At 55.4% G+C, this 115,343-nt stretch carries 99 protein-coding genes (1 of these 99 running past the window's edge); 51 read left to right on the plus strand and 48 right to left on the minus strand.

Annotation, left to right across the window (positions count from 1 at the left end; translation table 11 throughout):
• Together ABVS15_RS04390 and nifJ are read right to left on the minus strand one after the other, a co-directional pair.
• On the minus strand, positions 1–160 hold a 160-nt coding region (locus tag ABVS15_RS04390; RefSeq protein ID WP_369282785.1), incomplete at its 3' end, for a 4-hydroxyphenylacetate 3-hydroxylase N-terminal domain-containing protein.
• 16 nt (positions 161–176) lie between these two features.
• Positions 177–3,683 (minus strand): pyruvate:ferredoxin (flavodoxin) oxidoreductase, encoded by a 3,507-nt coding sequence (gene nifJ, locus ABVS15_RS04395; RefSeq protein ID WP_369282542.1) that lies wholly within the window; start codon positions 3,681–3,683, stop codon positions 177–179.
• A 290-nt stretch (positions 3,684–3,973) separates the two neighbouring features.
• On the opposite strand from nifJ, the gene ABVS15_RS04400 reads away from it, so the two are divergent.
• The 7 genes from ABVS15_RS04400 (at position 3,974) to ABVS15_RS04430 (ending at position 13,198) form a co-directional block, all read left to right on the plus strand.
• Positions 3,974–4,648, plus strand: coding sequence for a GntR family transcriptional regulator (locus ABVS15_RS04400; RefSeq protein ID WP_369282543.1), 675 nt, complete (start codon positions 3,974–3,976; stop codon positions 4,646–4,648).
• Between the two features lie 35 nt (positions 4,649–4,683).
• A complete protein-coding gene (locus tag ABVS15_RS04405; RefSeq protein WP_369282544.1) occupies positions 4,684–5,316 on the plus strand; it encodes a TetR/AcrR family transcriptional regulator in 633 nt (210 codons plus the stop codon).
• Between the two features lie 253 nt (positions 5,317–5,569).
• Positions 5,570–6,835, plus strand: coding sequence for an NAD/NADP octopine/nopaline dehydrogenase family protein (locus tag ABVS15_RS04410; protein ID WP_369282545.1), 1,266 nt, complete (start codon positions 5,570–5,572; stop codon positions 6,833–6,835).
• A 459-nt stretch (positions 6,836–7,294) separates the two neighbouring features.
• Positions 7,295–9,685: a pyruvate formate lyase family protein gene (locus ABVS15_RS04415; RefSeq protein ID WP_369282546.1), complete on the plus strand. Its 2,391-nt coding sequence runs from the start codon at positions 7,295–7,297 to the stop codon at positions 9,683–9,685.
• Between the two features lie 27 nt (positions 9,686–9,712).
• On the plus strand, positions 9,713–10,489 hold the full coding sequence (locus ABVS15_RS04420; protein ID WP_369282547.1) for a glycyl-radical enzyme activating protein: 777 nt from the start codon (positions 9,713–9,715) through the stop codon (positions 10,487–10,489).
• A gap of 72 nt (positions 10,490–10,561) precedes the next feature.
• A complete protein-coding gene (locus tag ABVS15_RS04425) occupies positions 10,562–11,278 on the plus strand; it encodes a helix-turn-helix domain-containing protein (RefSeq protein ID WP_369282548.1) in 717 nt (238 codons plus the stop codon).
• Between the two features lie 288 nt (positions 11,279–11,566).
• Positions 11,567–13,198 carry a BCCT family transporter gene (locus ABVS15_RS04430; RefSeq protein ID WP_369282549.1) on the plus strand — a complete coding sequence of 544 codons (1,632 nt, stop codon included), beginning with the start codon at positions 11,567–11,569 and terminating at the stop codon, positions 13,196–13,198.
• Between the two features lie 70 nt (positions 13,199–13,268).
• On the opposite strand, the gene ABVS15_RS04435 is transcribed toward ABVS15_RS04430, so the two are convergent.
• Together ABVS15_RS04435 and ABVS15_RS04440 are read right to left on the minus strand one after the other, a co-directional pair.
• Positions 13,269–14,990 carry a sigma-54 interaction domain-containing protein gene (locus ABVS15_RS04435; protein ID WP_369282550.1) on the minus strand — a complete coding sequence of 574 codons (1,722 nt, stop codon included), beginning with the start codon at positions 14,988–14,990 and terminating at the stop codon, positions 13,269–13,271.
• A gap of 136 nt (positions 14,991–15,126) precedes the next feature.
• A complete protein-coding gene (locus ABVS15_RS04440) occupies positions 15,127–16,062 on the minus strand; it encodes a tetratricopeptide repeat protein (protein WP_369282551.1) in 936 nt (311 codons plus the stop codon).
• Between the two features lie 256 nt (positions 16,063–16,318).
• On the opposite strand from ABVS15_RS04440, the gene ABVS15_RS04445 reads away from it, so the two are divergent.
• The 3 genes from ABVS15_RS04445 to ABVS15_RS04455 all read left to right on the plus strand — a co-directional run bounded on the left by ABVS15_RS04445 (position 16,319) and on the right by ABVS15_RS04455 (position 20,093).
• The gene (locus tag ABVS15_RS04445) at positions 16,319–17,503 is read left to right on the plus strand and encodes an iron-containing alcohol dehydrogenase (RefSeq protein ID WP_369282552.1); all 1,185 of its coding nucleotides are present in this window, start codon (positions 16,319–16,321) and stop codon (positions 17,501–17,503) included.
• Positions 17,504–18,085: 582 nt separating this feature from the next.
• On the plus strand, positions 18,086–19,177 hold the full coding sequence (locus ABVS15_RS04450; RefSeq protein ID WP_369282553.1) for a PTS transporter subunit IIC: 1,092 nt from the start codon (positions 18,086–18,088) through the stop codon (positions 19,175–19,177).
• Positions 19,178–19,403: 226 nt separating this feature from the next.
• The gene (locus tag ABVS15_RS04455) at positions 19,404–20,093 is read left to right on the plus strand and encodes a YjjG family noncanonical pyrimidine nucleotidase (protein WP_369282554.1); all 690 of its coding nucleotides are present in this window, start codon (positions 19,404–19,406) and stop codon (positions 20,091–20,093) included.
• A 180-nt stretch (positions 20,094–20,273) separates the two neighbouring features.
• Here the strand turns inward: ABVS15_RS04455 and ABVS15_RS04460 are convergent, their stop codons facing one another.
• Genes ABVS15_RS04460 through dctP form a run of 6 tightly spaced genes read right to left on the minus strand, consistent with a single transcriptional unit; the run spans position 20,274 to position 26,120 of the window.
• Positions 20,274–21,080, minus strand: coding sequence for an NAD(P)-binding domain-containing protein (locus ABVS15_RS04460; protein ID WP_369282555.1), 807 nt, complete (start codon positions 21,078–21,080; stop codon positions 20,274–20,276).
• 52 nt (positions 21,081–21,132) lie between these two features.
• Positions 21,133–22,020 carry a dihydrodipicolinate synthase family protein gene (locus ABVS15_RS04465; RefSeq protein ID WP_369282556.1) on the minus strand — a complete coding sequence of 296 codons (888 nt, stop codon included), beginning with the start codon at positions 22,018–22,020 and terminating at the stop codon, positions 21,133–21,135.
• 42 nt (positions 22,021–22,062) lie between these two features.
• On the minus strand, positions 22,063–23,067 hold the full coding sequence (locus tag ABVS15_RS04470) for a hydroxyacid dehydrogenase (protein ID WP_369282557.1): 1,005 nt from the start codon (positions 23,065–23,067) through the stop codon (positions 22,063–22,065).
• Between the two features lie 52 nt (positions 23,068–23,119).
• Positions 23,120–24,421: a TRAP transporter large permease gene (locus ABVS15_RS04475; protein WP_369282558.1), complete on the minus strand. Its 1,302-nt coding sequence runs from the start codon at positions 24,419–24,421 to the stop codon at positions 23,120–23,122.
• A complete protein-coding gene (locus ABVS15_RS04480; RefSeq protein WP_369282559.1) occupies positions 24,418–24,957 on the minus strand; it encodes a TRAP transporter small permease in 540 nt (179 codons plus the stop codon). The genes ABVS15_RS04475 and ABVS15_RS04480 overlap by 4 nt, the downstream gene beginning before the upstream one ends.
• A gap of 38 nt (positions 24,958–24,995) precedes the next feature.
• Positions 24,996–26,120: a TRAP transporter substrate-binding protein DctP gene (gene dctP / locus ABVS15_RS04485; RefSeq protein WP_369282560.1), complete on the minus strand. Its 1,125-nt coding sequence runs from the start codon at positions 26,118–26,120 to the stop codon at positions 24,996–24,998.
• A 397-nt stretch (positions 26,121–26,517) separates the two neighbouring features.
• Here dctP and ABVS15_RS04490 point away from each other — a divergent pair, with 397 nt between their 5' ends.
• Positions 26,518–27,399: a MerR family transcriptional regulator gene (locus tag ABVS15_RS04490; protein ID WP_369282561.1), complete on the plus strand. Its 882-nt coding sequence runs from the start codon at positions 26,518–26,520 to the stop codon at positions 27,397–27,399.
• Between the two features lie 588 nt (positions 27,400–27,987).
• Positions 27,988–29,430 (plus strand): YdiU family protein, encoded by a 1,443-nt coding sequence (locus ABVS15_RS04495; protein WP_369282562.1) that lies wholly within the window; start codon positions 27,988–27,990, stop codon positions 29,428–29,430.
• Between the two features lie 108 nt (positions 29,431–29,538).
• Here the strand turns inward: ABVS15_RS04495 and msrB are convergent, their stop codons facing one another.
• From msrB to ABVS15_RS04535, 8 genes are all read right to left on the minus strand, one after another.
• Positions 29,539–30,489, minus strand: a complete 951-nt coding sequence (gene msrB / locus ABVS15_RS04500) for a peptide-methionine (R)-S-oxide reductase MsrB (protein ID WP_369282563.1) — start codon at positions 30,487–30,489, stop codon at positions 29,539–29,541.
• Between the two features lie 152 nt (positions 30,490–30,641).
• Positions 30,642–31,559 (minus strand): homocysteine S-methyltransferase family protein, encoded by a 918-nt coding sequence (locus tag ABVS15_RS04505; RefSeq protein ID WP_369282564.1) that lies wholly within the window; start codon positions 31,557–31,559, stop codon positions 30,642–30,644.
• Between the two features lie 92 nt (positions 31,560–31,651).
• Positions 31,652–33,100 carry an aminoacyl-histidine dipeptidase gene (locus ABVS15_RS04510; protein ID WP_369282565.1) on the minus strand — a complete coding sequence of 483 codons (1,449 nt, stop codon included), beginning with the start codon at positions 33,098–33,100 and terminating at the stop codon, positions 31,652–31,654.
• A gap of 56 nt (positions 33,101–33,156) precedes the next feature.
• Complete coding sequence (locus tag ABVS15_RS04515) at positions 33,157–33,645, minus strand: DUF6672 family protein (protein WP_369282566.1); 489 nt, start codon at positions 33,643–33,645, stop codon at positions 33,157–33,159.
• Positions 33,642–34,763, minus strand: coding sequence for an ABC transporter permease (locus ABVS15_RS04520; RefSeq protein WP_369282567.1), 1,122 nt, complete (start codon positions 34,761–34,763; stop codon positions 33,642–33,644). The genes ABVS15_RS04515 and ABVS15_RS04520 overlap by 4 nt, the downstream gene beginning before the upstream one ends.
• A 2-nt stretch (positions 34,764–34,765) precedes the next feature.
• Positions 34,766–35,845, minus strand: a complete 1,080-nt coding sequence (locus ABVS15_RS04525) for an ABC transporter permease (RefSeq protein WP_369282568.1) — start codon at positions 35,843–35,845, stop codon at positions 34,766–34,768.
• A gap of 13 nt (positions 35,846–35,858) precedes the next feature.
• Positions 35,859–37,448 carry a sugar ABC transporter ATP-binding protein gene (locus ABVS15_RS04530; RefSeq protein WP_369282569.1) on the minus strand — a complete coding sequence of 530 codons (1,590 nt, stop codon included), beginning with the start codon at positions 37,446–37,448 and terminating at the stop codon, positions 35,859–35,861.
• A gap of 80 nt (positions 37,449–37,528) precedes the next feature.
• Positions 37,529–38,770, minus strand: coding sequence for a DUF3798 domain-containing protein (locus ABVS15_RS04535; RefSeq protein ID WP_369282570.1), 1,242 nt, complete (start codon positions 38,768–38,770; stop codon positions 37,529–37,531).
• Between the two features lie 611 nt (positions 38,771–39,381).
• Between ABVS15_RS04535 and ABVS15_RS04540 the strand changes: the two genes are divergently transcribed.
• On the plus strand, positions 39,382–40,743 hold the full coding sequence (locus ABVS15_RS04540) for a hypothetical protein (RefSeq protein WP_369282571.1): 1,362 nt from the start codon (positions 39,382–39,384) through the stop codon (positions 40,741–40,743).
• Positions 40,744–40,989: 246 nt separating this feature from the next.
• On the opposite strand, the gene ABVS15_RS04545 is transcribed toward ABVS15_RS04540, so the two are convergent.
• Positions 40,990–42,060 carry a bile acid:sodium symporter family protein gene (locus ABVS15_RS04545; protein WP_369282572.1) on the minus strand — a complete coding sequence of 357 codons (1,071 nt, stop codon included), beginning with the start codon at positions 42,058–42,060 and terminating at the stop codon, positions 40,990–40,992.
• A gap of 27 nt (positions 42,061–42,087) precedes the next feature.
• On the minus strand, positions 42,088–43,191 hold the full coding sequence (locus ABVS15_RS04550) for an iron-containing alcohol dehydrogenase family protein (protein WP_369282573.1): 1,104 nt from the start codon (positions 43,189–43,191) through the stop codon (positions 42,088–42,090).
• A gap of 893 nt (positions 43,192–44,084) precedes the next feature.
• Here ABVS15_RS04550 and ABVS15_RS04555 point away from each other — a divergent pair.
• Positions 44,085–44,237, plus strand: coding sequence for a hypothetical protein (locus tag ABVS15_RS04555; RefSeq protein WP_369282574.1), 153 nt, complete (start codon positions 44,085–44,087; stop codon positions 44,235–44,237).
• 57 nt (positions 44,238–44,294) lie between these two features.
• A complete protein-coding gene (locus tag ABVS15_RS04560) occupies positions 44,295–45,971 on the plus strand; it encodes a DEAD/DEAH box helicase (protein WP_369282575.1) in 1,677 nt (558 codons plus the stop codon).
• Between the two features lie 211 nt (positions 45,972–46,182).
• On the opposite strand, the gene ABVS15_RS04565 is transcribed toward ABVS15_RS04560, so the two are convergent.
• Complete coding sequence (locus ABVS15_RS04565) at positions 46,183–46,839, minus strand: metal-dependent transcriptional regulator (protein WP_369282576.1); 657 nt, start codon at positions 46,837–46,839, stop codon at positions 46,183–46,185.
• Positions 46,840–47,544: 705 nt separating this feature from the next.
• Here ABVS15_RS04565 and ABVS15_RS04570 point away from each other — a divergent pair.
• From ABVS15_RS04570 to ABVS15_RS04590, 5 genes are all read left to right on the plus strand, one after another.
• A complete protein-coding gene (locus ABVS15_RS04570) occupies positions 47,545–48,165 on the plus strand; it encodes a superoxide dismutase (protein WP_369282577.1) in 621 nt (206 codons plus the stop codon).
• 51 nt (positions 48,166–48,216) lie between these two features.
• Positions 48,217–48,657, plus strand: a complete 441-nt coding sequence (locus ABVS15_RS04575) for a Dps family protein (protein WP_293007503.1) — start codon at positions 48,217–48,219, stop codon at positions 48,655–48,657.
• Between the two features lie 225 nt (positions 48,658–48,882).
• Entirely contained in the window at positions 48,883–50,130 is a 1,248-nt protein-coding gene (locus ABVS15_RS04580) for an ABC transporter substrate-binding protein (RefSeq protein WP_369282578.1), read from the plus strand.
• A gap of 2 nt (positions 50,131–50,132) precedes the next feature.
• Positions 50,133–50,834, plus strand: coding sequence for a GTP-binding protein (locus ABVS15_RS04585; RefSeq protein ID WP_369282579.1), 702 nt, complete (start codon positions 50,133–50,135; stop codon positions 50,832–50,834).
• Positions 50,831–51,853 carry an ATP-binding cassette domain-containing protein gene (locus ABVS15_RS04590; protein ID WP_369282580.1) on the plus strand — a complete coding sequence of 341 codons (1,023 nt, stop codon included), beginning with the start codon at positions 50,831–50,833 and terminating at the stop codon, positions 51,851–51,853. The genes ABVS15_RS04585 and ABVS15_RS04590 overlap by 4 nt, the downstream gene beginning before the upstream one ends.
• A 117-nt stretch (positions 51,854–51,970) precedes the next feature.
• Here the strand turns inward: ABVS15_RS04590 and ABVS15_RS04595 are convergent, their stop codons facing one another.
• Positions 51,971–53,158 (minus strand): GTP-binding protein, encoded by a 1,188-nt coding sequence (locus ABVS15_RS04595; RefSeq protein ID WP_369282581.1) that lies wholly within the window; start codon positions 53,156–53,158, stop codon positions 51,971–51,973.
• Between the two features lie 76 nt (positions 53,159–53,234).
• Positions 53,235–53,648, minus strand: a complete 414-nt coding sequence (locus ABVS15_RS04600; protein ID WP_369282582.1) for a Fur family transcriptional regulator — start codon at positions 53,646–53,648, stop codon at positions 53,235–53,237.
• Positions 53,649–54,093: 445 nt separating this feature from the next.
• On the opposite strand from ABVS15_RS04600, the gene ABVS15_RS04605 reads away from it, so the two are divergent.
• The 7 genes from ABVS15_RS04605 to carB all read left to right on the plus strand — a co-directional run bounded on the left by ABVS15_RS04605 (position 54,094) and on the right by carB (position 64,922).
• Positions 54,094–54,846 (plus strand): 5-formyltetrahydrofolate cyclo-ligase, encoded by a 753-nt coding sequence (locus ABVS15_RS04605; protein ID WP_369282583.1) that lies wholly within the window; start codon positions 54,094–54,096, stop codon positions 54,844–54,846.
• A gap of 9 nt (positions 54,847–54,855) precedes the next feature.
• A complete protein-coding gene (locus ABVS15_RS04610) occupies positions 54,856–56,373 on the plus strand; it encodes an ABC transporter ATP-binding protein (RefSeq protein WP_369282584.1) in 1,518 nt (505 codons plus the stop codon).
• Positions 56,370–57,449, plus strand: coding sequence for an ABC transporter permease (locus tag ABVS15_RS04615; protein ID WP_369282585.1), 1,080 nt, complete (start codon positions 56,370–56,372; stop codon positions 57,447–57,449). Before ABVS15_RS04610 ends, ABVS15_RS04615 begins: the two co-directional genes overlap by 4 nt.
• Complete coding sequence (locus ABVS15_RS04620) at positions 57,449–58,396, plus strand: ABC transporter permease (protein WP_369282586.1); 948 nt, start codon at positions 57,449–57,451, stop codon at positions 58,394–58,396. The genes ABVS15_RS04615 and ABVS15_RS04620 overlap by 1 nt, the downstream gene beginning before the upstream one ends.
• Before the next feature lie 54 nt (positions 58,397–58,450).
• Positions 58,451–59,509, plus strand: a complete 1,059-nt coding sequence (locus tag ABVS15_RS04625; protein ID WP_369282587.1) for a BMP family protein — start codon at positions 58,451–58,453, stop codon at positions 59,507–59,509.
• Positions 59,510–59,844: 335 nt separating this feature from the next.
• The gene (locus ABVS15_RS04630) at positions 59,845–60,909 is read left to right on the plus strand and encodes a carbamoyl phosphate synthase small subunit (RefSeq protein ID WP_369282588.1); all 1,065 of its coding nucleotides are present in this window, start codon (positions 59,845–59,847) and stop codon (positions 60,907–60,909) included.
• Positions 60,909–64,922 carry a carbamoyl-phosphate synthase large subunit gene (gene carB, locus ABVS15_RS04635; protein ID WP_369282589.1) on the plus strand — a complete coding sequence of 1,338 codons (4,014 nt, stop codon included), beginning with the start codon at positions 60,909–60,911 and terminating at the stop codon, positions 64,920–64,922. The genes ABVS15_RS04630 and carB overlap by 1 nt, the downstream gene beginning before the upstream one ends.
• A 110-nt stretch (positions 64,923–65,032) precedes the next feature.
• Here the strand turns inward: carB and ABVS15_RS04640 are convergent, their stop codons facing one another.
• Complete coding sequence (locus ABVS15_RS04640; RefSeq protein ID WP_369282590.1) at positions 65,033–65,485, minus strand: redoxin domain-containing protein; 453 nt, start codon at positions 65,483–65,485, stop codon at positions 65,033–65,035.
• Between the two features lie 156 nt (positions 65,486–65,641).
• A complete protein-coding gene (locus tag ABVS15_RS04645) occupies positions 65,642–67,129 on the minus strand; it encodes an NAD(P)/FAD-dependent oxidoreductase (RefSeq protein WP_369282591.1) in 1,488 nt (495 codons plus the stop codon).
• A 293-nt stretch (positions 67,130–67,422) separates the two neighbouring features.
• Here ABVS15_RS04645 and ABVS15_RS04650 point away from each other — a divergent pair, with 293 nt between their 5' ends.
• Positions 67,423–67,851 carry an EamA family transporter gene (locus ABVS15_RS04650; RefSeq protein WP_369282592.1) on the plus strand — a complete coding sequence of 143 codons (429 nt, stop codon included), beginning with the start codon at positions 67,423–67,425 and terminating at the stop codon, positions 67,849–67,851.
• A 272-nt stretch (positions 67,852–68,123) separates the two neighbouring features.
• On the opposite strand, the gene ABVS15_RS04655 is transcribed toward ABVS15_RS04650, so the two are convergent.
• A complete protein-coding gene (locus ABVS15_RS04655; protein ID WP_369282593.1) occupies positions 68,124–69,014 on the minus strand; it encodes a DUF4392 domain-containing protein in 891 nt (296 codons plus the stop codon).
• Between the two features lie 318 nt (positions 69,015–69,332).
• Between ABVS15_RS04655 and ABVS15_RS04660 the strand changes: the two genes are divergently transcribed.
• Positions 69,333–69,665 (plus strand): DUF3870 domain-containing protein, encoded by a 333-nt coding sequence (locus tag ABVS15_RS04660; protein WP_294856077.1) that lies wholly within the window; start codon positions 69,333–69,335, stop codon positions 69,663–69,665.
• 162 nt (positions 69,666–69,827) lie between these two features.
• Positions 69,828–71,702 (plus strand): DUF4914 family protein, encoded by a 1,875-nt coding sequence (locus ABVS15_RS04665; RefSeq protein ID WP_369282594.1) that lies wholly within the window; start codon positions 69,828–69,830, stop codon positions 71,700–71,702.
• 85 nt (positions 71,703–71,787) lie between these two features.
• Here ABVS15_RS04665 and ABVS15_RS04670 read toward each other — a convergent pair whose 3' ends face one another.
• The 5 genes from ABVS15_RS04670 to ABVS15_RS04690 all read right to left on the minus strand — a co-directional run bounded on the left by ABVS15_RS04670 (position 71,788) and on the right by ABVS15_RS04690 (position 77,185).
• Positions 71,788–72,849 (minus strand): HD-GYP domain-containing protein, encoded by a 1,062-nt coding sequence (locus ABVS15_RS04670; RefSeq protein WP_369282595.1) that lies wholly within the window; start codon positions 72,847–72,849, stop codon positions 71,788–71,790.
• 516 nt (positions 72,850–73,365) lie between these two features.
• Positions 73,366–73,611: a hypothetical protein gene (locus ABVS15_RS04675; RefSeq protein WP_369282596.1), complete on the minus strand. Its 246-nt coding sequence runs from the start codon at positions 73,609–73,611 to the stop codon at positions 73,366–73,368.
• 112 nt (positions 73,612–73,723) lie between these two features.
• A complete protein-coding gene (locus ABVS15_RS04680; protein ID WP_369282597.1) occupies positions 73,724–75,190 on the minus strand; it encodes a recombinase family protein in 1,467 nt (488 codons plus the stop codon).
• Positions 75,191–75,514: 324 nt separating this feature from the next.
• Positions 75,515–76,432, minus strand: a complete 918-nt coding sequence (locus ABVS15_RS04685) for a BRCT domain-containing protein (protein WP_369282598.1) — start codon at positions 76,430–76,432, stop codon at positions 75,515–75,517.
• 366 nt (positions 76,433–76,798) lie between these two features.
• On the minus strand, positions 76,799–77,185 hold the full coding sequence (locus ABVS15_RS04690) for a DUF2513 domain-containing protein (protein WP_369282599.1): 387 nt from the start codon (positions 77,183–77,185) through the stop codon (positions 76,799–76,801).
• A 133-nt stretch (positions 77,186–77,318) separates the two neighbouring features.
• Here ABVS15_RS04690 and ABVS15_RS04695 point away from each other — a divergent pair, with 133 nt between their 5' ends.
• From ABVS15_RS04695 to ABVS15_RS04725, 7 genes are all read left to right on the plus strand, one after another.
• On the plus strand, positions 77,319–77,627 hold the full coding sequence (locus ABVS15_RS04695) for a helix-turn-helix domain-containing protein (RefSeq protein WP_369282786.1): 309 nt from the start codon (positions 77,319–77,321) through the stop codon (positions 77,625–77,627).
• Between the two features lie 69 nt (positions 77,628–77,696).
• The gene (locus ABVS15_RS04700; RefSeq protein WP_369282600.1) at positions 77,697–77,873 is read left to right on the plus strand and encodes a hypothetical protein; all 177 of its coding nucleotides are present in this window, start codon (positions 77,697–77,699) and stop codon (positions 77,871–77,873) included.
• Positions 77,874–78,088: 215 nt separating this feature from the next.
• The gene (locus ABVS15_RS04705) at positions 78,089–78,340 is read left to right on the plus strand and encodes a hypothetical protein (RefSeq protein ID WP_369282601.1); all 252 of its coding nucleotides are present in this window, start codon (positions 78,089–78,091) and stop codon (positions 78,338–78,340) included.
• Between the two features lie 1,120 nt (positions 78,341–79,460).
• Positions 79,461–79,736, plus strand: coding sequence for a hypothetical protein (locus tag ABVS15_RS04710; RefSeq protein ID WP_369282602.1), 276 nt, complete (start codon positions 79,461–79,463; stop codon positions 79,734–79,736).
• A gap of 344 nt (positions 79,737–80,080) precedes the next feature.
• Entirely contained in the window at positions 80,081–80,503 is a 423-nt protein-coding gene (locus tag ABVS15_RS04715; protein ID WP_369282603.1) for a hypothetical protein, read from the plus strand.
• A gap of 810 nt (positions 80,504–81,313) precedes the next feature.
• Positions 81,314–81,991: a hypothetical protein gene (locus ABVS15_RS04720; protein ID WP_369282604.1), complete on the plus strand. Its 678-nt coding sequence runs from the start codon at positions 81,314–81,316 to the stop codon at positions 81,989–81,991.
• A gap of 360 nt (positions 81,992–82,351) precedes the next feature.
• Positions 82,352–82,945, plus strand: a complete 594-nt coding sequence (locus ABVS15_RS04725) for a hypothetical protein (RefSeq protein WP_369282605.1) — start codon at positions 82,352–82,354, stop codon at positions 82,943–82,945.
• Between the two features lie 145 nt (positions 82,946–83,090).
• Here ABVS15_RS04725 and ABVS15_RS04730 read toward each other — a convergent pair whose 3' ends face one another.
• Positions 83,091–83,678: a polysaccharide deacetylase family protein gene (locus ABVS15_RS04730; RefSeq protein WP_369282606.1), complete on the minus strand. Its 588-nt coding sequence runs from the start codon at positions 83,676–83,678 to the stop codon at positions 83,091–83,093.
• 221 nt (positions 83,679–83,899) lie between these two features.
• Between ABVS15_RS04730 and ABVS15_RS04735 the strand changes: the two genes are divergently transcribed.
• The 3 genes from ABVS15_RS04735 (at position 83,900) to ABVS15_RS04745 (ending at position 85,895) form a co-directional block, all read left to right on the plus strand.
• On the plus strand, positions 83,900–84,202 hold the full coding sequence (locus ABVS15_RS04735; RefSeq protein WP_369282607.1) for a hypothetical protein: 303 nt from the start codon (positions 83,900–83,902) through the stop codon (positions 84,200–84,202).
• 56 nt (positions 84,203–84,258) lie between these two features.
• Positions 84,259–85,155: an NlpC/P60 family protein gene (locus ABVS15_RS04740; RefSeq protein WP_369282608.1), complete on the plus strand. Its 897-nt coding sequence runs from the start codon at positions 84,259–84,261 to the stop codon at positions 85,153–85,155.
• A gap of 266 nt (positions 85,156–85,421) precedes the next feature.
• Positions 85,422–85,895, plus strand: coding sequence for a hypothetical protein (locus ABVS15_RS04745; protein ID WP_369282609.1), 474 nt, complete (start codon positions 85,422–85,424; stop codon positions 85,893–85,895).
• A 220-nt stretch (positions 85,896–86,115) separates the two neighbouring features.
• Here ABVS15_RS04745 and ABVS15_RS04750 read toward each other — a convergent pair whose 3' ends face one another.
• The 4 genes from ABVS15_RS04750 to rpmE all read right to left on the minus strand — a co-directional run bounded on the left by ABVS15_RS04750 (position 86,116) and on the right by rpmE (position 89,018).
• Positions 86,116–86,751 carry a YigZ family protein gene (locus ABVS15_RS04750; protein ID WP_369282610.1) on the minus strand — a complete coding sequence of 212 codons (636 nt, stop codon included), beginning with the start codon at positions 86,749–86,751 and terminating at the stop codon, positions 86,116–86,118.
• 110 nt (positions 86,752–86,861) lie between these two features.
• Complete coding sequence (gene hflX / locus ABVS15_RS04755) at positions 86,862–88,151, minus strand: GTPase HflX (RefSeq protein WP_369282611.1); 1,290 nt, start codon at positions 88,149–88,151, stop codon at positions 86,862–86,864.
• 26 nt (positions 88,152–88,177) lie between these two features.
• The gene (locus tag ABVS15_RS04760) at positions 88,178–88,684 is read right to left on the minus strand and encodes a flavin reductase family protein (RefSeq protein ID WP_369282612.1); all 507 of its coding nucleotides are present in this window, start codon (positions 88,682–88,684) and stop codon (positions 88,178–88,180) included.
• A 130-nt stretch (positions 88,685–88,814) separates the two neighbouring features.
• The gene (rpmE, locus tag ABVS15_RS04765) at positions 88,815–89,018 is read right to left on the minus strand and encodes a 50S ribosomal protein L31 (RefSeq protein WP_312612068.1); all 204 of its coding nucleotides are present in this window, start codon (positions 89,016–89,018) and stop codon (positions 88,815–88,817) included.
• Between the two features lie 403 nt (positions 89,019–89,421).
• On the opposite strand from rpmE, the gene ABVS15_RS04770 reads away from it, so the two are divergent.
• A complete protein-coding gene (locus tag ABVS15_RS04770; protein WP_369282613.1) occupies positions 89,422–90,006 on the plus strand; it encodes a hypothetical protein in 585 nt (194 codons plus the stop codon).
• A gap of 110 nt (positions 90,007–90,116) precedes the next feature.
• Here ABVS15_RS04770 and ABVS15_RS04775 read toward each other — a convergent pair whose 3' ends face one another.
• The gene (locus tag ABVS15_RS04775; RefSeq protein ID WP_369282614.1) at positions 90,117–91,271 is read right to left on the minus strand and encodes an aminotransferase class V-fold PLP-dependent enzyme; all 1,155 of its coding nucleotides are present in this window, start codon (positions 91,269–91,271) and stop codon (positions 90,117–90,119) included.
• A 280-nt stretch (positions 91,272–91,551) separates the two neighbouring features.
• Here ABVS15_RS04775 and ABVS15_RS04780 point away from each other — a divergent pair, with 280 nt between their 5' ends.
• On the plus strand, positions 91,552–91,749 hold the full coding sequence (locus ABVS15_RS04780) for an alpha/beta-type small acid-soluble spore protein (RefSeq protein ID WP_293007622.1): 198 nt from the start codon (positions 91,552–91,554) through the stop codon (positions 91,747–91,749).
• Between the two features lie 124 nt (positions 91,750–91,873).
• Here ABVS15_RS04780 and ABVS15_RS04785 read toward each other — a convergent pair whose 3' ends face one another.
• The gene (locus tag ABVS15_RS04785; RefSeq protein ID WP_369282615.1) at positions 91,874–94,066 is read right to left on the minus strand and encodes a 5'-nucleotidase C-terminal domain-containing protein; all 2,193 of its coding nucleotides are present in this window, start codon (positions 94,064–94,066) and stop codon (positions 91,874–91,876) included.
• A 262-nt stretch (positions 94,067–94,328) separates the two neighbouring features.
• On the opposite strand from ABVS15_RS04785, the gene hydA reads away from it, so the two are divergent.
• A complete protein-coding gene (hydA, locus tag ABVS15_RS04790) occupies positions 94,329–95,705 on the plus strand; it encodes a dihydropyrimidinase (protein WP_369282616.1) in 1,377 nt (458 codons plus the stop codon).
• Between the two features lie 176 nt (positions 95,706–95,881).
• The gene (locus tag ABVS15_RS04795) at positions 95,882–96,346 is read left to right on the plus strand and encodes a nucleoside deaminase (protein WP_369282617.1); all 465 of its coding nucleotides are present in this window, start codon (positions 95,882–95,884) and stop codon (positions 96,344–96,346) included.
• A 130-nt stretch (positions 96,347–96,476) separates the two neighbouring features.
• On the opposite strand, the gene ABVS15_RS04800 is transcribed toward ABVS15_RS04795, so the two are convergent.
• Both ABVS15_RS04800 and serC read right to left on the minus strand, forming a co-directional pair.
• Positions 96,477–97,382, minus strand: coding sequence for an NAD(P)-dependent oxidoreductase (locus ABVS15_RS04800; RefSeq protein ID WP_369282618.1), 906 nt, complete (start codon positions 97,380–97,382; stop codon positions 96,477–96,479).
• Positions 97,383–97,485: 103 nt separating this feature from the next.
• The gene (serC, locus tag ABVS15_RS04805) at positions 97,486–98,577 is read right to left on the minus strand and encodes a 3-phosphoserine/phosphohydroxythreonine transaminase (RefSeq protein ID WP_369282619.1); all 1,092 of its coding nucleotides are present in this window, start codon (positions 98,575–98,577) and stop codon (positions 97,486–97,488) included.
• A 410-nt stretch (positions 98,578–98,987) separates the two neighbouring features.
• Here serC and ABVS15_RS04810 point away from each other — a divergent pair, with 410 nt between their 5' ends.
• Entirely contained in the window at positions 98,988–100,550 is a 1,563-nt protein-coding gene (locus ABVS15_RS04810) for a ClC family H(+)/Cl(-) exchange transporter (RefSeq protein ID WP_369282620.1), read from the plus strand.
• Between the two features lie 88 nt (positions 100,551–100,638).
• On the opposite strand, the gene ABVS15_RS04815 is transcribed toward ABVS15_RS04810, so the two are convergent.
• Together ABVS15_RS04815 and csaB are read right to left on the minus strand one after the other, a co-directional pair.
• Entirely contained in the window at positions 100,639–100,815 is a 177-nt protein-coding gene (locus ABVS15_RS04815) for a DUF6774 domain-containing protein (protein ID WP_369282621.1), read from the minus strand.
• 100 nt (positions 100,816–100,915) lie between these two features.
• Complete coding sequence (csaB, locus tag ABVS15_RS04820; protein ID WP_369282622.1) at positions 100,916–103,141, minus strand: polysaccharide pyruvyl transferase CsaB; 2,226 nt, start codon at positions 103,139–103,141, stop codon at positions 100,916–100,918.
• A 121-nt stretch (positions 103,142–103,262) separates the two neighbouring features.
• Between csaB and ABVS15_RS04825 the strand changes: the two genes are divergently transcribed.
• The 3 genes from ABVS15_RS04825 (at position 103,263) to nudC (ending at position 105,348) form a co-directional block, all read left to right on the plus strand.
• Entirely contained in the window at positions 103,263–103,853 is a 591-nt protein-coding gene (locus tag ABVS15_RS04825; RefSeq protein WP_369282623.1) for an N-acetyltransferase family protein, read from the plus strand.
• A gap of 131 nt (positions 103,854–103,984) precedes the next feature.
• Entirely contained in the window at positions 103,985–104,467 is a 483-nt protein-coding gene (locus ABVS15_RS04830; protein WP_369282624.1) for a DUF4330 family protein, read from the plus strand.
• Positions 104,468–104,508: 41 nt separating this feature from the next.
• Complete coding sequence (gene nudC / locus ABVS15_RS04835) at positions 104,509–105,348, plus strand: NAD(+) diphosphatase (protein ID WP_369282625.1); 840 nt, start codon at positions 104,509–104,511, stop codon at positions 105,346–105,348.
• A 287-nt stretch (positions 105,349–105,635) separates the two neighbouring features.
• Here nudC and ABVS15_RS04840 read toward each other — a convergent pair whose 3' ends face one another.
• The 4 genes from ABVS15_RS04840 to ABVS15_RS04855 form a co-directional block, all read right to left on the minus strand.
• Positions 105,636–107,420 carry an ABC transporter ATP-binding protein gene (locus ABVS15_RS04840; RefSeq protein WP_369282787.1) on the minus strand — a complete coding sequence of 595 codons (1,785 nt, stop codon included), beginning with the start codon at positions 107,418–107,420 and terminating at the stop codon, positions 105,636–105,638.
• Between the two features lie 100 nt (positions 107,421–107,520).
• Positions 107,521–109,257, minus strand: coding sequence for an ABC transporter ATP-binding protein (locus tag ABVS15_RS04845; protein ID WP_369282626.1), 1,737 nt, complete (start codon positions 109,255–109,257; stop codon positions 107,521–107,523).
• Complete coding sequence (locus ABVS15_RS04850) at positions 109,251–109,691, minus strand: MarR family winged helix-turn-helix transcriptional regulator (RefSeq protein WP_369282627.1); 441 nt, start codon at positions 109,689–109,691, stop codon at positions 109,251–109,253. The genes ABVS15_RS04845 and ABVS15_RS04850 overlap by 7 nt, the downstream gene beginning before the upstream one ends.
• Positions 109,692–110,050: 359 nt before the next feature.
• Positions 110,051–110,479, minus strand: coding sequence for an Rrf2 family transcriptional regulator (locus ABVS15_RS04855; protein WP_369282628.1), 429 nt, complete (start codon positions 110,477–110,479; stop codon positions 110,051–110,053).
• Positions 110,480–110,754: 275 nt separating this feature from the next.
• Here ABVS15_RS04855 and cysK point away from each other — a divergent pair, with 275 nt between their 5' ends.
• From cysK to ABVS15_RS04870, 3 genes are all read left to right on the plus strand, one after another.
• Complete coding sequence (gene cysK / locus ABVS15_RS04860; protein ID WP_369282629.1) at positions 110,755–111,687, plus strand: cysteine synthase A; 933 nt, start codon at positions 110,755–110,757, stop codon at positions 111,685–111,687.
• A gap of 235 nt (positions 111,688–111,922) precedes the next feature.
• Positions 111,923–112,309 carry a metal-dependent transcriptional regulator gene (locus ABVS15_RS04865; RefSeq protein WP_369282630.1) on the plus strand — a complete coding sequence of 129 codons (387 nt, stop codon included), beginning with the start codon at positions 111,923–111,925 and terminating at the stop codon, positions 112,307–112,309.
• Between the two features lie 38 nt (positions 112,310–112,347).
• Positions 112,348–113,523, plus strand: coding sequence for an NADP-dependent malic enzyme (locus ABVS15_RS04870; RefSeq protein WP_369282631.1), 1,176 nt, complete (start codon positions 112,348–112,350; stop codon positions 113,521–113,523).
• Between the two features lie 318 nt (positions 113,524–113,841).
• Here ABVS15_RS04870 and namA read toward each other — a convergent pair whose 3' ends face one another.
• Positions 113,842–114,870, minus strand: coding sequence for an NADPH dehydrogenase NamA (gene namA, locus ABVS15_RS04875; protein ID WP_369282632.1), 1,029 nt, complete (start codon positions 114,868–114,870; stop codon positions 113,842–113,844).
• Positions 114,871–115,128: 258 nt separating this feature from the next.
• A protein-coding gene (locus tag ABVS15_RS04880; protein ID WP_369282633.1) for a diguanylate cyclase crosses the window boundary here: on the minus strand, positions 115,129–115,343 show its final stretch. The gene runs 727 nt beyond the window's last position; the window shows 215 of its 942 coding nt (coding positions 728–942); its start codon lies beyond the right edge, outside the window — the gene reads right to left on this strand; the stop codon is at positions 115,129–115,131.

The raw sequence follows: 115,343 nt of genomic DNA on the forward strand, positions 1-115,343 counted from the left end.
GGGGGTCGTGGGCCAGACTGTACGTCATGGCCACGCAGTTGATGCTGGGGCGAATCATGGGGTGATCCACCCAGTTTTCAATCTTCTCACCAAACATGTATACCCGGGTTTTCAGTTGGCGCAGACTTTCCACGTATTCTTTTCCTGTTTTTAGTGCCATCTTTTTATTCCTCCTGTTACTTGTTGGCCAAATTCTGATAGCTTGCCAGACGCTCTTTGGCGTCCTGCTCCGCCTTGGCATACAGCTCCTCGGCCTTTTCAGGGAAGGATAGCTTTAAGGATGCATAGCGGTTTTCTCCCAGCAGGAACTGCTGGAAATCTCCGGTAGGTGCTTTGGAATCCAGAATGAAGGGATTCTTTCCCTCCTCTTTCAACTGGGGATTGTAGCGGTACAAATGCCAATAGCCTGTTTCCACGGCTTTTTTCTCCTCCAGCTGGCTCAGGCCCATGCTGGCTTTCATGCCGTGCTCAATGCAGGGGCAGTAGCAGATGACGATGGACGGGCCGTCATAGGCCTCGGCCTCGCGGATTGCCTTCAATGTCTGGGCGGGGTCCGCGCCCATGGCCACCTGTGCCACGTACACGTAGCCGTAGCTCATGGCCATCAGGCCAAGATCTTTTTTCTTGGTGACCTTGCCGCCAGCGGAGAATTTGGCGATTGCGCCCGCAGCCGTGGACTTGGAGGACTGCCCGCCGGTGTTGGAATACACCTCGGTGTCCAGAACCAATACATTGATGTTTTTGCCGGAGGCCAGCACATGGTCCAGTCCGCCGTAGCCGATGTCGTAGGCCCAGCCGTCGCCGCCAAAGGCCCAGACGCTCTTTTTGGTCAGGAATTCACGGTTGTCGCGGATAAACCCGGTTTCCTCGCTGCTATCGCACTCCAGCGCAGAGAGCAGCGCGTCGCTGACGGTGCGGGACTCTTCGGCCACAGCACCCATTTTGAGATAGGCATCGCAGGCTTCCCTGGCGATGCCACGTCCGGCCAGAACACTGACCTTCTCCACCAACTGGCGCTGAATGGCCTCCTGTCCCAGCAGGTAGCCGTAGGCATATTCCGCGTTGTCCTCGAACAGAGACATTGCCCAGGCGGGGCCGCAGCCGCTGCAGTCGGTGCAGTAGGGGGAGGAGGGGGTGGAGCCGCCGTACGCCGAGGAGCAGCCGGAGGCGTTGGTGATGTACATACGGTCGCCGAACAACTGGGTCACCAGCTTGATGTAGGGCGTCTCGCCGCAGCCTGCGCAAGCGCCGGAGAACTCGAAATAGGGCTTTGCAAACTGGGAGTTTTTCACGGTCTTTGCGTTCACGGCGTCCTTCTTAATCTCAACCTGCTCCGTGGCATAGGTCCAATTCGGCGCCTCCTTGAGCTGGCTTTCCAAACGCTCCATGACCAGAGCCTTCTCTTTGGCAGGGCATACGTTGGCGCAGCTTCCGCAGCCGGTGCAGTCATAGGGTGAGACCTGAATGCGGAACTGATACCGGTCCAGGCCCGCGCCCGTGGCTTTTTTCGTTTCAAAGCCGATGGGGGCGGCGGTCTTCTCTTCCTCATTCAGCAGGATGGGGCGGATGGCGGCGTGGGGACAGACCAAGGAGCATTGGTTGCACTGGATGCAGGCGTCCATCTTCCACGCGGGAACCTCCACCGCTGCGCCGCGCTTTTCATACTTCGAGGTCCCGGCAGGCCAGGTGCCGTCCTCCAGACCGTATTTTTTCAGGGTGGACACGGAGAGGCTGTCGCCCTCCTGACGGTTCATCACCTCCACAATCTCCTGAATGAAGGCGGGGGCGCTGTTCTCCTTGGCCTCGTCCTGGGCGGTGAGCCAGGCGGCGGGAATCTGCACCGAGTGCAGTCCGTCGATGCCGCGCTCGATGGAGGCATTGTTCATGTCCACCACGGTCTGGCCCTTTTTCTTATAATAGGTCTTGTAAATGGCGTCCTTCATTTCTGTCACGGCCGTTTCAATGGGAATCACGCCGGTAAGCTTGAAGAACGCCGCCTGCAAAATGGTGTTGGTGCGGCTGCCCAGCCCCAACTCGCGGGCGATGCTGATGGCGTCGATGATGTAAAGCTTTGCCTTCTTCTCGGCCAGGGCCCGCTTCATGGAGGCGGGAAGATTTTTCTCCAGTCCCTCCTCATCCCAAGCGCAGTTCAGAAGGAAGGTACCGCCCTCCTTCAGGTTGCGCACCATGTCGTACTTGTTGACATAGGAGGGCGTGTGGCAGGCCACAAAGTCCGCGTTCCGCACCAGATAGGGCGAGCGGATGGGCGCCTTGCCAAAGCGCAGATGGGACTGGGTAAGGCCGCCGGATTTTTTTGAGTCGTACACAAAGTACGCCTGACAGTGGAGGTCTGTTGCATGGCCGATAATCTTGATAGAGTTCTTGTTGGCTCCCACGGTGCCGTCCGAGCCCATGCCCCAGATTTCCGCGTCGGTCTGACCGGCGGGGGCGGTTTCAATCTCCCGGGCGACCGGCAGGGAAGTATGTGTCACATCGTCCACGATGCCGACGGTGAAGCCGTTTTTGGGAGTCTCCTGATTCAGATTCTCGTACACCGCCAGAATTTGACCCGGAGTGGTGTCCTTGGAGCTGAGTCCATAGCGGCCGCCCAGAATTTCCATGGGAATGCCCCGCTCCTTGTAAATGGTGCACACGTCCTGATACAGCGGCTCGCCCATGGCGCCGGGTTCCTTGGTGCGGTCCAGCACGGCAAGGCGCTTTATGGTAGGGGGCAGGGCGGCGAGGAAGTGCTCCGCAGAGAAGGGGCGATACAGATGTACGTTCAGCAGGCCAACCTTTTCGCCCTGGGCGGTGAGGAAGTCCACGGCCTCCTTGGCGGTTTCTGCTGCGGAGCCCATCAGGACGATGACCCGGTCCGCATCGGGTGCGCCGTAATAATCGAACAGATGATACTCCCGGCCGGTGAGTTTGCCGATCTCCCGCATATAGCGCTCCACCGCTGCGGGAATCGAGGCAATCTTGTCGTTGCAGGCCTCGCGGCACTGGAAGAAGATGTCCGGGTTGACGGTGGTGCCCCGGGTGGCGGGGTGCTCGGGATTCAGGGAGTTTTTGCGGAAGGCCTTCAGTGCCTCCGTGTCCACCAGAGGACGCAGGTCTTCATAGTCCAGAGTTTCGATTTTCTGGATTTCATGGGAGGTGCGGAAGCCGTCGAAAAAATGCAGCACCGGCATACGGCAGTGAATGGCGGACAGGTGGGCGACGGCCCCCAAATCCATCACCTCCTGCGGGGAGGAGGATGCTAGCAGGGAAAACCCCGTGCTGCGCACGCCCATCACGTCGGAATGGTCGCCGAAAATAGACAACGCGTGGACCGACAGGGTTCTGGCCGAAACGTGGAACACGCCCGGCAGCATCTCGCCCGCAATTTTGTACATGTTGGGAATCATCAGCAGCAGGCCCTGCGAGGCCGTGTAGGTAGTGGTCAGCGCGCCGGATTGGAGGGCGCCGTGCACCGTGCCGGCCGCGCCTCCCTCAGATTGCATCTCCACCACCTGCACCGGCTGGCCAAACAAATTTTTCTTCCCGTTGGCTGCCCACTCGTCCACATGCTCCGCCATGGGGGAGGACGGCGTGATGGGGAAAATGCCCGCGACCTCCGTAAATGCATATGAGACATACGCGGCAGCCTGATTTCCGTCCATAATTTCCAGTTTCTTTGCCATGTCCTTTTCCTCCTTATCAATGCCCCTCAATAAAAATCTCAGTATAAAGTGCCATACAACTTTTGTAATTACATTCTATTTGCCTAATTGCATGCAATTATAATTTTGTGAATTCAATTTGTCAATATGGAAAGATTTTTTTAGTGGAATCAATAAAACAGACGTCACCTATCTGTGCAAAAAGCCATGGCTGCATTCAATTTTGGAAATTGAACAAATAAAAACCGATTGACCCAATTGATGAGATATTGTATACTATCAAAAAACAAAACAGTTGAATGCAAAAGAGGGTGATTCCGATTTCTTCCCAAAGTGCAGCCGCATATGAGCGGATTAAAGACATGATTTTCCACATGGAGCTGCTTCCCGGAGCGCGTATCCCGGAGTTGCAGATTTCATCCAAGCTGTCCATCAGCAGGACGCCCATTCATGACGCGCTCCGCCGACTGGAGGCGGAGGGGCTGGTGGTCATCGGCCATAACCGCGGCGCGTCGGTTACCTGTTTTTCCGATGAGGAAATCCGTGAAATCGGAACGATTCGGTTGGCGCAGGATATCCTTGCGGCGGAGCTGGCGGCTCACTATGGCAGCGCGGCGGACTTTGAAGTCCTGTGCAATCTGGCGGACGAATGTGAGCAGGCGGCCGGCCGCGGCGACGTTTACGAGCGGATTCGCACGGATTGCGATTTTCATCTGGCCATCTCCAAAATTTCTGGAAACTCCAGACTGATCAATCAGCAGTATGCGGTTTATCAGCAGATTCATCTCATCCAGATTTCCAAATACACGGATGTGGAACACAGCCTTTTGCAGATTCATCACCACAGGCCGATGGTGGAGGCGATCCGCGGCGGAAGGCTGGACGAGGTCCGGGAGCTGATTTGCCAGCACACCAAGGATTTTTACCGCATCGACCCCTATTTGCTCAGGTGCTGGCGCAGGGAACCAGCATCCGCGGAGGACTGATGCGGGGGAAGGGTCCACAGTTTGTTTGAGGAGGAATGAATCGGGTGAAAGACAGCTCTCAAGCTTCCGCGGCGGCAAAACCCACCCGGCGGAAGATGCAGGCGATGCAGACCAAGCAAAAAATTTACGACGCGGCGGTCAAAGAAATCAGCATAAAGGGGTTCCACAATGTCAGCATTGAGGACATTACCGCCGCAGCGCACGTGGCCAAGGGGTCGTTTTACACGCATTTCCCTTCCAAAGAGGCTTTGGTGCTATACACATTTACACAGTCGGATGCGCTTTATAACGAGGCTTATGAAAAAGTCAAGGAGATGGATTTTCTCTCCGGTGTGACCACGTTTGTGCGCCTGACCTATCAGGAATACGAAAAGCGGGGGAAGGGAATTATCCGCGCCATGATTTCCAATTACTTTACCTGGGAGGACCGTAATTTTTACGACCGGGACAGGCCTTTGTTGCAGTGCCTGAAAAAGCTGGTAGAGCGCGGCCAGAACGCGAATGTGCTCGACGCCGGCATTGCGGCAGACCGATATGTGTTTGATTTGCTGTCCACTATGATTGGCGTGGAGGTCCTCTGGTGCTTTGACACCCAAAATCTCAGCCTGACGGAGATGATTTCGGACGCCGTGGCGATGACGGCCCGTGGCATGCTGATCCAAGCCTGAAACCTTTTACTGAAAAGCCCGCCCGATTAATCGGGCGGGCTTTTTATGACCAGAAAAGCAGCACAAAAAAGCTGACGATTGCAAAACGATTTACGAAATTGCAGTATCCTGTATAAATGCCGACCTGTTTTTTATATAGTTTTACGACTTTACAAAAAGTGGACTTCTTCATATAATGAACCAAAGTCATTGAATAAAGGTCATTAAATTTCGCCAAAAAATTTTGGCGTACTATGATGAGGAGGAACACATTATGGACATGAGTTATTTGAAAGACATGCCAATCGCGATTCTCGGCGGCGGCGCCGTAGGCAAGACGATGGCGGCGGACTGTGCGCTGCAGGGCAAGGAGGTCCGGCTCTGGGACCAGCCCCGCTTTGCCAAAACCAACTTCCTGAACATTGAAAAGACCGGCATCACCCTGAGCGGCGCGCAGTTTAGCTTCTTTGGCTTCAAACGCACTGGCACCGCGAAGGTGGCGCTGGCCACCGACGATATGGCCAAGGCAGTGAAAGGCGCGGGCATCGTGGTTGTGGCCACGGTGGCTGTGGCGCACGAGGATATCTTTCGCGAGCTGATTCCCCTGCTGGAGGACGGACAGGTCATTCACATTCTGCCGGACAACTGCGGCACCTTCATTTTCCGCAAGCTGATGCGCGAGATGAACTGCACCACAAAGGTCATCGTTGGCGCATGGTATACCGCGCCCTACGGAATCCGGGTTGTGCGCCGGGGCGGCGTTGTGACCAACGAGTGCAAGGTGGAGACGCGCATTACCACGATTCGTGGCTGCGCCATGCCTGAAACCGACACCGATGCCTTCATGGCTTCTGCCTTTTACATCCCGGCTTTCGACGCCATTATTGACGCAGAGGGCGAGGTCACCATTTCCAAGACGGGGGAGGAGTTCCACCACGGCTTTGTCCGCGCTAACACGATTCTGGATGTAAACCTGTCCAATGTAAACCCGGTGATCCATGTGCCCGGCGCGGTTCTGGGTGCGGCTGTCATGCAGAACTTTGATACTGTTCTGGGGCAGGAAAAGAAAAACTACTCTCTGTACGGCTTTGCCCTGTGCCCCGCCATTGCCGAGGTTCAGGCCAAATTCTGGGATGAGGAAAAGGCGCTGGCGAAGGCAATGGACATTGGCCTGTGCACCGTTAATTACGAGGATTTCTTCTCTCGTACCACCATGTATGGCAAAGAGTACATGGGCCCCGACTTTGCCGTTCCCTTCACCGAGCGGTACGAAAACTTCTATGGCGACGGTCCCTTTGATCTGGAAAACCGTTATATCACCGAGGACGTGCCGGTGGGCTGCTATCTGATGAGCCAGCTGGGCAAAAAATACGGCGTCGCCACGCCCGTCATTGACTCTATGATTCTGCTGGCCAGCACCATGATCAAGCGTGATCTGGACAAGGAGAGCAAATACACTCTGGATTATTTGGAAATCGGGCATATGACCCACGAGCAGCTTCAAAAGTATCTGCGGGAAGGCGTCTTTACCGCGAAGTAAGGGGCTAAGGAGGAGGGCCCTCAACCCTCACAGCCTGAAACTCGCCTGTGCGCGGAGCGTAAACCATGGTTTGCGCTCCGCGCATTTTTATAAAAAAGAAGCACGCGGAGGCACTCCAATTTTTAGGGGTGCAAAAAATTTTGCACCCCTTGCCCTGCAAAAAGCGCAAAATTTTGCGCCTCCAAACAATAGATGTTATGTACAATAATCTGAATGCGAACTATTTGAATTTGTGCAATTTATAATATTCTACAAAAAGCTTTTATTAAAAAGCCTGCCGCCCGTTTATCTGGGGCCGGTTTTTTCTGTTTTGCACAAATCTTATCAAATGCTTCGGATGCGCAGATTGCAGTGGCATTGGTTTTGCTAAGTAAAAAAGTACAGATGAGGCGTGTGAGGGCGGAAGCGCCGCCCTAACCGCACAGAACAGGAACGGTCTGACAAGGAGGCTATCTGATAATGGAAAAACAGTATATGCGGCGCATTGAGGCGCTGCGTCAGCAGTATCTGAGCACCCGCGTTGAAATGGATGTTTACAACGCCAAGTACCTCACGGAAGGGTTCAAGGAAAGCGAGGGGCAGCCCTGGATTATTCAAAAGGCCATTGGCTATCGGAATCAGTGCCGCAAAAAGAACATTTACATTCAGGACGGCGAGCTGCTGGTGGGCGGCGTTGCGTTCAAGCCCCGGGCAGGCATTTTGTGCGCGGACAGCTCTGCAAGCATTATTGCCAACGAACTGGACACCATCAGTACCCGGCGCTTTGACCCCTTCTATCTCAGCGAGGAGGGCAAGCGGGTTTACACGGAGGACGTCCGGGATTACTGGAAGGATAAGTGCGTGCTGGACCGCTGGCGGAAGCTGGCGCCCGAAGACATGGAAACGCTGCGGGACAACGGTATTATCTATATCGACCGCAAGGCCGTCCGCGGCTATGGGGAAACCACCCCCAGCTGGACCTTGCTTTTGCAAAAAGGCATTGCCGGAATCCGCAAGGAGGCCGAGGAGGCCCTGGCAAAGCTGGATGATTCTGTGCCCGGTGATCTGGAGAAGATGTTCTTCTACAAATCCGAGCTGATGGTCTGCGAGGGGATAATCACTCTGGCAAACCGCCACGCCGATCTGGCGGAGACGCAGGCCGCCTCCTGCGCCGACCCCATCCGTAAGGCGGAGCTGATGAAAATTGCAGAGGTCTGCCGCTGGGTACCCGAGCATCCTGCCCGCACGTTCTACGAGGCGTGCCAGAGCATCCTCTCCTATGAGTATGCCATTTTCATGGAGCAGAACGCATCTTCTTACAACCTGGGCCGTTTGGATCAATACCTGTATCCGTATTACAAGGCCGATCTGGCCGCCGGTATTCTGGATGAAGACGGCGCACAGGAGCTGCTGGACTGCATGTGGATCAAGGTGGCGGAAATGAGCCTGTTCCAGGACGAGGTCACCGCCCAGTACGCCGCCGGGTACTGCATCACGGTTCAGACCAGCTGCGGCGGCATTGACCAGTATGGAAACGACGCGACCAACGAGCTGTCCTACAAAATGATTCAGGCCACCATGGATGTGAAGTTTAAGGAGCCGAATCTCTCCGTTACCTACAGCCTGTCGAAAAACCCCGATTCACTGCTGCATAAGGCGGTGGAGGCCATCAGCATGGGGCTGACCATGCCCGCCATTTATTTTAACGATGTGGGCATTCGCATGATGCAGAACAAGGGTGTGCCCCTGAGCGAGGCTTGGGATTGGAACCCCTGCGGCTGCGTGGAAACAAATTTGTCGGGCCGCATGAAGCAGTATACCGACATCGCCGATATCAACATGGGCGCCATGGTTGAGCTGGCCCTGAACGACGGTGTAAGCCGCATCACCGGGAAGCAGGTGTCCGTATCCACCGGAAACCCCTCTGACTTCAAAACCTTTGAGGAGTTTTTCAGCGCGGTCAAGACCCACATCGGCTATGTGGTAAACGTCATCGTCTCCGGCAATCAGCTGCTGGATTATCTCAGCATGAACTATCGGACCGTGCCGGCCCTGTCCTTGGGCTTCCCCCAGTGCATGGAAACGGGGCTTGATTACAGCCAGCCCGGCGCCACCAAGTACTCCTGCGGCGGCGGTGTGATTACCGTGGGGCAGGCAGATATTGTGAACTCTCTGGCGGCTGTGAAATATCTGGTGTATGACGAAAAGAAAATCACCATGAAGCAGCTTTGCGACGCGCTGAACGCCAACTTTGAGGGCTATGAGGACATCCGGGACATGTGCCTGTCCGCGCCCAAATACGGCAACGACGACGAACGGGCCGACTTCTGCGTGGGAGAGGTATTTTCCTATGTGGTGGATGAGTTTGAAAAATATCAGACCAAGTTTGGCAAAATGACCTGCGGCATGCTGCCGGTATCCGGCAACACACCCATCGGCCAGTGGGTCGGCGCGCTGCCCTCCGGACGCAAGGCGGGCACACCCCTGACCGACGGCATCGGCGCCACCGGCGGCACCGACGTAAACGGTCCCACCGCACTGTTTAAATCCGTCAGCAGAATCCCCCATGCGCGCTATACACAGGGGACACAATTAAATCTGAAAATTGAGCCGGAGCTGATGACGGGCGAAACCGGCATTGCGCACATGATGAACATGATGAAGACCATGTGCACGCTGGACGTTTATCACGCCCAGATCAACGTGGTTGATAAGGAGACGCTGCTGGACGCGCAGGAGCATCCCGAGCAGCACCGGGACCTGCTGATCCGCGTGGCCGGGTACACGGCATTTTTCGTGGAGCTGAGCCGTGAGACGCAGAACGAAATTATCGGCCGCACCGAAATCCGGGACTGGGCGGGCGTAAGATAAGAACTATGAAGGAGGCACTGGGGCGCAATGGAGATGTTTGAGCCAAACAGGGAGGGGACCGTCCTGCGAATAGAGCGCTCCTCTATTCACGACGGGGACGGCTTTCGCACCGTCGTATTTTTAAAAGGCTGCCCATTGCGCTGCCAGTGGTGCTCGACCCCGGAAAGTCAGTCCTTTGAGATCGAACGGACCGACGCGTATTCCTACGGTGAAAAAATGACCGTGGCCCATGTGCTCCGGGAGGCGCGAAAGGACTCGCATTTCTACTTTATCTCCTCCGGCGGCGTTACGCTGTCCGGAGGAGAGGCCCTGGCGCAGCCGGAATTTTCTCTTGCGCTCTTGAAAAATTTCAAGGCTGAGTGCTTTAACACCGCCATAGAGACTTCCTTTTTTGCGCCGTGGGAAAAAATTGACGTGCTTTTGCCCTATACGGACACCGCGTATGTAGACCTGAAGCTTTACACAAAGGAACGGCATCAGCGCTATTGCGGCGTGGATAATACGCGGATTCTGGAAAATATGACGCGCACCAACGATGTAAAAGACCGGCTCCGTCTGGTGATTCGCACGCCTATTATCCCGGGGGTAAACGATGATGATGAAGAATTGGGAAAAATCGGCGCGTTCTGCGCAGGGCTCACAAACCTGCATCACGTGCAGCTGCTGCCCTATCACCGCCTGGGGACGGCAACTTATGAAAAGCTGGGGTTAGACTATCCCCTGAAGAGTGTTTTGCCCCCAAGCGGGGAGCAGATGGAGCACTGCCGCAGCGTAATTGGGCATTTTGTGGAGCGCGTGATTTGAAAGGGCGCGGGGAGGGATCGTCCGCGCATCCGCTGGGAGAGATCAACTTTACATAGCTTGGAGGATACGCCTATGAAACAAATGGTGGACATTCGTGTTTTTGACGAGTGCCGCGGCGCACATTCCCACGAGCATCCACAGATTCTCGTCCCTCTGCGCCAGACCATGCGGGTCCTTGCGGGAGACGCCGAGTATGAGGTGACTCCGCAGGAATTATGCTTCATCCCCGCCAGGATGCTTCACCGGTGCGATTATCTGGGAAAGCTGCTGGCGATGAACCTGTCGGAGGATATGGCCGACAGTAAGGATGCAGTCCTGCTGTCTTCTCCTATGGTTATTTCCATGCATGGGCAAATCCTCCAGCTTGTGGATTTGATTCAGGCCGAGCTGAAGCAGGATCCCAACAGCCGGTCGGTCCGGCATCTGTACGCCTATCTGTACAGCAAACTGATTGAAAATTGCGCCGCGCCCTCAATCCGCTATATCGGAGAGCATTATGACCTGCCCATTACCGTTAATCAGTTGGCTGGAATCGAGCGATATAATGTCACCTATTATAATGGCTGGTTCAAGCAAAAGACAGGATTTTCCCCCAGCTTTTATCTGCGCTGCATCCGCATCAACCGGGCTAAGGAACTGCTGACAAACACCAGATACAGCGTGATGGAAATCGCGGTGATGGTGGGTTATAGCAGCAATTCCACCTTTACCCGCGCTTTTCACAGCATTTGCGGAATGACACCCAAGGAATACCGGAATTGCCCCTGCTTCCAAAAGAGCATCGGATGAGCGGGGCAGGATGCAGAATGAGCCGCCAGTTCCTGCTTTGGGGGGAACAAATTCTCCCAACTTTTTAGTTTTTAAATCATAAGATTCGCACGCAGTCGTTGATCTTCCTCTTATACTTAAATAAGTATGACCGCCGAACACCCGGGGATTTTGTGTGTTTCCCGTAGGTTCGGCATTCCGGTTATAAAATCAAAAGAAAGGAGAAGGGAAAGGAAACCTCCGTTTTACCGGATAATCGGGTGTTCCTAAAAAGCACCCGAGAAAGGAAAAGAGAGGAAACTTTTAAGAATGGAACAAAAGAGAAATGTGAAGATACGGCCGGTCGTGATGTCTGTCACGGTAATCCTCTTTGTGGCGATGCTGATTGCCATTGTTGTAAACGCAACAGGCTTCTATAATGTGCTGAACAATGTGGTCATGAACAACCTGATGTCAAACCTGGGGTGGTTCGTCAGCCTGGTCATGCTGTTCATGGTCATTTTATGCATTGTCATCATGGTTACGCCCTTGGGCAAGATCAAGCTGGGCGGTCCAAATGCGAAGCCCAAATTTACCTATTTGCAGTGGTTTGGAATCTCCCTGTGCACCGGGATCGGCGCGGGCGTGGTCTTCTGGGGCGCGGCAGAGCCGCTGCTCTTCGCCATGGAGCCATCTCCCAGCACCGGGCTTCTCCCGGGCAGCAACGGCGCCGTGCTGTGGAGCATGCTGCACTGCTTTTTACAGTGGGGACTGACGCCTTATGCCAGCTGCGTAATTATGGGCGTCATTTTGTCCTATGCAATTTTGAACATGGGTGCGCCCTTTAAGGCCAGCTCCTGCCTGGTTCCCATTTTTGGCAGGGACGTGATGAAAAGCCGCTGGTGCGACGTGTTCGATTCCATTTCCACCTTTGCGCTCACAGGGGCTGTGGCCGGAGGTTTGGGCTATGGAGCCATGCAGCTCTCCGCCGCTGTCAGGGCGTTTTCCGGTATCGAGCCCAGCATGACAATCTACGCGGTAGTCATTGTGGTAATGTTCCTCTGTTACAATGCATCCGCTCTCAGCGGCCTGCGCAACGGCATCACCAAGCTTTCCAACTATAACGTGCAGTTTTTCTTCATCCTGCTGTTTTTTGTAATCTTGGCGGGGCCAACGGGGTACATCTGCAACCTTTTCACCGAGAGTCTGGGCGAATATTTTAATGAGTTTTTTGCCGCCAGTCTCTACACGGCCCCCTATCCCGACAGCGGCATGTGGCCTCAAAACTGGGACATGTACTGGTGGGTGGACTGGATGGCCTACGCTCCGCTGCTGGGCCTGTTCATGGTGCGCGTGGCTTATGGCCGCAGTCTGCGGGAGTTCATTCTGATTGAGTGGCTGTTCCCGGCTCTGTTCGGTATCGTGTGGTTCTCTGCTTTTGGCGGCACGATCCTGCACGCCCAGCTGTTTGAGGGCGTGGATTTTTATGGAATTTATCTCGCCGAGGGTGCGGAGGCGCTGACGCTGTCCATGTTTAACGTGCTGCCGTTCTCTACGGTTGCAAAAATTGTGATGCTGTGCATCATCACCATCTCGCTGGTCACACAGTGCGACTCTATGACCGTGACGCTGGCCAGTATGTGTGTAGAGGGGAGCGACGAGAACACCGAGGCTCCGGTCCCGCTGAAGCTGTTCTGGGGGCTTGTCTTTGCTGTGATTGCGCTGGTGTTTACCGCATTGGGCGGTATCAATGGCGTGAAGACCATCAAGTCCTTCTGCGGTATTCCGCTGACGTTTGTCTGCCTGTTTGTAATCTTGGGCTTCCTGCGCTATATCTCCAAGCGGCCCCGTAGAGCGGACGGAAACTATGTGGACGAGGAAGGCGTGGCCAACGCTCCTGACAACGGTCTGCCTCCGGCGGAAAAGAGCAAGATCAAATTTCTGGCAAAGATGGGCTTCTAAAAAAGAAATTGTAAAAAGCGCGGTCCTCCGCCGGAGCGGGGGACCGCGCTTTTCTCCCGGGAAAACACGGTTAAACAATGCTGTCCGGTTTTGCAGGGTCAATTTTATCCCGTTTAATACGATATTGCAGGTTTTGCCGACTGATGCCCAGCATTCGGGCTGTCTGGGTGATGTTTCCATCATTTGCCTGCAGGAGACGCGTCAATTCATCTCTCCCCATTTTTGCGCCGCTTCCACGGACAATGGCGCTTTTGCGCTGTTCCGACCATTCCGACGCTTCTTCCGAATCCCCGTGAAGGATATGGTCCGGAAGCATCTCCCGGGGAATGACCAGCGCGTCGTCCGGCAGGATGTTCATGGCGTATTCAATGGCATGCTGCAATTCCCGCACATTACCGGGCCAGCTGTAAGTGCAGAGCCGCTCCATTGCGTCGGGGGCGAGTTCTTTGATATTCTTCATCATTTTTCGATTTAAAGACAGAACAAAGTGCTTGGCAAGCAGAGGAATGTCGCAGGCGCGATCCCGCAGGGGAGGAATGGTGATGTTTACCACGCCCAGCCGGTACAGTAGATCGGGGCGGAGTTTTTTCTCTCGTACCGCCTGCCATGGCGAAATATTGATATTGGAAATCATCCGCACATCCACCGGAATCTCGTCTATTCCGCCCACCCGGCGGACCACGCCCTCCTGAAGTACGCGAAGAAGCTTGGGCTGCAGCGCCAGGGGCATGGAGTTGATTTCATCCAGCAACAGCGTCCCGCCGTCAGCCTGTTCAAAGAGGCCGACACGGCGCTCGGCCCCGGTATAGGCTCCTTTCTCTGTTCCAAAGAGCATGGACTCCAGCAGGTTTTCCGGAATGGCTGCGCAGTTGATCGCTAAAAAGGGCCCGTCGGCACGATGGCTGGCGTTATGGATTCCTTGGGCAAACAGCTCTTTTCCGGTGCCGGTTTCACCGCAAATCATAATGCCGGAATCGGACTTGGCGCTTTTCTCGCATTTTTCCATGCACGCCCGCATGACGTCGCTGTTAAAAACAATATCCTCAAACCGGTATTTGGCGGAAAGAGGGCTGCGTCCGCCTCTGCGCCTGTGCTGGTCTTGCCCCAGAAGCTTTTGCTGCAGCTCGATGACCTGCCGGTTCAGCCGGTCCACCTGCGTCCAGTCCCGCATTACGCTGAAACCGCCGACCACCTTACCGTTCAGGATGACCGGGTAGGTATCGTCCATCACCGCCACCTCTTTGCCGTGCTTGGTGACATAGTGCTGGCGAATGTTCAGCCGGGGCTTGCGCTCCCGCATCACGCGGGGGATTTCCAAGTCGCTTTCGTTTTTCACCGTGTAAACGTCCTGAAGGTTTCTGCCGACGATCTCCTGCGCCAAGGTGGATTCAAGCCGCGTCGCAGCATCGTTGAGCAAGAACACGCGGCCCTGCTCATCGCACAGAATTACCGAGTCGCTGACCTGATTGATGGCGCACATCAGCATATCGTGGCAGATATCGTTCCGCGCGTCCCGAAATACCACCATGCGCACACCGGTGGGCAGGTCCTCCACCTCCGGAAAGGGGCATTGCCGGAGATACTCTCCAAAGGCAATATTGCAGTATTCCTCGGAGGGAAGCGCACCGCAGAAGGCGGGAGCAATCTCCCACAGGGATGCTCCGGGGCGGCCGCGCTCCCCGAGCAGGCGCCCGCCGGCTTCGTTGATCTCCAGAAGCAGGCAGTCCCGGTCAATCAGCGCCGCGCCAAGCCCGCATTGGGAGAGAGCGTTCATTGTATCCAGACTTTTCATGCTTTCCACCCCTCGCCCATTGGTTTTTTTAATCATACAGTATTTTTTGGTTCCGCACAAGGGAATTTGCATTGTCCCCGCCGCGATGCGAGGCTGTGCTTACCGAGGGGAGCAAGGGTGCGCATATACGCCTCGTTCATGGGGCTTCCCCGGCCTTCATGCGCGCCAGTATTCCCCGTACCAAAACCGTTCGCTCATGGTTCGGGCCCAACAGCTTTTCAAATATTTTCATTGCTTCGGAAAGCGCGTCCGAAGCCCGGCCGCGCTCCCCCATTTTTTCATAAACCCAGCACAAATTTTGACAAATGTATGCATACTCCAGCGTCTGTCCGTAAAACCGCCTGATATGCCGTGCAGATTTGCGATAGAGCATTGCCGCGCGGCGAAAGTCCTTTTCGGAAAACAGAAACCCGGCCAGGGTGTTGAGAATGGCGGCGTAATGGACGTTTTCATCCTCTCGGTTTTTTTCACATTCCTGCATTGCCCGGTTCAGCGCCTGCATTGCCCGGGATTTGTCCCCCGCGGCATGGTAGAGGGCTGTAAGATTGCTGTAAATAACCGCCGTTTCATGCCGATGCTCCGGAAGAATCTGAAGCAAGGGCAGGGCCTCCAGCAGGCGGCGGATGGCGGGCTCCGGTTGACCGTCTGCCCAATACGCCATGGCCAGATTTCTTAAAACCCCCACATAGGCGTAAGTCTCTTGCTTCCGGTCCCGCCAGCACAGGTCCGCTGCTTGCACCAGCACCTCGATTGCCTTCCCGTTTTGTCCCATCAGGCGGTAGGTTCCCGCCATATTGTTTAAAAGGGCGGCATATTCGCCGCATGTAAGGTCTGGGTGCACGTCGGCCAGCGCCCTTGCTTTTTCAAACCATTCCAAAGACTGGGGGAGACGGCCGCTGTCGCGGCAAAATACGCCCAGCTCGTTGTATGAGGCAATGTATTCTTCCGGGTGGGCATCGGACTGCCTCATGCGCTCCGGCGAAAACCACGCGGTAATCTTGGAATCTTTGTGGGTGAGGCAGTCATTCAGATTGGCAAAAAGGATATCCAGCTCGTTTTGCGTGAAAATCACCTCCCGTTAATGATGCAGTCTTCCTGATTTATATTATAGCGGCAGAAAGGTGGAAGGGTTTGCCTGCTCTTATATGGTTTTTGCAGCATGACACCATTTTCTGCGTCGGCCGCGCTGCGAAGAAAAGGCGAGACTCTGCAAAAAATAAGCCATGAAAGGCAAATCCGACAAAACGGCCGTTAAGCTATAATGAAAGAAAATAGCTGTCAGACTACCCGGATTATCAAAGCTGTTTCACTATTTAGGAGGTCAAGACATGGAAAATTTTAATTTTTACAGCCCTACTTATTTTGTGTTCGGCAAGAGCACGGAGACGCAGACGGGCGAATATGTGGCCCGTTACGGCGGGCACAAGGCGCTGATTCATTACGGCGGCGGCTCCGTGGTACGCTCCGGTTTGCTGGACCGCGTCAAAGCTTCTTTGGACGCGGCGGGCATCGCCCATGTGGAGTTGGGCGGCGTAAAGGCCAGTCCCCACAGCGATTTGGTTTATGAGGGCATCGAGCTCGCCCGCAGGGAGGGCGTTGACTTTGTGCTGGCCATCGGCGGCGGCTCCGTGATGGATTCTGCCAAGGCGATTGCGCTGGGCGCGGTTTACGACGGTGACTTCTGGGATTTCTACTGCGGCAAGCAGGGGGGCGTCACCAAAGCGCTGCCGGTGGGCACGGTTGTTACCATTGCCGCCTCCGGCTCCGAGGGCTCCACGGATTCTGTGATTACCTTGGTGACTGAAGATGGAAAGCAGTATAAGCGCTGCGCTGACGGCGATATTCTGCGTCCCCTGTTTGCCATCATGAACCCTGAGCTGATGGTGTCCCTGCCCCCCTATCAGACTGCCAGCGGCATTGCCGACATCATGGCTCACTGCATGGAGCGCTACTTCACCCACAGTAAGGATGTGGAGCTGACCGATCGTCTGCTGGAGGCCGTGATGCTGACCATGATCAAAGAGGGCAGGCGCGTGATGGCTAATCCCAACGACTACGAGGCGCGTGCTAATATCATGTGGGCTGCCATGATTGCGCAGAATAACTCCACCGGCGTGGGGCGCGCTCAGGACTGGGGCACCCATCATATGGACAACGAGCTTGGCATTCTGTACGGCTGCTCCCACGGTGCCGGTCTGGCGCTGCTGTTCCCCTATTGGATGGAATATGCCATGAAGACGCAGGGGACCGACCGATTTGTCCTGTTTGCCACTCGCGTATGGGGCTGCCAGCTAAATCTGGAGGACCCCGCTGTGACGGCGATGGAGGGAATCAAGGCGTTCCAGAACTTTATGAGGGACATCGGCATGCCTGCCACCATCGGCGAACTGGGCGGCAAGCCCGAGGACATCCCCACCATGGTGGAAAACATGTTCCACGGTGCGCCCAACCACGGAAACTTTGTGAAGCTTACCCGGGAGATTGCCGCGGAAATTTATCGTATGGCAATGTAACGGGAAGACCCGGACAGTATGCGGCAAAACGCGTCCCCGAAGGTTTTCCTTTCGGGGACGCGGGCATTTCGGGCATGAGTGAGTGCGGCTGGGTTTGTTCACTGGATAGAAACAAAATTAATTATTATTTTTACAAGTATAATCGCAATTCCGTTTTTGGCAATGCCCCCCACAATGCTGTGGAAGGTGAGAGGGCGTGGTGGAGTTTGTGGATAAAATCATGCTGGCGTCCACGGAGCAGGCAGACTCCATTGAGTATGAATAAGGGACCGGCAGATTCTAAATTGAATCTGCCGCCTTTTTATGCCTTTGCAGAAGCATTTAAAAAAATCCGCTGCCTGGGGCATTTCAGCCGCTGAAGGATGACGGGGAGGGCCGCGGGGGTCGGTTTTCCTGCTGAGGTTCTATTGGCGGCGCGTTTGTCCGGGCTTTGGTTGACAATGGCCCTGGAATCGGATATAAAAAAGATGCGTGAATGATTTCAGGCGGATGCTGAGCTGCCTGAACTATTTTAGGGTCGGAGAGGCTTCGGGTAAATATGAAGTTCGGGCTTCACAAGGCTTTTGTACGGAGAGATAATATATGGAAAGCTTAAAGGCGTTTTTAGCACGGAAAGATATTGTGATTTCCCTCAGAAGATACGGGATTGACGCAATGGGCGCAATGGCGCAGGGCCTGTTTTGTTCTCTCCTGATCGGTACCATTATCAATGCGCTGGGGGCCCAGCTTCATATCTCATTTTTGACCGCGCCGGTTGTGACGGTCAATGACGTGGCCTATACGGTCGGTTCTCTGGCCACGATTATGAGCGGCCCCGCGATGGCCGTTGCCATCGGATACGCGCTTCGCTGTCCCCCGTTGGTCTTGTTCTCGCTGATTACCGTTGGCTTCGCTTCCAACGCGCTGGGCGGCGCGGGCGGTCCGCTGGCCGTGCTGTTTGTTGCAATCTTCTCCGCCGAAATCGGGAAGGCCGTGTCAAAGGAAACAAAGGTGGACATTCTGGTAACGCCGCTTGTCACCATCGGAACCGGTGTGGCCCTGTCCGCATGGTGGGCCCCTGCGCTGGGAAGCGCCGCCATGAAGGTGGGCGGCATTGTCATGTGGGCGACAAACCTGCAGCCGTTTTGGATGGGGGTTTTGGTATCCGTCGTCATCGGCATTGCGCTGACACTTCCCATTTCTTCCGCGGCAATCTGCGCGGCGCTGGGCCTCACGGGAATTGCAGGAGGGGCGGCCGTCGCAGGGTGCTGCGCGCAGATGGTGGGGTTTGCCGTGATGTCTTTTCCGGAGAACCGATGGAGCGGACTGGTGGCGCAGGGGCTGGGGACTTCTATGCTGCAAATGGGGAATATCGTGAAAAATCCGAGAATATGGATTGCACCGATTCTTACGTCCGCCATTACCGGCCCGCTGGCTACCTGTTTGTTTCATCTGGAGATGAACGGTGCCCCCGTATCCTCCGGGATGGGAACCTCCGGACTTGTGGGCCAAATTGGCGTATATACCGGCTGGATAGATGATATCGCGCGGGGCACCAAGACTGCCGTAACCTCAGGGGATTGGATAGGACTACTTCTGATTTCGTTTCTTCTTCCGGCTGTCATCTGTCCGCTGATTAATCTCGCTTTAAAAAGGCTCGGATGGGTAAAAGATGGCGACATGACTTTATCGTAGGAGGCGTGGGCATTTCTATGGCGATGGGCGGATTCGATGGGAAAATGGCTGCGGACTGATCCGTAATCGGGTTGAGCTGCTATGCCAAAACGATCGTTCTGCGTGGGGTGCCAACGGAGAGACACTCCCACTTTATTAATGCCAACTGTTTCGATGAACCCGGATGCGCCCGCTTCGCGGCGGCTGTTTTAAATGACTGATAGGAAAGAAAGGTTGTAAAAACAGAATGGTGAATACGATTCTATTTGATTTGGACAATACGCTGCTGGATTTTGACCAGGCCGAGAGCATCGCGCTGACACAAACCCTGCTCCAACTGGGGATTCACCCGAATGAGGCCATCATCCGCAGATACAGCGAATTGAATTTGGCGCAGTGGAAGCTGCTGGAGCAGGGGAAGCTGAGCCGAAACGAAGTGAAAACGCGGCGGTATCGGCTTTTGTTCGATGAGCTTGGCGCGGCGTGTTCGGCTGAAAAAGCGGCGGAGATTTATGAATCTCTGTTGAAAGTAGGCCATTATTTTATAGATGGGGCGGAGGAGCTGCTGTGCGACCTTTCCCCCCGTTATCGACTGTACATCGTCACAAACGGAACGGCAATCGTCCAGAAGAGCCGCATTAAAAGCGCCGGCCTTGAAAAGTATCTGGACGGTGTTTTTATTTCGGAGGAGATTGGGTTTAACAAACCCAGCAGAGACTTTTTTGATCACTGCTTTGCACAAATTCCAAACATTCGCAGAAGCGACGCAATGATCATCGGAGACAGCCTTTCTTCGGACATTCAGGGCGGCATAAATGCGGGAATTCAAACGGTGTGGTTTAATCCGGCACGGCTGCCCAACGATTCGGGCATCCTGCCGGATTATGAAATATATGCGTTGGAGGAGCTGGGCCCCTTGCTGGATGCATACGATTGACGCTTCAAACTACTCTGCGTTACAAAAGGAACGTGTAACCTCAGCGCCGGATGATGCGCAGAAAACTGATTTGGCTTCCTCCGCCGGTCAAGAAGCTGCCCGTTTTGATTTCAACGGAGCCGCGCCTGAATACCGGCGGAGGAAGCCATGGGGGACGGATGTTGGCCGTTTGTATGTTTGTTACGGCCTGAGGATATCCCCCGCCGTACGAACCATAATTGGACGCAGAGTCTCCACCCAGGCATCGAACGCACCTGCGTTATTCAGCAGTTCCAATGCCTGCATATTAATGCCGCCAGGGGTGCTGACAGTTGCCATCAGGTGAACACCTTCTTTGTCCTTGCCGCAGGCCTCCTTACAGACAGCGGCGAACATATTTGTGGTATACTGGGTGGCAGCTTCAGTGGAGACACCTTCTTCGTTGACAGCCCAATCAATCACGTGGTCCATAACCGCAAAAATCGGGGCAAACAAGCCGGTAATGGAACCAAACACCGCAGCGTGATAGCGACTGTCTACGTTAACGATTTTGCCAATGTGTCCAAAGATTTCGGCCGCCTCCTGAGTAGGCGGACATTGGACGATGGGACCGGGATAGAACGAGAGGAAGGTACCGGGAATCATGTGCAGGATTGTGGCAACCTTGCAGTTCATCCAGGAGGCACACTGCTCTGCCGTTTTGTCAAACATGACGTTGATGACTTTGTGGGTGGGTTTAAATGTCAGGGAGCGCAGGACCTCTTCCCCTACCTGAGGCCATACGGCAATCACGATCCAATCGGATTTGTCGACACACTTCTGAAGAGTCCTGACTGCCGTGACGCGGTCAGGATATTTTGCACGCAGCTGCTCGCAGGCTTCCTGCCGCATATCAGAGACAATGATGGGATAGGGCGTGTCCGCGGCACGTTCACAAAAGCCGGATACCATGGCGTTCACGATTGCGCCGGCACCCAAAAATCCAAGGGTAGGCAGTTTGTCAGGCATATTTAAAAACTCCTTATATATTCTGTTTTGCGTTTATATATCTCCTGCGAAATCAAATAATGCCCAACTTTTCCATTTCGGCTTTGACTTCGACCCTGACGGGCTCTTCGCATTCCACGCAGGGGACGGTGGGCCTCCCTGCGTCAAAACCGCGCAAAATCATGCCATATTTGCTGGGGCCGGGGTTGGGAGACTTGAAAAGACTGCGCATCATGGGGAACAGGCGCAGCCCATACTCCGTGGTTTTTGCGATATCACCGGATTTGGCAATGTCGTACAGCTTGACAAGCTCCTTAATCATCACGTTGCCGGTGGCCACAACACAACCGTCCGCGCCGCAGAGCATCTCCCAGGCGCCCAGAAACTCATTTCCGGAAAGGACTGCCATTCGTTCTCCAAAACGGCCAATCAACTCCATCGTCTGCTCATAGCGCTCCGCACATTCCTTAATACCGCAAATGTTGGGGACAGTGTCCAGCAGCGCACCAACAATGTCAGGAGTGACATTGTAGCCCGTACGGCCAGGGAAATTGTAGATAATTATCGGCATATCCACGGCGCCGTCAACCATTTTGAAAAAGTCAATCACGCCGGAGAGGCGGGTATTGCCGCCATAGGGGTTGCTCAGAAGAAGAACGTCCGCACCGGATTCCTTTACGACCTTGGCGGCTTCAACGGCATCGTAAACACTCAGTTCCACAACGCTGGCAATCACGGGAACTCGATGGTTCACGGTCTGCACAGCCAGTTCCATCGCCCGCTTCTTGGTTTCCTTGGGCAGGGTCAGGGACTCGCCGGTGCCGCCCATTGTCAGCAGACTGTGTACGCCGTTTTTGATCTGATCCTCAATAATTTCGACATATACCTTCTCATTCAAAGTGACGCCATCGTCCAGCAGGGGGGTAATCAAAGCGGTCATCACACCAAAATGCATGTTCATGGTTTCATTTCTCCTTTAAGTAATCATAAAAATTAAGTAAGCTTACAGGGTGAATGAGTTGGCCGTTACTGTCCCGGCTTCCTCCATTGCCGTGCGGTTGGCCCAGTTGTAGGTGTCCACACCGTCCAGCGCCAAAATCAGATTTTCGGCAGCCTTTTTCGCCAGTCGCTGCTTTGCCTCCCACGTATCGCCGCCAAAGTGCGGAGTGAGAATGACATTCGGCAGGGAAAAGAGCGGATCGGTGAACTCGGGCGGCTCCTTTTCAAAAACATCCAATGCCGCGGCGGCAATCTTATGGTCCCTTAGAGCCGCATAAAGCGCCTCCTGATCCACCACGGGGCCTCTGCTCAGGTTGATCAATGCAGCAGTATTTTTCATCCGGTGAAGCTGTGCTGTGGAAATCATCCCTTCCGTTTCCAGCGTAAGGTGCAGCTGAATTGTTACGTAGTCAGCCTCAGAAAGTCCATTATCCAGTGTCTCAATCTTTTTAACCCCAATCCCTTCCATTTGCTCTGCTGAAACAAAGGGATCGAAGCCGATCACCTGCATATCAAAGGCCTGCGCCTTTTTCGCAACACTGCGGCCGATTCGCCCCAGTCCAATAATTAGCAGTGTCTTCTCGGCTATTTCATGGGGGATACGAATCTCCCGATAGTTCCAGTTTCCCTGACGAACTGCTGCATCAGCTTGAATTAGATTGCGGCTGAGCGCTAAAATGGACATGACCACATGCTCCGCAACGGAGATGTAATTGCCGTCCGGGACATTCTGTACACGCACGCCGTGCGCTGTGGCAGCAAATATGTCGATGTTATCCATTCCGGTGCCGTGCTGCTGGATTACCCGTAACGACGGGCATTTCTCCAGAATCCTGTGGGTGATATGCTCTACCCGGGTTATAATGCCCTCGGCCTGATGCTCGTTGAGTTTTTGAATGAGGGTATCTTCCGTTCCGTCACACGCCATAAAAACCTCGCAATGGGCTTTCAGAATGTCTACCCCGACAGGTTGGATGGTAGGTTCCACCAAAAGAACCCGATGTCTCACTACAATCACTCCTCGTATTCAATAGCATGATTTTAAAGTTTCCTGTGGGAAATCAGACCGGATAACCCATCATTCTGGGCAGCGTCAAGACCAGCAGTGGGCAATAGCTGACAAGGAACAGAATAAAAATGCAGCCGATGGTGAAGGGCAGGGACTTTTTTACGACTTTCTTCAGGTCGCAGCCTGTAACCCCACAGACTGTGTACAGTGCCATTCCAAACGGCGGGGTGATCATGCCGATCATGATGTTAATCACAAACACGACGCCGATATGGATGGGGCTGCAGCCCATTGCCACAAAAAGCGGCGTAAAAATGGGGGCGTACAGCACCTGCTGGGCAGAGTCGGAGATCCACATACCGTTAAACAGAATGAAGATATTGAACAGGAAGAGAAAGAGATAGGGAGACATATTTGTGTTCTGGATAAAGCTGCTGAGCATGATGGGTACGTTTTCCACAGACAAGATCCAACTGATAACGGAGGTGAAGCCAATGATCAGGTACACAGTGGCGGTGCCCTTTGCGCTGACCTTGAGGCATTCCCAAAGCTCAGACAGCTTTAGGCGATGGGTTACCGCAAGGTCCAGAACCAGCACGTAAATGACGGCAATGCCGGAGGCCTCTGTGGCGGTAAAGATACCGCTCATGATACCGCCCAGCACCACAACGACCATGCCGATGGCGCCCAAGGCTTTCAGGGATATCTGGAGCTTTTCTTTCACTGTAAAATGAACCTCGCTCTTGGGGAAATTATACTTTCGCGCCATAAAGGCAACGATCATAATGTGGACAACGCCCAGCATGACGCCGGGAACAATCTGCCCCACAAACATTGCTCCCACAGAAACCGAAGTCAATCCGGCAAACATCACAGCGGGGATAGACGGAGGGATGATGGGGCCTTGCAGCGCGCTGGTAGCCACCAGGGCGGCGGAAAAATCCTTGTTATAGCGCTCCTTTTCCATCATGGAAACCTCGATAGGACCCAACGCAGCGATACAGGCAATGCCAGAGCCGGATACGCAGCCAAACATCATGTTCGCCAGAATCGCAACGTAGGCCACCCCCCCCTGAAGCCGCCCCACAAAAATGCGGGCAAAGTCAACAATCTTATCCATCAGCCCTGTGCGGGCCATCAGCTCTCCTGAAAGCATAAACAGCGGGATGCAGACGTAAATAAAGCTGTCCATGCCGGTAAACATCCGATGGGCATACATCATCAGGCTATCGACCATTCCGGGCGAGATGAAGAAGTATGCCAGTGCGGATGTGCCGATTGCCATGATGACGGGAGCGCCAATCAGGAGCATTCCAAATAGCATGACGATCAGAATGATAAGGGAACTACTCATGGCCGTTCTCCTTTCTGGTCCTCTTTGAAATCTGCTGTACTGCTTTCCTGCCGCGTCCTGACACCTGTCTCCATGAAGTCTACCAGCAGGTTTGCAAGATACTGGAGCAGCATCAGGGCTATGCCGACCGGAATGCTGAGATAGATCCAGAACTTGTCGATGGGAAGTCCCATGACCTGAATGCCAATATAGTCGACGGCCTGCCGCCAGCCCTGCCAGGTGACAACAGACAAAATGATCACGAAGAGCCCTGCGTAAATGGTTTCCCGGACCTGGAGCAGCTTTTTGGGCCAGAAGTTGTCCAGAAAATCCACCCGCATCAGGCCTTTTTCATAGACGAGGACATTAGCGGCCAGCATTGTCCCCCAAATCAGGCCATATCTCGAATACTGCTCCGCCCACATAATGCCGATTTGAAGCACATGACGGCAGACAACGCTGAGAAAGATCGCAAGAGCGACCGTGCCCAGAAAGGCGGCTGCTATGGCCAGACTGACTCTGGCAATTCCGCGCTGGGTCCGTTTGATTGCGTTCATCTCAATCTCCTTTCACTCTTCTTTGGCGCATAACGGTACTATTCGGCAATGCCAAGCAGTTTCTCTGCCGATGCGTAGGAATCCTGGAATTTCTGATAAAAACCGGCGTCAACTGTCTGAAGGACTGTTTCTTTGCAGGTTTCATAGCAGGCATCCCGGAATTCGGCCAGTTGCTCATCGGAGAGGGAAATGATTTCCACGCCGCTTTCCTTCAGGTTAGCCAGTACGTTGACGTTGTTGGCGGAAACCACGCCGATAGCCGCTCTTCTGGACTCGGCTGCGGCCTTTTGGACCCACCCCTGCTGCTCAGCGGTCAGATTGTCAAAGGTTTTACCGCTGATCAGGCACATGGAGGTGTTGGCCAAATGATTGGTTTGTGTTACATAGTTGACGGCCTCATACAGATTGTTCATAAAGAGCGTGTAGTTGGGGTTCTCAAAAGCGTCGATCACGCCGGTGGAAGCGGCGGAATACAGCTCGGAGAAGGAAACTGTCGTCGGCATGGCGCCCCAGGCTTTAATCATTGTCGTGTGGGCGTCGATGGACTGGACACGGATCTTCATGCCGCGGAGATCGTCGACGCGCTCTACACGCTTGTTCCAGGTGTCAAGATTGCGGAAGCCTGTGGCCATCAGGCTGAGGACGCGCATATTTCCAGCGGCCCCCAGCTGCGTATTTAATTCATCCAGAAGCGTTCCCTGGCAGACCAGATTGAAGGCGTCCAGATTATCAACGAGATAGGGAATGTCAAACACATTGAAATCGGGAACCCAGGAGGCAAGGTTGCCGCTCGCGGCGCCTAAGACGATGTCGATGCTGCCCTGAGAGCACTGCTCAACGCAGGAGGTTTCGTCGCCCAGCTGGCTGTTGGGGAAAATTTCGGCGCTCATTTCCCCGCCGGAGTAGGTTTCCAAAAAGCTCTTAAATGTACGGGCATAGCAGTTCCAGGTATTGCTGAGCATGCTGGCATCATTATCCGTATGGGAGATCTTCAAAACAATCGAAGCGCCTGCAAGGGGAAGGGATTGTGTGTCACCAATGGCGGTTGCTCCATCCGCCGTGGAGGGTCCGCCGACAGTAGGCGTGTTCTGAACGATTCCGCAGCCTGTCAGGAGCGTGGCTATCAGCAGCATTGCTAAAATGGATAGTGGTCTCTTCTTCATCGGAAGGGCTCCTTTCAAAATTGAATTTTTAAGTTCATTTTGCACTGAGGGCCTTTCAGTACCATCCCCTTTCGCAGTTACCACTACGTTCGTTCCAATTTGCGGTGCATGACTTTTTAAGCCATATTGATTGTAGTGCTTTCCGTAATGACATGGTCAAGGACAAATTTAAATGCAACTTTTGTACAAAAACACAAATTTAATAAAATTTTCCAGGAGCCTTTTGAGGGGTTTATCGTGCTTCGCCCAAAAGAAGCTTCCCCATGGGGCAGGGTTTTATGGCCGGGGCAAGAGAAGTCTCTGCCCCCTTGTTTTGACTTGAAAAGTGCTGAAGATTTACTTATAATTTACATGCTGGGCAGCAGGAATTTAGCGCTCGAAAGGTAGGGGGAGAAGGTTGGAACACTATTTTGAGGATGGAAATGAGCAAATCAGCATTGGTGAAATATCAGAGATATTCAAGGTTTCACAGCGTACATTGCGGCTGTATCACGATATGGGTTTGCTGGTACCACAATATATCAACGGTAAAAACAGCTACCGCTATTATTCCCGCAGTCAATTTCCAAGGCTGGAAAAGATCCTTCAGATGAAGGCTGCGGGACTCTCCCTCAAACAAATCAAATCCATGCTGGAGGGGCGGAATCTTTCCCTCTATGAAGCCGTGCTTAATGAGCGCATCGACGAGCTGGGTGAAAAAATTGCTCAAGACACAATGTCCCGCAACCAACTCCTTAAACAGCTCAATAGCTGTGCCCGTCTGCGAAATCCGCCGACGCAGGATGTTCCGTTCATCGAGTTTATTCCGAAGCGGTTTGCGTTTGGTTTTGATATTGAAGCATATGACCTGTATGATGACTACGGTGGCACATCCCCGTGGGAAACGGCAATGGAAAATGTGAAAAGCATCCTGACAAACAACAATCTGCCTGCGTCGCTGCTGCATCAGTCCTGTTGCTCGGTCAGTCAGCAGAATCTGATGGAGGGGCGATACATCTGTGATAAGGCGTTTCTTATTACAGACGGCCCCGTCCAGGCCACGCTGCCGCAGGTGATTATTCAACCCAGCACTTATGCGTGCAACTATCGGAACTACACGGCTTTGGACGGGCATTCCGAGAGCGTGGGATTAGATCATCTGCTGCAGTTTATTGCGGATAATCACTACCAGATCGTGGGTCCTTATTTGGGCGAGGTGGTAGCGAAGATGTCGGTTTTTGATTACAGCAACAACACAATCATGGTCAAGCTGCAAATTCCAGTCAAAATTTTGGAATAGACCCCCCCTTTGTTTTATCCTCGGTGACCCCATGCTCCGCGCCGGGAAAGGACAGATGAAAAGAAAGTGCTTGCCAAGGGGGCTCATTACATTGCTGGGCGGGGTCGTGATTTTATGGACAGCTGGCAGTCTTCCGGACGGGCTTTTTGTAGAGTGCGTCCCTGCCGGTTCAAACGTCCGAATGCGTGGTCACATAGATCGTACTTTCCCTGACCCATATAGAGCCTCGCTTCCTCCCGGCCCTTCTGGGTATAAATTTAGACAAGCGAACTCCCTTTCGGCAGGAGTTCGCTTGTCCGATTGTATTTTAGAACTTGCTTTCAGATCCTTCGTGTAAAAACGCTGCATCAACTCGGCAGCAAGTCCAAAGCCGGAAATTTACCGCCTTGTTGGCGTTTACCACGCTTCCGATTGCCTAAACGAAACTGGACAGGGTAAAGGAGCCTGCAACAGATTATCAACAGACCTTGCAATTCATATTTCTCACCCAACAGGCAAATTGATGGATCAGGCAACTCCGCATCTGGAATATAAAAGGATGAATTCAGCCGATACTAAGACTGGCTGCAACATTATTCGATAAGAAGGATGAGAGAATTGGATAAAGAAAAATGGAACCTTCATAACAGTTATATAAATCTACCCGGGATTTTTTATACGAAGCAACCCCCAACGGCTGTGCGTAGCCCAAAGCTCGTCATTTTTAATCATGCGTTGGCGGCTTCTTTAGGCGTACCTGAGCAATTAGGCGTCTTTGCCGGAAACGAACTTCCCGGCGGATCCCAGCCCATAGCGCAGGCATATGCCGGACATCAGTTTGGGTATTTTACCATGTTAGGTGACGGACGCGCGGTCCTTCTTGGGGAACAGATAACCGATTCCGGAGAGCGGTTTGATATTCAGCTAAAGGGATCCGGACCAACTCCATACTCCCGGGGCGGTGACGGACGCGCAGCCCTGGGTCCCATGCTGCGGGAATATATCATCAGTGAGGCCATGTATGCCTTGGGAATTCCAACGACCAGAAGCTTAGCGGTCGTAACAACAGGAGAAACTGTAAGGCGCGAGAAAAATCTTACTGGCGCAGTTTTAACACGTATCGCAAAAAGTCATATCCGAGTAGGAACATTTGAATACGCCGCACAGTTTGGCGCGGCAAACGATGTTCGCAGCCTGGCCGATTACACCATAACGCGTCACTTTCCAACCATTGCAGCATTTGAAAACAAATATCTGCTGCTGCTCAAAGAAGTGGTGAAACGGCAGGCGTCTTTGATTTCCAACTGGCAATTGGTTGGGTTTATTCATGGCGTGATGAATACAGATAACATGGCCATTAGCGGCGAAACGATTGATTATGGCCCTTGCGCGTTTATGGATGTTTATCGCCCGGCAACCGTTTTTAGTTCCATCGATATACACGGCCGCTACGCCTACGAAAACCAACCGAAGATGGCGGCCTGGAATTTGGCCCGCTTTGCCGAAACCTTACTGCCCCTTTTAGATGGGGATGAGAATCAGGCCGTAGGACTTGCGCAAGAAGAGGTTTCAACGTTTTGGAGCCTGTATCATCATGATTGGCTGGCGGGAATGCGGGCAAAGCTGGGTTTGCATACCGAGGAAGATGAAGATTCTCTGTTAATCAACGATTTTTTGCAGCTGATGGAACAATGCCAAGCGGACTATACAGAGACATTCAAAGCCCTAACATTGGACAGGAACGATGGCCTAAATTTGTTCTCCCACCCTGCGTATCATCAATGGCATGAACGCTGGCAAGAACGCCTTGGCCGGCAGCCACAATCGAGAAGTGAAAGCCGGGCGCTTATGAAGCGTCATAACCCTGCGATGATTCCACGAAACCATCTGGTTGAAGAAGCGCTGGATGCTGCGCAAGAGGAGGATTTCACCAAAATGCATACGCTGCTCCTTGCCTTGGAAAGTCCGTACAGCTACACTGCCGAACAAGAAGAATTTTCACAATTGCCTCCACCTGCGTCTTGTGGGTACCAGACATTTTGCGGTACTTGAGCTGCTATGCGTTCGGGTATAAGAATTAACGGGTCTAAATATTGAGGGTGATTGAGAAGAACCAAATGTGTGCAATACGAAATCGCCGCATGTTCAGGCCCGTTTTTCTTACTCTATCAGGCCGAGCAGGAAACCATATCCTTCGCGCTCCATGTCCTCTTTGGAAATAAATCGCAGCGAGGCGCTGTTGATACAGTAGCGCAAGCCCCCTGATTTTTGGGGGCCGTCAGGAAACACATGGCCCAAATGGGCATTTCCAACCCTGCTTCGTATTTCCGTTCGCATCATCCCATGGGAGGAGTCTGTTTTCTCTTGGAGGACATGGGGATCGATCGGTTTTGAAAAGCTTGGCCAGCCGCACCCCGATTCAAATTTATCACTTGATGAAAACAGGGGTTCGCCCGTAGTAATATCCACATAAATTCCGGGCGTAAACGTCTTAAAAAACTCGTTTTCAAATGGCATCTCCGTGGCATTGCGCTGTGTCACCTCATACTGCTCGGGCGTCAGCTTTTGACGCAGCGCAGCCATGTCCGGAGCTGGATACGCACTGGGATTTACGATAGCCTTTGCGGCTTTCTCAAATTGTGCTTTCCCGATATGACAATATCCGCCCGGATTCTTATTCAGATATTTTTGATGGTATTCTTCCGCTGTGCTGAAATTGCGGAGGGGAAGCACTTCAACCGCAACGGGCCTGCTGTATCGGCTTTGCAGCCTGGCAATGGAATTTTCAATTACCGGAACGTCTTCCTTGCTAACATAATAGACGCCGGTGCGGTATTGCGCACCCACATCGCCGCCTTGCCGATTGTGGGAAACCGGATCAATCGCTTCGTAGTATAAATCCAGAAGAAATTCCAGCGGGAGCACGGCGGGATCATAGGTTACTTTTACTGTCTCTGCGTGTCCCGTGTTGTAATGGCAAACCTCTTCGTAGGTGGGAGATTCGGTGTTTCCATTGGCATACCCCACCTGTGTTGCGTTCACTCCGCGGATAGAGGCAAGATATTTTTCAAGCCCCCAAAAGCATCCGCCCGCAAGATAAATTTCAGACATGCTCCACCTCCATACATTTTAATAACCCAAAATTCTTAAAGACGCATTACTTATTCTTTTCACTGCAAGCGTAAAAATACTTAAATCATTTTAAGGATATATGAGATCAGTATGAAACGAGGCCAATAACCCAACAGAATGCCTCGGTAGGCTCATAATCTGTTTGCCACCTGTTCCATATGCCTGTGATCGGTACCGCAGCAGCCGCCAAATATTTTAATATTGCTGATATCGCGCAGCTTCAACATCGCTTCGGCAAATTGTATTGGATCCGAACACTTTAAATCCATTGATTCATCCAACTCTGCATAGGACAGGGGAGAGGTGTTTGCCTGAATCCCTAAGAACCGATCTTGTACAAAGGCGGTTTGATTAAACGGCTGGGATAGTGCTTCATAAACAATGCTTGGATGTACACAGTTTGTCATATAGCAGATTGGCTTCACATCAACTGAGTGGTCTATAATCGAGATGGCGTCAGCAATGGTCGTTCCATCAATTAATTTTCCATCTTTTTGTATTGTGAAGCTGATGATATATGGCAATCCTGTTTCTGACATTGCCTGTGCCATGCCTGTCGCCTCTGGTAATGTCGGCATAATTCCTGCATATAAGAAGTCTGCCTCGGCCGCACGAAACAAATCTGCTTGCCATTTGTGGAAAATTCGGGCATCACGTTCCGCCAGTGCATGCTCCCCGGTGTAAGCATCGCCTTTGCAACCCATTAGTCCTCCGACGTACATTTCCAAATTGCTCTCTTGTTGTATCTTGCGCAAAAACTGCACATTGTCCATGATAATTGAGGAATCACAGCCTGCCTGCTCAACGCGTTCTTTATTCGCGCGGCGGGTCGGTGTTGTCGCCATAAACGGCAATTTGTATTTCATGGCAATATTCATATATTCCTGCCATAGGCTTTTCAATGCGAACCGGCCTTTTGCGTGATAAATAAGTGTGGCCATCATTAAGTGCTGATCAAATTTTAAACGATATTCACGTTTTAATCGCTCGCCCAAAGCGCCTTCCATTAAAATGCTATATCTCTGTTCGATACATGTCTTAAAATCCATATAAATCTCCTGTTATAAAAAGGCTTCTGTACTAAGGGCCTTGAAGCTGCGGCCAGACCCAACCGGGCTTGGCCGCAGCTTTTTAAAGCCCTTTATTTGCTGCGCTTTAAAATCTCACAGACCAGTTGGTACACCCGCGCCGTGGAGGGAATGCTCAGCCGCTCCCGGGCGGAGTGTACGTCGTGAAGCTCCGGGCCCATGGAGATGGCGTCCAGACCGGGCAGCTTTTCAATAAACAGGCCGCACTCCAGACCCCCGTGGGTGGCGGCGATGACGCCGTCCTTGCCGCTGATGTCTTTATAGGCCGTAAGAGCCAGCGCTCGTAGGGGGGAGGTTCGGTTGTACTGCCAGCCGGGATAGGAGCTGCGCTCCGTCACCGTGCCCCCGGCGTACTCCACGATGGCCCGGACCCGCTGGAGCAGCATGGCCTTTTGCGTGGCAATGCAAGAGCGGATCGAGAGGGTAAAGTGGAGGCCGTCCGCCTGCATCCCCATCACGCCCAAGTTTAAAGATGTCTGCACCAGACCGGGAAAATCAGCGCTCATGGCCTGAACGCCCTGAGGCAGGGGCAGAAGGACGTGGAGCACAGAAGAGGTGGCGTCGGCGCTCAGGGCGGCGGAAACCGCCTCTTTGGAACAGGTGAGGGACACGCCGTCGTCGCAGCCGGCGTACTCGTTTTTGAGGATGGTGTCAAATTCGGTGAGGAAGGACTCGAAGTCCGCCGCCCGGTCCGGCGGGACGGTTACCAAAGCGTCGTTTCGGGGGCAGATGACATTTTCAAAGCGGCCGCCCCGGATGTCCGCCAGACGCAGGCCGGGGACGCGCTCCATGGCGGAATAGAGAACCCGGCCCATGAGCTGGTTGGCGGAGCCGCGGCCTTTGTGAATCTCGCCGCCGGAATGTCCTCCCTGAAGCCCGGAAAGAGTGACGCGATAGCCAGTCTCGTCGTCCGTCGTCTCCATTTGCGCGGGCAAAAAGCAGTCCGCCCGAACGCCCCCGGCGCAGGATACGCAAAATTCTCCCTCCTCCTCGGAGTCCAGATTCAGGAGCTTTCGTCCCTTCAAATCGGAACAGTCCAGTGCAAACGCGCCGCCCATGCCCGTTTCCTCGTCCACAGTGAAAAGTGCCTCCAAAGGCGGGTGGGGTAAGGTGTCGTCCGCCAGAATGGCCAGAATCATGGCCACGGCGATGCAGTTGTCTCCGCCCAACGAGGTGCCCCTGGCCCACAGGAATTCACCGTCGGTTTCCAAATCCAGCCCCTCCACGGACATGTCTTTGGTGCAGCCCTCCGCCACGGCGCAGACCATGTCCATGTGGCCCTGTAAAATGAGGGGCTCGGCGTGCTCGTAGCCGGGGGAAGCATCCTTCCAGATGATCAGGTTGTTGCAGGCCTCCTGCCGGTAGCGCAGTCCCAGGTCCCGGGCAAAGCCCGCGCAGAGGTCACTGATATGCTTTGTGTTGCCGCTGCCGTGGGGGACGGCGCAGAGCTTTTCAAAGTAGCTGAATACGTCCTGGGGCTTGTAGTCTGATAGCAAAGACATGTCGATCCTTCTTTCTAACAAGGCAGCCCATGCTTTCGCATGGGCTGCACAGTCAATTATTCTGCCGGGAGCTCCTCAGTGGTGCTCAGGCCAAATTCGTCCGTGATTCCTTCGTCGCTAGGCGCCTCTTCCTCGGAGGGAGCGGCTACGAACTCAGAGAGATAGGCCTCCTCGGGCAGTCCCGCCAGAAGGGCCGGCAGGTTGAGAATAATGCCGTCCATCTTGCGGGGCAGGGTCAGAGACACTTCCTGTGTCTCTTCCGCGCCGCCCTTTTCCTGGGTGATTTCCAGAGTCATGGAAAACTTCTGCCCGATCCAGATGGACATACCCCGTTCCTTATCATAGAGTTTGGCCACCTGCTCGTCATTCACATAGACCTCGACCTTATAGGGGGTTTCATAGGTCTGACCGTTGTATTCCAGACGCTTGCTGTCCATATACACGGTGTGTCCGCGGCCGATGATGGTCATGCTGTACGCAATGACAGCCAAAAGCAGCACGGCGCCCACACGGAACAGGAGAGTGCGCATAGGTATCTTTTTCACTGGCTCTCCTCCTCACGTTGCGCAAGCTGTAGCTGTTGTCCGATTTTCCCCTTGGCCATGCGCTTTTTCATCTCATACATCACAAGGGCAATGGTGATGACACCATAGGAGGCAAATACGCGGAAGTATTCACCGATCATGGAGTCGCCCGTTACCTTTGCGCCCGTGGCCGGAGCCACGATGAACATGGTATGGAACAAGATAACGCCCAGAAACACATTCCTGATGGATGCCTTGTCCACGGACGCGCCGCCCACCAGCAGCGCCGCAATGCAGAACATACCGATCTGCTTGTGGGAGCTGTAAGTAGAGATGTTGCCCATGTTTTGCAGATAGATGACCATGCCAAGACCGGCAAATACGGTGGACATGACAATGGCGACGATGCGGGTGCGCTCCACCTTGATGCCCGCGTCCCGGGCCACGTCCATATTCTGACCCACAGCGCGCATGTCCTGGCCCAGCTTCGTTTTGCGGAACCAGACGATGAACAGGCAAAAAAGAGCAATGACCACAAGGGTTAGTACGGGAATCTTGACGGCGCCGATATGGATGGCGCCCAAGTTGTCCAGAGATTGCCGCATATGCAGCAGGCTCACCGTATTGCGGATGCCGTATCCCCGGGGGAGCTTCAGGGTGGAGTGGAGGATGGGAATGACAGGCCCCATCATGAACAGCACCAAAAGCTGATACAAGCCGTCCACAAAGAAGGCGATCATGTAGCTGGTGATCATTTCCTTGCCCTTGGCCCGGTTAAGAATCTGTCCGCAGAAGACCCCCAGCAGGACGGAAATGGGAATCGAGAGGATCATGGCCAGAACAATGCCGGGGATGCCCCAGACTTGCCAGTCGGCTGTGAAGATCAGAGCGATCTCCGCAGCCATGGCGCCTAATGTCATGGCAAAGTTGAGGCCCATGCCCGCCATGATGGGGAAGATGAGACAGAGAATCAGAAACGCGTTCCGGCCCAGCCGGGTCATGATTTCGTTGACCAGATATCCGGGGGAAAAGCCGGAAACGGGAATGCAGACGGCGCAAATCAGAATGAACATGATTGGCACGCTGTTATTTTGAATCAGCTCAACAAAGCTACTGCCGCCTGTCTTCTTTGGCTTCATACTCATTTCGCCCCCTCCGTCTTTCTGGTCAGAGCATACAGAATCATCCCGTTGGAGACGATGATGCGGATGACCTCGCTCATGTCCATATGGATGGCAGCGTTCATGACGGTCGGCGTCATGGTGATGATGCCCTGAAACAGAAACGTTCCGATGATAACGTTGGCAATGCTTGCCTTGTTGACCGATGCGCCGCCGATGAGGATGGCAGACACCGCGGGGATGGCCATGTTGAACGGGGCCATATAGAGCTGGATAAAACCGAAGCCCTGCTGATAGACCAAGATACCCACCGCGGCCAGCCATGTGGACATGATGACGGAAAGCATTCTCGTCCTGTCAATGTTGATGCCCGAGGCCTTGGCAAAGAAGGGATTGGAACCCACGGCGGTCATGGCGGTGCCGGCCTTGGTGTGCAGGAACGCCCACATCAAAAATGCCAGCACGGCAAAAAACAGCAGCGAGCCCGTAGGAATGGAGAGGTGCCCGATATTGATTTGCAGGAAATTGGCCAACACCTTGTCGTAAAAGCCCTCCAGCGAGATGGTGGTACGCAGGCCTTTGCCGGACAGGCCCCAAACCATGGTGGGGCTGGTGTATGGAAGCAGAAGCCACATCATGCACATGAAAGATACCGAGGAGAAGCCAACGTAGGTGGCGATCATCATTTCGCCGCCCTTGATGCGGTTGAGAAGCCAGCCGTATCCGCCGCCGGAAAGCAGAGCGAAGGGCGTGGCGATTACGATGGCCATGACGAAGCTCATGCCGCCGGTAAAGCCGAACTGGATGGACATAGTGCCGCCCAGAAGGCCGGAGATGATGCCCAGAGGCAGACCGAAGTTCAGTCCGCAGCCGGAGTGCACCATCGGTACCATGGCCAGCACCAGCACCGCGTTCCAACTGAAGCGGTTGATGGTATTGGTAAGCTGGGTAGTGAAATCGGCGCCGACGAGGGGCGCCATGATGAACAGGAACAGAAGAAATCCGGCGATGATCAACCTCGGCAGGCCGAAGTTGTCAGCCAGTTCCCGAAATTTTGTCTTGTTTCCAAGGGTAATGGCTTCGTTTGCAGTTTTGCCCATGTTGCGTTCCTCCTTATTTAACCTGGCTGACCATCAGCAGACCAAATTCCTCGGAGGATTCGGTCGCCGGCAGGATTCCGGCAATTTTGCCGCCCGAAACGATGGCGATGCGGTCACAGGCCATCCGTAGCTCCTCAAGCTCCGAGGAGATCATGACGACCGTCACGCCGTGCTCCCGGTTAAAGTTTTTCAAGGCGTCCAGCACCAGGGATTTCGCGCCTACGTCGATGCCGCGCGTAGGCTCGGATACAAACAGGAATTTGGGGCTGAGGGCAAAGGCCTTTGCCAGACAAATCTTTTGCTGATTGCCGCCGGAGAGTTCCTTCGCCTTTTGGGTGGAGCTGGTGCACTTGATGGCCAGCTCACCGATATATTTTTTCGTTACCTCGTGGATGGCCTTTTCATCCCGCCAGGAGATGAGGCCGCCCAGATATTTCTTGAGAAACTTGTCCTGAATCTGCATAGCAGAAAACGCCACGTTCCACTCTAAGGATTCGTCCAGCAGCAATCCCACGTCCCGCCGGTCCTCGGAGACAAAGGCCAAAGACGCGTCCAGGCACTTTCGGGGACTGTTGAGGGGAATCGGCCTGCCGTTAAACTCCACGGAGCCGCCCGCCTCATAAAGCCCCATAATCCCGTTGGGAATGCCCAGCTTGCCCTGTCCGGCCAAGCCGCCGATGCCCAGAATCTCGCCCTCCCGGATGTCCAGATTGACGTTGCGCACAGTTTCACCCGACATATCGACCCACAGGTTGCGGATGGACATGATGGTTTTGGCGTTGGGGTCGATGCGGATGTCCTCCCTGACGGAGGCCTGCACATTGCGGCCCACCATCCACTTGGTGATGTCGGTGATGTCCGTCTCCTTGGAGGGAACGTCCTTGACCACATAGCCGTCCCGCATGATGATTACCTTGTCGCAGACGTTCAAAATCTCATGGAGCCGGTGGGTGATGAAAATGATGGCGATGCCGCTGGCGGCCATATTGCGGATAGACGTCAGTAAGGCCTCGGCCTCCTTTTCTGTCAAAACAGCGGTGGGCTCATCCAGAATCAGCAGCTTCAGATGCCCCTTGCTCAGCTCGCGGGCGATTTCGGTAAATTGCTTATGGCCCACGGGCATGTCGCTGATGGACATGTCGGCATCAATCTCAACGCCCATTTTTTCGATGGCCTCCCGGGAAAGCGCGGCCATCTGCTTATAGTCCAAGGTGTCCAGACGGTCTCCAAAAACCTCGGAGATCACATTCTTTTTCTTGGGCTCGCGGTTGAGCAGGATGTTTTCGGAGGCGGAAAAGCCGGGGATCAGGGAGAATTCCTGATGCACCATGCCGATGCCCGCCGCCAGAGCGTCAAAGGGCGTGGAGAAGCTGACCTTTTCGCCGCTGACCAGAACGTCGCCGCCGTAGCCGCCGGTTTCCCGGATGACATCCATGCCGAAGAGAATCTTCATCAGGGTGCTCTTACCGGCGCCGTTTTCGCCCACGAGGCCCATGACCTCGCCGGCCTGCAATGTAAAATTGATGTCCGTCAGGACTTGGTTTCCGAAAAAATCCTTCTTGATATTCCGTACTTCCAGCAGGGGGGTGCTATTATTCATCATAGTCGTACCTCGCCTAAAACAGCGGGGGGAGGGATCTACCCTCCCCCCGCTGTCCGAACTTGTTATTTTGAGTGGGAAAATTACTTGACGGTGAAGTATTTCTCGGGAACCTCAACCTGCGCGTTGCCCATGAAGTGGCCCGGATCACCCATGATATAGGTGTCCTGATACACCAGGAACACGTTGTCGGCCTTGACGCCGGTTTCCACGTTGGTGTAGTTGGAGCCGCTCCACTCCGCCTTGGGGGAGAAGACCTGATAGGCCTTGGCAATATCGTCGATGTCGCGGAGCTCGCTCTCGCCGTTGATGACGTTCAAAGCGTGCTGGGCAAGGCCTGCGGCGGTCGTATAGCCATAGGAGTAGGCCCAGGTGCCAAAGTGACCGGCGCCGCCCTTTTCATTGATGGTGGATTCCACCTTGGCCAGAATCTTCTCAAAGTCGCCGGCCTCGGCGGTCAGGTCGATGCCAAGAGCCCCGGGATAGCCCAGCAGGGGAGAGGGAAGGTCGGCCTCGATGAAGTATCCGCCGTATTCCATCAGCTGCTTGAGCAGAGGCTCGGTGTGGGCGTCGTTGGTGCAGAAGTAAGCGGCGTTTTCACCATACTTGCCGACCCACTCGGGAACCTTCTCCAGAATGTAAGCCTGCGCGCCGGCGACGCCGACGTCGGAGGTGGGATCGGGAGCGGTTTCCATGACGAACTCCATGCCGAATTCCTTGCAGGCTTCCTTCATGACGGCCACGCGGCGGCTCATAGTCTCATAAGCCATATGGCGGGGGAAGGAGATATGTACGAAGGTATCGCAGCCTAGCTCGTGAGCGGTGCGGATGATCAGGTAGCCACGGGCCACAAAGTCATTGTTGCAGACCAAGTCGGCAGCGCTGCCGATCTCGGGCAGGTCTTCGTGGGACTCGCCGGCGATGCAGAGGATGTCGGGGCGGCTCTCTTTGATCTTACGGAAGGCCTCGGTGGTGCCGGGGACAGACTGGTTGACAATGATGGCCTTCATGTCGGGATCATCGGACAGGTTGACGATGGTCTGAATGGTGGTCTCCAGCTCTTCGGTGAAGTTGTCGGGATAGATGGCCAGCTTGACCATATCCTCGCCATACATGTCACGGAAGGCCTCGGCGCCGCGGCGGTCGTCCTCAGCCTGAGAGACGGAACCGGTGACGATACCGATGTGGACGTTCTGGGCATCGGAGCCCTGAGAGCCGGAGGACTGTGGGGCGGAAGATTGAGAGTTGCTGGGAGTAGTGCCGCAGCCGGCAAGTGCGAGGAGCATGGTGGTCGCAAGCAAGATACTGACTAGCTTCTTCTTCATTTCTAACCTCCAAAATCTTAATTAGCAAGGGACACGGGGACTTTTATATTTTATCATGTGTTCATAGATTGTCAACAGTTCACAAAATGTTAGTTTTTATGGAACTTCCTTTTATAGAAACTAGCAAAATCAAAAAAACGGCTGCTTTTGTGCATGTAAATAAGCTGCGTTTTTTCCCGCTTTTGCGCACCATTACAGGCTTTTTGACGAAATCGGACCTCCCTCCTCCAGTGGAAATCGACCTTTTCGGGCAGTGCCTCGCGACACGTTTGCTTCAAAAAAGTTTTTCTAATTCCGTTGTTTTTAACAATTGAAAGAACGCGCTGTAACAAAAAACCATACGAAACGGCAAAAGCACAGAGACGGGAATTTTGGCGGCAGTGTCTGTCCGTTCTGGCTGAAACCTGAGGGAACTTCCAGATACGTCCATCCAACGCTGCAAACAGTCGAAACCATAGGGACATGCCTGCGTTTTCTGTTCATGAAAAAGGGCGGCAGCACCTGCTGCCGCCCTTCTCTGATTGAATCGCAGGTTACCGCATCCACACAAGACGGGCTTCATGCACATAGTATGAACTATTCTTACGGACTATGAAGGTAAGGAGTCTCTTATGATCAATCTTTCTCTGATACATGTTTCATATCTGGTGCTTATTGTGATATTCCTGATAGTCATGGCTTGCAAAAAAAGCATTGTGATTCCCTGTGCTCTTGGCATCGTGTTCCTGGGAGCAATCGTCACCAGAAGTCCAATTGGTGCGATTCAGACCTTGTTTAACGCGTTAGTCTGGGCAGGCTCAGAGTTTTTGGGAATTATTGTGGTCATTGCACTGGTGGTGGCCATGAGCCGGTCCCTCATCTCCATTGGCGCGGATCGAATCCTGATTTTTTCGCTGAGGCATTGGATGGGAGGGCCCAGATCGGCTTTCTTTATTCTTGGGGTTGTGATGTTTGTTGTCTCCATTTGTGTATGGCCATCCCCCGCAGTGGCACTGGTGGGCACGCTGCTGCTGCCAATGGCGGTAAGAACTGGAATGCCCGTTCTTTGGGCGGCGGTTGTTATGAATATATTTGGACACGGGATGGCACTGTCGGGTGACTTTTTTATTCAGGGCGCACCGACAATTACTGCCAAAGCAGCCGGTACGGATGTTGGAGCCATCATGTCCCAGTCGGTGCCGCTGTGGGCCATTATGTGTGTGGTAACGGCGGTAGCGGCCTTTCTATGCTACTGCCGGGATATGCGCGCCGCCCCCGTGCAGGCAGTTGATACGGCAGCCGTTCAAATGGAGGCTGTGGGGCGGTTTGCACCGCTGATGGCTGTGCTGACGCCAGTCGTCTATCTGGGAAATATCGCCGCCATGCTGGCATTTAAGCTTCAGGGCGGAGATGCCACGGCGCTGGTCGGTGGGTCTGCACTGCTTTTGCTGGTGCTGTGCGCATGCCTTGATAAGGGTGTTTCTCACGCGCTTGACGATGTGGGGGATTATCTGAAGGAGGGCTTTGGCTTCAGCATAAAAATCTTTGCCCCGGTCATTGTCATTGGCGGTTTCTTTTTCTTAGGAGGAGAAGGCGGCAGTCAGGCGGTGTTTGGCAGTCAGATGACAGGCATTTTAAGCGACATTGGCGAGTATATTGCGGAAAATGTTCCGGTAAATCGTTTTTCCGCAATTGCCACGCAAGCTGCGGTGGCGGTCATTACAGGGCTGGATGGGTCCGGCTTTTCAGGGCTTCCCCTTGTAGGGGCAACTGCCAAAACGTTTGCGGATGCCCTGCCGCTGAACAAAGAGGTGCTGGCGTCCATGGGGCAGATTATCACCATCTGGGTTGGCGGCGGTACCCTGATTCCGTGGGCGGTTGTTCCGGTTGCGGCTATTTGTGATGTAAGTCCGGTGGAACTGGTGCGTAAAAACTTTGTTCCGGTGATCTGCGGATTAGTATCCGTTGCGATTGCAACGTTTTTCTTGCTGTAACCCTGTCACAGGAAGCTGACGCTGCCCGGTCTATCAACGGGGCCCTTTCGTAGCGCTACCATCCGCATCAGAACACAAATAAGACGGCCCTCGGGAAAATGCTTCCCGAGGGCCGTTTCATAAGCCTGTGACAATCCAGGCTTTTACCAGAGCCTGCACGGCTTGGCAGCTTTTTAGAGTTTGCGGGACAGAAGCTGTTCCAGGCTGAAGAATCCCCAGTGGCGCTGAATCAACTCCATGACCCGATTATACTTCTGAGGAGGCAACCGTACCCAGCGGTTCGGAGACTTGCTTCGTGTCTCTCGCGGCGAACATGTTGGCCACGATGGGGCCCACCACCTGATGAATCACAGTGGCGAGCACACAGGGGAGGATTGCCATGGTTCCGGGGAAGGAGGAGTTGGCCAGCGTACAGGCCAGGCCGCTGTTTTGCAGACCGACCTCCAGAGAGAGGGCACGAACCTTGGCCTCGTTGAAATGAAAGACTTTTGCAATGCCGTAGCCGGCCAGCAGGCCGAGAACGTGGTGAAGCAGCACGGCTACGAAGCTCACGCCCACCACAGCCAGACCGTTCTGGGTGAAGCTGCTCTGGTTTGGACCGACGCACATGCCGATCACCAGAAGGATGCAGACAGTGGAAACCAGCACCAACAGCTTTTTGAGCTGTTCCACCAGCTTACCGATGCAGGCGTGCACGACCAGCCCCAGAAGGATGGGCAGAAGGACAATCACAACGATGGAGAAGAACATGCTCCAGAAATTGACCTCCACCCAACGTCCGGCCAGTGCCAGTGTCAGCGCGGGCGTCAGTGCGGGCGCCAGCAGGGTGGTGCACATGGTGATGGTGATGGACAGCGGCACGTCGCCCCGGGCCAGAAAGGTCATGACGTTGGAGGCGGTTCCGCCCGGGACGCAGCCCAGCAGCACCAGACCGACCGCCAACTCGGCACAGACCTCCGGCCCGCCCACGCCCGTCAGAGTCAGCAGCTTTGCCACCAGCCAGCCGAACCCGGCCATGCACACATACTGACTGCAAATTCCAATCAGCACGTCCCCGGGACGGCGCAGGATCAGGGCGAAATCTTCTGCCCGCAGGGTCATTCCCATACCGAACATGATGACACCCAGCAGCAGATTCACAAGACTGAGTTTGGGGAAATAGGTTCCCATAAACGGCACCCATGCCAGATTGACGCTGACGCTGCCCGCCAGATTTACCCACACGGAGGGAACGATCAGCGCAAACGCCGCCACGGCGACGGCCAGCAGCGCCAGATTTTTATTGAGAAGGTCGGCAGCACGGTTCATCGCTTTCATTGTACTCTCTCCTTTTCGATACGGCGGTTACCGTTCGCCTGCCAGCAGGGCCTTGCCTGCGGCATCAGCGTCCCGCATAGCCTGCATGAATGCCTCTTTCGTGACGGGGTAGGGGGCCTTGGTCCACTCCAGAACGGTTGCAGCCTTGTCCGCGATGGTCTGGAGGTTTTCTTCCGACAAATCAATTTCGCCCAGTGTGACCGGCAGGCCGATGGAGCGGTTGAAGCGCATCACGCGGTCGCGCTCCTCAAGCTGCTTATCATAGGTCAGCAGCGTCAGCACGCCGAAGGCCACAATTTCCCCGTGCAGGTGCTTTCCGCCGGAGGCGGGCACCATAGTGGCCCCGTAATAGACGCAGTGGGCCAGACTGCTGTTGTAATAATACTTTGTGGCGTCGGTGGTCAGGTTGGAAACGATGCCCGTGGACATCACAATGGCCAGGGCAACCTGCTCCAGCTCATAGCCGGGGGTGTTTTGGCGGCACTGCTCCATGGCTGTCGCGCCGTATTCCACCATGGGGTTCGTGCAGGAGTGGGCGAGCTGGGCGCCCAGCAGCGTGGTGTGAAACAGATTCTGCCCCCGGGAGGCCAGCTCCACCTCGCACTCCTTGGACAGCCCGTCACCGATTCCGGCCCACAGCAGGGCCTCCGGCGCCTCGGCGACGATCTTCGTGTTCAGGAAGGTATGCTCCGGACAGCGAGTGGGGTAGAAGTAATCCCGGAAGGTGTCGTCGGCATTGTAAAACACGCCGATGGCAGTGCAGGCCGCGCAGTTGGAGGCAATGGTGGGGAAGGTGAATAAAGGCTTATCCAGATGCTCGGCCACGGCCTTGCAGGTGTCTACTGCACGCCCGCCGCCCACGGCGAACAGCATGTCGGCGGATTTGACGGCATCCAGCGCTTCCAGTGCGGCGGCGTTTTCATAGGTGGCGTTGTCTCCGTACCAGACCGGCTCGGACAATGTGAAGGGCGAGCCACTCAGGGCCTCCTTCAGTGGTTCATAAGCCTTGGAAAGCGCGGTTTTTCCGCCAATCACGGCGGCGGTTTTGCCGAAGCGGCGGACGATGCCGTAAACGTCCTTGTAGCAGTCGGGTCCCACGCTCCATGCGGGCAGGCAGTTTGTGTAGCTCATAGTATTTATCCTCCCAAATTTTACGGGACAAAACAAAAACAGCCTCGTCCCAAAGTTTTACTTTGAGACGAAGCTGTAAATCAACTCCGCGGTACCACTCAAATTGCACGGTGGTGAGACCATGCCACTTTACAGGCTCCATCAAGCCCATGGCACTAACGCAGCCTGCGCGTGCGACTCTACTTACCAAAGTGTTCGGTCGCCGGCTCAGAAGGGATTGCTTGGACGATACCCGGTTACCTGCTTTCAGCACTCGCAGGCTCTCTGTGAACCATCTTTCGTCGGCGTTCTTCGTCATTGCCTTTATTGTTGTTAAGAATAGCAAAATACAATGCGCAAAGTCAATGGTAATATCCACATAATTATTGCGCACGGATATAAAAATAATTATGCAAAACACAACATTGCGGGCAAAAGTGTTCTTTTATCCGGCCCGATCAGTTCCGGTTTGCACCTGCACTCATGCGGATGGAATCGCCGCTCCCTGAACGCTTGAAGGAATCGGCAGTTGACAACTATAACTAAATGTGTTATCATAAAAGCACTCAATATAATTTCTTCGTATTCGCATATTTTGTAGGACATTGTTTTGATGTTCCGCAAAATATGTGAGTTTTGTTTTTATTAGAGCGTAAATTGCTGCACGTCATAGCGTTCAAAGCGGAGCGGCCAAATCGATGGCCGCACGATAAAACTGGATGAATGGGTGAGTTAAAATCAATCTTGTACACGAACAGGTAAATCATCCGAAATTTGGGACCGGGACGATTGTTGCCCAGGATTCGTCAACGATCACGGTTCTGTTTTCGGATGAATACGGAGAAAAAAAGTTTTTCTGTCCCGCCGCATTTAAATCGTTTCTCAGTCTGTGCAGCCCCGCTGCAAAGGATCGAATGAACAATGAACTGAAGCTGACGCAGGCCTTTGCAGAAATAGAGCTGAATAACCGCCTTGCGGAGGAAGAAGAAAAGAAACGCGCCTTGCTGGAACAGAAGGCTGCCTTAAAGAAAAGAGCGCCTGCAAAAAAGAGCCCCAAAAGTCCCTGACCGAACGGGCAGGAATCTTGCAGGCAGGATACTTAATTGATTGAAACGAGGAAATTCATGTCAAACCAAACCTTTTCCCAACTGGCCCTCTCGGCGGAACTGCTGGAAGCGGTGACAGAGATGGGCTTTACGGAAGCCACCGATATTCAGGCGGAGTCCATCCCGCTGATCCGCGCCGGCACCGATATTCTGGCCCGGTCCCAAACCGGCACCGGGAAGACGGTGGCCTTTGGCATTCCCGCTGTGGAATGCATCTCGCCTGATTCCCGGAATGTACAGGTTCTGGTGCTTTCCCCCACCCGGGAGCTGGCGCGCCAGTGCGGCGGGGAAATCCGCAAGCTGGCCCGTCATCTTCCCTATGTAAACGTTGCCGATATCTTTGGCGGCGGAGACTATCGGGGGCAATTCAAAGAATTGCAGTCTGCCAATGTGGTCATTGGTACCCCGGGCCGGATTATGGACCATATGCGCCGGGGCACCCTGAATCTGAGCCATCTGAAAATGGTGATTCTGGACGAGGCCGATGAAATGCTGAACATGGGCTTCCGGGAGGATATTGAGGTCATTTTGCAGGATGTGCCGGAGACCCGGCAGATCGTGTTGTTCTCCGCCACCATTCCGGAGGAGATTCTGACCATTGCCCAGCAGTTTCAGCGGGATCCGGTTCGCGTTGAGATTAACCGGGAGCAGATTACGCTGGAAAACATCCGGCAGGTCTATGTGGAAATCCCCCCGAAGAAGAAGCCCGAAGCGCTGACGCTCCTGCTTCATTATTATCAGCCCTGCCGGGCCATCATTTTCTCCAATACCAAGACCATGGTGGATGAACTGACCGAGCAGCTCAGCGCCGCCGGATTCTCCGTGGAGGGTCTGCACGGGGATATGAAGCAGCTCCAGCGCACCACGGTGATGAACAGCTTCCGTCAGGGCCGCGTCTCCATTCTGGTGGCCACCGACGTGGCTGCCCGGGGAATCGACGTCAGCGACCTTGACTACGTGATCAATTTTGATATTCCGAAGGAACCTGATTCCTATGTCCACCGTATCGGACGGACCGGACGAGCCGGACGGGCCGGCACGGCGGTGACCCTCTGCTGCGGGCGGATGCAGGTGATCCAGTTGCAGCGGCTGGCTGCGCGTACCCGTTCCGGCATTGAGGCGATTTCCCTGCCCAGAGTGTCCGACATTGAGCAGGTCAATCGTGAAAGGACATTGAAAGAGCTGGAGCACGCCATGAAGTCCGAGCCGCTTCCTTTCCATACGGAAGTGGTGGAGGAGCTGATTCGTCGGGGACATGCGCCGGAGCGCATCGCCGTCACGCTGCTGGGCCTCTCTCATCTCCATGACACCAAGGCGCTGAAAGATTTGAGCGTCCCCGCAGCCACGGGAAAAAAGGCCAGAGTTCAGGAGCGCCGCCCCATGTCCGCCTTTGTGGTCAGCGTTGGCTCGGCCAACAGAACGACGGAGCGGCATATCATCGGCGCCGTCACAGAGCGGGCGGGCATCAGCTCCCACGACATCGGCAAGGTGCAGATTTCTGAATCCTTTTCCACCGTGCAGGTTCCCGCCGACCTGCTGGAGGAGGTTATGCGGGCCATGCGGGGATGCAAAATCTGCGGCAAGCCCGTTCATGTCATGCCTGTTCCGGAGCAGCAGATCCGAAAGAAACCTGCGCATTACCCCGCCGCAAAGCCCTGGGCCAAAAAGGCAAAGCACCGCGGCTATGGCGCGTAAATGCGGCGGGCTGATTGATCGCTGCGGGCAACAGAAGCGTAACGACTATCTCAGCTAAAGCACTCTGCATTTTTTAAGGTTTGGGTTTGTATGAGATAAAAGGTCCTCCCCTTTTCGGGGAGGACCTTTTGCTTTTACGTCTCGCTTCGTGGAGGAGATAGATAGTTCCAGTGCTCTTTTAAAGACGCTTTCTGCTAAAAATATAGCGGGATTATTGTCCTGCTGCCTGATCCACATAAATTTGACAGGCGGCCTTGTAACTGATTTGAACGGACTTGCCCTCAAGCTCAAGGGTGAGCGGCCCCTCATAGGCTGCTGCTTCCAGTATGCGGACAGAATTTCCAATTTCAACGCCGCTAGTTTGAAGATAATCCAGAAGCTCCTTTTCTTCCGTCACCCGACGGATATGAGAGGACACGCCCACGGGGAGAAGATTCAGCGGCTGCATGGGAACCGTATCCACCTGCCCGTCGGGATGGGGAATTGCACTGCCGTGGGGACAGTAGGCCGGGAAATTCAAAAAGTTGTCCAGTCGGGAAATCAGGCGCGGAGGAGTGATGTGCTCTAAAAGCTCCGCGTCCTCATGGGCCTCGCTCCAAGAGTAGCCAAGATGGCGCATGAGAAACACCTCCCACAGGCGATGCCCGCGCACCAGCGAAATGGCGGCGGTTACGCCCCCGTCCGTCAGGCGGGAGCCTTTATAGGGCTCATAATGAATCAGCCCTTCTTTTTTCATTTTCCCCAGCATTTCCGTCACCGAGGCAGGCGAAATCTGAAGCGCTTCCGCAATCTGCTTATTGCTCACCAGATTTTTCAGGCCGCCCAGCTTATAAACGGCCTTCAAGTAATCCTCTTTATTCGGCGTCATATCGTTTCCCTCCGCTTTTTGCAATTGCGCTGCATTGTGCCGTTTGAAACCCTATCCTGCAAACAGCTTCACAAGCGTGCCAAACAGCAGGACCAGAGCGATTGCAGTCAATGTTGGAAGCTTACGAAGCAGCAGCCGTTTTATATAAGCGTTCATAGCCCCTCCATCCGTCATTTACATACCCTTTATTTAGGAATGCCTAAATATATTTTAAGTATATGCCAAAACATTACGGTCTGCAAGTGATTTTTTAAAATAATGAGAAACTATCGCCTGCATCTACCATAAAAAAACAGCAGCTCGCCAATTGGCAGGCTGCTATAATACGAAACGATGTATGCGGCGGACTGCGCCGCCCATTGGGTGAAAGGCGCGGGCGTGCTGCAAAATGCACATTCGGCGACCTTACCGCCGCTTAGACAAACAAGCCTTCCAGCCCGAAAACGCTCCGCCGTTTCCATGCAGCGGTTCAATCTGCTTTTTATAGGGCTTTCCCGTTTTGGAAAAACGCTTCATGATTTAAGCGGCGGTACTTGCCTTTTCGGCGCCTGGGAAGATATGCACATCTGATTACGTGATCTGCCGCCAATTGTAAACAATTTGCGTCTTTTGTCACGGAGGACTTGCTTTCCAGAAATATGTAGGTTATAATCACATTACGCCAGTTAGTAATAACTAACCTAAATTCATTCAGGAGGTTTAAATATGTACACACAATATAAGCTGCCCTATGCCTATGACGCCTTGGAGCCGCACATCGATGCGCTGACCATGGAAACTCATTATTCCAAACATCATGCTGCATATACAAAAAACCTCAACGACGCGGTGGCAAAGGCCGGCGTCAATAAGGAAATTGAAGAGCTGCTTCGCTCTCTGGGGGACATTGAGGACCCCGCTGTTCGGCAGGCCATCCGCAACAATGGCGGAGGGTTTTATAACCACAATCTTTATTTCTCCACCATGGGGCCCGACGGCGGGAAGGAACCCACGGGAGCTTTTTCAAAGCTGCTGGAGCAGGAATTTGGAAGCGTTTCCGCCTTTCAGGATAAGCTTGGAGCATTGGCCGCAGGCCAGTTTGGGTCCGGCTGGGCATGGCTGTCCGCCAATCGCGACGGAAAGCTGGCGCTTTCCTCCAGCCCGAATCAGGACAACCCCCTCATGGAGGGAATGGGCTATGTCCCCATTCTGGGTATTGACGTGTGGGAGCACGCGTATTACCTCAAGTATAAAAACCTGCGGGCCGACTATGTGAAGGCGTTTTACAACGTTGTTCGCTGGGATACGGTGGCGGAAAACTACGAGCGGGTAAAGCGGGGAGAATAACCGTCCCCGCTGCCTTGCAAGCGATAAAAAAATAATAAGGAGGAGTGCTTTATGAGCGCAAATTTGTATGAAAAAATGAACGTATACCTTGCCAATCAGGAGGTAGCCTATATCAAGCTGCACAATCTGCATTGGTATGTAAAAGGGCGGAGCTTCTTCACCCTCCACACCAAGCTGGAGGGGCTTTACGACCAGACCGCGGTCATCATCGACGAGGTGGCCGAGCGGCTGCTGGCTCTTGGGCAATCCCCGGTGGCCAGCCTGAAAAAGGCACTGACCATGACCACCATTAAGGAGCGGGAGGACGTGCCTGTTTCCTCGGAGGACACCATGCGGAGCCTTATGTCCGACGTGGAATACTGGATTCGGGACACGAAGGAGATTGCCCAGCTGGCGGACGAGGCGGGCGACGGCGCCACGGCTGATCAGTTTAATGGCTATTTAAGCGAATACCAGAAGCTTTTGTGGATGCTCCAGTCTTATCTGGGATAGTCGGGTTTCTCCATACGGGCAGAAAATACGGAAAACAGTACGGCCTCAATGGCCGTACTGTTTTCTTGTGTCAGCAGGGCAGACTGTTCCCGACGTACATAAAAATTTCTTAAAACGTTGTAAAAACAACGTAGATAATTACCCCGCCGTGGTATACTTCAGGTATAAAAAGCAGATACAAGCGAGGAGCGGACAAAACCGTACAGACCTGAAAGGAAGGCTTTTATGGCAAACTATTTTAAAGTAACGGACAGCATTTACGATATTACGGAGAAATACCCCGAGCTGATTGCCTTTTTGGGGGCCAACGGCTTTGAGCCTCTGAAAAACGACATGATGAGAAAGACCTTGGGCAAAACCATTTCCCTGGAGACAGCCCTGCGCAGCAAAAAGATCAATGTGGAGCTGTTTGTAAAAAAGCTGGAGGACGCAATTGAGCAAAGCCAGTACAGCGTTTCCACGGGACTTACCCAGATGAAAAAGGAAACCGGGGCCGATGTGCGCATTGAGGGCGTGCTGCCCTGTCCCATCCGGATTCCTTTGCTGGAGCGGTTTGAAGGTTGGTTCAACGAAAAGAAGGACAGCTTCGGCTTTGATGTGGATTACAGCTTGCAGGCCGCCAGCATGGGCCTTGATCACATCAAGGCGCGGGTGCTGGAGGCGGGCGGAAAGCCCGAAGGACTGTCCGATCTGTATCTGTCGGCGGGCTTCGATTTGTTTTTCGACCAGACGTTGATGGGGCAGTATCGGGATGCGGGCGTGTTTGAGGAGATTTCCGGCGTGGAACATTTGAACCCGGATTTTGAAAACGAGCGCCTGAGCCTGAAGGATCCGAAGGGGCAGTATGCCATCATCGGCGTGGTTCCCGCTATTTTCATGGTAAACACCGCCGCGCTGGGGGACCGGCCCTGCCCGGAGAGTTGGTCGGACCTGCTCCGCCCGGAATTTGAAAACAGCGTGTCTCTTCCCACCCGGGACTTGGATTTGTTCAACGCGCTGCTGCTGCACATTTATCGCTATTACGGCGAGGAGGGCGTGACCAAGCTGGGCCGGGCCATGCTGCGCAGCATGCATCCCGCTCAGATGGTGAAATCCCACATTAAACGCGGAGAGAACGCCGTTCCCGCCGTGACCATTGCCCCCTATTTCTTCACCCAGATGCTGGACGCCAAGGGTCCCATGATTCCCGTGTGGCCCAAGGACGGCGCAATTGTCAGCCCCATTTTCCTTCTGGCAAAAGGCGCCTCCAAGGAAAAGGTAAAGCCCTTTGTGGACTTTCTGTTCTCCAAGGAGGTGGGCGAAGTCTTTACCTCCGGGGGTAAATTCCCCTCCACCAATCCGCTGGTGGAAAATGGTCTGCGTCCCGATCAGCACTTTATGTGGCTGGGATGGGACTATATCCACCAGCATGACATCGGGCAGCTGATCAAAACCACGGAGGAGCTGTTTTTCCGGGCATATGAGGAGGAATGAATATGAATCTGACGATTTTTTCCGGCCCTCCCTCGTCGGGCAAGACCTCGGTCATTTTGAAAACCATTGCGTCCCTGCAAAACCGGGGCATCCGGGTGGGCGTGGTGAAGTTTGACTGTCTGTATACCGACGACGACGTGGCCTATGAAAAGGCGGGCGTACCCGTGAAAAAAGGGCTTTCCGGTGCGCTGTGCCCCGACCACTTTTTTGCTTCCAACATTGAGGAAATCGTCCGTTGGGGAAATCACGCGGGGCTGGACTTGCTCATCAGCGAATCCGCCGGCCTGTGCAACCGCTGCTCGCCCTATATTAAAGACATCAAAGGCGTGTGCGTCATTGATAATCTTTCCGGCATCAACACGCCGAAAAAAATCGGTCCCATGCTGAAATCCGCCGATCTGGTGGTTATCACCAAGGGGGACATCGTCTCTCAGGCGGAGCGGGAGGTGTTTGCCTCCCGGGTCAGCTCGGTGAATCCAAAGGCCGTCACCATGCATGTCAACGGACTGACAGGCCAGGGGGCCTACGAATTGGGAACTCTGATTTATGACGCGTCCCAGCGGGTGGACTCGGTGCAAGGGATGCAGCTACGCTTTCCCATGCCTGCGGCGCTTTGCTCCTACTGTCTGGGTGAAACCCGCATCGGAGAGGCGTTCCAGATGGGCAACGTGAAGAAAATGGACTTGGGGGTGGACAGCGAATGACGGATATGAGCATCGCCCGCCTGCTGGCGGAGTACCCTTACGCAGCGGCGTATTTCGAGCAGAACAAGCTGGATGTTTCCGGTTATGAGGAGCTGACCTTTCCCCAGTATTTAGAGCATTTCACGCAGGACGAGCTGGAGGATCTGGCCATTGATCGGGAAAAGCTCCTGTCCGACCTTGAGGTGTTTATTGCCCAGATGCAGGAATTTCTGGGGCTGGGGGCGTCCAATCAGGTGCGCTCCCTGACCATCCTTCCCGGGCATGACAAGTCCGGCGGGGCGGAGGGCTTTGCGCAGTTCACGGTCCATGCGTCCGAAATCGTCTCCATTGTCGGCCCTACGGGCTCAGGGAAAAGCCGCCTGCTGGCGGATATTGAATGGGCGGCACAGAACGATACGCCCACCGGGCGCAGTATTCTCATCAATGAGGAGGTTCCCGACAACAAGTGGCGGTTTTCCTCCAACAACAAGCTGGTGGCCCAGCTCTCCCAGAACATGAATTTCGTGATGGACTTGACCGTGCGGGAATTTTTGGAGCTTCACGCCCAAAGCCGCCTGCGGGAAGACCCGGACGCGGTGATTGACCGCATTATTGAAGAGGCAAACAAGCTTGCGGGAGAACAGTTCCGCATGGACACCCCTGTGACCAGCCTTTCCGGGGGACAGTCCCGGGCGCTGATGATTGCGGATACCGCCATTTTAAGCTCCTCGCCCATCGTACTGATCGATGAGATTGAAAACGCGGGCATTGACCGGAAAAAAGCACTGGAGCTATTGGTGGCCGAGGATAAAATTGTGCTGATGGCCACCCATGACCCGCTGCTGGCCCTGATTGCCGACAAGCGGATTGTCATTAAAAACGGCGGCATCAGCAAGGTGATTGAAACCAGTCCCGAGGAAAAAGCCCTGCTGGAGGAGCTTGAAAAAATGGACGCGGTGGTCCAGCGTGCGCGGCACAGGCTGCGGAGCGGAAGCGCGCTTTCCGCCGCGGACTTAGACCGGGAAAACCTAAAAGTTTAAAACCATTGATATAGAGCGCTTGCGTCAAATTTTTTAATAGTATGGAAAATTCCCCTCCGGCTGAATGATTGGTCCATTCGCCGAAGGGGAATTTTTAATTCGGATATTAAAAGCCCATTACTCATCCAGTTCCCATGCAAAGGGGTCCGGCAGGGTCTGCCAGTCGGTTTGCATTTCCGCGTCCGTCAGCAGGCAGTCGTCAAGCTCTTTCACAATTTCATCCCGGTTCAGATGGATGCCGATAAAGACAAGCTGGTTGCGCCGGTCGCCGTATTCGGCGTCCCACTTTTTGGAAAGCTCCGGTTCGTCCTTCAGATATTCCGCCCGGTCCTCCTCCGACATGGCTGCGGCCCAGTAGTCCACGGGGGATATTTCGATGTTTCTGCCCGCCTGCTCCATCAGGATCACCACATCGTTGTGGTTTGGCAGCCACATAAATCCTTTGGCCCGCACCACGGACTCGGGGTATCGTTCCATCAGAAAATCGTTGATGCGCTGGGGGTGAAAGGGGCGGACCCGCTCGTACACAAACGAGGTAATGCCAAATTCCTCCGTCTCGGGGGTGTGGGATTCGCGGTTAAGCTCCTTCAGCCAACCCGCGGAGTCGTAAGCCCGCTCAAAATCAAAGCGCTTGGTATTTAGAATCTCAGAGGGAGGGACCACACCCCGCACGGAGCGGAGCAGCTTTGCCTCGGGCTGGAGCGTCCGTAGTACGGCCTCCACTTGGGCCACCTCCTCGGGGGAGAGAAGGTCGCACTTGTTCAGCAGGATTACATTGCAAAACTCGATCTGGGAGATCAGAAGGTCGGTGATATCCTCTTCTTCGCTGTCCTCCGCATCCTGGCGGGCTATGAGGGCCTCTCCCTGTCCGAAATCCGACCAGAACCGGTGGGCGTCCACCACGGTTACCATGGTGTCCAGCCGTGTTTTCTCCGCCAGATCCACACCCTGACTTTCGTCATAGCACACGAACGTCATGGCGATGGGGATTGGCTCGCTGATACCGGAGGCTTCAATGAGGATGTAGTCAATGGTTTCAAGGGCGGAAAGTCGGTCCACCTCCTTGAGCAGGTCGCCCCGCAGGGTGCAGCAGATGCAGCCGTTCTGCATCTGCACCAGCTCCTCCTGCGCGCGGCTGAAGCCGCCCTGCTTTACCAGCTCCGCGTCAATGTTTACCTCGCTCATGTCGTTGACAATCACAGCAATTTTATAGCCGTGGTCACTGTTTAAAAGATAGTTGAGCAGGGTGGTCTTCCCTGACCCAAGATAGCCGCACAGGACGGTTACGGGGATTCTCTTTTGCATAGGAGTTCCTTTCCAATTTCAATGAACGTGTGGGCGATGGGTTGACGGCCCCGCTCATTCTGATAAAAAATGCCGCTCAGCGGGGTCTGCAATTTCTGCAATAGCCGAATACTTCCAGATTATGCCCCACGATCTGGAAGTCCTCTTCCGCAAGCATCGGCGTGAAATTCTCCATGGGGCAGTTGCCCATGGGGATAATTCTGCGGCACTTCATGCACACGGCGTAATGCTTATGCTGAAAGCGGTTCAGCTCATACACCGCCATTTCATTGTTCAGCACAGCGGTTTTAAGGGCCACGCCCTTTTCAACAAAAAGCTCCAGCACCCGATAAACGGTGGACATCCAAACAGTGTCCCCGTCCAGTTGAATTTTGGAGAAAATTTCCGCGGCGCTCAATGGCCTGTCGGAGCTTTCCAGCACTGCGAGGACGCTTTCCCGCTGCCGCGTTCGCTTCATGCCCGACTGCCATACAGTTTTGGTTTCTTTCACGGGATTCACCTCGTTACTTTTTTAAAAGGGGATTGGGGTCGATGATGTTCGGAGTACGCGGGGTGGAGGATTGCCCTTGCATGTAAATGCAAATGCAACTCATTTGCATTTGCGCCAATTATATACACGGAACTACTAAAAGTCAAGTCCTTAGTGGTTGCGTTCCGTGATAATCCACGCCCCGTGCGGAAAAGGGGCGCTGTTATAACCCTGACAGGGAACCCAACAGCAAACGAGGTGCTTACCATAAGGAAAGCCGTCCTATCCGGTTCTGTCAAATTTTCAGGAGGGGGTTTCTGTGTACTTTGTGCAAAAATCCAAATTATTTTTTGGCGTCTTGACAGAGAGGGATTTGATGCTATGATATCAGATAGCCAATTATAGAGGTATTACCTTTATTCTCGGTGATTTTGGCAAAACGGGGATAAAGGAGAAGGAGAACGGGATGGAAGCAAAGATGGACGCGAGGACGGCGCGGGTCAAAATCTGGGAGGATCTTTTGAAGGTGGCAAAGCCGGACTCCAAGTTTAGCTGGGAGTTTTCAGAGTTTATTTGTGATTACGAGGGCAGCGAGCAGGGAACCGCGCTGCTGACGACAACGGAAATGTACAAAAACGCGGAGGTTATTTTCATTACCCCCGACAATAATTTAGAGACGCTGCGTGAACAGGCGTTTCGGGATCAAAAAACCGTGGTCATGACCAATTATGGCATTACCCGCGGTTTTTTTATGATTGCCCCCGGCCAGATTCCCGAGGGAAAGGAGGAGGTCGCCTCCCTGCTTGACGGCGTATCCCGCTACTGGAAGCACCAGACGCTGGAGCAGCTGGCGAAGAGCGTGGGCCACATCGACATGATGGTCACCGGGGCCTCCGCCATCACGCCCAGCGGCATCCGCTTCGGCAAGGGACATGGCTACTTCGATCTGGAGTGGGCCATGCTGTCCTCCTGCGGAATGGCTGATGCGTCCACCGTGATTATCGGCGCGGGCCATGACTGCCAGGTGGCGGACGTGGATGTGACCGTGGAGGAATACGACACGGCAATTGATTACATCGTGACCCCCACCCGGATTCTTGAAACCCGCCACGAGTTTCCCCGGCCCGGCAAGGGCATCATCTGGTGCCGTCTCGCCCCCGGAATGCGGGAGCAGATTCCCCCGGTACAGGAGCTGTGGTGCCGGACCCACTGCAAATAAGAAGTCGCTATGAAAGAGCTTGAAAGCAGGCTTTTGGAGCTGCGAGGCATCTCGAAATACTTTGGCGCGACGGCGGCTAACGACTCCATCGACCTGCATCTAAACAGCGGAGAGGTGCTGGCCCTGCTGGGGGAAAACGGCGCGGGGAAAAGCACCCTCATGAACATTATCTTCGGCATGTATCATCCCGACGCGGGCCGCATCCTGCTTCGCGGCAAAGAGGTGAAAATCTCCGGCCCGGAGGACGCTATGCGCAACGGCGTCGGCATGGTGCACCAGCATTTCATGCTGGTGGGCCGGTTTGATGCGGTGCAGAATGTGTGCCTGATGGACGGGACGGCCTCTTTGACCGTGTGGAACCGGAAAAAGGTGCGCGCGGAGCTTGAAAAGCTGAAGGAGCAGTATCACATCGAGGTGGAGCTGGACTGTCCCGTGGAGCGGTTGAGCATCAGCATGCAGCAGAAAATCGAAATTCTAAAGCTGCTGTACACCGGCGCGGAAATCTTGATTCTGGACGAGCCTACCGCTGTGCTGCTGCCGCAGGAGTGCGAAGCGCTGTTTGAAATGATTCGGGAGATGGCGGCGCAGGGCAAGGGCGTCATTTTTATCAGCCATAAGCTGGGGGAAGTGCTGCGGGTCAGCCACCGGATCAGCGTCCTGTCCCACGGAAAGGTCACGGGAGAGGTGGCAACGGCGCAGGCCGATCAGGCACTTATTCTGCGAATGATGTCCGGCGACGACCTGCCGGACCTTGGCAGCTATGTAAAAAAGCCCGCCGGGGAGCGGGTGTGCCTTTCCTGTGAACAGCTGGAAGGGGTTGACGATCGCGGGGTGAAAACCCTGAACGGCGTGGACCTGACGGTGCACTGCGGGGAAATCGTGGGCGTGGCCGGCGTGGAGGGAAACGGACAGGACGAGCTTGCCGAGGTCCTTGCCGGTGTGCGGCCCGCTTTTTCGGGGGAAATACAGGTGGACGGGAAGCTGCTAAATTCCGCAAAGGCGGGGCGCTTTATCGAAAGCGGCGTGGGCTATATCCCCTCCGACCGGAATACGGTGGGCACCGTTCCGAATTTTCCCCTCCGGGAAAACTGGCTGCTGCGCAACCGGAATTGGCCCAAGCGGCACGGGCTGACGGACCTTCGCGCGGCGGCGGGGCAGGCATCCCGGGCCATGGAGGAGTTTGACGTGCGGGGGGCGGACTGCATGACCCGCAGTGCCAACCTCTCCGGCGGCAATCTTCAAAAATTTATTCTCGCCAGGGAGCTGGGGGGCGCGCCCAAGGCGCTTGTGTGCTCCTACCCCACCCGGGGACTGGATATGAAGGCGGCGTGGTTTGTGCGCAGCCAATTGACCCGGGCCAAGGAAGCGGGCGTTGGCATTGTGCTGTTTTCCGGCGACTTGGACGAGCTGTTCGCTCTTTCCGACCGAATTGTGGTGCTGTACCGGGGCCGCGTGGTGGGGCAGTGCCGACCGGAGGAAACCACGCCGCAGGATATCATTCTGATGATGATGGGAGGACAGGCATGAATAGAATATCCTCCCTTGCGGCTTCCGTGGGCGGTCTTGCCGGAAAGAGACAGGGCGGCGTCAGCAGGCTGCTGCTGCTTCCGGCGTCTGTGGCGGCGGCGATGCTGGTTGGCTCCGTGTTTATTCTGGCGGTGGGGGCAAATCCGCTGGAGGCCTATTATTACATGCTGATCCGTCCGTTAACCTCCGTCACGGCGCTGGGCGAGGTGTCTATGTACTTCACGCCGCTGCTGCTGGTGGGAATCGGCGTGTCCTTTGCCTTTCATGCAAAGCTCAGCAATCTGGGCGGAGAGGGGCAGATGCTCTTCGGCGCGCTGGGCATGACCTTGATGGGCATCCCCCCCGTGGGAGGCGCGTTGGGGATCTGGTCCCTCCCGGCGGGAATTTTGCTGGGCGTGGCGCTGGGTGCGGGCTGGGCGGCGATTGCCGGATACTTTAAATTTAAGTTTCACGCCAGTGAAATTATCATTACCCTGATGCTTAATTATGTGGCCCGGCAGATTATCAGCTATCTGGTGTTTTACCCGCTGCGCAGCGGCGCCGAGCCCCAGTCCGCCAAGCTGGCGGCGGCTCTGCCCAAGCTGTGGGCCACCTCCCGGCTGAACTGGGGGGTGCTGATCGCGCTGGTGCTGACGGTGGTTTACGGCGTGATTGTGCGGCGCACCGCCTTTGGTTATCGTCTGCGGGCGCTGGGCGACAGTGAAAAAGCCGCTGTTTACGGCGGCGTGCCTAAGGATCGGTATTACTTTCTTGCCATGGTGCTCAGCGGCGCGCTGTGCGGCCTTGCGGGCGCACTGCAAGTCAGCGGCAACACCATGCGGCTGATGGAGGGTGTGGCGGGGGACTTCGGCTTCGGCGGCATCGTGGTGGCCATGCTGGGCGGGCTTCATCCGCTGGGTATCGCTGCTGCCGCGCTGTTTATGGCGCTGCTATCGGCGGGCTCTGTGACCATGCAGGTGAAAACCGGGATTCCAACCTCGTTTACCAGCGTATTGGAGGCCCTCATCGTGCTGTTTGTCCTGCTGGGAATGGCTGTGGGCGGAATGAAGCTTGGACGGAAGGGGGACAGAAGCTGATGGATGCATCCAGTGTTTTCAACGCCGGGTTTCTCGCGGCGCTGTTCGCCTCCGGCGTGCGGCAGAGTGTCCCCTTGATTTACGGCTCCGTGGGGGATACTCTGTCGGAGAAATCCGGGGTTATGGGCATCTGCATCGAGGGCGAAATGCTTTTTGGCGCGTTTTTCTCCTATCTGTTTGCCCTGCGTACCGGCAGCTTGTGGGCGGGCGTTCTGATGGGCGCAGCGGCGGGAATGCTCAGCAGCGTCATCGTGGCGGTGTGGTCCGTGCTGCTTCGGCAGGACCAGGCGATTGTGGGCATCATGTTCAATATTTTTGCCATGGGCTTCACCAATTTTTTAAACCGCCTGATTTTCGGTACTTCCAATGCCAATATTTCCGTGGAGACGTTTTCGCACATTCCAATTCCGGGCCTGAGCAGGCTGCCGTTTGTAGGGGACGTTTTCTTTAATCAGGATATTTTGACCTATCTGTCTGTTTTGTTAGCGGCGGTGGTGTACTTTGTCCTTGCGAAAACGAAGCTGGGCCTTCGGCTGGCGGCTGCTGGGGAGAATCCCAAGGCGGCGCAGGCCTGCGGCATCCGGGTTGCCCGGTTTCGGTTTCTCTCATACATGTTCTGCGGGTTTTCCGCCGGGGTGGCTGGGGCCTCGCTGACGCTGAGCTCCGTCGGCACGTTTACGGAGGCCATTTCGGCGGGCCGGGGCTTCATCTGCCTTGCAATCGTGATTCTGGCTCGCTGGAACCCGCTGATGGCGGTGGTCGCCGCCTTCGGCTTTGGCTCCATTCAGGCTTTGCAAATCCGTTTGCAGGTGCTGGGTTCGTCTCTGCCCTATCAATTTTTTGTGGCCCTGCCTTACCTGATTACCGTGCTGGTGCTGGTTCTGGCAGGCCGGAATATCAGAGCGCCGCGAGAGTTGGGCATACCCTTTGAACGGGAACGCCGCTGACGTACAAATCCTCGCTTCCAAAGGAAGATACGATATATTTTTAGGAGGTCCCTTATGAAAAGACACACAAAAATTCTCTCTCTTGCGCTGACGCTGACTCTGTCCGCCGGAATGCTTGCCGGCTGCGGCGGCAGCCCCGCCGGTCAATCCGCCGCCCCCGCATCGGGCGGCGCGTCCTCCGCGGTGAGCGATCGCTCCACCGTCTCTAAAATTGCCATCTTGCTGCCCGGCTCCATTACCGACGAGTCCTGGAACCAGACTGCGTACGAGGGCCTGATGCAGATCAAGGACGCGGGCTACGAGGTGGCGTATACGGAGAATGTGGGCTCCAACGATATGGAGGCGGTGTTCCGCAGCTATTGCGAGGACGGCTATGACTTCGTCATCGGTCACGGCGCCCAGTATGGCGACGCCTGCTGCCGCGTGGCGGAGGATTATCCCAATGTGAATTTCTTCATCACCGGCAACGCCCCCGAAGACATTTCCGAAGCGGACCTGCCAGCCAACATCATGTTTGCGGATTACCGCGAGTGCGAGGGGGCCTATGTCTCCGGCGTGGTTGCCGCCCTGATGACAAAGAGCGGCAAGGTCGGCTATGTGGGCGGCGGCAACAACACCACCCAGCAGTCTGATAAAAACGCGTTTATTGAGGGTGTTGCCAGCGTCAGTGCCGACGTCGAGGTGAAAACCGTCATTACCGGAACCTTTGACGATTCCGCTCTTGGCAAAGAAACCGCAATCGCCATGATTGAGGACGGCGTGGACGTGATTCTCCAGACCTGCGACCACACGGGCCTTGGTGTTTTGGAGGCATGCAGTGCCGAAAAGGTCTACTGCATCGGCTATACCTCCGACCAGTCTGCGCTGGTTGCCGACGGGCTGTGCCTCACCTCCATGATGGTGGACATTCCCTACATGATTTCCTCTCAGATTGACCTCATCAAAGCGGGCGGTTATGGCGGACAGGCCTTCCCCGGCCTGCACGACGGCGTGGTCAGCATGGCGGCTTTCAGCACAGAGGTTTCCGATGACGTGGCCGGACAGGTGAATGCCGTGATCGATCAGATCAAGAGCGGCGAGCTGGTGATTACCCCCAATTACAACGAAAACTGAGACTGCCCCGCACTCCGGGGCCCATATTGAGCCCCACTTCTTTGAGCTTGTTCAGGCCCGCCCCACGGGCGGCCTGAACAAGCTCTTGTGCAGCCGGGGATAGGCGGCTTCTTTGCGCGCGTAAAAAGCGGGTGCATTATAAAAATGATGGCAATTAGGGACTGCATAAAATAGACAAAAAGCAGAATAGTCATTCGGAGAAAATTTATTCATATATATATGAATAAATTTTCATAAATGGATTGACGGAAGAACCGGAAAAGTGGATAATACTTTTAAATGAAAAGGAGCCGCCAAGGTGGGCTTGCGGACGGGAAAGGGACGGTCAAAAAGGCATGGAAAAGGCGTATCTGGTTTTGCAGGACGGACAGGTATTTGAAGGAATTCGCTTCGGCGCAGGCGGAGACACGGTGGGGGAGCTGGTGTTTACCACCGGCATGTGCGGCTATCTTGAAACGCTGACGGACCCCAGCTATTACGGGCAGATTGTGTTGCAGACCTATCCCCTGATGGGAAACTACGGCGTGATCCCGGAGGATTTTGAGGGAAGCTGCACCGTCCGGGGCTATGTTGCCCGGGAGTGGTGCACCGCTCCGTCCAACTTCCGCTGTGAAATGGATTTGGATGCATACCTGAAACGGGAGAACGTCCCGGGCATCTGCGGGGTGGACACCCGGGAGCTCACCAGGATTATCCGGGAGCACGGCGTGATGAACGCCACAATTTGCGCCGCGCCGCCCGCCGGGCTGGAAAAGGTGCAGGCATATGCCGTCACCGGTGCAGTGGCGTCTGTTACCTGCCGGGAAGCGCAGGTATATCCGGCAGCAGGAGAAAAGAAGCATTCCGTGGCTCTGTTGGACTACGGTGCCAAGCGCAACATCGTTCGGGAGCTTCAAAAGCGGGGCTGTGAGGTGACGGTCCTGCCCGCGATGACCACGGCGGCGGAGGTGCTGGCCATAAAGCCGGACGGCGTGATGCTCTCCAATGGTCCCGGGGACCCGGCGGAGGCCAAATTTCAGATTGACCAGCTCAAAGAGCTTGCTGGAAAGCTGCCCCTGTTCGGCATCTGCCTTGGGCACCAGCTTCTGGCGCTGGCGCTGGGCGGGCAGACCTATAAAATGAAATACGGACACCGGGGTGTGAACCAGCCCGTGCGGGACCAAAACGGACCCCGGACCTTTATCACCAGCCAGAACCATGGCTACGCGGTGGATGCCGATTCTGTGCCCGCCGGGCGCGTCCGCTATGTCAACGCCAACGACGGCACCTGCGAGGGCATCGACTATCCGGAGCTGAGGGCGTTCACCGTCCAGTTCCATCCGGAGGCCCATTCCGGGCCGGAGGACACCGCATTTCTGTTTGACCGCTTTGCCGCGCTGATGAAGGGAGAGTGCCTGTAATGCCTTTGGATACATCGATTAAAAAAACACTGGTCATCGGTTCCGGTCCGATTGTCATCGGACAGGCCGCTGAATTTGACTACGCGGGGGCGCAGGCCTGCCGCGTTTTAAAAGAGGCGGGGGTGGAGGTTGTTTTGTGCAACTCCAATCCCGCCACCATTATGACCGATCAGGCCATGGCGGATGAAATTTACTTGGAGCCACTCACCGTAACCACGGTAAAGCGCATCATTAAAAAGGAGAAGCCCGATAGCCTTTTGGCCTCTCTCGGCGGGCAGACGGGACTGACCCTTGCCATGCAGCTTGCCAAGGAGGGCTTTTTGGAGCGGGAGGGCGTCCGCCTGCTGGGAACCGATGCGCAGGCCATCTCCAAGGCGGAGGACCGGGAGCTGTTTAAAGAGGCCATGGAAGCCATTGGTCAGCCCGTGGTTCCTTCGGACATTGCCAACACCGTGGACGAAGCCCTTGCCGTGGCGGAGCAAATCGGCTATCCCGTCATTGTGCGCCCGGCGTTTACGCTGGGCGGCGCGGGCGGCGGCGCGGCGGCGGACCGGGAGGAGCTGCGAATTATATCGGCCACCGGGCTGGACGCGTCCCCCATTTCGCAGATTTTGGTGGAGCGGGCCATTTTCGGCTGGAAGGAAATTGAGTTTGAGACGATTCGGGACGCCGCCGGCAATGTCATTGCCGTGTGCTCCATGGAAAATCTGGACCCCGTGGGGGTCCACACCGGGGACTCCATCGTGGTGGCTCCCGCCCAGACCCTTTCGGACCGCGAATTTCAAATGCTGCGTACCGCGTCGCTGGACATCATCTCATCTCTTGGCATTGTGGGCGGGTGCAACTGCCAGCTTGCGCTGGACCCCGACAGCTTTCAGTACGCGGTGATTGAGGTGAACCCCCGGGTTTCCCGCTCCTCCGCGCTGGCCTCCAAGGCCACGGGCTATCCCATCGCCAAGGTCACGGCGAAAATTGCCCTTGGCTATACGCTGGACGAAATCAAAAACGATGTGACGGGCAAAACCTGCGCCTGTTTTGAACCGGCGCTGGATTACATTGTGGCGAAAATCCCCAAGTGGCCTTTTGATAAATTTGCCGACGCCAGTCGGAAGCTGGGCACTCAGATGAAGGCCACTGGCGAGGTGATGGCCATTGCCCCCGGCTTTGAAATGGCCATCATGAAGGCCGTCCGGGGTGCAGAAATCGGACTGGACACCCTGAACCGTCCGACGGAAGACGGAGATAACGCGCCCCTCCGGGAGCGGCTGGCCCGGGTGGATGACCGACGGCTTTTCACGGTGTTCGAAGCGCTGAAAGCGGACGTGGACGTGGAGGAAATCCACCGGATTACAAAAATCGACCGCTGGTTTCTGGGAAAACTTCAAAATCTTGCGGCTTTTGAAAACTGCCTGACAAGGGACGGACTGACTGCGGCGCACTACGAAACTGGTAAGCGGTACGGCTATCTCGATGCGTCGCTGCTGCGATTGTCCGGTGGGGCGGCGCTTCCCGGCGGGGCCAAGCCTGCTGTTTATAAAATGGTGGACACTTGCGCGGCGGAGTTTGACGCACAGACCCCCTATTTTTACTCCTGCTTTGACAAGACCTGCGAGTCCCGGCCCTTTCCCCGCAGCGGAAAACCTGTCGTGCTGGTGCTTGGCTCCGGTCCCATCCGCATCGGGCAGGGCATTGAATTCGACTATTCCTCCGTCCACTGCGTCTGGACGCTGAAAAAGCTGGGCTATGAGGTGGTCATCGTCAACAACAACCCCGAAACCGTCTCCACGGACTACGACACCGCCGACCGGCTGTATTTCGAGCCGCTTTGCCCCGAGGACGTGCTGCACATCATCGAGGTGGAGCGCCCGGTGGGCGTGGTGGTGGCTTTCGGCGGGCAGACTGCCATCAAGCTGACAAAGTTCTTGGATGCACAGGGGATAAAAATCTTAGGCACCTCCGCCGAATCCATTGACATGGCGGAGGACCGGGAGCAATTTGACGCGCTGTTGGAGCGGTTTTCCATCAAGCGGCCGCAGGGCCGGGCGGTGCAGAGCCTGGATCAGGCCCTTTCCGCTGCCGGGGAGCTGGGATATCCCGTGCTGCTGCGGCCCTCCTACGTCATCGGGGGGCAAAACATGGTCATCGCCCACAACGAGGCGGAGGTCCGCCGCTATATGGAACCGATTCTGGCCAACGGAAATGGGGAGCCGATTCTGGTGGACCAGTATCTTCAGGGCTGGGAACTGGAAGTGGACGTGATTTCGGACGGGACGGACGTGCTGATTCCCGGCGTGATGCAGCACATTGAGCGCACCGGGGTTCACTCCGGGGATTCCATCGCGGTCTATCCGCCGTTTAATATCAACGACCGGCTGCTGAAAACCATTGTGGACTGCTCGGAAAAGCTGGCCCTCAGTCTGAAAACCAAGGGACTTGTCAACATCCAGTATTTAATTTATCAGGGCGAGCTGTATGTCATTGAGGTGAACCCCCGGGCCAGCCGCACGGTGCCCTATCTTTCCAAGGTGACAGGGGTGCCCATGGTAGATTTGGCCGCCCGGGTGATGACCGGGCAGCGCCTGCGCACGCTGGGTTACGGCACGGGACTTTATAAAACGCCGCCCTATGTGGCCGTGAAGGTTCCCGTCTTCTCCTTTGAAAAGCTCACCGACGCAAATGCCGCCCTCTCCCCGGAGATGAAATCCACAGGAGAGGTGCTGGGCCTTGGGAAAAATTTGCAGGAGGCCCTGTTCAAAGGGCTGGTTTCCGCAGGCTATCGGGTGGAACGGGAGCGCCGGGGCGGCATCCTTATCTCCGTCAACCGCCGGGACCAGCCGGAGGTGGTGCATATCGCCCGCAAGCTGGTGGACCTGGGCTACAAGCTCTACGGAACCGAGCGCACGGCCTATGAAATCTCCCGCCTTGGCGCGGACGTGGAGGTGGTTGGCAAGCTGGGGCAGGACAACCGGGTGTTTAAGCTGCTGGAAGCGGGGGAGATCGACTTTGTGATTCTCACCGGCTCCACAGAGCCGGCGTATATCCGGGATTTCATCCATCTGAACCATCGATGCGTCCAGCTTGGGATTCCGTGTCTCACCAGCCTGGACACCGCCGCCGCGCTGGCGGACATTCTCGCCAGCCGCTATACGCAGGAGAACACGGAGCTGGTGGACATCTGCCGCCTGCGGACAAAGCGGCAGAAGCTTCCCTTCGCAAAGCTCCAGACCTGCGGCAACGACTTTGTGTTTCTGGAGGATTTTGACAGGGCCATTACCTGCCCGGAATCTCTCTGCATTACATTGTGCGACCGTCACACCGGCGTGGGAGCGGACGGCATCGTCCTGATGCAGTCCTCCGAGACGGCGGATGCGAAAATGCGCCTGTTCAATGCCGACGGGTCCGAGGGAAGCATGTCGGGCAACGCCCTGCTGTGTATGGGAAAATACCTGTACGACAAGGGCCTTGCAGAGAAAGAAAAGCTGCAAATTGAGACGGATAGCGGCGTTCGAACCGTGGAGCTTTCGGTCATGAACGGGCAGGTTTCCTCCGCCTGCGTCTTCATGGGACGGGCCTCGCTGGACGTGGGGCGGCGGCTTGTGAACGCGCCTGTGGAAATCGGGGGAACGGAATGGCGTGTCACCTGCGTGGACATGGGAAGTCCCCACTGTGTGGTGTTCTGCCCCCGGGTGGACGAACTGGACGTGGCGGCGCTGGGGCCACGGTTCGAACGCGGCGTGCTTGCGCCGGAGCGGACCAATACAGAGTTTGTCCGGGTGGTAAACGAAAACACCGTAAAAATGCGGGTCTGGGAGCGGGGCAGCGGCGAGACGGCGGCCTGCGGCGACGGAGCCTGCGCGGCGGTGGCCGCGGCAGTGGAGTTGGGCCTTTGCCCGAAAAATCGGGACATCACGGTGAAAGCCGACGGAGGGGATATGCTTGTCCGCTATACCGGGGAAGAGATGACGCTCACCGCCGGGGCAACGCTGGTGTACGAGGGCACTGCGGAATATTAAGAGAAGCGGAAAAGCGCGGGCCGCATCTGCGGCCCGCGCTTTTTACAGATGGGAAAGACGCTTATCCTCCCGTCTGGTGGAAAAATGCCCTTTACGGGGAAACCTTTGCCTTACAGGGCGGAGAGTACCTCATCAATGTCCGGCAGCTCCCCAATGGGATAGACCTTGACCCATTTCACGGTGCCCTCGGCGTCCACCAGCACATTGGCCCGGCCGGACATGCCGTGGTTTTCCATATACACGCCGTAGTCCTGCGAGACTTTGCCCAGAGGCCAGAAGTCGCTGACAAGGGGCGTTTGTTCAATGGCCAGAACCGTGGCCCAAGCCTTTTTGCCGGGGGCCGGGTCCACGCTCAGTCCGATGGCCACGGTGTTCTTTTCCGCGAAAGCGTCGAAGTGCGTCTCCAGAGCCCGCATTTGGTCGGTGCACACGCTGGTCCACGCCAGCGGATGCCAGGACAGCAGTACCTGTTTGCCCCGATAGTCGGAGAGCTTGATTTCCTTGCCGAATCCGTCGGACAGGGTGAAGTCGGGGGCTTTTGCGCCCACTTGAATTGCGTTCATGCTGAATCCTCCTCTTTTCAAATAATGTGTGGGGAGCGGACCAGGCCCGGACGGCCGCGCTCCTGTGTTTGGGTGTTTTGCGGTTATCCAACAGCTTTCCGGGGAAGCGATGGCGTCTCAATGGTCTTATTATGAAAACCGGGATAAGCCGGAGGCTCAGCCCGGAATGTGAATTTTTTCAAAGACCCATGCGGTCAGCTCGTTGAGGGAGGGGTGGATGACCATGGAGTTGTTGATGGGGGCATAGGTCCCCAGATTGGGGGACAAGATTCTCAGGTCGTCCATCTCCCGGGCGGCCAAAGCACGCCGGATCTTGGGACACTGGTAGCCCGCGTTCATAAGATATACGAAAGGCTGGAGCAGCACCGCTGCCTGCGGACCCACAATGTGGACGCCCAGCAGCTTTTTATCGTACCCGATAATGACCTTTACAAACCCGTCGTCTCCGTCGCGCTTCCGATAGCCCATGGCCCGACCGCCCACCACTTCGGAAAAGTGGTTGTACGCCGTCTGATATGGGATGCCTTTTTCCTGCACCTCCTGCTCCGTCAAGCCCAGATGCGCCACCTGCGGATGGGTGAAAACGGCCCAGGGAACGGCGTCGTAGCGTACCTCCTGCTTGCTTTCGCCGGAAAACAGGTTTTGGCTGAGAATCTGGGCCTCGAAATTGGCCTTGTGCCGGAGCTGGTATTTTCCGTTCACGTCCCCCAGCGCCCAGATGCCGGGCTGAGAGGTTTCAAGATACCCGTTTGTCACAATCCAGCCGTGCTTGTCCGTCTCCACTCCGGCCTTATCCAAGTCCAGCGTGTCGGCATTGGAACGGGTGCCGGAGGCGGCGAAAATCTCCTCGCACGCTAAAACGGACCGCTCTTTCGTGGCGCTGTTTTCTACGGTGACGTATTTTTTGCCGCCCTCCGCCCGGACAGAGACGGGGGTGCTGTGGGTCAGAATTTCAATTCTGTTTTCTGCAAACTGGCGGCTGACAAATTCTGCGACCTCCGGTTCTTCCTTGTTCAAAATTCCGCCGGAGCGGACGAGAATCGTCACCTTTGTGCCGAATGCGGAGAAAATGTGGGCAAATTCCGTGCTGATGGAGCCACCGCCGATGATCACAAGACTTTCCCACGGCTTTTGGGGATACTTTTCCCCAAAGAAAGTCTCCGAGGTGACGTAACCGGCCTCTTCCAAGCCCTCCACCGGGGGAACGGCAGTTCTGGCACCCACTGCCAGCAAAAATTTGTCTCCGGTGAGTTCCTCCTTCGTCCCGTCCTCACGCAGGACGGTCATGCTGCCGGGCCCGGTAAAAACGCCGGTGCCCTTATACAGCGTTAGGTTTGGAGAATTTCCTAAATTTTTTTCGATGGTTTTGTGGAAATCAATCTGTGCCCACATTCTGCGGGAGATAACCTCCCAATCAATGAAAGGCCGACCCACGTTGACGCCGATGTGGGAGGCACGCTCCGCCTCCCGAATAAAATCCGCCGGATAAACCAGCATTTTTGACGGAATGCAGCCCTTTGTCAGGCAGGTTCCGCCCAGCTTTGCCTTCTCAATCAGCGCGCAGCGAAGACCTTTTTCAAGAGCGGCCTCCATCACCATCAGTCCCGCGCCGCTTCCCACAATGACCAAATCAAAATGCTCCACTCTGCGATGCCTCCTTTATGACGTATCCCGGGCCTGTGGGGCCGTTCCCCTTAAATGGTCCGCCCGTGCGGCGGCCGAAGCGGGGTCTTCCCGGGCCTGTCCCTCATACTTCCTATTTTACCGAAAACCCCGCCCGCGTCAAGTCATTCAAGGAAAATCCCGGAATTTATACGCGGAGCAGATTCGCCTTGCAATCAGAAATGCGGTATGATACCATATAGCATAGCTCGAATGTGTATTTTCGACAGTCAGGCTGGTCTGGCTGTCTGCTTTTTTGCCGTGGAGGAAGAACGATGTCGTTTTCAATGATCTGGCCCATTGCGCTGGTAGTGCTTTCAAACGTATTTTATAATGTGTGCTCCAAGGAGACACCGGCCGAAATCAATCCCTTTGCGGCGCTGACCGTGACGTATGCCATCGGCGCGGCGTTTTCCGCACTGATGTACTTTGCCCTGAACCGGGGCGGCTCTTTGCTCCGGGAATACCAGAGTATCAACTGGAGCAGCTTTGTATTGGGTTTCGCGGTGGTGGGTCTGGAAGCCGGGTCTATTTATATGTATAAGGCGGGCTGGAACGTCAGCAGCGGGCAGCTGGTTTACAGCAGTATTTTGGCCGTATGCCTGATATTCGTGGGCGTGTTTGCCTATCACGAGACGATCAGCTCCACCAAAATTTTGGGGATTCTGGTGTGCATGCTGGGGCTGTTTCTGATTAACAAATAAGGTCCTTTCAGGCTCCTGCGGAGCCTGAAAGGAAAGAATGAAAAGCACATCATTATTCTCTAAAATGCAAACAGTGGGCGGGGCCGGGCGGGAATTTCCCGCCCGGCCCCGCTGTGCGTATCTCATTGCAGATGTGTTCCGCGTCAAACGGAAATTGAAGTGAGGTTTTTTATGCGGCGGCTTTTTCCTGACCTCTCAAAAGGCGATCCGGAACGTGAAAAGCCTTCGCTGGAAAACTCCTCCGTTTCTTGGCCTTTTTCGGGACAAGGGAACTATACGCCGCTGAGCACGCGGGACGGAGCGGCGCACAGCGCGTTCTCCATGCGGCCAAGCTGCTCCAGATGGAGGGTCAGGGGCAGCGCGTCTACCGAGAGGTCGGGCTTTCCGGTGCAGCCGTCCACGCCGCCGGAGGAGATAACAGCCCGCAGAGCTTGTAGCTCCTCCTCCGGCGAGGGGAGCAGCCGCCGTCCCGTGGCGGCGGACAAAAGCGCCGCCGCAGCCCAGCCCCACCAGTTGGACACCCCGGCGGCCAGCGTGAAATCCGCCTGCCCCACGGTGGCAAGGCGTTTTCCATGGGGCACATGGGCCTCCACCACCGGGCGCAGTGCGCCCATTCCCAGCTCGTTTCCCCCGTCGCCAACGGCGACGGTAATCGCGCCCAGGCGGCGGGCTAGCGGCAGGAGAAAATCCGCGTCCGTCACCATATCGTCGATTACCCGACCGTGCATATTGTAAAAATGCCCGTCTGCGCTTTTACCGGGATGCTCGATGGTGAAAAAGTGAGTGGGGCGGAGCTGGTTTAGAAGGTCCCGAGCAAAGGCCCCGGTTCCCCTGTCGGGAAGACAGACGATCTCCGCCTCCGGAGCAAGAACCTCAGCGGCGGCGCGGACCTGCGGGAGGGAGACGCCCCCGCATAGCAGGGTCGCGTTGCAGCCTGTTGCCATCAACGCCCGGGCCAGATTTGCCGCGCCGCCGGGACCGTCCGTCTCGCCGTGGAACACGCCGCCGCAGTCTACCGGAAAGCCGGTGAGAATCACCACCCGCTCTGCCGAAAGCAGTGTGCGGGTCAGCGCGCCAAAATCCGGGGCGGGCAGCCACCGGGCAAGCCCCCGGCCCGTCTCATCCCGGCGCAGAAGCGCCCAGAGCTGTTGGTGAAAATCCATAAAATACCTCCCGCAGGAGGGCCTTTTCAACAAAAAAAGACCCACTGATTTTGTGTAACACAAAATTCGTGGATCTTGACCGCGGGAGGAAGCGCCGGAGGGGCGTTCCGCGCGGGCAAAAACGAATCAAAGAGCCAAAGCGGACCGCTCTGGTCTGGGGACAGTATAGCAGGGAAGGGCCGGGCCGTCAAGGCGGCGGGGGACAAATTTCACGCTGGATTTTCGGCAAAATCTATGGTATAACGGCTTCATGACGCCTGCCCGGTTGGAATGAAAATAAGGCGGCGTGTCTCCGGAAGGGGAGGGAAAGGGGCGGCTATGGGGTATCCGGAAAACACAATTTTGGTGGTGGGGCAGGCAAAGCCCAGCCGAGGCGACGCTATCTGCCAGACCCACGGGGAGTTTTACATCAGTCTGGTGCTGGAGCGGGACACGGGGCTGATTCTGGATGCAGCCTGCAACACGATTCTGGACGTGACGGCGGCGTTTGTGCGGGAACTGCTGGTGGGTCGCCGCCTTGGCGAAGACCTGGCGGCGATGGAGGCGGACATCCGCACCCGCTATTTCGCACTGACGCAAAAGCCACTGATTGCCTGCCTGAAGGACGCGGCCAACCGCTACCGCGCCGCGCAAAGCGGAGAAAGCGATTAAGGCGGGCGCACTGTGAAAGACCCGCGAAAAGCGGGGAACAGACTTGAATAATACCGAAAGATATGTTATAGTTAATCGGTTGCATCATTTAACCACTGAATTTTTTCAACCGAATGATTGAAAAAGTGATCAGATAACTGCACTGGAAGCGAGGGACCGGATTTGAATGAGATATTAAAACGCTTTGTATTGCCGGAGGAGCTGGCCGCTGTTGTGGATTGCAGTCCCAGCGTCATCGTTCCGGAGAGCAAGGAGACGCTTTACGAGCTGATTTTCGGCAATGAGCATACCACAAAGATTGACGTGGTGTACGATGTGGATGGGCGGCCCGTCCACGAGGCGGACGTGGTCCGCTGCAAAAACGGAGCCGTGGTGAATTACACGGAGGACTATATGCGCCGCCGGGACCCGGACTGCATGCGCATCGCCGACGATCAGCCCACCGACAAGCCCCGGTTTGAGAATGTGTACGGCTATGCCTTTGACGAGGTGCGGGAGGAGACGTTCCACTGGCTCTCCGGACAGGAGCTGATTGTGGTTCCCTTTAAGGCCGGAGGATACGAGTATGGCTACGAGGCGATGCTGGTCTGCCCCCGGAACGCGGCGTTTTTTGCCTTTGCCCTCTCCCAGCTTCAGGCCTTTGTCAACGTGCGGGAGCTGGAGAAATTTGAGCCCCGGGCCATCGTCTACGTGGCCCCGCCCCTGCGCCACACCCGCTTTGGCGGGCGGCAGGTGGTGGTGCACAGCCGTGGGGAAAAGCTCCACGAGATTTTCTCCTATAACCTCTATCCCGGCCCCTCCGCAAAAAAGGGCGTGTACAGTGTGCTGCTGGATATTGGTGAGCAGGAGGGCTGGGTTACGGCCCACGCCTCTGCCGCCCGGATCATCACTCCCTATGAAAACGAGATGGTGATGATGCACGAGGGCGCGTCCGGCGGGGGAAAGAGTGAGCTTTTAGAGGGTGTGCACCGGGACTCCGACGGACGGGTGCTGGTGGGTGTGAACTCCATCAGCGGCACCCGCCATTATATCAGCATGAGCGACACCTGTATCATCCAGCCCGTGACCGACGACATGGCCATCTGTCCCCCGGATTTCCAGCCCGCAAACGGCAAGCTGGCTCTGGCGGACGGGGAAGACGGCTGGTTTGTCCGGGTGGATGGCATCACGGAGTACGGCTGCGACCGGCTGTACGAGCGCATCACCATCCACACCAAGGAGCCGTTGATTTTCTTCAATCTGGACGGCGTGCCCAATTCCACCTGCCTTTTGTGGGAGCATACGCTGGACTCTACGGGACGGCCCTGCTCCAATCCCCGGGTCATCATTCCCCGGCGGCTGGTGGACAACATCGTTACCGGGCCGGTGGAGGTGAACGTGCGTAGTTTCGGCGTGCGGATGCCCCCGTCAACGGCCCAGCGTCCCAGCTATGGCATCGTGGGGCTGCTGCACATTCTACCCCCCGCGCTGGCGTGGATGTGGCGCCTGGTGGCCCCTCGGGGCTACAACAACCCCTCCGTCAGCGGGGATTCGGCGCTGGCAGCGGAGGGTGTTGGGTCCTATTGGCCCTTTGCCACCGGTCTGCGGGTGAAGCAGGCGAATCTTCTGATGGAGCAGTTTCTCCGCTGCACCGCTACCCGGTATGTGCTGATTCCCAACCAGAATATCGGCATCTATCAGGTGGGCTTTGCCCCGGAGTGGATCTCCCGGGAATATCTGGCCCGGCGCGGTGGCGTGAATATGCGAATGGACCGGCTGACGGCCGCGCCCTGTCCGATTTTGGGCTATTGCCTGAAGGACATGAAGGTGGACGGACAGCATATTCCGCCCAAATTTCTCCGCCCGGAATTGCAGGAGCTGCTCGGCGAGGAGGGCTATCGGGTGGGTGCCAAAATTCTCACCGACTTCTTTGCCAAGGAGCTGCAGGTCTACGACACGCCGGAGCTGCATCCGGTGGGTCGGCAGATTTTGGAGTGCTTTGCCGCGGGCGGCACCGTGGAGGATTACTGCAAAATTCTTCCGTTGGGCCTTGAATAAACGACATAGAGCGGCCCCGGCACGGAAAATTTCCGCGCCGGGGCCGCTTTTGTCATTGAGAACAGGGGAGAACAGGAATGCTGCGCTACGCAACGCCCTTAATGGTGACGTTCAAATAGCCGAAATCGTCCTTCAAAGAAATCTCGAAGGGCTTTACCGCTCTGCCGTCCTGTCGATAGACACGGACCATGGGCCGCAGGCAGTAGGAGGCGTAATTCCTGATGACCAGCCCGGTCCAGCCATTGCTCAGTGCCACGGAGGTGCCCACGGGATAGGGGGCGATTCTCTTTGTAAAGGCGTTGACCGCCTCCGGGTCGAACAGCGTTTCGGCGCTGGCCATCACGTATTCAACACCTTCGTTGGCCGGCAGCGCCTTCCGATAGGGCCGCTCGGAGGTCAGGGCATCGTACACATCCGCAAGGGCGGTGATTCGTCCGTAGAGGGAAATTCCGGTGCCCTTCTTTTGCAGGGGATAGCCGGAGCCGTCATACCGCTCGTGGTGCTCCAGAATGGGCCGGCAGCTTCGGGGCGGAAGACGATACTCCGACATGATATAGTCGTAGCCCATCTGGGAATGGGTCTTCATCAGCTCAAATTCCTCCGGAGTCAAAGGCCCATTTTTTTGAACGATCTGCTTGTTGATAAAAACCTTTCCGATGTCGTGCAGCAGCGCGCCGCTGCCCAAGGCGATCAGGTCGCTCACGGGAAAATTCATGGCCATGCCCAAAATAATGGACAGCACCGCCACGTTGAGAGAGTGGGAATAAGTATAGCTGTCATAGCTGCTCAAATCCAGCATGTTCACCATCACGTTCCGGTTTCCGGAAAGCTCTCGCACAATGCATTCAATCTGGGCAGAGACATTGACAGGGTGCGATTTTTTACCGCCCTGACGGGCAGTGGAGATAATTTTCTGAATACCCCGCATCGTCTCCGTACGCAGCTCACCACTGATGGTGTCGATGACCTCGATATCCCGGGAAAGGTCGTCTTCAATGTAAGCGCCCGAATAGCCGGCCCGCAGAATGCCGCCGATATATCCGTTATTCAGCGTAATTCCGGTGGAGAGCATGGTGTTCGGTCCGCGGTACAGGGGCTTTGCAAGCTGCATGCCATCGCGTAAACAATTTGCCGCTACGAATCTCATCGCGATACCCTTTCAACATATGTTCTGCACACGAAATCCATCGTCCTGACGGAGATACGGCCGCCTAGCGGCTTGGGCGTCGAGGATGAAGGCGGTCTGCCACTCGGACCGGACCGCACCTCCCCCATTGAGGATGCAAAGCCGAAAAATACGGGGTAAACCATGCGTTTGCCAGAGGTTGTATTATATCCGTATTTGCGAAAAATGTCAAATACTTGAAGAACAAATTTCCATCCTCCGCGCCGTCGCAAGACAGGTTGTCCGAGTCACCGACCGGACTTGTCGACTCCACGAAACAAAGGGGCAGTGGTCACCAGAGTGTGGTCGGGAAACCCAATAGGTTGTCTCCTGATACCAGTGGATCCGCATAGAACGGCCCCGGCACGGAATTTTTCCGCGCCGGGGCTTTTGCCGCAGAGAAAGGAAAACGCATCGATAACAAGGACGCTATACCCTCGGACGGCAGGCTTTTAAAGCTGGCGAACATTAGCCGGATGATTTCGGAGCAGCCTCGCGTCAGGCGGCTCCTGTGGAAGAGGTGGGGGGATTCTCCGTGCCGCTGCTTCCTCCGGGGGCGGTGCTGCCCTCCGTGGTGCTCTTGGCCGCCTTCTGGCGGCCGGTGTGGTCAATGGTGTAGTCCTTGTTGCACTCGCCCTTGACAATGATCTGCGAAATAGGAACCACGGAATAGCCCTGCCCGATCAGATATTCCAGAATACCCGGCAGGGCTGCAGGGGTGTGCTCTGCCGCATTGTGGAACAAAACGATGGATCCGGGCTGAACTTTAGAGGTGACCCGCCGGGTGATTTCATCTGCCGACAGGCCCTTCCAATCTAGACTGTCAACATACCATGCAAAAATAAAGCATTGACAATCAACGCAATTTGATATCAATGCCCCATGGAGAGCACAGCACATTTTTGATGACCGCAGCGGCGGTTTTCTTTTTTGCCTCGAAGTCCAGGGTGCTAAAATCATATGCAATCGTATCCGTGCGGACGGTGTTTGCGGCAGAGGTGATCTTGTTTAAAACCTCGCGCTTTTCGTCGTCCAGCTTTTGGATTGCCGTATTGATGTACTGGGCGGAAACATCGTTGCCGCTTGCAAGAGCTTCAATCAGATTGGCAATTTTATTTTCAATCTGCTCCACCTCGCCCACCCATTTGTCCTGCGGCTTGGAGCCGGGGTCTTCTGCGGTCAGAAACGATTGCTTCGTTGAGAAATTTCCGATCAGGAACGATTCCACCATGGCCTCTACGTCTTCGATCCGTTCGGTATGAATCGCAGAACAAATGTGGAGGTTCGTCCGGCCTGAGCAGGACAGGTATTTGCGGGTATACTGCTTATCTTCAATCACGCGCAGGCTGTATCCGCACTCCTTGCAGTGAAGCAGTCCGGAAAGCCAGGTCAGCTTTCCTTTCCCGGTGTTTTTGACCTGCCGGTTATTATCCAGCCGGAACTGACAGGTTAGAAACTGCTCCCCGTCAATCACGCCCTCATGCGAGGAAATTGCCAGAAGATGCTCCTGCATATTGGTATACTTTCTTTCATTGGACGTGCGCTTTCCGATCATAATGGAGGCAAACTTCCCAGTAAATTCAGAGACGTCGTTGTAAATGATCGCACCCTTGGCGCTGTAATACGCATAGATGGCCTCGGTCGCCTTTGCGTAGGCAGGGTTGCGCAGGATCCGGCCTACGGATACACCGTCCCAGCCGGTCCGGCGGGCGCAGGGAATGCCCTCTTCGGTCAGCGTCTTTGCAACCTTTCCAAGCGACGCCCCGGCCTCCGCGTACATATTGAAAATGCGCTTTACGATTTCTATTTCCGGCGTTGGCTCAAGGGATTTCTGCCCGGCTACCCGCTCCTGGGCAATCCGAAACCCAAAAGGAGCAGGACCGCCCGGCCATGCGCCTTTTTTCACGCGCTGGTAATAATTGTCCTTGACCCGCTCGGCAATTGTTTCCCGTTCCAGCTGGGCGAACACCATAATGATGTAGAGCATGGCGCGGCCGACCGGGGTTGAGGTGTCAAACTTTTCATTGATGGAGACAAACTCAACATGGTTTTGATTCAGCGTCTCCCAGATCATGCCGAAGTCCATAATGGAGCGGGAGATTCGGTCGAGCCGATAGCACACCAGCTTTTCAACCTCTCCGGATTCAACATCCTTCATCAGCTTGGCAAAGGACGGACGGTGTGTGTTCTTGCCGGAAAAGCCTTTGTCGGTATAAACCTTAAATTCATCGGCAGCCTCGGCGCGGCACAGGTCCACCTGCCCCTCAATGGAAAGACTGTCCTTTTTGTCAAGGCTTTGCCGGGCGTAGATTGCCGTGTACATGGCGCACCCCCATGTGCCCGATTCGGGCACAATTTATTTTGCGCCGCCCCACCGGGGCGGCGCTGGTAGTTTACTGTGCCTTTTTCAGCTCCGAGACTTCCTGAGACAGGATTTTAATAATAAAGGCCGCCTCGTCCTCCGGAGCTTCCACGCGGTTCTTCGGGGCCAGCGTGGCGAGGAGATTGGCCTATCCAGTAGATACCGTCTGTGATGAGGTAGAGGCAGTCGCAGAGCCGCATGCAGACATAGAGAATGTAATTAGCAGTGCCGGTGCAAACGGTAAATGCTTTTTCAATTCCTCCTATGCACCCAAACAAGGCTGCTTTACTCAGAAATTCCAGCCAGGCCGTCATCCACTGCATCCCAGAAGTCAGTTTCGTTTATAATCAGGACCTGCTCTCCATCTTTTCGCAGTCTGACGGCTTCTTCAATTTTTCTGCCGTAGCAAGCGTAAGCCCAGCATGGATTTCCTGCATTGCCAACGATTAAATAATTGGTTTTGGCCGTGACACAGGACTTAACAATACCACCTAAGCTTAGTACCGCCGCAGCCATATCGGCGCGCTTTGACCGGTAAGACTCCCCGGTAAAACAAAACGTCTTGCTTTTAAACACAATATTCGGGCAAAACGCACAGATTCCGGAAACGGCATATTTCTTGCGAAGGTGCTCAAAGTCCGTTTCAACAAGGTTGTAAGAGGAGGTAAAGTCAATGACGTTTCCGAAAAAAGCCATAAGCTCTTCGCGCTCTTCAGATGTAATTTTTTTATCGGCAAGTACGGCATGAAGCAGACTGTGAATTTCATCAAATGGGTATGTCCCAGATAAAAACTCGTTGGCGTCTATCCAGGATTTTAGTGTGGAAATTTCTTTGTCACCTAAATCGCCGTCGGACATAATACCGTGAATCATGCCGGAAAGAAACTGGATAGATGAAGTAATCTCATTGTAGTAGGAGCTGTTGTCGGCAAAATTATTACACAACCACAGAATATCCATAGATTCATCTTCAGTGATTATACTGTCAGCACATGCAGATTCAACAACCGGGAGCAATTCTGAAAATGGGTGCCGATCTTTCAGATGCGCATGTAATTCGCACCAGTTGATTAATTCTGTAATTTCCTTGTTTCCTATTTGGGTATCGGAATTAATCCCTGCAACAAGGCCTCGCAAGGTATTGATTGCCTTGTGCAATTCGGCGGGCTTCGTGAATTTGCGATACTCTTCGAGCTCTTTCATAACCCATCCTCCCGTGTGTCCAATCCGGACACAATTTTGTTTTTTATGCAGATATGTTTTTTATAGAAATATGGTAGTATTAGTAAGCGCTCAACAATAATGCGCGCATCCAATGGATCACGGGACACACCTCCTTTTTTAGGGGGTGTGTTCTTTTTGGGGGGGGCTGTTTCTTCACCCGGCAGCGCGCTGGTGGTGACGCCTAAGTACTATGTAAGCATTTAAAGTTTTTCAACTTAAAAATTCACAGCCATGAAGGAAAATCTTCAATTCTGCTCAATGAAATTGAGGTGAAGGACGTGTGCAGTTATGTACTGACTGAGCATACCGATAAGCCTCCGCATTTACTACTGGAGGTGTGCATCCTCAAAGAGATTGAAGTGCAGAGGTATTTGCTGCCTGTGCAACGTCTTGCGCGATTTCGACAAGAGCTTTTAGGGAAGAGATGCCTGCTTTTTTAACTACATCTTTGGGTTTTGCCCAATTTTGATTTTCTCGAATTATATCCAGAAATTCGTGCCCTTGATAGGTAAGGCAGTTAATCCGTATCTCAGGCATAGGCTCTCCATAAAAGCGTGTTGATTTTGCATCTAAAAGTCCACCTTCTATGAGCTTTAAACAAGTGTAATTTAGTTCCTCTCCGCTATACTGGGGCAGTTTTATATTTAGTGTGTCTATACGCAGTTCTTCTCCATATGCGCAGGTTTCCACAGCTAAGAGAACATCGCGGACGCATTCATGGTCAAGTTTCATCAAAGTGCGCCGCTTTTAAATTAATTTTTAACTATTTTACCACTAAAAGGAAAAATTTTCAAGCCCAAGGAAGGGAGGCAAATTTACGGCTATCAGAGCGCTGCGAGAAGCCTCCGGATTGAAGTAGTTTAAACTGGCGGCACTCATAAACATTAAACCTGCGTCCGTGTCTGCGTGGGAACGCGGGAAGGCAAACCCTCGTCCCGCGCACCTGAAAAAACTGGCTGGGATTCTGCACTGCTCCGCAGACGAGCTGCTGCCATGCTCGCTGGCACGGTATGAAAGCGGCGAGTGCGGCGTATCGGGGGATCTGGCCTATCGGATGGTACAGCTGTACAATAGCCAATTTTTGGCCGTGGAGCACCTGCGCAACGAATCCCGGTTGGCAGCGTCCATCGTCCGGGCCTGCACGGAAGTGCGGATTGCCGCAAAAGGGCATTGACTGTTTCAGAGGTCCTGAGAATAGTGGACGAGCCTTGCCAATAAGTTTTCAGAGGAGGTGGTGACTTTCATGGAAATGAGACTGCTATGGAATGACCGCGAAATCACCGGGAATGAGCCGGAATACCGGGAGCATTTCAGGAAGCTAATCATTCAGGATTTCCTTCCCTATGCACGCGCCCACCCGGAGCAGACGGCAAGGTCCATTCGGTATATTAACTCCGAAGAAACCCCTGAAAATACATAATTTGAGCAGCCGAGGACGCGCGGCTGCGGAAGAAACACGGACAAGCTGTGGGAGGAATTCAGACGCAGCAGATAAAAAAAGAACCGCCTCGGTGTTCGAGCACCGAAGCGGTTCCGTGTTCAAGGACTTGCGCCCAAGAACGATTGCAGGGTTATTATATCACATTTGCTCGAAAACGTAAGCCCCCAATTTGCCGGGGAGGAGGTGCGTCTTGGATGAGCATGTGGGGGCTTGGGCTGATCACCATCGGGTGCGGCTGGCTGGTTAGCCGGCTGTTTCTGGTGGTGGATTTGCGGTTGATGGCAAGGGAATCACAGGAAAGTATAGTCGTGTGCGTAATCAGTAATCACTATCCCGTCGATATGAACCACGGTATGCCCGCCATATGTAACCAATGCACAGGTTTCAACAGGTGCATGTATGAGTGGCACGGTCTTCAGGTGACCGGAAAAGAAAGTGGCGAATGAAAAGTGGCGGATTATTTCTTCTCCTTGAAGCAAAGGCCGTCAAATACCGTTGTGCCAATCATTGACTTGCTGAGTTCGCGCAGGAAAATACCCAGGCATATAAATTCCTTTTCCGAGAGATTGGTATAAAAATAATTGGTAAGGGCCGCAATCAGTACATTCAGTTCACAAGGATTCAAGATAATCACCCAAAGTATCATATGCAAATGAAAATAGCCGGTGTGAGTACCGGGAGAGGAAAGACGGATTGAAAAGTAAAGACAGGGTTCTGTCGGGGTATCGTGAGGGGACCCGAGACTGGGAGGACCAACATAATATGCTCCTGGATGACGGGGGGATCTGCAATGACTGTACGCATGTCGAGCGCTGCTGTACACTTTTCGGGCAGCGTCCGTCCGTGAATTCCGGCCGATGCCAGTTTTACCCCAATCGTTTTATGGTTGCGCAGGCCGGGGAGAGCGTAATAAAAGCCGCCCCTTAAAAGAGGCGGCACAGCGTTACCATGAGCAAGGGATTCTGGTAATTCTAATTGCGGTGATTTGCGGAGGAATACTTCTGGTCATGATCCCGTTATAAAAAATGCTCACGCAATTGCCGACACGAAAACTGCACGCGCGCGGTGTATGGACAAGCACAGTCTGGGACATTGACTCGTCAAAAACAAGCAAATCACCAGGGCGGACCCGAACCACGATTGCCTGTAAAAGCATAGATACCACCTCTTGTTGCAGGATATGTCAAGGTTGGGCAGAAAGTTCCGGTTAGGTTTTGTTAAGGAGGCTTGTAATGGGCAGGATTGACAAGCGAAAAGCTCGCCGAAAGATTTCTTTCGGCGAGCACATAATCGATTATCTCCATGGAGGTCCGGACGGCTTTGGGGGACCGGGAGGCTTGGGTGGTCCGGGTGGTTTAGGTGGTCTGGGTTTCCAGGGTGGCTTTGGGGGCCAAGGTGACCAGGGTGGTCTCGGCGGCCCGGGCGGAGGTCCGGGGGGTTTAGGTGGATGGCATCTGGGATTCCATGGAGTAAAGATGCAAAAAGGATTTCTTGCCATATTAAAGTCCTCCTCTGCCCCAGCATATGCGCAGGACCTTGCAGGGGTTTTGAAGGGAGACCATGCTGATGCGCAATGACCTTTCTACATACCTGTGTGCAGCAGAGAGCGAGGTCTTTTATCTCCTGCCGGGTCGAACAAGGCCCAAGTATAACACCTGGTACTACGGGCGGGAGGTGTCCGGAGACTCGTATCCGTGGTGTGTGGTATTTGTGTGGTGGTGCTGTGCGAAGGCCGGTGTGGTGCTGCCCGTAAAAACGGCGAGCTGCACAGCGCTGATGAACGCGGCCAAGCAAGCGGGGATATGGGTCACGTCCGGATATCTGCCGGAGGCTACCTATTAGTAGCCCCCGGGAAATTCATAGCCAAGCACGTTGCCGACAGTCTCACCATATAATACTAATACGGCAGCCTTCGCAAAGTACATCACAAAGGAAGGGAGGGTGTTCTATGTGTTGCTGCCGTAACCGGAATAATTGGCGTCGCAACTGGTGCTGGAATCAAAACAATTCTGGCAGCCAGAGCAATTGCAGTTGGCGCAGATGCTGGTATTGGCGTTGGGTCTGTGACTAAATAATGCGTCCGAGCTCCCCGGGCCCTGCCGGACGGTAGGCTCCGGGGAGTTTTTGTGCTGGGTGTCAAACGACTGCACATAGAATACGATGGATAAGAAAGGAGTAGATAACACATGTTTGACAGAGTCGAAATTCCTCATATAGATATCTATGATGGTGAAACAAATGAGTATTATGGGAAGTCCATATTCCGCGATAATACAGATGTTGAAGTCGGCTTGCTTCAAATCGTTAACTATAAAGGGACGCCGAAATCTATGCTGTTTCAAAATGTTAGCTTTCTGCCCGCGTCCAACAACTATGTTCCGCCGGCGGTATTCGAAAAAGCCAGACGCAACGCAATTGTACGAGCCGCGCTCAGAGACGCAAATTCCCACCTTTGGGTACCTGCTGATATTCACATGAATTTTGATTCTCAGGTGCGTGGGAAACTATCAGGAGATAAATACAGCTTTAACAGCGTTGAGTACACTGATATTATTGTTGAAGATATCAAAACCTTTCCGCAAGGAAGACCGGATGCCGCGCAGAAATAAAGGCTGCGGATTTGCATTGGATCTTGCCATTGGTAAGTTCAGGGAAGTTTTACATAAAATTTATAAATTATGCTTATGATTTTAACAGAGTGCATTTACTATAAATCTTGCAAGAGCTTTTTCTATCCTCTCTTTATTCTTATGGAGTTGCCGGGCGTCATATGGCGTCCGGCTTCTTCTATTTTACAAAGCGGTGGCGCTTTCCTTTCCGGCAAAGTCATAGATGCGCGTATGGAGCGCATGAAGGCTAACAGGCCATAGTATCAGGCGGAAGACGCAATGGAAGATGGTTCGTAGTGGGCCAAAGTTGAAAATCTATCACACAAAGCAAGCCCACCTCCTGGAATTTCCGGGAGATGGGCTTGCTTTTTTAGGGAGAAAAGAGAAAGAAAATGAAAAAGTTTTGACCCTCGCAGGTGGCTCATTCCATTGAGGATGTTTGTATCATACCCAGTAAAACTAAAAACGAGCTTAAAAAAATGTGAACGGAATGTAAACCGTAATAGGTTCACCAAGGAATTTTCGGATAAGTTTTATGATATGACGGCTATAAACTTATTCGGTGCCCGAATTGGGCACAAGTAAACCTTCGGGGATCTGTAAGCCACAGAGGCTTCATTACTTATAAGCACATTGGTGATATGTTTAAGGCCATCTATTTATAGCTACACAAACCTTTTTAAACCACCGAGGTTTTGCGCAGCGTGACGAACAGAAATTTATTAATGCAAAGAAAATTTTCCCAGAATTCAAGCTCTTTTCAAGAAATTTGGCTTATGTATATTAAATACGAAATAAGGAGGCAAAACAATGAAATTCAAAAGTACACTATCTCTTTTATGCGTCACAGGACTAATGGCCATGGCTTTGTCCGGATGTGGAAGCAGCGGGGCGGATTCGTCAAATGCTGCAAGTGGGGCAAGTAATTCCGCTAATACATCCGGGTCCAGCGAGCCAAATCGCTCTAAAATCATCGGGCAGGTGCAGGGCATCAGCGACAACACAATTACGCTGCTTCTGGGAACGTTGGAGGAGGGCGGACAGGAGCGTACTGGCGAACCGGCCAAACCGGCCGACAGCGACGCAAGCAGCGCACCTTCAAAACCCTCTCCGGATGCAGAACAAGCTCCCTCAAGCAGCCAATCCGATGGTCAGCAGCCTGACAGTCAACAGCCTGGCGGTCGGCCTGATGGGGAACAGCCGGAAGGCGGACAGCCCGGCGGAGGAAAGACTTTTGCGGGGGGCACAGAGACAGTAACCATTACAATAACGGACGACACGGAAATCACAGTAGAAAGCATCTCCGGAGAGACAGCCGGAACAATTAATGACATTAAAGAGGGCGCTGTTCTTGATGTTACCCTTGGAGATGACACCACGGCCACTGTTGTAATCGTTAAGGCTACTATGGCGGGACCTCCGGCTGCACTTGATAATGCCAATGTATCTGACGCCAGCAGCTCCGGCGCTCAATCTGCCGGCAACTAAACCTCACCGATCCTTTGCGGTGACATCTTCCTGCGCTTAATGCACAACCCGCGCGGCTTCGCACTCATATAGGGCCGGCTATTATGTTATTGGATTTCAAGGCTATATCAATATTCAAGTTGTATCTTAGCCATATCCTCAATATGAGGATGCGTGCCAAGAGGCATATCCCTACAAAAGCAGACTCGCCTGCGTGGATCCATCACCACAATGGCGAGTTTGCTTTACTATTTAAGCGCTAAAAAAGAAGGGCCGAATTTTCAAAACAGCTATTATCATAATGAGAAGCGGAGCCGATAAAAAGATGTAGGGATAGCAAATTTTGGCAACAAAAATTTGCTGAAAAGGGATGACGAAAGCATGAAAATTGATGGCAACAGTTCTCTGATGGCATTATATCAAACCCAGCGTACCGACAGTACAAAGAACAGTTCTTCATCCAGCGATTCCAATTCTACAAAATCAACCGAGCGACAGAGGTTTGACACAGTTGAAATAAGCGACAATGCTTACAATGACTATGCCGAATCTTTGGGGAGCACCTCCGCCGTATCTGATGCGCTTGACAGTCTGGTAAGTGATGGAACAATTACCAGTAATCAGGAAAGTGCCATTGCGGCAGCGCTGGCTCCGAAAGATGATGGCGCCGCCTCAGGCCTAAAGGGTGATAAACCGATGGGTCCGCCCCCGCCGCCTCCTGCGGAGTCTGAAGATGACGAGGATGAGGATGAAGATTACTTACAGCAGCTGTTGCAGAGTCTTGCTGACAACAGTACCCTGTCTGACGACCAGCAGAATGCGATTGAAAGTGCCCTAAGCGCGAGCGCTTCGAATTCTGATACCGACGCAGGTTCCATTCAGTCATTGTTAGATAATCTTATTAGTGCTGGCACAATTTCAAATGATCAGGCCACTGCTATTTTGGAAACATTGAATCCCTCAAGCATCAATTAAATTTTATTGTAATATTTTCAAAACATCTAAAGGACAAGCCGGACGTTATGTGGCGTTCGGCTTGTCCTGCTTCTGGAAGGGGACCATGGCAACGCCGCCGGGGATCTCATGCTGCATAATCCGTTGCTCCGGTATTATGTGAAGTTCAGAAAATAAACGCAGAAGGACTGGGAACCCCCAGTCCCTCTGTATTTATTTTTATAACAAGACTATCAACATCCCATTGTATTGGCTCCATACCATAATTCCGGATGGCCTTGACCACATGGTCGTCATATTCCCCGTAAGGACAGCGAATCAGCGTGGGGCGCACACCGGTGATGGCCTCGATTTTGTCACTGCTTTCTTTCAGGTCCGCGGTGATTTGCTCGGTGGAAAGAGAATTGTAATGGTCGTGGTGGGAGGAGTGGCTCATAATCTCGTGGCCTGCGGCAGAGAGTGCCTTGACAGACTCCGGGTATTTGTCCACCCAGTCGCCCACCACGAAAAAGGTGGTTTTCACCTTGTATTGCTCCAGAATGTTAATGAGCGTCTGGGTGTCCTCGTTTCCCCAGGCGGCGTCGAAGCTGATAGAGCAAATCTTTTGCTGCCCTTTGTCCACGCAGTAGATGGGAAGCTGGCGCTCCGCGGCGAGCGCTTCCGTGGGGTAGGAAGCCGCGTAGCCGCCAAGGGACACCGCCAGCGCCGCTGCCAGCAGGGCGGCGGCTTTTTTTTTCCAGATAATGATTTTCATAAAATCCCTCCTCAGATAAAAAAGTATATGAGCGTAAACGCTGGAAATTGCGCCCAACCGCCGAAAAGGCGGTCAAAACCCCACGGGGACAAGGATATGGGAGCCGTACCCTGTAAGAGCGTAGGAAAAAATTTCCTTAAAAAATGGGTTTGTTTAGAATTGACAAAGCGGAAAAATTCTGTTACAATTTGGTTACAAAATAATTTCAAAGGAGCATACTGATGGCTGAAAGTATGGAGAAGGCCTCGGGCCTGACCTATAAGGGGCACCCGCTCCGCCGGGTGGATAATCTGATTTACTACGGCACGATGGCTGAAAAATATATCATTATGATGCAGATAATGGACAGCAAAAAGATTCAGGACATGAATGTAGCCACTAAGGTTTCCGTGCAATTACAATTGACGGACCCGGACCTGAAATCCCGGGATCGCGTGGTGAAGAAAAGTGAAAGAGAGAGCCTGTACGAGGCCATGGACATCTCCGCCATCTGGCTGGAGCGCGCGTTGACCGGCAAGCTGTAAGGCTGGCGGCTCTCCCACTTCCCGACAAACGAACATTCGAAAGGAAGCGTACACTTATGAAACACCGTGCAGGCAAAGCGGCCGGGATGTTTGCTCTTTCCGCCGCAATGACGATGCTTCTGGCCGCCACGGCCTCTGTTTCCGCCGCCGATCAAATTGCAATCGGCGTCGGCTGTACCACTGGCTCCAGCCTGCGGCTTCGCGCCGAGGCATCCACCACCTCCTCCGTTGTCACGCAGTTGGACAAAAGCGTCGCCGTCTCCATTCTGGGCAAGCAGGACGGGTGGTACTATGTGGGCTTTGACGGCAAGTCCGGCTATGTTTCCGCCGAATATGTCATTGAGGATCAGGATGGCATTTTCACCGCTCCCGGCCGTGTAAACGGCGACGGGGTGAATGTCCGCGCCTCCGCCGATCCCGATGCCGCTGCTGTTGCCACGGTAAATAAGGACACTGCTCTTACCGTGGACGGCTTTGCCGACGGCTGGTATGCTGTGACCTGCCAGTATGGAACCACCGGCTATATCCGCAGCGATTTTGTGGATTTGACCTCGGACGATGCCGCCTCCGCCTCCGGTGCCGTCGATATTGCAAAGCAATATCTGGGCACCCGGTATGTCTATGGCGGCTCGTCTCCCAAGGGGTTTGACTGTTCGGGCTTCACTATGTACGTGTTTAAGCAGGTGGGCGTGAGCCTGCCCCACAGTGCCACCAGCCAGTGGCAGAGCGGGAAGGGGCAGAAGCTCTATTCCGCATCAGAGCTGCAGTCCGGCGATCTGGTATTTTTCAATGACCCCAGCCGCTCTAAGGGCAAGGCGTGTTCCCACGCCGGTATTTATATGGGCGGCGGACAGTTTATCCACGCCTCCTCCGCCAACAGCGGCGGCGTGATTGTCAGTACGCTGTCCAGCGGATATTACAATACCTACTTTGTGGGCGGTATGCGCGTTTGAGCGCGGTTTACATAGGAGAATGAAATCTACGGCGGACGGCTTTGCTGTCCGCCGTGTTTTTTTGCAGAGCCGTGCCGGGACTTATAAACACTATTTAAAATTAAATTGCGCAATGTTGCGCAATTTGGTGTTTTCTTTTTGCGGGAACTATGATATACTGTCCACAGAAGGATGTTTCAAAGAGGAATTCCGCATCCGCAGAGGCAAGCCTGCGGTGCGGGAAAAGGTTCCGTCATCATGGATCATATGTGGGGAGGTATACAAATATGAGCTATCCGCAGACCGGCAAGGAAGTGTTTATCAGCTTTTCCATTTCCAACACCATGTTTTCCGGCATTGGAAAGGGAACCATCACCAGAGAGGAAGTCTCCGTCGATTATTTAAAGGAGCTGTTTGAAAAATACGGCGTGATTGTCTCGGCGAAGCCGGAGCAGCGCAGGCTGCTGGAGGAGGTCAACGAGAGCTATGGCCTGGATCTGGATATTCCGGAGAATTTGCGCATCATTCACCTTTCGGAGAAAAATCGCCGCCTTGTGGTGATCTCCGTTCAGGGGCTGAAGCGGGAAAACGGCTCTCTCCTGCCCGAATATACCGAGAAGGAATTTCAGGAGGCCACCTTCAGCTTTGTAAAGTATTATGTGCAGAGCCGCCATTATGACGAGCTTTTGGCGGAGAACGCGAAGCTGAAACGGGATTTGGAGATGGAGGTTGCATGGCGCACCAGAGAGTGCGACATCTAAACCCCTTTAAAATCCCCCTGGCTGATTTACAAAAGAATTCGCTGCGCCCCGCCGTCCGCTTTTAGCGGACGGCGGGGCGCGTACAGTGTGAGCGTATTTCTGCAGAGTGCGCCGGAATACGAAATCGCAGAGAGAGGGAATGGCTCTGCAACATTCCGAAGCCATCACAAGCTAAAAAAGCGAGCCGCACAGGCGGCCCGCTTTTTATAAATCCTGTGGTTTATCGTAATTCTCTCGGTCCCGGGCGGAATTCCTCGCCACGCTTTGTCATGGATAGTGCCCCGGCGGACAGTTCTGTCAGCCGGGAGGAGAAGTCCTCCGCTCCGTTTTGGGGGAATGCGGCAAGTAAGGTGACGGTTTCGCCGTAGTCCGCGTTTTCAACCATGGCTCCTGCGGCCCCTAGCTCCAGCTTGATGCGCTCCAGCAGGGGGTAGGGGCAGGGGACCTCCCACAGCGTCCAAAGGCTTACACGGCTGACGCCGCTGTTGTCCAGCGCGTCCTTCGCGCCCTTGGAATAGGCGCGCGTCAATCCCCCGGCTCCCAGCAGCACACCGCCGAAATATCGCGTCACCACGCAGCAGAAATCGGTCATACCCTCCCGCTGAAACACGTTCAGCATAGGCTGCCCCGCCGTCCCCTGAGGCTCACCGTCGTCGGAATAGCGTACAATCCCGCCCTCACGGATGGAATAGCACCAGCAGTTGTGGCGGGCATCGTAATGCTGCTTTTTTGTTTCCTCAATGTGTGCGCGGGCCGCTTCCTCGGTTTTCGTCCGCCAGAGACGGCTGATAAAGCGGGAGCGCTTCTCTGTGAATTCGCTTGCCCCGTCCGCAAAAGGGACCAGATACTCGTCCATACCGTTCCTCCTGTTTCGGTGCGCCCGCCCCGGACCTGCCCGCACGAAATTGACCGGGGCGGCCGCCCGGTGCTTCAAGTCTGAGAAGAACCCGGCGTTTCACTCCGGTATCATTCGTCGTCCGCGTCCTCTGTCTCCTGTACATAGGGGGTCAGCTGCCCCAAAACCCGGGGGGCGCACACGGCGGTCACGTCGATGGTGTCGCTGTATTCCACCAGCTCCACCTTCGCCTCCCGGTACAGCATGTCAAGCATTCCGCCCTTGTCGTAGGGCAGGTGGATGACCACCCGCCGCGCACCCTTGTCCAGCCGGAGGTCGATGAGGTGCAGCAGCTCTTCAATGCCCGTTCCGGTTTTTGCGGAGATGGTGACCATGTCCTCGCCCCGGGGGAGTATTTCCCCGCCGGAGAGATCGCTCTTGTTGAATACCTCAATCCGGGGCAGGTCGCTGGCGCCCAGCTCCCCGATCAACTCCTCCACTACCTGTGCCTGCTGCTGCCACTCGGGGTTGGACACGTCGATGACGTGGAGCAGAAGGTCTGCATATTCCAGCTCCTCCAGCGTGGCCTTAAACGCCTCCACAAGTTGGTGGGGCAGCTTTCGGATAAAGCCCACGGTGTCGCTGAGGATCACGTCCTGCGTGTCGCTGACGGTCAAAAGGCGGCTGGTGGTGTCCAGTGTGTCGAACAGGCGGTTGTTGGCGGGAATGGCCGCGCCGGTAAGCTGGTTTAAAAGTGTGGACTTGCCCGCATTGGTGTAGCCCACGATGGCCACCACGGGAATCTCGTTTTTCCTCCGCTGCTGGCGCTGGGTGCTCCGTACCCGGCGCACGTCCTCCAAATCCGCACGGAGCTTGTCGATTTTTTTGTGAATCAGCCGCCGGTCGGTTTCCAGCTGGGTTTCGCCGGGACCCTTGGAGCCAATGGCTCCCTTGCCGCTGGTGCCGCCCTGACGCTCTAAGTGGGTCCACATGCCCGTCAGCCGGGGGAGGAGGTATTGATACTCCGCCAGCTCCACCTGAAGGCGGCCCTCTCTGGTCTTGGCCCGCTGGGCAAAAATGTCCAGAATCAACCCACAGCGGTCCAGTACCTGAATGCCCAAAAGCTCCGTCAGCACCCGCTGCTGGGAGGGGGAGAGGTCATTGTCGAAAATGACCATCGTAGCCCCTGTGTTTTCACAGTAAAGCTGCACCTCCGCCACCTTTCCCTCACCAATGAAGGTGCGGGGGTCGGGCTTTTCCCGGTTTTGAAGGATAATTCCCTCTGTCACGCCGCCGGCGGTATCCACCAGGGCGGACAGCTCCTCCATGGTGGTTTCATCGGCGATTTCCTCTTTGCGCAGTACCGGGGAGTTCAGCCCCACCAGCACCACTTTATCTCTGATTTCGTTTGTTTCCTGCATAAATCTCCTTTTTCCGCCTGTGGCGGTTATGCCTGATAGGCCTCCACGACCTCGCCGATATACATGCGATGCCAGTCGCCCTCCGGGTAAAAAGAGGCCGCTGCGCCGGAGTCGATGACAAACTCAGACGTCATGTCTTGGGCATACAGCTTGCGGCACACCAGCACAAGCTCCGCCTCGTCGAAAAACGGGGCGTCGCCCGCGCCGTAGCAGAGCGTAAGGCCGCAGGCGGCAATTTTGTCGGTATCCCTGCCGCTTTTGGTGCCGCATAAGGTCAGCGCGTCCTTTCGCTCCTTGGGGAGGATGGACACGGTGAAATAGTCGTGGTTCTCCATAAATTGAAAGGTATGGCGGGAGGGTCGCACGTACACCGTGCAGGCGGGCCTGTTCCAAAGGGTGCCCAAGCCGCCCCAGCCGATGGTCATGGTGTTGCAGGCGGTCTTGTCTCCCGCTGTCAAAAGAGGGGTTCGCCTGGGGAACAGGCGCAGGGCCTCCGTGGAAAGCTCCTTGGGATTCACAGGTTTCAGGCGCATGACAATCGTCTCCTTCATCGTTTTAATAGTGGTAATAGTATATCCGCTTTGTACGAAACTGTAAAGCGGATAAAGGCGCAAAAGCCCCGTATCCTCACGGATACGGGACTTTGTGAACGTGTCGTCGGTCTTAGTTGTTCAAGCCGAACTTCTTGTTGAACTTGGCCACGCGTCCGCCGGTATCAACCAGCTTCTGCTTGCCCGTAAAGAAGGGGTGACACTTAGAGCAGACTTCCACCTTGATATTCTTCTTGGTAGAACCTGTCTCAATCACATTACCGCAGGCGCAAGAAATAGTAGTCTGCTGATAATCGGGATGGATTCCTTCCTTCATTGCTCTCGTTCACCTCTTTCGATCCAATCGCTAATGCCCTTTAAAGGCACAAGTTAGTCTAACACAGTTTTTTACGGATTGCAAGGTTTTTTTGAAGAAGATTTCGGAAAAACTGCCATTTTCGACGGAAATTACTCCGGTACAAAAAAGCCTGCCGGTTGAAAAAGCCGGCAAAAGGCAGGGAGGCGCTGTGGAGCACCAAAGGACACAAAAAATGCGGAGGCGACTTTGAGCAAAAACTACCGATCAGGCAATGGAATTTTACGAGAATTTAGCAGGAGCAGACGGGGCCTTTGCAGTCATTGAACACTGATTGAGGCTATAATAAAGCAGACAAATACGTCGGGCGGTGCGCGGCGGAAAAGGGCGTCCGCTTTACGAAAGGAAATGGGAGGGAAGCGAGATGAACGAAGAGCTGAAAGAATATCTGTGGGATGGAGAAACTATCCGCTGGAGCGGACAATCGGCACCGGTCCCTCTGCTGAGTCAGCAGGAAAAAGGAAAAATTCTTGTCAGATGGGGAATCACGCTGATATGCATTTCTACACTTTTGGGAATTTACAGCTCGGGGAGCGACGCGCTCAGCGGCAAATTTGCCGCGCTGGTGACGCTGGTGGCGGCGCTGGTAATTGCCATGCCATGGCTGGAGCGGTGGAGCGTGATGGGGATGAAGTACTTCGTCACCGACCGCAGAGCCATTTTGCTTACCCGGGATAAGAGCGTATATTATATGGAGTTGGACGAGGTAGACGACGTGAAGCGGGTGTGCCTTCAGCCGGAGGCGGACGCGCTGGTGATGGGCAGCGCCATTTTCGAAGACGCCGACCGCCAGCCCCGTTTCAGGGCGTGCAACCCGAAAACGGACCTCCAGAGTGCGGAGGGACAGGACCGGGCGGCCGGGTTGGTTTTTTATGGGCTGCGGGACGCGGAGTTTGTGGAGGCGTTGCTGCGCCAGTCCGCCACGGACCAGAGGCCTCGGGCGATTTAGATTTATCGGCGCAAGGGCGCGGGATGGAGAAACCTCCATCCCGCGCTTTTTTCTTTTGCAATTTACGGGGAATCATAGCACATAGACCGCAAACGAACTCCGGCGATCCGCTATTTCAAAATCGACCGAATGGCCGAAAGACACTGGGCCACTTCATCGGCGGTGTTTTCGGGACCGAAAGAAAAACGGACCGTGCCCTGCGGAAAGGTATTGAGGGTCTGGTGGGCGCGGGGCGCGCAGTGCAGCCCCACCCGGGTCATAACCCCTGCCTCCTGCTCAAGCGCATAGGCCACCGCCGCATTATCCTCCGGGGAGAAATCCACGCTGACCACGCCAAGCCGCTGGGAGAACCGGGCCGGATCGGCAATTCCCGCCACCTTTGCGCGGGGAATTTCTAAAAGCCCTTCTAAAAACAATTTCGTGAGTGCCATTTCTTTTTCAAGAACCGATTCCGGACCGTTTTCAAGGGCCAGCAGCGCCTGCCGCAGGCCGATGATCGCGGGGATGGGGAGCGTGCCGCTTTCGAATTTGTCGGGAAGAAATTCCGGCTGCTCCTCGGAGTCGGATCGGGAGCCGGTGCCGCCCTCAATTACGGGACGCATGGCTTTCGCAAGAAGCGGCATAACCACAAAGCCGCCCACACCCTGCGGGCCTCTGAGTCCCTTGTGGCCGGGAAAGGCCAGAAAGTCAATGCACATGTCCTCCATATCAATGGGGAGAACTCCTGCGGTCTGGGCCGCGTCCACCGCAAACCACACGCCTCGTTCCCTGCACAGCGCCCCGATTTCACCTATGGGTAAAACGGTGCCGCAGACGTTGGACGCGTGGGTGCACAGCACTGCCTTTGTGTTTTTACGAAGGAGCGTGCGGACTGTCTCCAGCTCCAGGGTCCCGTCCGGGGCGCATTGGGCTGCACTGACCTCCACCCCCGCCTGGGCCAGCGTGTGCAGCGGGCGCATCACGGCGTTGTGCTCCACGGAGGAGACAATGATGTGGTCGCCGGGAACCAGCAGCCCTTTTAAAAATTGGTTTACCGAGGCGGTCACTCCGCCGGTAAAGCAGACGCAGGCATCCTTTGGGGCGGAGAAAAGACGCTTCAACCGTTCCCGTGCGTCCAGCACCTGCCCCAGCAGCTCATAGGACCGCTCATAGCCACCACGGCTGATGTTAAAGGCTCCGCCTTCAATCAGCTCGGCCATCGCCCGTCCCACACCGGGAGCCTTGGGAAACGAGGTGGCGGCGTTGTCAAAATAAATCGTGTCCATAGCGTTCCTCCGTCCGTGTTTTTACAATCATCTTAATATGAATCTTAAAACCGTTCAATCGGCGGATAAAATCATACATATATACATATCCAAAAAAACGATAAAGAATTGGCAGTGTGTCGGTGTGCTTTTTAAACGGTGAGAATTTGCAGCGCTTCAAAATTTTACCGCCAAAATTGCGGCATATTCTCATTTTTTCGAGTTAAACTACTCTTGCGATACCCAGAAACCCACAAACACGAATTCAATAAATTCGGAATTGAGAAAAGGAGAAACAATTATGGCTAGCAAGAACACTAACAAGATCAACGTCCCCGAGGCCCGCGCGGCCATGGATAAGTTCAAGATGGAGGCTGCTTCCGAGGTTGGCGTCAACCTGAAGGAAGGCTATAACGGCGACCTCACCTCCCGCGAGGCCGGCTCTGTCGGCGGCCAGATGGTCAAGAAGATGATCGAGTCCTACGAGAAGTCCCTGTAACTTCTCCTAAGACAAACGCGCGGCTCCCGGTTTTTATCTGCCGGGAGCCGCGTTTTGTTTATAAAAAGGCCCCGCCGATCCGAAAAAACGGACCGGCGGGATTTTTAGCAGCTGACCGTGAAACTCAGGCCGCCTTGTTGACGGTCAGGGTAGAGGCAAAGCGATAGATAATGGCTGCGGACTGGCCGCGGGTGGCGGTGGCAAAGGGACGGATCGTGTTGTCGTTGAATCCGTTGATCAGGCTGTTGCCGTTGGCCCACACCAGCGCCTTGGTGGCGTAGGAGGAAACCTGCCCCGCATCGGTGAACGCGCCCAGACTGCCGCCAACGCTGACACTGTACCCCAGAGCCTCGGCATAACGGAACATAAACGCCGCGAACTGCTGGCGGCTCACAGAGTCACCAGAGACGAAGGTGGTTTCGGTCTTGCCGTTGACAATGCTGTTCTCGTTGGCCCAAGCCACGGCCTTGCCCAAATCGGTGGCGAAATCCACATCGGTGAAGGCAGGGTTTGCCTTGGCGGAGGGCTTGCCAGCCAGATTCCACAGAGCCAGCACCACGTCGCCCCGGGTCATGGTGACGTTGGGGCTGAAAGCGGTGTCGGAAGTGCCGGGAATCAGGCCCTTTTCAATGGAGAAGAGAACCGCGTCATAGTAATAGGCGTTGGACGCCACATCGGTAAAGGGCATGACCGCGCCGGTGACGGTGATGCGGCCCTGTGCCTTGGAATACTCGGCGGGAACGGTGCCCTTCAAAGTGCTGGTGATGTAGTTAATCAGGATTTCATTGTCCAGCATGGCGGGAACGCTGAGGGTCTTGCACTTCTGGAACATATTCAGGCCGTCGCCTGCGTCCTCCAGCATATAGTTGTGGGAGGCCAGCTTGTAGGTCTTGGTGGCCACGATGTCCACGCCGCCGACCTTCACGTCCTTGACCCGCCGCGCGCCGGTGACGGAGACAAACATTTTATTGTCGTCGGTCTTCACGGTGGAGGGAACGCTGGTATCGATGGTGTAGGTCAGGCCGGAGACCTGAAGGAAGCCGCCATTTTCGTCGGGAGCAGTGCGGGAGGCCATTTCCAGCGCGTCCAGAATCTGCTGGCCGGTGGCCTCCACCATCCGCAGCTCGTTGCCGAAGGGATGCACGGCGATGATCTGCCCATAGGTGATGTTTCCTGCCTTGATGTCGGCACGGATGCCGCCGCCGTTGACAATGGCCACGTCTGCGCCGGCCGCGTCGCGGTAAGCGTCGGCAACCAGATCGCCCAGATTGGTTTCCTGATTACGGATGGCGCGGGTCTTGCCGTCGGCCTCCAGCGTGGTCAGGTCAACGGAGGTCTTGGCAACCACCTTGTTCAGCAGCGCGTCGTTTTTGGCCTGAATGCCCTTGACAAAGGTGTCAACGGTGGCATCCTTGGCGGTATAGTCTGTCACCAGCTCAGTGGAAACAGTCCCGCTGGATTTGATAACCAGCTTGCCGATGGCGGCCAGCTTCGTGCCGGTGGAGGTGAGAAGAACGGTCTTGCCGTCCTTATCCGTGACCTTCTCAGAAGGGATGGTGCTGTGGGCATGGCCGTCGAGGAAGGCGGTCAGGCCGGAGACGTTGGCAATCACGTCGGCGGAGCGCCAGGGAGCGCTCTGCGCGTCGTCGCCCAGATGGCCCACGGCGATGACATAGTCCGCGCCTGCGGTTTTGGCGGAGTCAACGGCGGACTGCACGGCGTTGTACAGCTCCTTGCCGTTGTTGCCGGCGCAGAAGCCGTAAATGTACTTGCCGGTGTTGTCCTGGAAGTAGGTGGGGGTGGACTTGGTGATGGATTCGGGTGTGGCGATGCCCACATAGGCCACCTTGGTGTCGCCGTAGGTGACCATCTTGTACGCATCGAACACGGGCTTATTGGTCCGCAGGTCCATGAAGTTGGCGCAGACATAACCGCTCTTCAGGGCCTTGGACAGGTTAAAGAACTGATCCATCCCATAGTCAAACTCATGATTGCCGGGAATAGATACATCGTAGCCCACCTGATTCATGATGTCCACGATGTATTCGCCCTTGGACAGGGTGCCCAGAGCCGCGCCCTGCACCGCGTCGCCCACGTCGGCAAGGGTCACATAGTCGGTGGCCTTGCGCATCTCGGCGGCGTAGGCTGCGAAGCCCGCGTAGCCGATATTGTCGTCCACACCACAGTGAACGTCGTTGGTGTACAGCACCACAATGTCGCCCTTGTCCACCGCGGCTGGGCTTTCAGCGGCGAAGCTGAGTGTGGTCAAAGACATGGCTGTCATCACAGCCAGCAACAGGGAAATTGCCTTTCTCATCTTTTACCTCCTTCATTTTAAAAGCGCGGCGCAAACCGTGCTTTTATGTTGAGAGTAGTATAACCCGCACCGGAAAAAAAAGAAAGAGGAAAACGCAAAATTGGCGTAAAATTTGCCAGATTGACCCAGTGGCGGCGCGAAAAAAAGCAATGGGTCCCGCCGTGAAAATATTTTGCGGCAGAGGCTCTGCACATCTGGAAATCCGGAGAAAACTATGCTATGCTGAGGTCGTATCAAGACAAAACGCAAGGGAGGATTTTGGATGAGAACATTACTCAAGGGCGGCGGTGTTGTTTCCGGCCGGGGGGTTCGCCGGGCGGACGTGCTGATCGACGGGGAAAAGATCGTTCAGGTTGGCAGGGGGCTGTCCGCCACGGGAGAAAATGTGGTGGACGTGTCGGGAATGCTCTTGTTCCCCGGCTTTATTGACGCCCATACCCATTTTGATCTGAACGTGGCCAATACCACCACCGCAGACGATTTCACTTCCGGAAGCCGGGCCGCCATCCGCGGCGGCACCACCACGGTGATCGACTTTGCGTGTCCTAACAAAGGGGAGTCCCTGCAATACGGGCTGGATTTGTGGCACAAAAAGGCCGACGGCCGCGCCTTTTGCGACTACGGCTTCCACATGACCATTGACGATTGGAACCCTTCTGTGGAGGCGGAGCTTCCGGCCATGTTCGCGCAGGGGATTTCTTCTTTCAAAATGTATCTCACCTATCCCGCCATGATGATTGGAGACGGCGCGATTTACAGCGCGCTGAAGGCCCTGCGCCGGCTGGGCGGCATCTGCGGCTTCCACTGCGAAAACGCCGGGGTGATCGACGCCATGATTGCAGAGAAAAAGGCCGCAGGCGAATTGTCCCCCGCATCCCATCCCCAGACCCGGCCCCCGTATCTGGAGGCCGAGGCGGTGAGCCGTCTTTTGCGCATCGCGCAGGCGGCAGACAGCCCGGTGATTATCGTCCATCTTACCAACCGTCAGGCGCTGGAGGAGGCGGAGTCCGCCCGGAAGCGTGGGCAGAAGGTCTATGTGGAGACTTGCCCCCAATATCTGGTGCTGGACGAAAGCGTTTATTTCAACGAGGATTTTTCCGCCGCCGCGCGGTATGTTTGTGCGCCGCCCATCCGGGCGAAGGAGGAGCAGACGTATTTGTGGCGGGGGCTGAAGCGGGGTCTGATTCAGACCGTCTCCACCGACCACTGCGCGTTCACGCTGGAGCAAAAGGAGGTGGGCCGGGGGGACTTCACAAAGATTCCCGGGGGACTTCCCGGCGTGGAGACAAGGGGCGAACTGCTGTATTCCTTCGGTGTGGAAAAGAAAAAGATTGCCCTGCCTACCATGTGTCAGGTGCTTAGCGAGAACCCTGCCAAGCTGTACGGCCTGTATCCCCGCAAGGGCGCCATCCGGGTGGGGAGTGACGCGGACATCGTGGTGTACGACCCCGGCGCCAGCCATGTCATCCGGGGGGAAGACAGCGTGAGCGCCGCAGGATATTCCCCCTACGAGGGGGTTGTCACCTCCGGCGGCATCGCGCAGGTTTACCTGCGGGGCAGACTGATGGCGGAGCTTGGCAGAATTCTGGTGGCGGAGCCCCACGGAAAATACATGGCCCGTGGAAAAAACTCTCTTTAAAGACCCTCCTGCTCATCGGCAGATGATGATAACACGGATGTTCAGACGAAACTAAAAAGCCAGTCGGCTCAGGATACGAACACGCATCCGGAGCCGACCGTAAAATAAGCCGAGGGAAACAGGCACGCGAAAGCGGCCCAGCCTATCGGCAAATCAAAATTCAGGAGGCGAACAGCGTGAACGACGAAGTTTTTATGAAGCAGGCAATCGAGCTTTCGCGGCTGGCGGTGGAGCACGGGAACGAGCCGTTTGGCGCGGTGCTGGTGAAGGACGGAGAGGTTGTCTACACAAACGAAAACCAGATTTACACCATGCACGACCCGTCCTTCCACGGAGAGACCGGACTGATCCGGCGGTTTTGCGCGGAAACCGGGATTACGGATTTGACGGAGTATACCATGTATTCAAGCTGTGAGCCCTGCTTCATGTGCAGTGGCGCCATGGTGTGGGTGAAGCTTGGCCGGCTGGTTTTCGGAGCGAGCAACGATGACCTTGAGCATATTTTGGGCAATGACGGCTGTGAATGCAGCCGGATGGTCTTTGAAAATTCGTTCCACAGCCCGCAGGTTACCTCCGGCGTTTTGCGGGAGGAGAGCCTTGCGGTGCTGAAGGCCTATTTTAAAAGCCACGCAAAGGGATAAAGAGGGCTTTGCATTTGCGGAAACTTTACATCTTTATTAAAGCAGCGGTCGTCCGGTATTTACCGGACGACCGCTGCTTTATTTCAAGTTTTGGGAATACACATCCGCAAAGCGGAAAGTGACATTCTGCTTACTTAAAGCTTTCGATGATGTCCACCAGCTCCGCGCCGATGCGCTTCTGGGCTTCCTTGGTGCCCGCGCCGATGTGGGGTGCGCAGGAAACTGCCGGATGAGACGCAAGCTCCCAATTGGGATTCTTTTCATCCATCCACACGTCAAGGCCCGCCGCCTTCACCTTGCCGGAGTTCAGCGCGTCCAGCAAAGCGGCCTCGTCGATGTTGGACCCGCGGGAGGTGTTGATAATCACCACGCCGTCCTTCATCTTGGCAATGCTCTCCGCGTCCACCAGCGGCTTGTCACCGGCGGGGGCACTGAGGGCAATCACGTCGGACTGGGAAATCAACTCATCCATGGAGACAAAGTGCATGGTTTCACCCTCGCAGCCCTCGGGCTTGTTGCGATGAACGGAGGACAGCACGTTCATGCCCAGAGCCTGGGCCTTTTCGCCGATCAGGCGGCCGATGCGGCCGTAGCCTACCACGCCCATGGTTTTGCCCTGAAGCTCAAAGCCCTTGGAATAGGCCTTTTTCTCCCACTTCTGCTCCCGCATGGTGTGGCCCGCCACGGAAAGGCTGCGGGCGCAGGCAAACAACAGCGCGATGGCAAGCTCTGCCACGGCGTTGGAGGAGGCGCGGGGGGTGTTCATGACCTTGATGCCTGCCGACTCGGCGTATTTCACGGCGATGTTGTCCACGCCCACACCGGCGCGGATAATCAGCTTGAGCTGGCTGCCCTTGGCAGCGTCGATCTGAGGCTCCTTAATCTTGGTGGCGCTGCGGATGACCACAATGTCAAACTCCCGCAGGGCCGCGCCCAGCTGATCGGGCTCATAAAACTGCTCTACAACCTCAAAGCCGTCGCCGCGCAGCTGCGCAATGGCACCTGCGTCCATGCCGTCGGTTACTAAGACTCTCATATTTTCACAGTCCCCTTTTCATCAATTTTCCGGCGCACCCCAGGGGCGCCATTTCGTCGGAAAAGCATATATCCATTGGGGGATGGATACCCGGCTGAGTCAATCAGGCGTTCTCCTGCTCGTACTTCTTCAGGAAGTCCACCAGCGCCTCGACGCCCTCCTTGGGCATGGCGTTGTAGATGGAGGCCCGCAGACCGCCAACGGACTTGTGGCCCTTCAGGTTATCAAAGCCCGCGGCCTTGCTGGCGGCCACCACGGCGGCGTCCTGCTCCTTGCTGGGGGAGACGAAGGGCACGTTCATGAGGGAGCGGTCCGTCTTCTCAACGGGCGCGGTGAACAGCTTGCTCTGGTCCAGATAATCGTACAGCACCTTGGCCTTCTCCTGATTGCGCTGCTCCATGGCCTCCAGCCCGCCGTTTTTCAGCAGGTAATTGAAGACCTTGCCGCAGCAGTAGATCGCCCAGCAGTTGGGGGTGTTGTACAGAGAATCGTTGTCGGCGTGGATCTTGTAGCTGAGATAGGTGGGGACCTTGGCATCCAGATCGTCGCGGATCAAATCCTCACGGATGATGACCACGGCCATGCCGGCGGGGCCCACGTTCTTCTGCACGCCGGCCCAGATCATGCCGTAATCCGCCACGTTGCAGGGGCGGGAGAGGAACATGGAGGACTGGTCGGACACCAGGATCTTGCCCTTGGTGTTGGGCAGCTTGCTATAGGTCAGGCCATTGATGGTTTCGTTCTCGCAGATATAAACGTAGTCCGCGTTGTCGGGAATGTCCAGATCGGAGCAGTCCGGCACATAGGAGAAGTTCTTGTCGGCGGAGGAGGCGACCACCTTCACCTCGCCGAATTTCTTGGCCTCGGCAATCGCCTTCTTGGACCAGGCGCCGGTTTCCACATAGCAGCCCACGCCGCCCTTGAGCAGATTCATGGCCACCATGGCAAACTGCAACGTGCCGCCGCCCTGCACAAACAGAATCTTATAGTTGTCTGGAATGCCCATCAGCTTCTTCAGGTCGTCCTTGGCAGCGGCCAGAATCTCTTCAAAAACCTTGGACCGGTGGCTCATCTCCATGACGCACATGCCGCTGCCGCGGTAGTTCATCATTTCGGCGGCGATCTCCTCCAGAACCGCTTCCGGCATCATAGCGGGGCCGGCGGAAAAATTGTAGGTACGTCCGTACTTCATCATCTGATCCTCCATGTTATTATTATTCTGCGTTTTCAAATCCGGATATGCCATTTTGAATCTGGCATACATCTGAATCACAGTATACGACGTTTCCAGGGAATATTCAACCGTAAAGGGAGAGATTGCAGAAGCTAAAAAACTATGGCGTTTTTATGGAAAAAGCCCAAAAACGATTACGTATTCTATATATTTGGCCATATTGGACGCGGATGGGAAAGAGGCCGCCCGCGTCTCCGTCTCTTCCGCGTGTTTTCCAAAATTTATAAAATAACAGATTCCACGATATTTTTACACAGGGCCGTTTTCCATTCGGCAGATTTTTGATGCAGGCGGTCTTGTTAAGATATCTTAACATGTGCTATACTGTAAACAGATGTTTTTTTATAGAATCAAAGCAAAGGATTTTGACAATGAGTGAACAGAGAACAAAGTTTTACCGGTTTTTATCCGACTTTAACCGGCTAAAATGGGGTATTGCGGTCAAGGCGCTGCTCACCGGCGCGGTGGCGGGACTGATTACGGTGCTGTACCGTCTTTTGATTGAGCACGGGACTGCATTTGCCGTGGCATGCTATGCCTATTTTCGGGAGCACCCTGTGTTTTTGATTCCGTGGGTGCTGGGGGCCGTTCTTGCCGGACTTTTCGTTGCCTGGCTTGTAAAGCTGGAACCATCCGCCGCCGGAAGCGGCATTCCCCAGGTGGAGGGGGCTGTGCTGCTGGGCATGGAGCTGAAGTGGCGCTCTGTTCTGGCGGTGCGGTTTGTGGCCGGAGGGCTTTGCGGCCTCTTCGGCCTTTCTTTGGGGCGGGAGGGACCCTCTATCCAGATTGGCGCGGCGGGCGCCAAGGCCGTGTCGGGCCTTTTGGGCAGGAGCAAGGTGGAGGAAAATTACCTCATCACCGGAGGCGCCGCCGCAGGACTTGCCGCCGCGTTCAACGCGCCGCTGTCCGGCGTGATTTTCGCGCTGGAGGAGGTTCACCGCAATTTCTCCCCCGCCATTATGCTCACGGCCACCGCCGCGTCGCTGGTTGCCGACTTTGTTTCAAAATACTTTTTCGGGCTGACGCCAGAGCTACATTTCACCCAGATTCCCCAGATGCCGATTTACATGTATTTCTGGATGCTTCCGCTGGGGGCGCTGACGGGGCTTGTGGGGGGCCTTCTCAATCGGGCGCTGCTGGCCGCCGGTCCGCTGTCGGCAAACGTGCTGCCGGCCCGGTGGAGGCCCGCCGCGGTGATGCTACTGTCCATCCCCTGCGGGTTGTTTCTGCCTCTGACGCTGGGTGGAGGGCGTGATTTGATTGCGTTTGCCCAGACCGCCACCGGGGGGATATCGCTGCTGCTTGTTTTGCTGGCGGTGAAATTTTTATTTACCTGCGCCAGCTTCGGCAGCGGCGTTCCCGGCGGCATTTTTATGCCGATTCTGGCGGTGGGGACCCTGACGGGAAGCGTGTTCGGCATTGCCTGCGTGGAGCTTGGGCTGTTTCCCGCGCAATACATTCCGGATTTTGCCGTGTGCGCCATGACGGCAGCGCTGGCTGCGGCGGTGAAGGCCCCCATCACCTCCATTTTGCTCACGGTGGAGATGACCGGCACGCTGGTGCACATGCTGCCGGTGGCTGCCTGCGCGTTTGCCGCGCTGCTGGTGTCCGATCTGATGAAGGTGGAGCCGATTTATGAGGCGCTTTTGAATCGCTCTGTGGAAAAGGAGCGCAAGGCCCCCGTGGCCCCCGAGGGGAAAAATCTGATGGAGATTCCCGTGGAGCTGGGAAGCTGCGCGGCAGGGCGGCGGATTGACGAGATCGGCTGGCCTGCGGGCACGCTGATTGTCAGCTTGATGAGGGGCAATCAGGATATGATTCCCCGGGGTGAGACCACCCTGCTTCCGGGGGACTATCTTGTGGTTCTCTATCCGCAGGGGCAGGAGAAAAAGGTGCGCGCCGCCGTCACGGACCTTTGCCACGAAAAATTCTGAACAACAGGCCCGGTTCAACAGGATTTGGCTATGAAAAAACGCCCCCCGTGCAGGCTTGCACGGGGGGCGTTCGGTTTGCCGCCGGGCGTCAGGGACCGCCGCACAGCGCCCGCTGGGCCGCGATGGTGTTCAAGGTATCTCCCAACTGGGTCAGCACCGCGGCGCAAAAGGCCAGCTCGTCGTCGTCCAGAGACCCGGCTATGCACACCGCAAGAGAGTTGACTGCCGTGGTCAGAGCCAGGGGGTCGGAGCAATTTTGATTCATAGCATCACCCTGATGCAGGGTATGAAAAAAACGCGGCTTCCAGCACCGAAAACGCTTCCTTCGGGCCAAAAACCGCGCCTTTTGCGTATTTGTCCGCCGCTTAAACGCCCATCAGGCGCTTTGCCGCTTTCACGTTCCGGTGCTCCATCTCCCGCAGCCGGGCCACGGCGGCCTCCTGCTCACCCGGGCGCTCCGTCCGCTCCACGGCCTTGTCGATCATGGCGTATAGCTGTTCGGAGGACGCCTCCTCCAAATCCACAAACAAGTCCTGCCCGATATAGCGCAGGAAGGAGGAAACCTTGGGATCGTACACCACGCCGACAAGGGGAATCCCCTGTCCGGCGGCAAAAATCAGCGCGTGGAGCCGCATGGATACCACCACCTGCATCCGGGAGAGGGCGCCGATGATGGTGTCGGCCCGGCCCGCGTCGTTGAGGAAATAGTGGGGCACCGTAAGGCCCTGTGCGGCCAGAGCCGCCGCAAGAGGGTCCTGATGGGTTTCCACCGCAAGAAACACGGGGGTCAACCCGTGGCGATTGTAGGCATACTCTGCGGCGGCGGCAAAAACAGGGGCCTTTTCCTCAAAGCCCTTCCACCGACGCAGGGCAAAGCAGATATACCGCCCGTCCGTGGGAATCCCTGCCTGCAAAAGCACGCTGTCCGTCCTCTCCGGGGGGGCGCAGTGCAAAGTCAGGGCCGGGTCGGCGGTGAGAAGAATCACGGGACCCGTCACGCCCATGGACGCAAGCTCCGCCTGAGAGTCGGGCTCCCGCAGCGTGATCACGTCCACGGAGGCGTTTAGTACCTTTGCCGCCATTTTCCGGTGGCTGGGGCGGGAGACGGGGCCGATGCCGCAGCCATACATCTGCACCTTGCAGCCCAGTCGCTTAGCGGTGGCGATGTTGTGCAGATAAAACCACAGGGACCGACGGGAGGTCACGTCCTGAATCAGGCTGCCTCCGCCGTTGATATACAGCTTGCTGTGACGCATGGCAGCGCGCCAGGCGGGATAGTTAAAGCGCTGCACCGCCGGGACCCGATAAGCAAGGCGGGTTTCCGCGGGGTTTTTACTCAAAACCAGCACCGGCATGTCCGGGTCGATGGCTCGCATCTCCTGCAAAATGGCCTCCAGAATCGCGTCGTCCCCGGCGTTGCCCCGTCCGTAGGCTCCGCAGATGACCACTCCGTCCCGGCCAGTCTTGGGGCGGTTGTAGCGGCGGATAATCTCCCCGTAAATATGGAGCTGGGTATCCACCGTCTTCTGAATGGAAAACTGAGTGGATGCCTTTTCAAACAGCCGCTCCCCCATGTCCCGGCGAAGGTCGTCGTTCTCCGCCAGAGAGGCCAGCGCCGCGCCAAGAGCCTCGTCGTCGCCGGGGGTGAAGAGATAACCGTTTACGTCCGTGTCGATGAGGGCGGGAATGCCGCCCACGGCGGTAGCCACGGTGGCTAGGTGAAAGCGGGCGCCCTCCGTCAGGGCATAGGGAAACGTCTCCGACACGGAGGTGAGGGCGTTGACGTCCAGGGCGCTGTAAAACCGGTCCATACCGCCGGAAATCCAACCGGCAAAGCACACCTGCCCCCCAACGCCCAACTCGTCTGCCAGAGTCTCCAGCTTTTGCCGCTCCTCGCCGTCTCCTGCGATCAGCAGGCGCAGTCGGCCGCACTTTGCGTGGGCCTTTGCAAAGCCCCGCACCAGCGTGGAAATGTCCTTCACCGGGTTCAGGCGGGCGGCGATGCCAACCACCACGCTGTCCTCCTCCGCGGTAAGGCCCAGCTCCCGCAGATAGGGCAGCCGGTCCCCCTGGGGCGGGGCGGGGGTGAAGTCTATGCCGTTGTAGATGGTGAAAAATCTGTCGGGGGGGAAGCCCCTGCGAATCAGCAGGTCCACCATCGCGTCGGACACGCCGATGCGATAGTCCAGCGTCCGAAGCGCCCGGGCGTTGATATTGCCAAAGGTGAGACGGCTGAATGGCCTGCCCATGTAGTCCAGCTTATAGTCGCTGTGGACCGTGGAGCAGACGGGAAGGCCGGTGGTTCTGCGAAGCATGGCCCCCAGAAGATTGGCTCTGGCTCCATGGCAGTGGATGACCTGATACCCGCCCTCCCGGATGTATTGCGTCAGGCGGTTGCGGATGCGCAGGATATGGTTTCCCGACATAATCTCCGTGGGAATCCCAAGCGCCCGGGCCTCTTCTGCGAAGGGCCCGTCCCGGAAGCAGACCAACTGGGCCGTAATGGTTTCATTCAGATGGCGCAGAAGACTCAGAACATGGGTTTTGGCCCCGCCGGAATCGCCGCCGCTGATGAGATGGATGACTTTCATAGCGCTCCCTCTTTTGAAAAACGCCCGTGGGGCGTGAAATCCCTCTTGTACAAACTCGAAAAATATTATACAATAGCCAAGGTTCGAAAGCAAGGAGCAAGAGACGAACGGAGGCGCATTGATGGAAAATGACCGTAAAAATTGTAAAATCAGAGTGGCGACCCCGGAGGACGCGGAAGCACTGGTGCGCATCTACGCGCCCTACGTGGAAAAGACGGCCATTACCTTTGAATATGACGTGCCCACCGTCACGGAGTTTGCCGGGCGCATTGAAGAAATTCTGAAGCGGTATCCTTACCTCGTGGCGGAGGAGGACGGCGAGATTCTGGGCTATGCCTGCGCCCATGCGCTGCATGAGCGGGCGGCCTTTGGCTGGGCGGTGGAAACCACGGTGTATATCGCGGAGAGGGCGAAGCGCCGGGGCCTTGGAAAGCAACTTTACGACGCGCTGGAGCAGGCGCTGGCGGCCCAGAATATTTTAAATCTTTACGCCTCCATTGCCTATCCCACCGGGGAGGACCCGCATTTGACCCGGGACAGCGTGGAGTTTCATGGGCGTCTCGGATATAAGCTGGTGGGGCATTTTTCCCAGTGCGGCTATAAGTTTGGCCGCTGGTATGACTCGGTGTGGATGGAAAAGCACCTCGGACCCCACACGGCAGACCAGCCTGCGGTAAAGCCCTTTGACGCGGCGGGCTTTATGTGCCCCTGATTCCCGGTCGGCGGATGGGCGGCGCGGCAAAAGCGGCCCACCCGGCGTTTATTAGGAAAATCCGCGCCGGGGGCGCGGACTGGTGAGGACAAGCCCAAACCGGAAAACTCATTTTACTTGGAGGTTGACAGATGGAGCGGTCCAAAAAGAAATTTAACGTGATCGACGTGATTGCGGTCCTTTTGCTTCTGGCGGTGGCAGTGTTTGTAGGGAGCAAGCTGATCAGCCGGGGCAGCGGCAGTACCGGCGGCGAGGCGAAGACAGTCCGCGTGACCTATGTGGTCAAGGCCGAGGGAGTGGACAACGCCCTCTATGAAAATTCTCTGGAGCACATCCCTTCCAGACTGATGGCCTCCGGGAAGCTGCTGGACGGGCAGATTGATTCCGTTGAGCAGGAGCCTTACTATGCGCTGGACGAAAACGGGAACTGGGTGGAGGACCCCTATCACAAGAACCTGTACTTCACCGCCAGCATCAACGTGCCGGACGCGGCAGTCCAGACCACCAAGGTGGGCGATCAGGAGGTCCGGGTGGGCAAGACGGATTACGTTTTGAAAAGCGAATACATCGAGTTCAGCGAAGTAACCATTGTGGATGTGACGTGGGGGGAGTAAGCTTCGGAGGAAACCGAGGGCTATGACAGGAGGGCATTTTCATGCTTCAGGATATCGCGCCCCACAGCTTTCACAATGAATTCAAGGTTCCGCCCCCGCCGCCGGAGGGCGGCGATTCGGCGGTGCTGTTTCACGAAGGGAACGTGCTTCTGACGGGGGAGGGGAGCTTTCCCTCAGTGGCTGAGGTGCTGGCGCTGGGCGCGGAGGAGGAGAAGCTGATTTATCTCTTCTCCGTGGACGAGCAGCGGTTTTACCTGCTGGAGGGACCGTCCGAGAGCATTCGCTCCGGGCTGAAGACGACGTCCCCGGCGGTGTTTCGCCGCATGGAGCCGCCGTTTCTCCGCCTTGTGGGAGCCACGGCGATGCACCTTGCAAACTGGTACCGCGCCAATCGCTTCTGCGGCTTCTGCGGTGCGCCCACGGTCCGGGACGATAAGGAGCGGGCCATGCGCTGCGCTGATTGCGGGGCGCTGGTCTATCCCCGCATCAATCCCGCGGTGGTGGTGGCCGTGCGAAACGGAGAAAAACTGCTGCTGATCCGCTACGCCGACCGGCCCATGGTGGCGCAGTACGCCCTAATTGCCGGGTTTACCGAGATTGGGGAAACCATGGCTGAGACTGCCCGACGGGAGGTCATGGAGGAAGTGGGCCTGCGGGTGAAAAACGTGCGGTACCATGCCGACCAGCCATGGGGCTTTGCGGGCAACCAGATGGTGGGCTTCTGGGCCGAGCTGGACGGGGACGACACCGTCACGCTGGACACCCGGGAGGTGAACGAGGCCGTCTGGCTGCGCCGGGAAGAGGTTCCCGAAAGCCACGACCCCATTGATCTGACACATACCATGACGGAGCTGTTCCGTCTGGGAAAGGACCCCCGCTGACGGGACTACCATTACATTGGAGAAACTTTCCGCTTTCTCCCAAAAGTAAACGCAGACCGGTGAAAGCAGGTGCAGAATGCCGAGGGCCATGGGGATGGGCAGAGCGCCGAAAGCGAACATAAAGCGGCAAAAGGAAATGAGAAGCGGCAAAACGTCCCCGCAAAAGCCTGCACCCGCCGGTGCGGGGTGTTAAAAAAGGAACAGGAGCGTCTCTCCCATGGGAGAGACGCTCCTGCTTTTTTTGCACGGTTGCGGTGTACTGGGACGAAACTTCCCGGAGAGCCTCCTCAGGCCAGCTCCGCCTGCCCGGTGTAGAGCCGGTAGTAGCGGCCCTGTTGGTCCAGCAGGTCGTTGTGTCCGCCCCGCTCGATGATTTCGCCCTGCTCCAGCACCAGAATGGCCTGAGAGTTGCGGACGGTGGAAAGGCGGTGGGCGATGACAAACACCGTGCGCCCCGCCATCAACTGGTCCATGCCTTTTTCAATCAGCTTTTCCGTCCGGGTGTCGATGGAGCTGGTGGCTTCGTCCAGAATCAGCACGGGGGGATTGGACAGCGCCGCCCGCGCGATGTTCAAAAGCTGACGCTCACCCTGACTGAGACTGCCGCCGTCCCCGGAGAGAACGGTTGCATAGCCCTGAGGCAGGTGGCGGATAAACCCGTCCGCGTTGGCAAGCTTTGCCGCGGCTTCCACCTCTTCGTCTGTGGCGTCCAGCCTGCCGTACCGGATATTGTCCGCCACGGTGCCGCTGAACAGGTGAGTGTCCTGCAAGACAACGCCAAGAGATTTACGAAGGGAGTCCTTTTCAATATCCCGGATGTCGATTCCGTCGTAGGTGATGGTTCCGCTGTCAAGCTCGTAAAACCGGTTGATGAGATTTGTAATCGTGGTTTTGCCCGCGCCGGTGGAGCCTACCAGCGCAATTTTTTGCCCCGGCTCGGCGTAGAGGGAGATGCCGTTCAAGATCGTCTTGCTGCCGTCATAGCTGAACACCACATGGTCAAACCGCACATCGCCCCGGACCGGAATCAGCGCACCGTCGGGCTTTTTCCAGGCCCATGCGCCGGTTTCAATGTCGGTTTCCTCGATGCGGTTTCCGGAAAGGCATTTTGCCCGGACCAGAGTGACCTTGCCGGAATTTTGCTCCGGCTCCGTCTCCATGACCTCGAAAATGCGCTCCGCGCCCGCCACCGCCGCCAGAAGGACATTCACCTGCTGGGACACCTGACTGACGGGCTGAGACACCTGACGGGTGTACTGCAAAAAGGCCGCAAGGCCGCCCAAGTCGCCGCTGCGAATGGCAAGAAGCGCACCCGCCATGCAGGTGACGGCATAGTTTAAATAGCTGAGGTTGCCCATCACTGGCATCATGGCCCCGGCAAAGCTCTGGGCGCTGGTGGATGCCTGCCGGTAGGCTTCGTTCCGCTCCCGGAAACCCTCAATTGCGGCGGGCTCGTGGTTGAAGACCTTGATGACCTTCTGGCCCTCGGTCATCTCCTCAATATAGCCGTTCACCGCGCCGATGGCCTTTTGCTGGGCGGTGAAGCTTTTACGGCTCCGTCCGCCGATGCCCCGCACCGCCGCCAGCATCACCGCCAGCACGGCAAAGGTAATGCATGTGAGCAGGGGGCTGATATAAAGCATCATGGCAAGCGTTCCCAAGAAGGTGGCTGCGGAGGAAATCAGGGAGGCAAAGGAGTTGTTGATGGCCTCGCTGACGTTGTCAATGTCGTTGGTAAAGCGGCTCATCAGCTCGCCGTGGGTGTGGGCGTCGAAATACTTCAGGGGCAGGGTTTGCAGCTTTGCAAACAAATCCCGCCGCAGAGCCGCCACGGTGCTTTGGGAAATCCGGACCATCATCCGGGCATAGGCAAAGCTCAATCCCGCGCCGAGAAGATAGATGCCCCCCATCACGGCCAGCATTTTTGCAAGACCGGGAAAGTTGCCGGGGAGAATATAGTCGTTGATCAGCGGGCGCATCAGATAGGACCCGCCCACACTGCATGCCGAGCTGAGGAGAATACAAACCGCCACCAGTGCCAGCCGGAGCTTATAACGGCCGAGATAGCCCATCAGCCTGCCCACGGTGCCCCGCAGGTTTTTGGGCTTTTGATAGCCGCCCTGATTGGGGCCGCCCCGGGGGACGGGAGCGCGATTTGCGCCGTTTTTTTGTTCAGCCACCGATGCTCACTCCTTCCTGCTGGGACAGATAGACGTCCTGATAAATGTCACAGGTTTTCATCAATTTCTCGTGGGAACCCTGGGCCACCACCCGGCCCTTATCCAGCACCAGAATCAAATTCGCATCCGCGATGGAGGAAATCCGCTGGGCGATGATCAGCTTTGTGGTGCCCGGCAGGTCCCGGCGGAAGGCCTCGCGGATTTTCGCGTCCGTGGCGGTGTCCACGGCGCTGGTGGAATCGTCCAGAATCAATATTTTCGGCTGCTTCAAAATGGCCCGGGCAATGCACAGCCGCTGCTTCTGCCCGCCGGAGACGTTTACGCCGCCCTGACCAAGGTCGGTGTCCAGCCCCTCGGGCATCCGGTCTAAAAATTCGTCCGCACAGGCGGAGCGGCAGGCCGCGAGAAGCTGCTCCTCCGTGGCGTCGGGATTGCCCCAGAGAAGATTTTCCCGAATGGTACCGGAAAAAAGCGTGTTTTTTTGCAGTACCACGGACACTGCGTCCCGGAGGTGCTCCATGGTGTAGTCCGCCACGGGGCGGCTTCCTACGAAAACCGTGCCTTTTTGAGCCTCGTACAGCCGGGGAATCAGAGAAACGAGGGTGGATTTTCCGCTGCCGGTGCCTCCCAGAATGCCCACGGTGGACCCGGCGGGGATGTGAAGACTCACATCTTCGAGCACCCACCCGGCGCTCTCGTCGTTGTACCGGAAGCTTACATTCTCAAAATCCACGGAGCCGGACTCCACCGACGCACCGGACTGTGCCTGCGCGTCGGTGACGGCGGGAACCTCGTCCAGCACCTCACAGATGCGCTTTGCGCAGGCGATGGAACGGGACATCATCATAAAAATCATGGAAACCATCATCAGGGAAATCAAAATTTCCGTGATGTAGGAGAAAAAGGCGGTAAGACCGCCTACCTCCATGGTCCCGGCGAAAACCATTTTCCCGCCGAACCACATGACGGCGATAATGGTGCCGTAGATAATCAGCATCATCACGGGCATGTTCACCACCACCGCGCCAAAGGCTTTTTCGGAGGTTTCCCGCAGGCCGTTGTTCCGCTTGGCGAATTTCTCCTTTTCATACGCCTCGCGGACAAAGGACTTTACCACCCGGATACCGGTGAGGTTCTCCTGCACCACCAGGTTCACATCGTCGGTTTTCTCCTGAAGCTGGCGAAACAGGGGGCCAACCTTTGTCATCAGCAGAACCACGAAAATCACAAGAAGCGGAATCGCCGCCAGAAACACGCGGGAGAGCTGACTGCTCAGCCGCACAGCCAGCACCAGCGCCGCCACCAGCATCACCGGCGCCCGGACCAGCAGCCGCATGCTCATCATCAGTGTCATCTCTAAAACCCGCACGTCGCTGGTCAGTCGGGTCACAAGAGATGCGGTGGAAAACTTTTCGATGTTGGAAAACGAAAAGTCCTGCACCCGGGCGTATTCCGCCGTCCGAAGGTTTGCGCCGAAGCCCATGCCCGCCCGGGCGGAGGATGCGGCGCTGCCAAGGCCGAAAGCCATGGCCACCGCCGCCAGGACCACCATCAAAAGGCCCTTGCGCACAATAAAGCCCGTGTCGGCATTGGCAACGCCGATGTCCACGATGTCGGCCATCACCAGCGGAATGAGAAGCTGGAAGACAGCGTCCATGGCGGAGCAGGCGATGCCCAGCGCGATCCATGGCCGATAGCCCTTTGTATATGGCAGGAGTTTTTTCACCATTTTTTCCGGTCCTCCTCTAAATTCTGAATCATGCGATTGACAAGGGTATGAAACTGGGCCAACTCCTCGGCGGTGAAGGCGGATTCCAAAAGGCGCTCCGTCTCCCGCATTTCCTGATGCAGCTGCTCCAGCCGCGCCTGCCCCGTATCGGTCAGGGCCACAAGACGGCGGCGGGCGTCCGCCTGGTCGGCGCTGCGCACGATCAGTTCCCGCTCCACCATACGGTCCACAATGCCGTTGACCGTGGAGGGCTTTACCCGCAGATGCTCACCCAGCGCCTGCTGGGTGGACTGGCCGCCCTGATGGGCGAGATATATCATGACATGGGCCTGAAGAGGCGTCACGTCGTATTTTGCCATGCGTGCGTCCCCCCGCTCACGGAACAAATGGGCTGCGCAGCCGATGGACCGGCCGAGAGATTTCATATCTTCCATACTGCTGTTCCTTTCAAAATTTATTACGCAGGCTAATTATTAGCGTGCTAAACAATAACACGCTTTCGAAAAGTTGTCAATACGCAATTTTGGATTTTATTTGAACGTATTGTGAACAAATTTTGAAAAAAATCCCTGTTTGTAAACAAACTATGAAAGGTGCCCTTAGGCCGTTGACTTTTCTCCGGCCCGACGTTATTATGAACACATCAAGCGGAACACTTGATACATTTCTCCAATTTCTCCCTCTCCTTTCTCTATACCATACAGGCAAAGCGGACGGCTGGCAGGCCGTCCGCTTTGTCGTGTTCCGCCACAAAAGACCCGGCGCAAGCCGGGCCTTTTTGGTGGGCCGCCATTCAGATTACATAGTTGCCGCCGGAATCGGAGGCTGTCAGATCGGCCACCGTGATGTTGTCCAGATAGTCGCGGATGACCTTGTCCAATCCGCGCCACATGGGAAGCGTCCGGCATTCTGACATTCTGGGGCAGGAGACGGACTCCCCCTCCAGACAGGCGACGGGGGCAAGCGATTCCTCCGTCAGGCGCAAAACAGCGCCCACGGAATACTCCTCAGGAGACTTTGTCAGGCGATACCCGCCGCCTTTGCCCCGCAGCCCGGTCAGTATTTTTCCCTTGACCAGAAGCTTGATGATGCTCTCCAGATATTTCTCTGAGATATCCTGCCGCTCCGCAACCTCTTTCAAAGGGACATACCCCTCTGTCCGGTGCTCGGCCAAATCAATCATCACCCGCAGGGCATAGCGGCCCTTTGTTGAAATCAGCATATAAAATTCCTCCAGATGTGATAAACCTATTATATAATACGGTTAGTGGGGAATCAACTGAAAGCTTTGGAAATTTTTTTCCTGCTGCCTATTGACAAATTCAAAAAGAATGCTTATAATCCATATTAACCTACTTGAAAGGTTGGTAATGATATATGAAGTTCATACTGTCTCTGCCCGACGGTTTTCGATGTTGCCCCGCTTCCCGCACTTGGAGAGAAGCGTCCCGCTGAATCGCAAAAATCACATCGAATGAAATATAGGAGGAACAGACAATGAGCAATATTTATACTTCCGCCGATCAACTGATCGGAAAGACCCCGCTGCTGGAGCTGAGCCACATTGAGAAGGAGGAAGGGCTGGAGGCCCGGATTCTGGGCAAGCTGGAATACTTCAATCCCGCAGGCAGTGTGAAGGACCGCATCGCAAAGGCCATGATTGACGATGCGGAGGCCAGCGGCAAGCTGAAGCCCGGTTCCGTCATCATCGAGCCTACCTCCGGCAACACCGGCATCGGTCTTGCCTCCGTGGCGGCCGCCCGGGGCTATCGCATTATCATTGTCATGCCGGAAACCATGAGCGTGGAGCGCCGTCAGCTGATGAAGGCCTATGGCGCAGAGCTGGTGCTTACCGAAGGGGCAAAGGGCATGAAGGGTGCCATTGCCAAGGCGGAGGAGCTGGCGGCAGAGACGCCCGACAGCTTCATTCCCGGCCAGTTTGTCAACCCCGCCAACCCGGCGGTCCACAAGGAGTTCACCGGCCCGGAAATCTGGGAGGACACCGACGGAACCGTGGATATCTTTGTGGCGGGTGTCGGCACCGGCGGCACTGTCACCGGCGTGGGTGAATATCTCCGTGAGAAGAACCCCAATGTGAAAATCGTGGCGGTGGAGCCTGCGGCCTCTCCCGTGCTGGGCGGAGGCGCACCGGGAAGTCATAAGATTCAGGGCATCGGCGCGGGCTTTATCCCCGACGTGCTGAATACCTCGGTGTATGACGAGGTGATTCCCGTGGAGAACGACGACGCTTTTGCCGAGGGCAGAAGAATCGGCAGAGCGGAGGGCGTTCTGGTGGGCATTTCTTCCGGCGCCGCCGTTTGGGCCGCCGTGCAGCTTGCCAAGCGGCCGGAGAACAAGGGCAAGACCATCGTGGCCCTGCTGCCGGACACCGGCGACCGTTATCTTTCCACTCCGCTGTTTGCAGACTAAAAGGCTTTGTCTGGGACTGCCGCCTATGTGCGGCGGTCCCGGATTTTTTTGCGCATTTCCGGTCCTTTCTCCAAAAGTCTCCGATGGAATACCCTACCAGTTATAAATGGCGGCAAGTTCGCAAAAACTTCACAGGTGCGTACTTGCAAAATTTCTTGTTTATGGTAAGATAGACAGAACAAACTGCCGGTTGCGGAGATGCACCGGTGAAAATCTGTCATCAGGAGGTGGGACCATGGAGATTCATGAGTCGGCGGAGGACTATTTGGAGTCCATTTTGGTCGTGCAGGAGAGATTGGGGTCCGTGCGCTCCATTGACATTGTGAACGATTTGGGCTATTCCAAGCCCAGCGTCAGCATTGCCATGAAAAAGCTGCGGGAAAGCGGCTACATCTCCATGGCCGAGGACGGAACGATTACGCTGAGCGATACCGGCATGGAGGTTGCTTCCCGAGTTTACCGGCGGCACAGAACGCTGACGGAGCTGTTTACGTTCCTGGGCGTGCCCCCTGAGATCGCCGCGGAGGATGCCTGCCGGGTGGAGCACGATCTCCACGAAGAGACGTTTGCCCGGGTCAAGGAGTTTTTGGAGAGGGCAAAATCAGACAAAGGCTCCGTCTGAGGGCGCAGGGCCTGCGGGGACCGGAGAAGGAGAAAGCAATGGATTACGCGAAGGAATCGCTTCGGCTCCACGGGGAGTGGAAGGGAAAAATTGAGGTGGTGGCCGCCGTTCCGGTGGCCACGCGGGAGGATTTGTCGCTGGCCTATACCCCCGGCGTGGCCCAGCCCTGTCTGGAGATTCAAAAGAATCCGGACAAGAGCTACGAGCTGACCCGGCGGCACAATTTATGTCTGGTGGTCACGGACGGCAGCGCCGTGCTGGGCCTGGGGGACATCGGCCCGGAGGCGGGCATGCCCGTAATGGAGGGCAAGTGCGTGCTGTTTAAGGCCTTCGGCGGAGTGGACGCGTTTCCCTTGTGCGTGAAAAGCCATGACGTGGACGAGTTTGTCAACACTGTGTATCAGATTTCCGGCAGCTTCGGCGGCGTGAATCTGGAGGATATTGCCGCGCCCCGCTGCTTTGAAATTGAGCGGAAGCTGAAAGAAAAGTGCGATATCCCCATCTTCCACGACGATCAGCACGGCACCGCCGTCATCACGCTGGCGGGACTTCAAAACGCGCTGAAGGTGGTTGGAAAGCATCTGGCGGACGTGAAAATCGCGGTGAACGGCGCGGGCGCCGCCGCCGTGGCGGTGACAAAGCTGCTGCTTGCGGCAGGGGCGAAGGACATCGTCCTGTGCGACCGAACGGGAATCATCTACAAGGGCCGGGAAACCGGCATGAACTGGATTAAAACCGAGCTGGCAGAGGTTACAAATCCCCGGAATCTCCGTGGCGGGCTTCAGGAGGCTGTGGCGGGTGCGGATGTATGCATCGGCGTGTCGGCTCCCGGCTCCGTGACGGCAGAAATGGTGCGCTCCATGGCGGAGGATGCGATTATCTTTGCCTGTGCCAACCCCACGCCGGAGATTTTCCCCGACGAGGCGAAAGCCGCCGGGGCGCGGGTGGTGGCCACCGGGCGCAGCGACTATCCCAATCAGATCAATAACGTTCTGGCATTCCCCGGCATTTTCCGGGGGGCCTTTGACGTGCGGGCCAGCGACATCAACGAGGGAATGAAGATGGCTGCTGCGCAGGCGCTGGCGGAGCTGATTTCCGATGACGAGCTGAACGAGGACTATATTATCCCCGCGGCTTTTGACCCCCGGGTGGGTCCGGCGGTGGCGAAAGCTGTGGCGGAAGCGGCCCGGAAAACCGGCGTTGCCCGCATCTGAGGTGCGTCGTCGATAACCTTTCCCGGCGAGGCGGTAGGGTCGAGACGGTAATTTTTTGACAGATCCGTATTGCCGCATTCCAACCGGCAGTCCCGATAAGGAAATTCTCCCAAGTGTCGGAAGAATACCCACAGGGCGGATTTCCAGCAAAAATTCGCAGAAGAAGTGCAAAAAGCAGGACAGAGGCCTCGGCCTCTGTCCTGCTTTTTAATCTGTCCTGTCCATTTGCATGGCTTTCGCCTGAAAAGTTTCTCCGGCCAACGATGCAGACACGTTTAAAGACAGACGGAATGAAAGGCAATTTGCCCAGTGACACCCTTACTTTCTTGCCTTGAATCCCCGGGCATACTGCTCCGGCCAAGGGTATTCCACGTTCAGGTCCCGGGCTGTATGAAGAACCCAATAGGGATCCCGTAAAAGCTCACGGCCTAAAGCAATCAGGTCTGCCCGGCCCTCGCCCAGAATCTGCTGGGCCTGATGGGCCTCGGTAATCAGGCCCACGGTAATCACAGGCAGGCCGGAGGACTGCTTCAAAATTTCCGCGGCTCTTACCTGATAGCCGGGATAGATTGCCGTCGGCGGTGTGGGCATCACGCCCCCCGAGCTGACGTCTACCACGTCGATATATGGCTTCACCAGCTCTACAATTTTGCTCATTTCCTCCGGGTGAATGCCCTCCGGCTCATAATCCTCGGCGGAGACGCGCAAAAGCACGGGCTTTTCCGCGGGCCAGACCTCGTGCACCGCCCGCAGGACTTCCAGCAGGAAGCGGCAGCGGTTTTCCGTGGAACCGCCGTAGCCGTCCGTGCGGCGGTTGGTGAGGGGGGAGAGAAATTCGTTTAGCAAATATCCGTGAGCCCCGTGGATTTCCAGAGCGTCAAAGCCGATGGACGCAGCCCGGGCCGCCGCGCTGCGAAATGCCTGTACCACGTCCCCAATCTCCTCCTCCGTCATCTCCTTGGGCATAGGGGACGTTTCCTCAAAGGGGATGGCGCTGGGGGCAAAAATCATTTTCTCCTTCGCCTCGCACTTGCGTCCCGCGTGGTTGAGCTGAATGGCTATTTTTGCCCCGTATTTCTGGCAGGCGGCAACAATTGGCTTCATCGCCTCGGCCTGCTGGTCGTTCCAAAGGCCAAGGCATCGGTCGGAAATGCGGCCCGGGGGCAGCACGCCTGTGGCCTCGATGATGATCAGCCCCGCGCCGCCCAAGGCCCGGGAGGTATAGTGGGTGAAGTGGAAGTCCGTAGGTACGCCGTCACCTTCGGTGCTGTACATACACATGGGAGGCATGACGATTCGGTTGCGCAGCGTCATGTTTTTTACAGTGAGTGTGTTGAACAGGTTCATAGGTCGTTCTCCCTTCTGCCGTAAGGCCCCAAAAATTACCTGAAATGATATGGCTATCATAGCACGGACAGGCAACAGATGCAATGAGAAGGTGGGGGAAGACATGTCATTCCCCGGAAAAAGCGCCCCCAACCGTGCCCGACCGGCTGACGAGCTGCGGAGAAGAAATAGAGCAAAAAAGCGGCCATACCTCTACGGATATGGCCGCTTTAAAAAGCTGTGTATATGCAATTGGTTTTGGCAGAATGCATCCGGCGCTTAATCATCGGAGCGCGTTCCACCCTCTGCGGAATCAGGGACGCCGCGAAAACTGAAGACTCTGTTCCTGCCGGATTGCTTGGCGCGGTACATGGCGCAGTCAGCCTCGCGCTGAATGTCCGCAATAGACTGGTGGGACTCGCTTTTAAATGCCACACCAATGCTGGCGGTGATCTTTACCAGACTGTTTTCCACCTTGATCTCCATCTGCTCGA

Origin of the sequence: Oscillibacter sp. GMB15532 (assembly GCF_041020825.1) — a bacterium.
GTDB lineage: Bacteria > Bacillota > Clostridia > Oscillospirales > Oscillospiraceae > Oscillibacter.

Coding starts and splice junctions, on each gene's coding strand:
- ABVS15_RS04870 (WP_369282631.1), top strand. CDS start 112,348: ATGGATTACGCGAAGGAATCGCTTCGGCTCCACGGGGAGTGGAAGGGA.
- hflX (WP_369282611.1), bottom strand. CDS start 88,151: ATGCAGGAAACAAACGAAATCAGAGATAAAGTGGTGCTGGTGGGGCTG.
- ABVS15_RS04445 (WP_369282552.1), top strand. CDS start 16,319: ATGGAAAATTTTAATTTTTACAGCCCTACTTATTTTGTGTTCGGCAAG.
- ABVS15_RS04405 (WP_369282544.1), top strand. CDS start 4,684: ATGAATCGGGTGAAAGACAGCTCTCAAGCTTCCGCGGCGGCAAAACCC.
- ABVS15_RS04865 (WP_369282630.1), top strand. CDS start 111,923: ATGGAGATTCATGAGTCGGCGGAGGACTATTTGGAGTCCATTTTGGTC.
- ABVS15_RS04760 (WP_369282612.1), bottom strand. CDS start 88,684: ATGCGCCTGAAACCTGTGAATCCCAAGGAGCTTTCCACGGAGGCCCTG.
- ABVS15_RS04705 (WP_369282601.1), top strand. CDS start 78,089: ATGAGCATGTGGGGGCTTGGGCTGATCACCATCGGGTGCGGCTGGCTG.
- ABVS15_RS04535 (WP_369282570.1), bottom strand. CDS start 38,770: ATGAAGAAGAAGCTAGTCAGTATCTTGCTTGCGACCACCATGCTCCTC.
- ABVS15_RS04850 (WP_369282627.1), bottom strand. CDS start 109,691: ATGGAAGATATGAAATCTCTCGGCCGGTCCATCGGCTGCGCAGCCCAT.
- ABVS15_RS04435 (WP_369282550.1), bottom strand. CDS start 14,990: ATGAAAAGTCTGGATACAATGAACGCTCTCTCCCAATGCGGGCTTGGC.
- ABVS15_RS04725 (WP_369282605.1), top strand. CDS start 82,352: ATGAAAATTGATGGCAACAGTTCTCTGATGGCATTATATCAAACCCAG.
- ABVS15_RS04745 (WP_369282609.1), top strand. CDS start 85,422: ATGAGCTATCCGCAGACCGGCAAGGAAGTGTTTATCAGCTTTTCCATT.
- cysK (WP_369282629.1), top strand. CDS start 110,755: ATGAGCAATATTTATACTTCCGCCGATCAACTGATCGGAAAGACCCCG.
- ABVS15_RS04735 (WP_369282607.1), top strand. CDS start 83,900: ATGGCTGAAAGTATGGAGAAGGCCTCGGGCCTGACCTATAAGGGGCAC.
- dctP (WP_369282560.1), bottom strand. CDS start 26,120: ATGAAGAAGAGACCACTATCCATTTTAGCAATGCTGCTGATAGCCACG.
- ABVS15_RS04650 (WP_369282592.1), top strand. CDS start 67,423: ATGTCGTTTTCAATGATCTGGCCCATTGCGCTGGTAGTGCTTTCAAAC.
- ABVS15_RS04465 (WP_369282556.1), bottom strand. CDS start 22,020: ATGAACATGCATTTTGGTGTGATGACCGCTTTGATTACCCCCCTGCTG.
- ABVS15_RS04625 (WP_369282587.1), top strand. CDS start 58,451: ATGAAAAGACACACAAAAATTCTCTCTCTTGCGCTGACGCTGACTCTG.
- ABVS15_RS04855 (WP_369282628.1), bottom strand. CDS start 110,479: ATGCTGATTTCAACAAAGGGCCGCTATGCCCTGCGGGTGATGATTGAT.
- ABVS15_RS04565 (WP_369282576.1), bottom strand. CDS start 46,839: ATGACGCCGAATAAAGAGGATTACTTGAAGGCCGTTTATAAGCTGGGC.
- ABVS15_RS04540 (WP_369282571.1), top strand. CDS start 39,382: ATGATCAATCTTTCTCTGATACATGTTTCATATCTGGTGCTTATTGTG.
- ABVS15_RS04590 (WP_369282580.1), top strand. CDS start 50,831: ATGACGGATATGAGCATCGCCCGCCTGCTGGCGGAGTACCCTTACGCA.
- ABVS15_RS04720 (WP_369282604.1), top strand. CDS start 81,314: ATGAAATTCAAAAGTACACTATCTCTTTTATGCGTCACAGGACTAATG.
- ABVS15_RS04570 (WP_369282577.1), top strand. CDS start 47,545: ATGTACACACAATATAAGCTGCCCTATGCCTATGACGCCTTGGAGCCG.
- ABVS15_RS04775 (WP_369282614.1), bottom strand. CDS start 91,271: ATGGACACGATTTATTTTGACAACGCCGCCACCTCGTTTCCCAAGGCT.
- ABVS15_RS04615 (WP_369282585.1), top strand. CDS start 56,370: ATGAATAGAATATCCTCCCTTGCGGCTTCCGTGGGCGGTCTTGCCGGA.
- hydA (WP_369282616.1), top strand. CDS start 94,329: ATGAGAACATTACTCAAGGGCGGCGGTGTTGTTTCCGGCCGGGGGGTT.
- ABVS15_RS04740 (WP_369282608.1), top strand. CDS start 84,259: ATGAAACACCGTGCAGGCAAAGCGGCCGGGATGTTTGCTCTTTCCGCC.
- ABVS15_RS04585 (WP_369282579.1), top strand. CDS start 50,133: ATGAATCTGACGATTTTTTCCGGCCCTCCCTCGTCGGGCAAGACCTCG.
- ABVS15_RS04640 (WP_369282590.1), bottom strand. CDS start 65,485: ATGAACGCAATTCAAGTGGGCGCAAAAGCCCCCGACTTCACCCTGTCC.
- ABVS15_RS04840 (WP_369282787.1), bottom strand. CDS start 107,420: ATGGGCTATCTCGGCCGTTATAAGCTCCGGCTGGCACTGGTGGCGGTT.
- ABVS15_RS04730 (WP_369282606.1), bottom strand. CDS start 83,678: ATGAAAATCATTATCTGGAAAAAAAAAGCCGCCGCCCTGCTGGCAGCG.
- ABVS15_RS04520 (WP_369282567.1), bottom strand. CDS start 34,763: ATGAAGCCAAAGAAGACAGGCGGCAGTAGCTTTGTTGAGCTGATTCAA.
- ABVS15_RS04825 (WP_369282623.1), top strand. CDS start 103,263: ATGGAAAATGACCGTAAAAATTGTAAAATCAGAGTGGCGACCCCGGAG.
- ABVS15_RS04595 (WP_369282581.1), bottom strand. CDS start 53,158: ATGCAAAAGAGAATCCCCGTAACCGTCCTGTGCGGCTATCTTGGGTCA.
- ABVS15_RS04685 (WP_369282598.1), bottom strand. CDS start 76,432: ATGAAAGAGCTCGAAGAGTATCGCAAATTCACGAAGCCCGCCGAATTG.
- ABVS15_RS04690 (WP_369282599.1), bottom strand. CDS start 77,185: ATGAAACTTGACCATGAATGCGTCCGCGATGTTCTCTTAGCTGTGGAA.
- ABVS15_RS04530 (WP_369282569.1), bottom strand. CDS start 37,448: ATGATGAATAATAGCACCCCCCTGCTGGAAGTACGGAATATCAAGAAG.
- ABVS15_RS04460 (WP_369282555.1), bottom strand. CDS start 21,080: ATGCCTGACAAACTGCCTACCCTTGGATTTTTGGGTGCCGGCGCAATC.
- ABVS15_RS04655 (WP_369282593.1), bottom strand. CDS start 69,014: ATGGATTTTCACCAACAGCTCTGGGCGCTTCTGCGCCGGGATGAGACG.
- ABVS15_RS04480 (WP_369282559.1), bottom strand. CDS start 24,957: ATGAACGCAATCAAACGGACCCAGCGCGGAATTGCCAGAGTCAGTCTG.
- ABVS15_RS04670 (WP_369282595.1), bottom strand. CDS start 72,849: ATGAGATTCGTAGCGGCAAATTGTTTACGCGATGGCATGCAGCTTGCA.
- ABVS15_RS04550 (WP_369282573.1), bottom strand. CDS start 43,191: ATGAGCTACACAAACTGCCTGCCCGCATGGAGCGTGGGACCCGACTGC.
- ABVS15_RS04845 (WP_369282626.1), bottom strand. CDS start 109,257: ATGGTGAAAAAACTCCTGCCATATACAAAGGGCTATCGGCCATGGATC.
- ABVS15_RS04800 (WP_369282618.1), bottom strand. CDS start 97,382: ATGAGAGTCTTAGTAACCGACGGCATGGACGCAGGTGCCATTGCGCAG.
- ABVS15_RS04580 (WP_369282578.1), top strand. CDS start 48,883: ATGGCAAACTATTTTAAAGTAACGGACAGCATTTACGATATTACGGAG.
- ABVS15_RS04660 (WP_294856077.1), top strand. CDS start 69,333: ATGGGGTATCCGGAAAACACAATTTTGGTGGTGGGGCAGGCAAAGCCC.
- ABVS15_RS04505 (WP_369282564.1), bottom strand. CDS start 31,559: ATGGATTTTAAGACATGTATCGAACAGAGATATAGCATTTTAATGGAA.
- ABVS15_RS04430 (WP_369282549.1), top strand. CDS start 11,567: ATGGAACAAAAGAGAAATGTGAAGATACGGCCGGTCGTGATGTCTGTC.
- ABVS15_RS04420 (WP_369282547.1), top strand. CDS start 9,713: ATGGAGATGTTTGAGCCAAACAGGGAGGGGACCGTCCTGCGAATAGAG.
- ABVS15_RS04575 (WP_293007503.1), top strand. CDS start 48,217: ATGAGCGCAAATTTGTATGAAAAAATGAACGTATACCTTGCCAATCAG.
- ABVS15_RS04415 (WP_369282546.1), top strand. CDS start 7,295: ATGGAAAAACAGTATATGCGGCGCATTGAGGCGCTGCGTCAGCAGTAT.
- ABVS15_RS04620 (WP_369282586.1), top strand. CDS start 57,449: ATGGATGCATCCAGTGTTTTCAACGCCGGGTTTCTCGCGGCGCTGTTC.
- serC (WP_369282619.1), bottom strand. CDS start 98,577: ATGATGAAGTACGGACGTACCTACAATTTTTCCGCCGGCCCCGCTATG.
- ABVS15_RS04410 (WP_369282545.1), top strand. CDS start 5,570: ATGGACATGAGTTATTTGAAAGACATGCCAATCGCGATTCTCGGCGGC.
- rpmE (WP_312612068.1), bottom strand. CDS start 89,018: ATGAAGGAAGGAATCCATCCCGATTATCAGCAGACTACTATTTCTTGC.
- ABVS15_RS04455 (WP_369282554.1), top strand. CDS start 19,404: ATGGTGAATACGATTCTATTTGATTTGGACAATACGCTGCTGGATTTT.
- ABVS15_RS04780 (WP_293007622.1), top strand. CDS start 91,552: ATGGCTAGCAAGAACACTAACAAGATCAACGTCCCCGAGGCCCGCGCG.
- namA (WP_369282632.1), bottom strand. CDS start 114,870: ATGAACCTGTTCAACACACTCACTGTAAAAAACATGACGCTGCGCAAC.
- msrB (WP_369282563.1), bottom strand. CDS start 30,489: ATGTCTGAAATTTATCTTGCGGGCGGATGCTTTTGGGGGCTTGAAAAA.
- ABVS15_RS04750 (WP_369282610.1), bottom strand. CDS start 86,751: ATGGACGAGTATCTGGTCCCTTTTGCGGACGGGGCAAGCGAATTCACA.
- ABVS15_RS04700 (WP_369282600.1), top strand. CDS start 77,697: ATGGAAATGAGACTGCTATGGAATGACCGCGAAATCACCGGGAATGAG.
- ABVS15_RS04815 (WP_369282621.1), bottom strand. CDS start 100,815: ATGAATCAAAATTGCTCCGACCCCCTGGCTCTGACCACGGCAGTCAAC.
- ABVS15_RS04425 (WP_369282548.1), top strand. CDS start 10,562: ATGAAACAAATGGTGGACATTCGTGTTTTTGACGAGTGCCGCGGCGCA.
- ABVS15_RS04495 (WP_369282562.1), top strand. CDS start 27,988: ATGAGAGAATTGGATAAAGAAAAATGGAACCTTCATAACAGTTATATA.
- ABVS15_RS04770 (WP_369282613.1), top strand. CDS start 89,422: ATGAACGAAGAGCTGAAAGAATATCTGTGGGATGGAGAAACTATCCGC.
- ABVS15_RS04525 (WP_369282568.1), bottom strand. CDS start 35,845: ATGGGCAAAACTGCAAACGAAGCCATTACCCTTGGAAACAAGACAAAA.
- nudC (WP_369282625.1), top strand. CDS start 104,509: ATGCTTCAGGATATCGCGCCCCACAGCTTTCACAATGAATTCAAGGTT.
- ABVS15_RS04610 (WP_369282584.1), top strand. CDS start 54,856: ATGAAAGAGCTTGAAAGCAGGCTTTTGGAGCTGCGAGGCATCTCGAAA.
- ABVS15_RS04715 (WP_369282603.1), top strand. CDS start 80,081: ATGTTTGACAGAGTCGAAATTCCTCATATAGATATCTATGATGGTGAA.
- ABVS15_RS04630 (WP_369282588.1), top strand. CDS start 59,845: ATGGAAAAGGCGTATCTGGTTTTGCAGGACGGACAGGTATTTGAAGGA.
- ABVS15_RS04560 (WP_369282575.1), top strand. CDS start 44,295: ATGTCAAACCAAACCTTTTCCCAACTGGCCCTCTCGGCGGAACTGCTG.
- ABVS15_RS04545 (WP_369282572.1), bottom strand. CDS start 42,060: ATGAAAGCGATGAACCGTGCTGCCGACCTTCTCAATAAAAATCTGGCG.
- ABVS15_RS04555 (WP_369282574.1), top strand. CDS start 44,085: ATGAACAATGAACTGAAGCTGACGCAGGCCTTTGCAGAAATAGAGCTG.
- ABVS15_RS04810 (WP_369282620.1), top strand. CDS start 98,988: ATGAGTGAACAGAGAACAAAGTTTTACCGGTTTTTATCCGACTTTAAC.
- ABVS15_RS04710 (WP_369282602.1), top strand. CDS start 79,461: ATGCGCAATGACCTTTCTACATACCTGTGTGCAGCAGAGAGCGAGGTC.
- csaB (WP_369282622.1), bottom strand. CDS start 103,141: ATGAAAGTCATCCATCTCATCAGCGGCGGCGATTCCGGCGGGGCCAAA.
- ABVS15_RS04450 (WP_369282553.1), top strand. CDS start 18,086: ATGGAAAGCTTAAAGGCGTTTTTAGCACGGAAAGATATTGTGATTTCC.
- ABVS15_RS04475 (WP_369282558.1), bottom strand. CDS start 24,421: ATGAGTAGTTCCCTTATCATTCTGATCGTCATGCTATTTGGAATGCTC.
- ABVS15_RS04510 (WP_369282565.1), bottom strand. CDS start 33,100: ATGTCTTTGCTATCAGACTACAAGCCCCAGGACGTATTCAGCTACTTT.
- nifJ (WP_369282542.1), bottom strand. CDS start 3,683: ATGGCAAAGAAACTGGAAATTATGGACGGAAATCAGGCTGCCGCGTAT.
- ABVS15_RS04680 (WP_369282597.1), bottom strand. CDS start 75,190: ATGTACACGGCAATCTACGCCCGGCAAAGCCTTGACAAAAAGGACAGT.
- carB (WP_369282589.1), top strand. CDS start 60,909: ATGCCTTTGGATACATCGATTAAAAAAACACTGGTCATCGGTTCCGGT.
- ABVS15_RS04785 (WP_369282615.1), bottom strand. CDS start 94,066: ATGAGAAAGGCAATTTCCCTGTTGCTGGCTGTGATGACAGCCATGTCT.
- ABVS15_RS04605 (WP_369282583.1), top strand. CDS start 54,094: ATGGAAGCAAAGATGGACGCGAGGACGGCGCGGGTCAAAATCTGGGAG.
- ABVS15_RS04830 (WP_369282624.1), top strand. CDS start 103,985: ATGGAGCGGTCCAAAAAGAAATTTAACGTGATCGACGTGATTGCGGTC.